Here is a 115,343-nt window from a genome sequence, read left to right on the forward strand (position 1 = left end):
CGAAGACATTATTCATGCTTCCGGTAAAACCGGCATTGGCATCGAGAATATTCTGAATGCCATTATCGAGCGGGTTCCGGCTCCTAAAGGCGACCCGGCAGCGCCACTGCAAGCCCTGATTTTCGACTCCGTCTTCAATTCCTATCGGGGTATTGAAGTGCTGTTCCGGATCAAGAATGGCACCATGCGCAAAGGCGACAAGCTGCGCTTCATGGCTACTGGCAAGGAGTACGGCGCCGACGAAATTGGTATCCTGGGCCTCAACCAAGAGCCGCGCCTCGAAATGTCGGCTGGCAACGTAGGATATTTGATTTCGGGTATCAAGGAAGCACGCGAAGTAAAAGTAGGGGATACCATCACGCACGTGGCCAACCCGACGGCAGAGGCCATCCAGGGCTTTGCCGATGTGAAGCCGATGGTATTTGCCGGCATTTACCCCGTTGATACCACCGAGTACGAGGAGTTGCGCTCCTGCATGGAAAAGCTTCAGCTCAACGATGCCTCCTTGGTGTGGGAACCCGAAACGTCGGTGGCATTGGGCTTTGGCTTCCGCTGCGGCTTCCTAGGCATGCTACATATGGAAATCGTGCAGGAGCGCCTGGAACGCGAATTCAACATGACGGTAATTACCACCGTTCCGTCGGTGCAGTTCCACGCCATCGGCACCAAAGACCAGGAGTTGACCATCAATGCGCCATCGGAAATGCCGGAGCCAAACATGATCAAGCTGATTGAGGAGCCTTACATTAAAGCGCAGATCATCACGGCCGCTGACTATGTAGGTTCGATCATCACGCTGTGCATGGAGAAACGGGGCATCATCAAAGGCCAGTCGTATCTGACCTCAGAGCGGGTGGAAATGAGCTTCGAACTGCCGCTGTCGGAAATCGTGTTCGACTTCTTCGACAAGCTGAAAACCATCAGCCGTGGCTATGCCTCCCTCGACTACGAGCTGATTGGCTTCCGCGAGTCCGATATGGTGAAGCTCGATATCATGCTAAACGGCGAGAAAGTGGATGCGCTGTCGGCTATTGTGCACCGCTCCAAGAGCTATGACTGGGGCCGCCGCCTCTGCGAAAAGCTCCGCGAACTGCTGCCTCGTCAGATGTTCGAAATTGCCATCCAGGCCAGCATCGGGCAGAAAATCATTGCCCGCGAAACGGTGAAGGCGCTGCGCAAGAACGTAATTGCCAAGTGCTACGGTGGTGATATAAGCCGGAAGCGCAAGCTGCTTGAAAAGCAGAAGGAAGGCAAGAAGCGGATGCGTCAGGTGGGTTCCGTTGAAATTCCACAAGAAGCTTTCTTAGCAGTACTCAAAATCGATTAATACAAGAAACGCGCCTCAGCAAGGCGCGTTTTTTAATGTCTTTACTTCTCTGTTTCATTTCACTTCATACACTTCTTGAAAGAGCATGGTATGATTAACCTTACAGCAAATGCTTAAAGAACTCACCAAGAACTGTACGAACGAAAACCAGTTAGAGAACATCCGCAAAGGACAGGAGCGCAAGTTCCGGTGGAGGGATGACTGGCCTGAAATGGAGAAAGAAATTCTTGAGTCGGGCAACGCGGCCATTCTAGCGCATGCCCGCTCACGCGAAACCACTGATAAACTTCCTGAATAACCTCGCTCACCATCCCATGACCACTGCCCCCGAAGCCACTACCTACCGCCTCATCGACGGCAAGCAAACTGCCGAGGACATTAAAGTTGAAATTGCTGCTGAAGTAGAAAAGCTAAAAGCTGCTGGTAGCAAGGTGCCCCACCTAGCCGCTATCCTCGTCGGCCACGACGGTGGATCTGAAACCTACGTGCGAAACAAAGTGCTAGCCTGCGAACGGGTCGGGTTTGAGAGCACGCTGTTGCGCTACGAAGCCGACATCAGCGAAGCCGAACTGTTGGCGAAGGTGGAAGAGCTAAACCAAGATGCCGACATCGACGGCTTCATTGTGCAACTGCCGCTGCCCCGCCATATCTCTTCGGAAAAGGTGATTGAAGCTATTCGCCCCGAGAAGGATGTGGATGGGTTTCATCCCATGAACATTGGTCGGATGGTGGCTGGGTTGCCCGCCTTGTTGCCCGCTACTCCTTCGGGTATTGTGGAACTGCTACGTCGTTACAAGTTGCCTACCGATGGTAAGCATTGCGTGGTAATTGGTCGTAGCAACATTGTGGGCACGCCCGTTAGCATTCTGCTGGCTAAGAACTTAGAGCCTGGCAATTGTACGGTTACTTTATGCCACTCCCGTACGCAGAACTTGGCTGCTATCACGCAGACAGCCGACATTCTGGTGACTGCTCTGGGCCGGCCGGAGTTCGTGACGGCAGACATGGTGAAGCCTGGCGCCGTGGTTATTGATGTAGGCACGACGCGGGTGGAAGACGCAAGCCGTAAAGCTGGGTGGGCCTTAAAAGGCGACGTAAATTTCACAGAGGTAGCACCCTTGGCATCGTACATTACTCCGGTGCCAGGAGGCGTTGGTCCCATGACCATTGCTATGTTGCTACTCAACACTTTGAAAGCGTGCAAACGCGAGGTATATCCGCGCTAGAATCCAATAAATACACAGTGCAGGTTTTGAATTTCAAGGCGTTGTACTACTTTTAGAGTCGGGTTGGGGGAACGAACGACGGGCATGTATACGTTCGGAGTAACGGCCAACAACCTGGCTTTACTTGTTTGAAGACCCCGCTTTGCTGCACGAACTTCCTCTTGTGCTGGCAGCCTCAACACTCTCTGAGGCTCCATCACCCGCGCTGCCCCTTATGGAGCAGTTTTATACGATTCAAGGTGAAGGTTACAACACCGGACGCGCAGCCTACTTTGTCCGCCTCGGCGGGTGCGATGTAGGCTGCGTTTGGTGCGACGTAAAAGAGTCGTGGGATGTGAATGCCCACCCTCGCGTGGCCATTCCTGATATTGTGGCCGCTGCCACGGCCCACGCTGGCCGCAACGTGGTGATTACGGGTGGTGAGCCCCTAATGCATAACCTAGGCCCCCTGACCCAAGCCCTGCACGCAGCGGGCTGCCAAAACTGGATTGAAACCAGTGGTGCTTACCCGCTTAGCGGCGAGTGGGACTGGATTTGTGTGTCGCCCAAGAAGTTCAAAGCTCCATTGCCCTCGGTGTTGGCGTATGCCCACGAGCTGAAAATTATTGTGTTCAATAAGTCGGACTTCGTGTGGGCCGAGGAACACGCAGCGCAAGTAGGTTCAGCTTGCCGACTGTATTTGCAGCCGGAATGGAGCAAATCCGCGCAAATGATGCCGCTCATTGTAGACTACGTGAAGGCAAATCCGCGTTGGCAGGTATCCTTACAGACTCATAAGTTTCTTGATATCCCCTAGGGTTCTGGTTTATGCGCCGATTGCTATCCGTGCCGTTGCTGCTAGCCGTTGTCCTGCTGTTGCCGCTTGGCGCGGCTGGTCAGGCTACCTTGGCTACCACCAATACCAAAGCCCGTAGCCTGTGGGATAAAGCGCAGTCCCAGGCAAAAGAACGTAACTTCGATAAAGCCATCGAAACGTTGACGGTGCTCAACCAGAAGTTCCCCTCCTTAGGCGAGCCATACTTGATGCGTGGTTCGTTGCTGAAGAGTATGGGCGAGAATCGACCTGCTTTCGAGGCATATCGGGATGGGCTCGCCAAAATGCCCGTAGACGCTAATCGGGCCACCGATTATTTCACGCTCGGAGAGTTGGCCATGAGCTTCGGAGAGTATCAGATTGCCTCTGAAAGCTACAAACGGCTGTTGAAATCGGGACCGAAAGCGCAGCGCAACGCTGCTCGGGCCCAACGGCAATTACTTAACTGCGAGTTTGCGGTGAAAGCCATGGCTGCGCCTATTGGCGTTCGTCCAGATCGTTTGGCAGCCCCTCTCAACACGTTTCGGTTTCAGTACTTTCCGGCCCTTACCGCAGACAGCCGCTTTCTGCTCTTCACGGGGCGGCCAGCCGTTGACAGTGGTGAAGATTTGTTTGTCGCGCGTATGAACAAGGATGGCAGCGTTGGCAATCCAGCTTCCATATCTCCTTTCATCAACACGCCTTATAACGAGGGGGCTGGCACTATTTCCGGTGACGGCAAAACTCTGGTTTTTGCTTCCTGCGACCGGCCTAATTCGGTTGGCAACTGTGACCTTTATATTTCGCGGCGCACCGGCAACAACTGGAGCAAGCCCCAGAACCTGGGCCGCACGGTTAACTCGCCGGAATGGGACTCGCAGCCTACGCTTTCGGCTGATGGGCGTACGCTCTACTTCACTTCTACCCGTCGGGGAGGACAAGGGCTGGAAGACATCTACATGACCACCTTAGACGCTGACGGCAACTGGACCCCCGCTCGCAACCTTGGACAACCCGTAAATACGCCAGGTAAAGACATGGCACCTTTTATTCATGCCAGCGGGACTACGCTCTACTACGTCACCGATGGGCTAGTAGGTATGGGAGGGTTGGATGTTTTTCGGTGTGAATTGAAATCGGCTGGCCGTTGGAGTGAGCCCCTCAATCTAGGCTATCCGCTGAATACGCACGAAAACGAAGCTTCTCTTTTCATCACATCCGACAATCGTCGTGGTTTCTGCTCCCGTTCGCGAGCAGCGGAGTCAGGCGTCCGTACCGAGCAGGACCGGCCAGTGGAGTTGTTTAGTTTCGAGGTGCCCCAGCAAATTCGGCCCAGCGAGACGAGTACCTATACCCAGGGCCGCGTATTCGACGCGTCAACCAAAAAGCCCATCAAGGCAGATGTGCAGCTCTACGACCTGAATACCGACGAGCTAACGCAGTTTGTGACCTCAGATGCCGAGAACGGAGATTACACGGTGGTACTGAACGAAGGTCGGCAGTATGCCATGTATGCTGCCGCTGACAAGTATCTGATGAAGAGCTTAAGCTTCGACTATTCAGACAAGCGCAATTTCGATCCGCTCACCCTGGACATTTATTTGGAGCCGGTGCGCGCTGGCCGGAGTATCGTACTCAACAACTTGTTTTTCGATACCAACCAATACGAATTGAAGCCTAAGTCGCGGACAGAACTCAACCGGCTTGTTGGGTTCATGAAGCAGTACCCTGAGGTGCAAGTGGAGGTAAGTGGGCACACCGACGACGTAGGCTCTGACGATGACAACCTGTCGTTGTCGCAGAACCGTGCTAAGTCGGTGTATAGCTATTTGGTGAGCCAGGGAGTAAAAGCGGAACGGCTCCGGTTCAAGGGATACGGCGAGAGCAAGCCATTAGTGGCAAACGATTCGGACAGCCGTCGGCAGCAAAATAGAAGAATAGAGTTGCGCATCCTTTAAAAGGGGCCTCTTTCAGGTAGGTAATCAGGACAAAAAAGTCCGGTAGCATATGCTACCGGACTTTTTTTGCTTGTAGTATTCCTTCTTAGTATCACTATTAAACCCTTAATACTGAATGATTCAGGCTGGCTGAGTGCAAGTATAGGAATAGAATAATTATAAATTTTCTGTGTATGTTTAAATATTCCTCTATATTTGAGCCAGTCAAAAAGGTGCAAACAACTTAGTTTTTTACAATGTATCTAGGCTAGGCATCAAGCATTATTTACCTTTTTCTCACTCACATTCCATCACCATGAAAAAAGCTCTTTTCCTTACCGGCCTAGTATTGGCACTAGGAGCCACCGCGTACGCAACCGGCGACAAAGATGCCACCATCAAGACACGGGCTCTAGCCCTTACCCGAGTGCAGGTTGAAAAGGCGCGCCTAGACGAAGGACAGTATGTAAAGGTGAAGGATCTTAACATCCGCATGCTTACCGAGATGGAAGATCTGAAAACTCGCTTTGCTGCTGAACCTGCCATCCTAGATGAGCGCCTAGCGGTAGCGCAGGCTCGTTATGAGCTAGAATTAACTGCTATGATGCGTCCGTCGCAGCTTGTTATGTTCAACCAAGCGCGCAACAGCATGACTGCCCTTAGTGCTCCACGCTAGCTGCATATCCGCCGGCCAAGAACTCACCTCGGTGGGTTCTTGGCGTGGCGTTAATGGCAGCACGCGTTATATGGCAAAAACAGTTGAATCTGGCGTGATGCAATTCACGCAATAATAGGAGTGACTAGGACTTGCCAGAAAATTATGGCCTGATCAACCTCCTTCTTAACTATAAGGGAGTAATGGAAAGCCCTAAGTCAGTATTTTCTTAAAATGAGAATATAGAGTCTCTTAAGTCTATAAATAAACCTATAATTTATTTTGACTTAATTTAATAGTATTGTATATTTAGTACATAATGTTGCCAGGTTGCTATTGCGGCTTGCTAACTGCTGCTCCATACCATTGCCAATTTCCAACCCTAAAATGTCCCCATCATGAAAAACATCTTTACTCCTCTAGTTTTCGCTCTCATAGTTGGCTCTGTCCAACTGGCTGAAGCCGGTTCTGGTGACCAAAACCGGACCACCGACCGGGCCACACAAATGACCAAGCAACTGGCTCAAAAAACCCAGCTCAGCGAAGGACAATACGTGAAGGTCCGTCAGTTGAACGTGCGTATGCTGAACGAGGTGCAGGAAACAAAAGCTCGTTTGGCTTCAGATCCTGCCGCCCTCGACCAGAAACTTGCTGAAATGCAAGCGCACTACGAGTGGGACCTTGCCACCATCTTATGGCCACGTCAAATGGCTGTGTACACGCAATCTAAAGCCGACTTGATGGCGTTCAGCGCCCGATAGTCAGTCCGGGCTAAAACGAAGAAGCCGGCTCCCTAGGGAGCCGGCTTCTTCGTTTTAGCCCGGACTAGTCGTTGGAGCTACCTAGCGGTTCTCGATGCTTACGTAGTCGCGCTCTAGTTCGCCCGTGTAAATCTGGCGCGGACGACCAATTGGCTCCTTGTTCTCACGCATTTCTTTCCACTGCGCAATCCAGCCGGGGAGGCGCCCGAGGGCGAACATCACCGTGAACATCTCGGTTGGGATGCCAATGGCTTTGTAGATGATGCCCGAATAGAAGTCCACGTTCGGATACAGCTTGCGGTCCACGAAATAAGGGTCGGTGAGAGCCGCTTGCTCTAATTCCTGCGCAATTTTCAGCAGTGGATCATTGATGCCCAACGCTGTGAGAACTTCGTCGGCGGCCTTCTTGATGATCTTGGCGCGGGGGTCGAAATTCTTGTACACGCGGTGGCCAAAACCCATCAGGCGGAAAGGATCGTTCTTGTCTTTGGCCTTGGCAATGAACTTGCTGGTGTCGCCGCCATCAGCCTGAATGGCTTCCAGCATCTCTACCACTTCTTGGTTGGCACCGCCGTGCAGGGGGCCCCACAAGGCGTTGATACCAGCCGAAACCGAGCCGTACAAGCTAGCATTAGCTGAGCCCACCAAGCGCACCGTAGAAGTGGAACAGTTCTGCTCATGGTCGGCGTGCAGGATAAGCAACTTGTTGAGCGCGCTCACCACCACTGGGTTGATGTCGTACTTCTCCGTAGGGAAGCTGAACATCATGTAGAGGAAGTTGGACGTGTAGTCGAGGTCGTTGCGGGGATAATTGAGAGGGTGGCCCTGCGAGTTCTTGTACGTCCAGGCGGCGATGGTCGAGATTTTGGCCATCAAACGCAGGATGTTCAGATTCATTTCCTCTGCGCTCTGGTTGGGGTCGATGCTCTTGGGATAGAACGCCGTAAGCGAGCAGATAAGGCTGCTAAGAATAGCCATAGGATGTGCCGCTGATGGGAAACCATCAAAAATCTTGCGGACATCTTCGTGCACCAGCGTATGCTTGGTGATTTGATGGCTGAACTCATCGAGTTCGGCTTTGGAAGGCAATGCGCCGTAGATAAGCAAATACGCTACTTCCAGAAACGACGATTTCTCGGCTAGTTGCTCGATAGGATAGCCGCGGTACCGCAGAATGCCTTCCTCTCCATCGAGGAATGTAATGGCGCTCTTGGTAGCGCCGGTGTTTTTGTAGCCAGAATCGAGGGTTACGTAACCGGTTTGGTCCCGCAGCTTTCCGATGTCAAATGCTTTTTCGTGTTCGGTGCCTTCAATGACGGGCAACATAATCGATTTGCCGTCGAGGATAATCTCAGCAGATTCTGCCATAGGAGAGGGGTAGAAGGGTGGTTCAGGGGCGAAGCTAAAGAATAACCAGCAAGCTGAAAAGCCAGCGTGGTAGTTGAGTTCTATACTACCGTGAGCCCCTGTATGTTGTTTAGATGTGAGAAAGTACTTGCAAAAGAAGCACAGTCCGGCAAAATACACAGTGTTCGGCCGGCTTTTTCACCCGCATTCTAGCGAACATTCGCGGTTTATTGTACGCAATAACTTGGCTTCTGTTGATAAGAGTGGGTAGGCTAGTAAGTTAGCAAGCAGTGCATCCGTAAATAGGCCAGCCAATTATATCACACATGATGCGTGCGGCACGTAGCTGCGTTGCTGTCCGCAACCAAGTGTGAAGTAGCGTAGGCAGAGGGAAAATCAACCAGAACGGGATGATGCAAGTAAAGCAGCATCTGTGTTACACTAAGCATCACCCAATGAGATACAAAACGCTAGGAAATTCCGGGTTGCAGGTAAGTGAAATTGGATTTGGCTGCATGTCGCTCGGTACCGATTACGCAACTAACCGCACCCTGTTGTATAGTGCCTTAGATCAGGGCATCACCTTCTTCGACACGGCAGATCTGTACCAGCGAGGGGCAAACGAAACCACTGTGGGCAAGGCGTTCAAAGGCCACCGCAAGGATGTAGTACTTGCCACCAAAGTAGGCAATGTATGGCGGCCCGATGGTAGCGGTTGGGACTGGGCCCCCACAAAAGCCTACGTGTTGCAGGCAGTCGAAGAAAGCCTAAAGCGCCTCGAAACGGAGTACATTGACCTGTATCAATTGCACGGTGGTACCCTCGACGACCCGCTCGATGAACTTATAGAGGCGTTTGAGCTACTTAAGCAGCAGGGAAGGATTCGGGCATACGGTATTTCGTCTATTCGCCCCAACGTTGTTCGGGAGTATGTAGAACGTGCCAACCTGGCCAGCGTAATGATGCAGTATAGCCTGCTGGATCGGCGGCCAGAGGAAAGCTGCTTGTCACTGTTACAAGAGCACCAGATAGGAGTGCTGGCGCGGGGCAGCTTTGCGCAAGGGTTGCTCGTAGGCAAGGCTTCCAAGGAATACCTAAGCTATCCAAAGGAGGTTGTAGATAGCGCCGCCGCTGCTGTACGGAGAGTGGCACAAGCCAATGCGCGTACTGCAGTGGAAGTGGCGGCACGTTTCGTGTTGCACCATCCTGCCGTGTCATCGGCAATATTAGGCATTCGCACGGAAGAGCAACTTGCCGAGGCTGTAGCACTCGCCGAAGCCCCGCCCTTAACAGCACAGGAAATGCAACTGCTTCAGCAAGCCCTACCGCCCAACACCTATGAGCAGCACCGATAAACCGTACTTAAGGTGGTGCGCTTTATTGGTGATGACGTATTGAAGGTTGGTCAGCTACTTGCCAATGCAGAACTGAGTGAAGATGCTGGTAAGAAGGTCGTCAGAGGAAATCTCACCGGTGATTTCTCCTAACGATGCCAAGGCGTGCCGGAGGTCAGCGGCGAGTAATTCGGTGCCGGTACCACTCGTGAGACCGGATAGTACGGCATCGAGGGCGAGGGTAGCGGCTTCCAGACTGCGGGCATGCCGCAGGTTGGTGACGATCGTGCTGCTGCCTGTGCGGTCTAAGCCTTCACCCCGTACCCGGGCCAGCAAAAGCTGGCGCAACTCGTCGAGGCCGTCGCCGCGGCTGGCAGCAATCAGCACGGTGCTGGGACGGGTTCGGAAAGCCGCTTGTTCTTCTTCGGAAGCCACATCGAGCTTGTTGCCGATGGCTAATATGGGAGTGGCAGGGGATAACTGAAGCGCTTCAATCTCTGCTTCAAGCTGACTAGGGCTAGTTTCCGTTAAATCAAACAGATAAATAACTAAAGCCGCTTGCTTTACCCGCTTCAAGGTCCGCTCCACGCCAATGGATTCCACTATGTCAGTGGTGTCGCGCAGGCCTGCTGTGTCGACGAAGCGGAAACGTATTCCATCTAAGCTTACTTCGTCTTCAATCAGGTCGCGGGTGGTGCCTGCCACTGCTGAAACGATAGCGCGCTCCTCGTTGAGTAGCGAGTTGAGCAACGTGCTTTTGCCAGCGTTGGGCCGGCCGGCAATAACGGTAGTCACGCCATTCTTGATAACGTTGCCTAGCTCGAACGAGCGCAGTAGACGTTGGACCAGCGCCTGTACTTCCTGAAGTAGCCTGACTAGCCCCGTACGGTCGGCAAACTCCACGTCTTCTTCTCCGAAGTCCAACTCCAACTCCAGCAGGGCCGCAAACTGAACTAGCCGCGCCCGGAGGTCTTTCAACTCCCGGGAAAAGCCGCCCCGCATCTGCTGCATTGCTACCTGGTGAGAGAGCTGGGAGTCGGCCACAATCAGGTCGGCTACCGCTTCGGCTTGGGCGAGGTCGAAGGCGCCATTCAGGAAGGCCCGCTTGGTGAACTCGCCAGCCTCGGCTAGGCGGGCCCCACGGCGCGTGAATAGCAGCAGCAACTGCTGCACGATATAGTCGGAGCCGTGGCAACTAATTTCCACTACATCCTCGCGGGTGTACGAGTTAGGAGCACGGAACAGTGAAACGACTACCTCGTCGATGATGCGGTCTTCCTCACGGATGGTGCCGAAATGGAGGGTGTGGCTGGGCTGATCGAGCAGGCGCTTTCCCGTGAATACCTCAGCTACCAAGCTAATGGCGGCGGCGCCAGAAAGCCGAACCAGCGCAATGGCTCCTGCACCGGGCGGCGTTGAAAGGGCAACAATGGTATCGGACAGGGCAGGAGGAAGAGCAGCCACGAGAAAGAGAAGGAAAAGTTGAGGCCGCGAAGGTACGCAACCAAGGGCGCGTTAAGGGATAATTGCTGAGTACCTACGCCGCGCTATTGGCATCGAGCCGTAGGGTAGTAAGTGAAAAACGCAGCCACTGGGATTAAACCATCAGGCTGCGTTTTGCTATCTAATTATGCAGATGCTTTTGATTAACCAGCTACAAACAAATTCCTCCCAACCTCAGGAGAAAGCATAAGTATAGACTTTTTGTTTATTCTGATTTCTAGTGAGTTGTCAAACTCTATCTTATCCAGTACTTCAAGGTGAGAACCTAGCTTGAGACCTACCTTATCTAGGTACTGCAAGAAGGCCGGCGAGGTGTTCTTGACGGCCATCAGCTGGCCTTGGTCGCCGGGGCAGAGGTCGGCTACGAGGCGGTTTTGGGGACGAAGCACAGCACCGTCTTCCGTTGGGATGGGGTCGCCGTGCGGGTCGAGGCGCGGGAACCCGAGGAACTCATCGAGACGGCGAACCAGCAGCGGGGAATGGATGTGTTCCATTTGCTCGGCCACTTCATGTACTTCGTCCCAATTGAAGCCCAGCTTCTGAACCAGAAACACTTCCCACAGCCGATGCTTCCGAATGGTGAGCAACGCCAACTGCCGGCCTTCCGCCGTTAGCGAAACGCCTTTGTACCGCTGGTAGTGGAGCAGGCCCTTTTCCCCAAGCCGACGCAGCATGTCTGTCACCGAGGCAGCCCGCGTCTGTAATACTTCTGCTATACCATTCGTGCTAACCTCGGAGCCCGGAGAGGCTTCGGCCAGCTTGTAAATGGCTTTCAGATAGTTTTCCTCGGTGAAGCTGGGCATTCTTTTCAAGTATGGATTTAGAATTCTGAAGTATGAAGTGAATGAAGGCCGCTAGTACAAAAAGATTGGTTAGCGTCCTTCGTTCAGAATTCTACATTCAGAAGCAACTGCTACCACTTAATCAAGGCGGAGGCCCAGGTGAAACCGGAACCGAAAGCTGCTAGACACACCAAGTCGCCACGCTGGATGCGGCCTTCCTGTAGGGCTTCGCTGAGTGCAATCGGGACGCTGGCGGCGGTGGTATTGCCGTAACGTTGGATGTTGCTGAAGATTTTATCGTCGGAGAGGCCCATTTTCTGTTGCACATACTGCGTAATGCGCAGATTAGCTTGGTGCGGGATGAGCATGTTCAGATCTTGGGGCTGGTAGCCGTTCTGATCTAGTGCCTCCTTGATTACCTGTGGAAAGCGCACCACCGCGTGTTTGAACACGTTCTGGCCGTTCATGTACGGGTACATGTCCAGCTCGTTGGCCACCACGTAGCCCACCCGGTCTTCGCGGTTGGAACCTGGCTCTTTCACAATCAATTCCTCGGCAAATTCGCCTTGCGAGTGCAGGTGCGTACTCAGAATGCCATGTCCCTCGCGGGTGCTGGGGCGTAGAATCACAGCCCCTGCGCCGTCACCGAAGATAACCGATACGCCGCGGCCCCGGGTGGTTTTGTCGAGGCCGGAAGAGTGAATCTCAGAGCCTACTACCAGCACGGTGTCGTACATGCCGGTGCGAACGAACTGGTCGGCCATGCTCAACGCGTATACGAAACCCGAGCACTGATTGCGCACGTCGAAAGCCGGGATGGGAGCCTTGATGCCTAGTTCGCGTTGGAGCAGTACACCAGAGCCAGGGAAGAAATAGTCGGGCGAGAGCGTAGCAAAAACGATCATCTGCACATCGTCGGGGGTGAGGCCAGCCATTTCCAAGGCTTTGCGCGCGGCGGCGGCTCCCATGTTGGCCGTGGTATCTTTGCCTTCCTCGAACCAGCGGCGTTCCTGGATGCCGGTGCGCTCTTGAATCCATTCATCAGTCGTTTCCATGAGCGTAGTGAGGTCGGCGTTGGTAACCACGCGGCTAGGCACGTAGTGGCCGACGCCAGCAATTTCGGAATGGCGAAGAGTGGACATAGAGAGGTAGGTTTGGGAGAGAGAGACGAAGAGACGAAGAAAAGGTGCCGAAGGTACTAAAAACCCGCAGTGCTGCTTTGTAAACGGCCGGCAAAGGTCGGCAGTTACCAGATGGAATCCATCAGCCCCCATAATTTTGTGTGTTCCGATGCCCAGAAAGCTTCTGTCGGGACGCCGCGAGGGTAAAAAACGAGCTTCTCTACCTGCTCCAGCAAGGTGCGGGCTGCTGCTGCTATATCCCGCCCATCAACTACTATCCCGGCTTGGTGGCGACGGATGCTGGCCTCCCACAACGGGTTCTTGGGCACAACCATGGGCAAGCCGTGCGCCAAGTACTCGAATAGCTTGGTGGGCCGGCAGCGCTGGGTGCTAGGGTGGGGCTGGTAAAGAAGTAAGCCTACGTGGCTGCGCTGAATTTCAGTTACAATGGCAGTGTGCGCAACGGGAGCGGTGTCTTCCATCAGCAAGCGTAGCCAGGGTGGGTGGGTTAGCTGCAACTGCCGCAACTCCAGCAAAAGACTGGGCTGCTGACAAAAGCCGATAACCGTGAGCAAGACACCACCCGGCCGGAGACGGTGCAACTCTTTTGCCAAGGCTATGGCTTCGTGAATTCCGTTGAGCACCGAGATAGTGCCCGAGTACAGCAACCGCAACGGCTCGGAAGGGGCAGGCATTGGCGGAGCCTGTTGCGTCTTGTGGGTGGTGGGCTGGTATTTGTTTTCCAACAGCACAACCCGTTCGGCGGGCACGTCTTGCAAAAACGGCAACTCGTCGGCGTAGCTTTCCTCGGCCAGAATTAGTCCGGCGGCCCGGTGGGCCGCACGGGTTTCCATCCAGCGCAGCCCCGCCGCCAGCCATTGGCGCGTAAAGCGGCCGTACACACCCTGCGTAGACACATTTAGCGCATAATTCTCTCGGATATCATACACGAACCGGCGCCCGGCACCCAGGCGCTGCCAAAGCAGCGTGAGCGGCAATAACTCGGGCGCGTGCACCACCACCAAGTTGGGCTGAAGGGAATTCAGCAACTGCCAGTAGCGGCGTTGGGCTCCCAGCCGCGCCCAACTCAGGCGCGTGCCCTGTAGCAAGGTGTGTACCTGTATAGCTGATGAGCCCACGGGTGGCACGGCATGCCGCCCTGCCACGTGCACAGCGGTAGCAGGCCGCTCGGCCAGTGAGCGAGCAAATTTGCCGTACATCCGGGTGTCGTTGAGGGGCTTAAGTACCGAGGCCAGCAAAATAACACGAACCGGAGGGCCAGAAGGAAAAATAGTAGGCGGCATCTTGCCCGCGAAGATGGTAAATTTGGGGCTGAGTTGGTGGTGGCGGTTGCTGATAGTTGCTTGGTGATGGCTGGTTGAGCGGGATTAGCGGTTGCTGGCTAAGATGCCAGCAGACTGTCAGGTGCCACAACCACTAGCCATCAACTTGCAGCAACCAGCCGTCAATCAACACGCCATCATCAGTCAGCCATCAACCATCAACATACATGACCAATCTGCAACAAACCATTGAAGCTGCCTGGAACGACCGCAGCCTACTCTCGCAAGCCGCTACTACGGAGGCCATTCAGCACGTTATCGAGGAGCTCGACAAAGGCCGCCTGCGCGTAGCCCAGCCCGCCGCCGACCAAGAAGGAGGATGGTTGGTAAATGACTGGGTGAAAAAAGCCGTCATTCTCTATTTCCCTATCCAACAGATGGAAACCTTGTCGCTGCCACCTTTCGAGTACCGCGACAAAATGCGCCTCAAAACCGATTATGCGGGTCAGGGCGTGCGGGTAGTTCCCCCCGCCACGGCGCGCTATGGTGCTTATCTGGCACCCGGCGTAATTCTGATGCCTAGCTACGTGAACATTGGAGCGTGGGTAGGTGAAGGTACCATGGTGGATACGTGGGCTACCGTAGGCTCGTGTGCCCAAATCGGGGCGGGCGTGCACTTGAGCGGTGGCGTAGGCATTGGCGGCGTATTGGAGCCCGTACAGGCAGCACCGGTTATCGTAGAGGATGGCGCCTTTGTGGGCTCACGCAGCATTCTGGTAGAAGGCTGCTTTGTAGGCAAAGAAGCCGTTATTGGCGCTGGGGTTACCATCACGGGCAGCACCCGCATCATTGACGTGACTGGCGCGGAGCCCAAAGAGTACCGCGGCCACGTACCGGCCCGTTCGGTCGTTATTCCGGGCTCACTGCCCAAGCAGTTCCCGGCCGGTGAGTACCATGTGCCCTGCGCTCTGATCATTGGTCAGCGCAAGCCGAGCACCGACCTGAAAACTAGCCTCAACGACGCCCTGCGCGAGCACAACGTAGCTGTATAACTTTCCGAGCCGAGAGCTTAGATTAGAGGTGAGATTGTAGACCTTGTTTTAGTAATCCCGGCTTTTAGTATCTCAGTTCTACGCTCCCCATTCTCACTTTTAAGTTCTCCGTTCTACTTCATGACCATGAAACTCAGTCCTGCTTCTGCCGCCGAAGCCCGCGAGGAAATTCGCACGTATTTGGCGGGCGAGCTGGAGCGTGCTGCCGCCGACATCCAGACGAAAGTAATTTATAACACGGAGCTGCCGTGGGTGGATGGGCGCAAGCAAATCTGCTACCTAGTGGAATGGGCCGCCGCCAACGGCCCCGATGGTGTGGCACTGGCCGGACCGTATACCTACACGCTGCCCGATATTTCGTCGGCCGAAGCTAAGCGCCTGGGCTCCCTGCACGAGTGGCGCCAGCAGTTGCTTAACCTCTACGCCGGCTGCGAAATAGTGGTGCAGGCCCGGCTGAAACAACCCCTCGTGGATGTGCCCGATCCAACGCGTACCAAGCAGTTACTCGAAGCCCTGCAAAACCCCGCGGCGCCGCGTATTGCCGTTAACTGCTCGGTGCGGGAGTTTATCCGCATCGGTACCGACGAGTACTACATTTTCAACGGCGACTGGGTGCACAACCCAAACTTCTCGTACACGCCCACATTTGGTTTCAAGCCCCGCAAAGCCGACCCTACCTTGGAGCTGCCAGCGCCCGAGGATATCCAAATCAAGCCGCACAAGTTCCTGACGCCAGTGCCCGCCATCGACTCAGATGGGGCGTTGCCGGGCGAAGCGGTTGGCTTTATCATGGTTAAGAATGGGCAGGTGGTGGACGCCAGCTGTTCCCCGCTGGCCCGCAGCGTAGTTGACAAGGTAGCTATGTTCTATTTCCTCGGGAAAGAGCACGGCCCCTTTGCCATCACGCTCACGTAGCAGCGTTTCGTCCTACCGTTAGCTCACAAAAAAAGCCCACCCGGTATACCGGGTGGGCTTTTTGATTGCAGCGCAATGCTGCGTTAGGCGGTGGCCTTTTTGAGTATGTCGCCGAATAGGGCGCGTACCTTTTCTACTTTAGGCCGGGCCACAAACTGGCAGTAAGGCTCGTGGCCGTTCAGCTTGAAGTAGTTCTGGTGGTAATCTTCGGCCGGGTAGAAGCTTTTCAGAGGCTCGATTTCCGTCACGATGGGGTTGTCGAAGGCCTTGGCGTCGTTTAGCTTCTGCTTATACTCCTCGGCCAAGCGGCGTTGCTCATCGTTGTGGTAATACACCCCGGAGCGATACTGCGTGCCGGTATCGTTGCCCTGGCGGTTGAGCGTGGTGGGGTCGTGGGTTTTCCAGAACACCTCCAGTAGCTCCTCGAAGCTAATTACCTTCGGATCATAGGTGATTTGGATGACTTCGGCGTGGCCAGTAAGGCCGCTGCATACTTCCCGGTAGGTAGGATTGGCAATACGGCCGTTGGAATAGCCCGAAACCACTTTCTGTACGCCCTGAAGGTCTTGGAATACGGCTTCTACGCACCAAAAACAGCCGGCTCCGAATGTTGCTAATTGCATGTGGGTAAGGGAAGTTAGTAAGTGACAACTACATTGCTGCTAGAGCTGACAAGTTCTAGCGCAGCAGCAAGAGATACCCTATACGAGTACAACTGTATAAGGTATTTTCCGCCCGAAAGGTTTGCTTTCATCACAACAGTACCTCAGAGCACGGTAGTGCCGCCTGCCAATGTAAGCCTATTTCCGGAACCGCTCCGCCACCACCAGCTCTTTCGAGCCTGCTGTGTATTGGTAGAAGCCCTCCCCCGACTTTACGCCCAAACGGCCAGCCATTACCATGTTCACCAACAGCGGGCAGGGAGCATACTTGGGGTTGCCCAGGCCATCGTGCAACACCCGCAGGATGGCCAAGCAGACATCCAACCCAATGAAATCGGCGAGCTGCAACGGGCCCATCGGGTGGGCCATACCTAGCTTCATCACGGTATCAATTTCCTCGACGCCGGCCACACCCTCAAACAAGCTGATGATGGCCTCATTGATCATCGGCATCAGAATGCGATTGGCAACGAAGCCCGGATAGTCGTTAACCTCAGTAGGCGTTTTGCCGAGCTGCTGCGAAAGATCCATCACCTGCTGGGTCACGGCATCAGAAGTAGCGTAGCCCCGGATTACCTCAACCAGTTTCATAACCGGTACCGGGTTCATGAAGTGCATCCCGATAACCTGGCTGGGACGCTTGGTTACGGCCGCAATCTTGGTGATGGAGATAGAGGAAGTGTTGGAAGCCAGAATAGCCTCTTGCGGGGCGTATTGGTCTAGGTCGCGGAAGATTTGCAGCTTCAACTCCACGTTTTCTGTGGCGGCTTCCACCACCAGCGCTACATTGCGCACGCCTTCGGCTATGCTGGTGTGGGTTTGGATGCGCGCCAGCGTATCGGCTTTGTCGGCCTCCGTAAGGCTGCCTTTGCTGACCTGGCGGTCTATGTTTTTACTGATGGTGAGCAACCCTTTGTCGAGGGCTGGTTGGTTGATGTCAATGAGGGCGACGGAAAACCCGTGCTGGGCGAAGACGTGGGCAATGCCATTGCCCATCGTACCCGAGCCAATAACGGCGACGTGCATCATGCTGCAAACAAAGAAAAAGGTGGGAGGGGGAGGACAAAAGCCGGTCAGTGACCGGGAACGGCAAAGCTACTGTGAAAACTACGGCCCTCAAGATGGTGGCCTGCTTCCAAGCCAGTTATTGAAATTGTTTAAGGAAACCCAAGAAAATTTTTATTGGAATAACCTCTCTCAAATCCATGCAAAGGGCTTTTTTCAGGAAACGCTTCCTGAAATGCCAAGATTTTTTAGTTGCGATATATCCTTTTGTTTACCTCCGCGTACAAATCCGCAGCTCAGCTTACTACGTTGGAAACTCTCTCCCACTAAGCAAAAGCTTTCCTTTCCACCACTCATCCAATCTCCACCACCATGGGAAATCTATTGTACATCATTGCCGTAGTCCTCATCCTGATTTGGGCACTCGGTTTCTTCGGCGTACTAGGCACTGGCATTCAGGGTAACAGCCTGATTCACGTTCTGCTGGTAATTGCCATCATCGCCATCCTGCTACGCGTAATCCGCGGCGGACGCGTAGTCTAGCTCCCGAAAGCAGGTCAAGAGATTTGATCTAATAAAAGCAAAAAAGCGCCTCCCGAAATTCGGGGGCGCTTTTTTTATGGGCTGGGCTTTCAACTATTTGCCCAGATTAACGAGCAAATTGAGGCGTATCTCGGGCTGGCCATACGGAGAAGTGCTGGAACCATCGTTGTTCACGCCATCATTGAAATTATACAGAACGACAATGTCAGCAGCTATTCTGTCGCTGAAAGAGTTGCGGTAGCCAGCTCCTGCCAGTGGCGTTTTAAGCGTTCGGGAAATTTCATATCCCTGCCCTTGTAAACCGAATTTTGCGGTAGTGCGGGTTACTTCGTACTCAGCATGCAAAAAGAATTGCTTGTACACCATGTACTGGGCAAAGGCTTTGAGTCCGAAGTTGTTGGATATAACCTTGGCCGGGTAGTTGAACACCTGCTGATTATAATCAGAGTACTGAATATTGGTGTACGAGTAGCTAATACCAGGACCTACCGAGAACTTCTCTGTAAGTCGGATACCAAGCGCCGGAGCAATGCTGGCATTGAACTGCCCGTCGCCGTAATAGCTGGTATAGCCCAGCCCGAAGTTGGTGTACAGGAAGTACTTACGCAACGGTGGGGGCGGGGCCGCTACGCCTGGCCGCTGCGGCAACTCCAGGCCCGATGGGCTGCTGGTAGAAGGCCGAGACGGAATCGGCTCGTTGGCGGGTGGCGGGGCCGGAACCGGTACCTGCTGCTCCTGTTGACGAGGAGCGGGCGTGGTGGGGGTAGGGGCTGGCCGTGGCGCCGTGCCGGGAGGAGCCGTGTTCAACTGAGGCTTCGCCGTTGAGGTGCTGTCGGTGCGCTGGGCAAAAGCCGTGGGGGCTGCCAATAACCCGGCGCCAACCAGGAAAACTGTTGATAAGGAGCGTTGCAGAGCGTTCATACCGAATGGTAACGCAGTTAGGAGACGAGTTGGTATTTGCGCTGGCGAAGCGCTTTGATGTTTTCATCGGCCAAATACTCCTCGTAGGTCATGCGCCGGTCGATGATACCGTCGGGCGTAAGCTCTATGATGCGGTTGGCCACCGTTTGGATGAATTGTAAGTCGTGCGAAGCGAACAGCAGCGTGCCGCCGAACTCGCCGAGGCTGTTGTTTAAAGCAGTGATGCTTTCCAGGTCCAAATGGTTGGTTGGGTCATCCAAAACCAGCACATTTCCCGACTCCATCATCATCTTGCTGAGCATGCACCGCACCTTCTCGCCACCGCTTAGTACGTTGCTCTTCTTCTGCGACTCCTCGCCTGAGAATAGCATCCGACCCAAGAAGCCCCGAATAAACGATTCGTCTTTCTCGGTTGAGTATTGCCGCAGCCAGTCCACCAGGTTGAGGTCCGTGTCAAAGAATTCGGAGTTTTCTTTGGGGAAATACGAAGGCGTGATAGTGGTACCCCACTTGAAGTCCCCAGTATCGGGCCGGATTTGCTCGAACAGAATGTCGAAGAGCAGGGAAGCCGCCCGGTCGTCGCGGCCGATGATAGCCACTTTGTCTTTCTTGTCGAGCGAGAACGACACGTTGCCGAACACCTTTTGGCCATCCACCTTTTTGCTTAGGTTTTCTACGGTGAGCAGCTGGTTGCCGGCTTCGCGCTCTGGCTTGAAGGCAATGTAGGGGTACTTGCGTGAGCTAGGCTTGATTTCCTCCAGGGTAAGCTTTTGAAGCAGCTTCTGGCGCGAAGTGGCCTGCTTACTCTTCGAGGCGTTGGCCGAGAAGCGGCGCACAAATTCTTCCAGCTCTTTGCGCTTGTCTTCGGTCTTCTTGTTCACGTCCTGCCGCTGTCGCATAGCCAACTGCGACGACTCATACCAGAACGAGTAGTTGCCAGGATACATCGTGATTTTCGAGAAGTCCAGATCAGCCATGTAGTTACACACAGCGTCAAGGAAGTGACGGTCGTGGCTTACCACAATCACCGTGTTCTGGAACGAATCGAGGAAGTTCTCCAGCCACAGCACGGTTTCGGCGTCGAGGCCGTTGGTAGGCTCGTCAAGCAGCAGTACGTCGGGGTTGCCGAACAACGCTTGAGCCAGCAACACGCGCACCTTGTCGGAGCCGCCTAGGTCGCCCATGAGCGTGTAGTGCTTGTCTTCACCGATGCCGAGGCCCGACAAGAGTTCCGCTGCTTCGTACTCGGCGTTCCAGCCTTCGAGGTCAGCAAACTCGCCTTCCAACTCGGCTGCCCGTTCGCCGTCGGCATCCGAAAAATCAGCTTTGGCGTAGAGGGCGTCTTTTTCTTCCATCACCTTCCACAGCCGGTGGTGCCCCCGAATAACCGTTTGCAGCACAGGATAAGCATCATAGGCAAACTGGTCCTGGCGCAGAACGGAAAGACGAGCGTTGGGCGGCATGGTAACTGAGCCTGTGTTGGGCTCAATCTCGCCCGACAGAATCTTCAGAAAAGTGGATTTGCCGGCACCGTTGGCCCCAATGAGGCCATACACGTTGCCCGGCATGAACTTAATCGTAACGTCTTCAAACAATACACGCTTGCCATAGCGCAGACTGACGTTGGAGGTGCTGATCATATATAAAGAAAAGACGGAAAACAGGGAAAAGCGAGTGGAGTCTCGACTGCAAGGAAGTAGCCGGCACGCAAAAATAAGGAAAATGTACGCGTGCCAGCTTTAGCGCAAGGTTTTATGAATAAACACTTTATGGAAGATAGTAACTAAGTGCTGTAGCGAGAGGGGCAACCCTAGTGCCTGTAAGCACAATCAACCAACCACTACAACCAGCCAGTATGCCTTGCAGCAAAAGGAATTAAAGAACGAGCAAGGGCCATGAGACTCACTCAACTGCGCTTGCTCGTTTGCTTACTGCAACACCCTAAGCGGGATACATGTTCCCCAATCCTCTATTCGCTCTTTTCTAGTGAGCAGTACCGTTTTTCCGTGCTTCTGTATCTCAGCCTACACGTGCCACCATAGCCTGCAAATGCCCTACGGAACGGTCCTGCATGTAGCTTCTATGACCATCAGCTACGCCTCACGCAGCCCCACTGTAGGAGCAAGGAATAGGCATTGTAAGTACCAACTCAGCACAGGCGACTAGGCAAAGCACAGAGTGTAACGCATTGATTTTTATTGGTCTATTGAAAAAAATGGCGTTCAACCCAACAACAGCAAGGAAAATACGGTATTAGAGAAAGAAGAACATCAAGCAATGGCAACGCCCTGATCAATAGGGGTCAAGACCTTGATGTTCCACTCTCACGACCCTCCCAACCTAAACACGAACTTTGCTATGAACGACAACCGCATTACCCCCGAAACCAACGGAGTCCGCTTTGGCTTGCTAACGGCAGCCGCCCTGATTGTCTATACCCTGATTGCGGTTTTCGCAGGTTTCTTCGACAATCTAGCAGCTGGCAGCTTCAACCTTATTATTCTAGCTATTGGTATATCCATGGCTATTGCCAACTTCAAACGCGTCAAAGAAGACCGGATGCCTTATCTGGCTGGCTTCGGAACAGGCATTGTTACGGCTATGGTAGCCAGCTTGGGTTTAGGATTTTTCTTTATTCTTGTTAGTACTGTCAAGCCTGACATGCTTAACCTGACCCATGCTCGTGACTTGTTCGGGTACGATCTGTCGGCGTTGATGGCCTTCCTGGCCATTGTGTTGATGGGCAGCCTAGGTGGCGCCATTATCTCGCTGGTGGCTATGCAGTACTTTAAAAGCCCTGACCATAAGCCTGTTGAAGGCATAGAATAGCCTTGCAACATCATAGTAAAGTCCGGCTTCAGCAATGAGGCCGGACTTTTTTTGTGGTCAAGCACTACGTTGCTGTGAATGAAAGAGTGATTAGTAATATTAAAACAAAAAAATTGTTTTTTTTGTTGTTGCTGTAACTTTAGTAACATATATTTGTATTAAAGGCAGCGAGTATAACGCTACCGTCCTTTTTCCTCTGCTCCTTTTTTCTGCTGACCATGAAATTCCTCTTCACAACTTTACTGCTAGCATTTGGCCTGAGTGGTGTTGCCAATGCACAAAAGCAGGATCGGCATGCCGAACTGCCCGGCACCGGTGGGCCTTCTTCCGCGCAACTCAGCGAGACAACCCGACAGATGTGTAATTCTCTACGCCTCAACGAAGGGCAATACATTCGCCTACGAGCTATCAATAAAATCAAGGCTACTCGTCTTGACGAGATCATCTGGCAGTACAAAGACGACTTGACGGAGCAGCGCATTCGCATCAGCGAACTAGAGGCCCAATACGAGGCAGAATGCGGCCGTATTCTTACGCCCTCTCAACTCAGCATGCTGCACAGCGAGCAGCAGCATGATAGCGTTCCGGTTAGTTCAGACCCTACAGAAGGTGGTATAGGCTAAGCCAACTAACACTGTAGCAGTTTCAAGAAATCCTGCTGTGAAAACAATAAAAAGGCGGCTCCCATACGGGAGCCGCCTTTTTTGCGTTATAGATAAAACTCAGGGAGACAAACAGTCCACCGCCGTCCCACCAGGTGAAGCTGAGTGGGTAGATATGCTATGGGGCGTATTTGATAAGTTATATTTAGTTGCTATAACGGCTGCTCTGTTAGCACCTCGGTAACGGTTCCGAGCGACCCGAAATGAATACGGAGCTTGTTGGCCGCAGAACGTCGGTGGCTAGGCTCGCATTGGGGGCCAGGTACCAGGTAGTAGTAGTAGGTCTTCTCGGTTTGCTCGGCCAGCTCTTCTTCGTCCGGACGGCCTAGCAAGGACTCTACCGTGGCTGTGGTGCTACCGTATAGCTCCTCTTTTGCTTGTAAAAAGGCTTTGGCCTGCGTAGCTCGACGGTTTTGGCAAGCGAAGGGGTCTTGGCGCCAAGCGGCTGTATCAAGGCCCGGCAAAACTGGACGGGAGCGGTTGCAGGCAGCCATTAAAAGCAGGCCAGAACTTAACAGGGAAAGACGACGAAGCAACATAAACTGTAGGTGGTGGGAACTGGTAGGCTGCCGAAAAGAGTTGCAGCCAGTAGAAGAAGTTGCGCTAAAGTACTATTATTGTAATTCCGGCTTCACTGGCCCGGGCCAGCTGTTGCTCTTTTTCTCTTGTCCGACTCCGTAGCCGATGACCAAGATAACAACTGTTTTCACCGCGCTTTTCTTTACGGCGTGTCTTGTTTTTTCTTCTGTTGCTTCCAGTTCCGGGGCGCTTGAAGCACCCAAGCCAGGCATAAGCGCGCCGATGCGGCGGGCACTGTACATGGCTGCTTTCGAGCAGCATGTCCTGACGAGCTACACCAAGGCCAAGCTAGTGAATTACGGTTTGCCGGCCAACGTATACCGGGAGGCACTGATGGGCTATTATCGTCTCAGCCAAAGTGGGCAGGCCTCGGCTAGCCGACAGACACTTACCGTTGTAGACTTCGAGCGCCCCAGCCGGGAAAAGCGGTTATGGGTTATCGACCTCAAAAACCAAACAGTGCTGTTTCATACGCTGGTTGCTCACGGCAAAAACACCGGAGCCGACCTGGCCCGCACCTTCTCGAACCGCGAAGGGTCTGAAATGAGCAGCCTAGGCTTTTATACTACGGGCGCTACCTACCAAGGCAAGCACGGGTTATCGTTGAAGCTGAACGGCCGTGACCCGGGCTACAACACCAACGCTTACAACCGGGCCGTGGTGGTGCACGGTGCCGACTACGTAAGCGAGCAATTTGTGCGGCAGCATGGTCGCTTGGGCCGGAGCCAAGGTTGCCCGGCGTTGCCAGTCAACCAGAGCGCTGCCATCATCCAGGCTATAAAAGGAGGCACCGTATTGTATGTGCACGGCCCCAATGAAGTGTCTTACCGCTCCGAGTGGTTGCAGCTAGATCCAGCGCTATTGGCATTTGCACAGCAGCAAGGCCTAACGGGCAGCTGAAAGTAAGAGGGCTGCGCTGCGCCTGAAAAACGCGTATCCCCGGCTCTTTGGTCGCCTGCCTCACTACAAGCAGTTGACCCAAGAAGCCGGGGATACGTGTTTTAGGCCCGGTCGCTGGTAGTTTTTACCAGGTTGATACCGGCGAAAAAGAAAATTAGGCCCACGCCGAAAGGAACCAGAGAGTTGATTTTGCTGAGGTTGATGCCGGCTACATGCAGGAAGCCAAGGGCTCCGTAAATAATACCGATGATGCCGAGAATGGTGAGCAGGGAGCCGAAGGTGCGTTTCTGGTTCATAATGGTGCTGAAATAAGAGTATGTGAAAAAACAGGAAAAGGGAGAATGAGCCTGATACGGGAATAACTAGCATTTGGGTATATAGCTCCCCGGCAACCCTAGTACCGAAGGTGCGTTACAAGCCCAACAGCCCATTGCGAGGCTGAAATTTGTCCTGCTTTTTTCTGCTATTGTACCATGAGAGGAAATCTTCGTTACATCATTGCCCTGCTAATGGCGGGCTTCACCCTGGTCACCTACTACTGCAAACGGTCAGTGAACGAAGTAACCGGCGAGGTGCAACACGTAGACATGACCGCCGATCAGGAAATAGCCCTCGGCCTGCAGGCTGCTCCCCAAATGGCGCAGCAATACGGTGGCTTGCACCCCAACCGCGAGGCGGCCGCCCGCGTCGAGCAGATCGGCCAACAGATTGTACGCACCACCAAGGCGAGCCAAAGCCCCTACAAATTCCAGTTTCATCTACTGGCCGACGAGAATACCATCAACGCTTTTGCGTTGCCAGGTGGCCAGATTTTTATTACGGCGGGGTTGCTGAAGCACCTCAAAACAGAAGGGCAAGTGGCTGGCGTGCTAGCGCACGAAATCGGGCACGTAGTGGGCCGCCACTCTGCCGAGCAGATTGCCAAATCCAAGCTGACGCAAGGCCTAACCGGCGCGGCTGCCATTGGTATGTATGACCCCGACCGGCCCGGCACGATGGCCGCCTCGGCCGCTGCTGCCATGGTTGGTAAGTTGATGACGCTCCGTTTCGGCCGCAACGACGAACTGGAAGCCGACCGGCTAGCCGTGGATTACACCCCTCAGGCCGGCTACGATCCGCGCGCAATGATACAGGTGATGCAAATCCTGGAACAAAACGGTGGCAGCGGCCGGCAGCCCGAGTTTATGAGCACGCACCCTAACCCTGGCAACCGTATTGGGCAATTGGAGCAGGAAATAGCCGCCGAGTTTCCACAGGGAATGCCCGGCAATCTGAAGCCCTAACGTCGCCTTCCATTTCACCAGCATTTCGCCACGTATCCTCCATGACTGCCACCACTCCCAATTTGCTTCTTTACCTGTTGTTCGTCCTGAACCCTATTTCCGGCGACCTGGATAAAGCGGAGTTAGAGCAGACCCTGACCGACTACTGCACCGAGCGGGGCCGCACGGCCAGTTTCTACCACACCACTGGCACCGACGACCTTGATAAGTTGCGCGAGCACCTCCGGCAGCACACCTATGATGCGGTTTTTGCGGCGGGTGGCGACGGAACCGTGAGCTTAGTGGCCGAGGCCCTGCTGGGCCAATCGGTTCCGCTGGGCATTGTGCCATTGGGTTCCGGCAACGGACTTTCCAAAGACTTAGGCATTCCGCAGGACGTGGATGAGGCATTGCAATTAATATGGCGCCACGAAGAGCGCATCATTGATACCCTACAGGTAGGAGGCAACTTCTCGGCTCACTTAGCTGACCTAGGCTTCAACGCCTTGGTGGTGCAGCGCTTCGATGAAGGCGATACGCGTGGGCCGGGGGCCTATGTGCGCATTGCCACCCAAGAGTATCTGGGCTACGAACCGGCTAGCTACCACATCGAAACCGACTTGGAAACTTGGGATGGAGCTGCTTTCATGGTCACGATAGCCAACGCCAACACGTTTGGTAGCAACGTGGTCATCAACCCAGACAGTGACCTAGACGACGGGCAGTTCGAAATTTGCTTGATAGAGCCGTTTCCGAACGCCGCTGCCCCTGGTATCCTCTTCGACCTCTACACCAGCGCCTTCGACACTTCACTGTACACGCGCCGCTTGTGCTGCCGGCGGGCCAGCATCTCGGTGCCAGGTGCCGAGGAGGTATTGGTGCAAATTGATGGAGAGCCCAAAATGCTGCCTAACCCCGTAGCCATCGAAATCAACCCCAAGAGTCTACGGGTGCTTGTGCCGCTAACCACCGCTTCTTAAAAGCGGCTTGCAACACCGAAGAGCATTGCTATGAGCAACGAGCCAGCAACTAACGCTTACTATCGTTTGGTTGCTGGCTCGTTGATGATGGCCGTAGCCACCACGGGAGGAGATACTATCGGGCCGGGCAAGAGGCGTTGCCGAAATACCTCGGCGGTTTCGCTGGTGGTGGCTGGTTCCAAGGTGCGCAGCCAGGTTTCGCCGGTAGCATAGAAGTCGAGGCTGAAGAAGCCTTTGTGTTCGTGCACAAACGTGGCGTTGCCGCCCTTCTGCACGAATGCGGTTTTGCTGCCCGCGCCGCTTACCAGATAATGGCCACCGTGCCGCTGGAAGTATTGCAAATTATGGTCGTGGCCGGCAGCGTACATGATATTCGGAAACTGGCGCAGCACCCGTAACAACCGCCGCCGCATCTTGCGGTACCGGGGGTGGGCCATGTCTTCGGCAGCGCCCACCACCTTGCGGTAGAGCGGCAGCAACGACCCAATGAGAGGCAGCGGCACGTACGCACGCTTGTACACCGTGGTCAGTGGGAACACATGCTGCTTGGCCGTGAACTTGCCGCCGTGCAGCGCATTAGAATACAGTGGGTGGTGTCCGGCCACCAGAATGCGCTGGTGACAGTTAGCGCTCAATAGCTTGTGCAGCTGCTGAAAGGGTTCCTTGGGGTCAGAGGCCGGACGGGCGCCGTTTTGCACCCACCATTGGGTGTTGAGCACCACCAACAGCACATTATCGGCAAGCTGCACGCTAACCGGGCCAGGCGTGCCACCTGCAGGCAAATACAGCGCGGTAGGCAGCTGCTCGGCAATGTAGGCTTCCTGACGCAGCAAGTAGGCATAGCCGTCAGGCCGGCCTTTGTTCCAGTCGTGGTTGCCGCTCAGAAATACTACCCGGCCGGGAAAAACCCGTAGGGCGTCGAGCAACGCGTCGAGGCGCTTTTCGGCGGCAGCGCGGTTCGGACTGTCGGCGGCCGGCAAGCCAGTGGGGTATATATTGTCGCCGAGAATGATAATAGTGCCTGCCGGGCCAGTTTCCTGCTGCCAGCTAGCTAAGAGTTGCAAAATAGGGTCAGTGCCGTCGGTGGCTAGCGCGCCCGGGTCACCCAGCAAGGCAATCCGATGCTGGGGCGGCGTTGTCGCATCGGGGGCGTGCAATAGCCAGTCGTTGTAGGCGGGGGCTATGTAAGGACGGCGTCGGTAGTTGCGCTCCTGCCAATAACGCACAAGTAGCCACAGGCCCGTGAGCACAGCGGCCGTAAGAGTGGCGTAGAGTAAGAGGGAAGGGAAGGCAGGCAACGCAAAGGAATAAACGGTATTGGCTTCTATACGTGAAAGCCAGTGGCCTACGTTTAGTTACAAGCAAGTAGCTGGTTGTTTTGTTGCCGAAACCACTTCGCCGCACCGCTAGCCTTGTTTTGCGCGCATCAAAAGTTGGGCGGCGTCAGGTTTTTGAAGTGCCCGTTCAACCGCACCCGCTCTTTCAACCGCTCGGTTTCCAGCAGCACTGGCAGAATGTGCTCTAGGTGTTCCAGCACTATTTCCTGCCGCTCCGCCTCGGTTTGGGCTTCTAAAAGCTGATATTCCTGTTCGGTGCTCAAGCCTAGGTGATGCGCCACATCATAGATTCGGTAGTTGGCGGGAAGTTCTTGCATCAACTTGCGTAGCCCTAATACGTCGTAGAGCTGCTGTAGCTGGGCCGAGATGCGCGTTTGCAGAACAACATCTATGTGGTCGTCATCCACTAGGTCTTCCACTAGCGCGCCGGCATACAGCTTGCCCGGTGCCTGCCGGTAAAATTCCTCGACTCGAAACAGTCCTACTGCCTGCGTGCGGATGTCCATTTCGCCACTTGCGTAGTTTTTTTCCACGTCAATCAGCCGCATTTCGGTGCCTAGTGGGCTTACCGATTCGTTTAGAAAGGGTGGAATCCCAAAGGTGATGCCTTCGCTTAGACAGTCGCGCACCAGCTGGCGGTAGCGCGGCTCGAAAATGTGCAGATTTAACTTCTCGCCGGGGAATACCACGAGGTTAAGCGGAAACAAAGCAAGCTGGCGCATAGAGCGAGGTAAAGAGTACTGACTGCTGAGGTTGGCATACGTGCCAGGCCAGCATCAGGTGAGACAAAACTACAGGCGTGAAGTTGCCCCGAAAGCCAGTTGCTGGGCTGCAAGTTGGCCTTGGGGCAAGCTACAAACAAAAAGAGCACCGACTTGGCAGCTCAACAGTCAATTTGTTTGCTGCTGCCTGGTGCGGCTTACGTCTACAGCCACCGTGGCTACGCCCTTCCCTACACCGCCCGGCTAGAAGACTCCCGCACAACCAACTGGGTGGTAAGCACCTGCTGGCGAGGCTGTATAGGCGTCTTAGCGTCCATTTGCGCCAAAAACAGCAGCGCCGCTTCCCGGCCCATTTCGTACGTCGGGTGCATCACAGACGTCAGCGTGGGCTCCACTACGGTGGCGTGAAACTCGTCGGTGAAACCAACCAGCCCTACGTCTTCGGGAATGCGCAGGTGCTGCCGCTTGATTTCTTTCATAGCCGCGAAGGCAGCAGTGTCGTTGACCCCGAAAATAGCGTCGGGTGGGGGAGAAAGGGCGAGCAACTGCTGCGTAGCGGCTGTTGCGCTGGCAATACTAAGGTCGCAATGGACCAGGAGGTCTTCCTCGAAAGGCAGGCCGCACTCTTGGAGGCCCTGCTGATAGCCCGCTATTCGTTCGCGCGTGATGTTGAGCTGAGCTGGGCCGGCAATGTGGGCTATGCGGCGGTAGCCACTCTCAAAGAAGTGCTGCGTGATGCGGCGAGCGGCCTCTTGGTTGTCTACCACCACGGTGGCCACTTCCTCGGGGCGGCATACCCGGTCGAAAAACACGAGTGGTATCTCGGCTTCCAGTAGATGATTGAAGTGGGCGTAGTCCTGGGTTTCCTGCGCCAAACACATGATAATGCCGTCCACACGCAATTTAAGCAGGTTTTCCAAGCACTCTTTTTCCTTCTCGTAGCTCTCGTAGCTGCACCGAATCACGATGTAGTAGCCGTGTTCGTTGGCTAAGCTCTCGATGCCGCTGATAATAGACGAGAAGAAATAAGTAACTAAATCAGGCACGATGACGCCTATGGTGTTGGTCCGGTCTTTCAGCAACCCAATGGCTAGCGGATTAGGCGTGTATTGCAGCTCCTGCGCCAGCTGCTGCACTCGCTGCGTGACCTCCGGGCCAATGTCGGGGTGGTTGCGAAGAGCCCGCGAAACCGTGGACATCGACACGTTCAGAGCTTGCGCTAGGGTTTTCAAGGAAACGTGTCGTTTGCTCATATCTCGGCTCTTTGAAGGGTAAACATAAGCGAGATTCGACATTTTTTGCGAAAGCAACTTGATGTTAGAGTACTCAAAGTCTTTAGCTGTGCTTTTGCGTGCCGTTCCAACCCGTCCCGATCAAGCATGCGGCGAATGCTAGCAGTACACTAGCGCAACGGTCTTGACCTGGGATGTTTTGCTAATACAAGTCTCGCAAAGGTTTGCGCAAAGCGTTGTGTAAGTATTTTATAAGCAATCAATTGTGCGGCTCAGGGAGGCTTCTAATTTTGTTCGGACAGGGCTGTGTGGTTGACGGCCGAAAAATGATTGATTCACCTTCTTTTCCCGCGGCTACCATGCAGTACCGAAAGCTAGGCAACACAGGAATGGAGGTTTCCTGCTTGAGTTTGGGTGCTTCCTCATTAGGGGGCGTGTTTCATGCTATCGACGAAGCACAGGGAATTGCAACCGTCTGCGCTGCCGTTGAACAGGGCATAAACTTTATTGATGTAGCCCCTTACTACGGATTCCAGAAAGCTGAACTCGTGCTAGGTAAGGCGCTGCAACATATTCCGCGCGACAAGTACTATCTGTCGACCAAGGTAGGCCGCTACGGGCAGGACGGAGTGAAAAGCTGGGACTATAGTGCTACCCGGGCTATCCGCAGCGTAGAAGAGAGCTTAGCGCGCCTACAGGTCGACTACATCGACCTGCTGAATGTGCACGATATCGAGTTCAGCGACTTAGACCAAGTGGTGGGCGAAACCATACCGGCGCTCCAGTCGCTGAAGGCAATGGGCGTGATTGGTCATGTTGGTATCACGGGGTTACCGCTAGAGAAATTTCGGCAGGTGATTGACCGGGTACCGGCCGGCACGGTGGAAACGGTGCTGTCTTTCTGCCACTACTGCCTCAACGACGCCACCCTGCTCGACTACCTGCCTTACTTCGAGCAGCACGGGGTAGGAATTATCAACGCCTCGCCCTTGGCCATGGGCATGCTGTCGGAGCGTGGGGCTCCGGACTGGCACCCGGCGTCCGAAGGGTTGAAAGAGCACGCGAAGGCCGCGGCGGCGTTTTGCAAGCGCAATAACTACCCTATCGAGAAGCTGGCCATTCAATTTTCGGTGGCCAATCCTCACATACCCACTACGCTGGTAAGCACCGCCCGCCCCGAAAACATCCTTCGGAACATAGCATGGGCAGCGGAACCGCTAGATCAGGACCTGTTGCAGCAGGTGCAGGGAATCCTGCAGCCCGTACTAAACGAAACCTGGGAAAATTCCTGAAGGCTCTCCTAATGAAGATTGATGCTCATCAGCACTTCTGGCAGTACGACCCAGTACGCGACGCGTGGATAGACAACCACATGGCAGCCATTCAGCGCGACTTTATGCCTACCGATTTGGAACCCCTGCTTGCCCTGCACGGCCTGGATGGGTGCGTGGCAGTGCAGTCCGATCAATCAGAGGCGGAAAACGAGTTTCAGCTAACTAACGCCGCGCAACACAACTTTATTAAAGGGGTAGTAGGGTGGGTTGATTTGCAGGCCGCCAACATCGAGGAGCGGCTAGCTTACTACAGTCAATTCGAGAAGCTGAAGGGGTTTCGCCATGTGCTACAGGGCGAGCCTAACCGGGCCCTGATGCTGACGCCCACCTTTCGCCGGGGCATTGCAGCTCTCCAGCCGCACGGCTTCACCTACGACCTGCTTATTTTCCCTGATCAGCTCGGTTACGCGCAGGAATTGGTGGCGGCTTTCCCCAATCAAGCGTTTGTGCTCGACCACATTGCCAAGCCCAACATCAGGGCTAAAGCGCTAGAAGCCTGGGAAAAAAACTTTCGGGCCCTAGCCGCTCACGAAAACGTCTGCTGCAAAGTATCGGGCATGGTAACGGAGGCTGATTGGCAGAACTGGCAACCCCAGGACTTTCGGCCTTACCTAGATATTGTGTTCGAAGCCTACGGCCCAGCCCGGGTGCTGTTTGGTTCTGATTGGCCGGTATGCGCAGTGGCTGGAGGCTATGATGCGGTGGTTGGGCTGGTGCAGCAGTACGTAGCCTCTTTCTCTGAGCAAGAACAGGCATTGTTCTGGGGCGAAAATGCCGCTAGCTGGTATCGGCTCTAAGCAAGCGGTTTGCGCGCTTTCGCCCTCACACCCTTACTCTCCCACATTTATGAATACATTGGTTTGTTTGGAACCCGGCCAGTTTAGCTACGAGGACCGGGCAGTGCCCGTGGCCCAGGAAGGCCAGGCGCTGTTGCGCATCCGGCGGATTGGGATCTGTGGCACTGACTTGCACGCCTACGAGGGAACCCAACCGTTTTTTGCGTATCCGCGGGTGCTGGGGCACGAGCTGGCCGGCGAACTGGTTGCGGCGGTGCCGGGCTTCGAGGCGGGTGAGGCTGTTACGTTTATTCCATATTTCAACTGCGGAACCTGCATTGCCTGTCGGTCGGGCTTGCCGAATTGCTGCACCCACATCAACGTGTGTGGCGTCCACTCCGACGGCGGAATGGGGGAGTACCTGTTGGTGCCGACAACTTCTCTGATTCATGGCCAAGGCTTAAGCTACGACGAGCTGGCGCTGGTGGAACCACTCGCCATTGGGGCCCACGGAGTACGCCGCGCCGCCGTGAAACCCGGCGAATTTGTATTGGTGGTCGGAGCGGGGCCAATTGGGCTGGGCATCATGGAATTCGCGCGTATCGCCGGCGCCCACGTTATTGCCCTCGACATCAACGAGCAGCGTCTTGCTTTCTGCAAAGACCGCCTGCAGGTGGCACACACCATCAACGCCCTGGCTCCTGACGTAACCGAGCAGCTCCGCCACATCACGAACGGCGACATGCCTACCGTGGTAATTGATGCTACGGGCAGTTTGAAGGCCATCAACAACGCCTTCAGCTACCTGGCCCACGGTGGGCGGTATGTACTAGTCGGCTTGCAGAAAGGCGACATCAGCTTCAGCCACCCTGAATTCCATAAGCGCGAAGCCACGTTGATGAGCAGCCGAAACGCTACCCAGGAAGATTTCGAGCACGTAGTGACGTCCATGAAAGCGGGTTTAGTCCAGCCGACCACTTACATCACGCACCGAGTTCCTTTCGCCCAAGTGCAGGCAGAATTTGCCAGTTGGCTCGACCCTCAGACAGGAGTTATTAAAGCCATGGTGGAGCTTGAGTAGCGCCATTTGCTGCATAGTGTAGCGTGGCTTGGCCTGCTTCGCTTCGCACTGAGGACACTTCCAAAGTAGCGCAAACGACAAATGGCTTCTGGTTGCGCGGCGAAAAACGCTACTTTTGCCGCTGCTGTGGCTGTTTTGGCCACGGTCAGCTATACGGGTAATCGGGTTTGGGAGTGGATTATAAAAAAGTGTGGCGGCAGGCGCGGCAGGTCCTGTTGCAAGTGGTAGCCGTAACGTTTCTTACGTCGGTGGCGTGGGTGCTGCTCTACCGTTGGGTGTCGCCGCCTGCTACGTGGCTGATGCTGGATCGGCGGGCTTACGCGCCAATTGGCAAAGGCTATTATGGCATTCAGGAAGACGACCGGCGCATTCGGTATTACTTCAAAAGCCTGGACGAGGTATCACCGCAAGTGCCCCTAGCGCTAATTGCGGCCGAAGACCAGCGTTTTCTATTGCACCACGGCTTCGATGGTAACGCCATGTGGAATGCCGCCAAGTACAACTTCAGCGGCGGTAAAAAGCTACGGGGCGGGAGCACCATTTCGCAGCAAGTAGCTAAAAACGTGTTTTTGTGGCAGGGCCGTAGCTACATCCGCAAAGCTGCCGAAGCCTATTTTACGGTGCTCATCGAGTTGCTGTGGGACAAGCAGCGCATTATGGAAATGTATTTGAGCGTAGCGGAAATGGGCGACTGTACCTTCGGGGTAGAAGCAGCCTCCCAACGGTATTTTCGCAAATCAGCCGACAAAATCACGGCCAGCGAGGCCGCTTTGCTGGCGGGCGTTTTGCCTAACCCGTTGCGTTTCCGGGCCAGCAACCCTGGCCCGCAGGCCCGGGCCAAGCAGCAGCGGGTGCTGCGCAACATGCGCCGACTCGGGGGCAAGGCCTACGTCCGGGAGCTAATCGAGGAGTAGATAAATACCGTGCTGCTGAACGGTCGGCTGCTCATTCTGCTATCTTGGGGCGCATGATGAAGCCTTTTGTACCTACCCTCTGTCTGGCAGCTCTCACGGCCTGCACCTCCGGCAACGCAGGTAGCACCACCGAAACGCCTGCCCAAACGCGCCGCGCTATTACGCAACTGCTGGCCACTCAAACAGCCGCCTGGAACCGAGGCGACGTGGCCGGCTTCATGCAAGGATATTGGCGCTCCGACTCGCTGGTATTCATTGGGAAAAGCGGCCTCACCTACGGCTGGCAGCCCACCCTCGACAACCACCGCCGCAGCTACCCCAACCCCGCCGCAATGGGCCAGCTCCGCTTCGAAGGCTTGCGCGTCACACCCGATGGCCCAGAAGCTGCCCACGTGGTAGGCCGCTGGCACCTCACGCGGCCCGGCCTCGGCGACTTGCAGGGCCATTACCTGCTGGTGCTACGTCACCTCAACGGCCAGTGGGTCATCGTCGCCGACCATTCCAGCTAGGTGTGCCGGGCAGGCAGGGTAGCTACGAAATAGGTGGCGCTATCCCGTAAAAACCGCAAGCCCTTAACGCTCTATGTGGCGTTAAGGGCTTGTTAGATTAAGCGCACTCTCCATGTGTGGTGCGCAAGCGGTGTGCTTGCAGCAACTTACTTCATCACCGGCTCGCCGGTGCCTTCACTATCCAAATCGGTTTCGTCGGTGGCGGTTTCGTCTTTCTGCTTTTCCTGCTCCACTGCTGGAATAGCATCCTGGAAGATTAAACCAACTTTTGCGGCGTGTTCGGCGGCTTGTACGGTGTCCTGCACCAATAACATCTCCACCTTGTCGTTGCGCAGCTCCTCACTGACCCGTTCCACCATGGCGGCGCGGTCGGGGCGCTTGAGAATGTCGCGGATATAAATGGCGAGGATACGGCCGGGGTGGCGGCGTACCACTTCGCGGTAGATGTTGGCATCTTCCTGGCCTGAGTCGCCGATGAGCACGAACTGCAGGTGAGGGTAGGTAAGGAGTAGGTTGTCTATTTCCTTGAGTTTGTGGCCGTGGTGAGCGGTTGCGTCGCCAGTTTTTTTGCCACCTATCTTGAAGTCGCGCAGCAGCAAGGGGCCCGGCGGTATCTCGTTCAACGCCAGAAAGTCTTCCAGCAGGTCGTACAGGTTCCAGGGCGAGCTGCTCACGTAGAAGAAAGGGTTGTTGCGCTTGCCGTTGCGGCCCAGCTGCAACGCCCGGTAAAACTCGGCTACGCCCTTGAAAGGCAGGCGGGAATGCGCATTACGCACCAGCACGGTACGGGCCATCCGCAGCAGATCGGTGGAGGCCGTCTGGATAACTGTATCGTCGAGGTCGGAAATAATGCCGTACTCAGCGTCGGCAGGTGGTATAAGCACGGGGGCAGCGGCGCGCAGGCCCGTGGGGGCAGTGAAGGGGTGAGGCACTTGCTGCAGCAGCACTTCCACCGGGTACCACATGAAGTCGATGGGCTCGGGTAGGCTCTGTGGCTCCATGTTCAGAGTGAAGTAGCCTTCCTCATCGGTCACGACGGGGTGCTCAGTGCCATCAGCGGGCTGCACGAGCAGTTGGGCACCCCCTATTTCGTTGCTCTCGAAACGTCGGTACATGTTCAGCAGGTTCTGCCAGCGCGAATCACCTTCGCCAGGCTCTCCAATGCCTTTGTCGGTGAGCAGCCGGCCCTTTACATAAAGGCGGGTGGCCGTGCCATAGCTGCGGTAGGGCACCAGTTGTAGAGGGTGCAAAAGGCCCAAGCGGGCGCGGGTGCGGGTGATGAGGTCGTCGGCGCGGTCGGCCAAGCTCCCGATCTTGTTGAGTATAGACATAGTCGCAAGTACGCGGGTAGACGGCAATTTGATTCCTCCGATAAGCACTACTGCTAGCTGCTGGTTGGTGTTCCATCTAAAAAGCGAAACCCAAGAGGTCTAGTCAAAACAAAAGGTCAGCCGAATCAACGGCTGACCTTAGTGCATTACAAGTAAAGCGAAATACCGTGGTAGGTCCGGTGGTTGGCCGTTACACTTCAGCGTGAAGCTACCCTGCTAGTGCTTAGATAATGCGCTTCAGTTCATCAAATGCGGCATTCGATACGGAGCGGCTCTGGCAGTTAAGCTGGGTGGCTTTGGCTTGAATGGCTTCAATGCGGGAACCAGGGTTGGGGTGCGTACTCAGGAACTCGGGGGTAGCACTCTGTCCTTGGGCCTCAGACTTGATGAAGAATCCGGCAGCACCGTCGCAGGCGTAGGTGGTTTTGTTGAGGTAGATAACCGAGTACTCATCAGCCTCCTGCTCGTATTCGCGCCCGAATTTCAACTGGCCCAGACCCGCGGCAATCTGCACCAACTGGTTGGGGTCGTCGCCGACCAGCAAACCAAGCAGCGCGCTGATACCATATTGCTGCTGTAGCTGCCGGGTGGTGTGGCGCCGGTCGGCGTGGGTTATTTCGTGGCCCAGTACGCCCGCCAACTGGCTTTCGTTTTCTAGAAATTTAACCAAGCCCGAGAATACGTAGATGTGGCCGCCCGGGGTAGCAAAGGCATTCTGGACGGCATCATCCTTGATGATTTTCACGTCCCAGACGAAGTCGTTGCGGTGTTGCAGCTCGCCGGAGTTCAACACTTTATTCACCACGCCGTCAAGCAGCTCATACGTGCGGCGGTTGGCCGGAGCGGAGCGTTCGAGCAGCTTGCCCTGGGCTCGATACGTGGAATCGGCTTCGGCGGCGGCTTGCTCGCCGAGGGCTATATCATCTTCAACGGAGAACAGCACGGGGTTGCCATTGTCGTCGGTGCAAGCGGCCGTGCCACCCAGGGCGGCGGCCAAAGAAAGTAGGAGTAAGGATTTGCGAGAGAAAAAGCCCATTAGGTAAGCGGATTGGTTGGAATAAAGAGTTGTTGGAACAAGCGGCGCGAATGAAAAAACAGTGCCAAAAACGTTGAAATCGGTACGGTTAGTCGTGCTTTCGAGTTGCTGGGAAGCCTGATGAAGCGGTAGAGGCCGGAGAATCAGGAAGAAAGAATCCGCAGAAAATAAGGTTCAGCTCATCTTGCCTGAGTGATACTGCCTGACAAGAACACCTTTCTGGTCTGTCTGCCGTACACCAATTCCCATCCGTCGTATTGGCGGTTTTGTGTTCCGTCTCATTTGTAGTTATGTCTGCCCTCACGCCGCTGCGTCCAAAAACCAAAAAGAAGCGTCTCGAACCTTTACAAGACTCGCACGAGCTGTACAAAGACCCGGCCCGGCAGGCGGAGCTAGCGGGCCTTCGTTACCGCGCCGACACCAAGCCAGCTTTCACGCGCAAGCCTGGCTCCGACGGCACGTTCACGTACCACAAAGTCAACGGCGAACAAATCACCGACGAGAAGATTCTGGAACGCATCCACAGCTATGTTATCCCGCCTGCCTGGACCGACGTGTGGATTTCCGACTCGGCTACCAGCCATTTGCAAGTAACCGGGCGCGACGCCAAGGGCCGCAAGCAATACCGCTATCATCCGGCCTGGGACCAAGCGCGCAGCCTCACCAAGTTCAGCCGTTTACGCGCATTCGGTGAAAAGCTGGCCGACTTGCGGAAGCAGATGCAAAAAGACTTGGCCCGCCCCCAACTCGACAAAACCAAAGTTATGGCGTTGGTCCTGACGCTCATGGACCGTTCCTACATCCGTATCGGCAACAAGGAATACGCCAAGGAAAACAAAACCTATGGCCTCACCACCCTGCGCGACAAACACGTAGAAGTGACCGGTTCCGATGTGCGGTTTGCTTTCGTAGGCAAAAAAGGAGTGGCCCACGACCTGACGGTGCACGACCGTAAACTGGCTCGGCTTGTGCAGAAGTGCAAAGAAATTCCCGGCCAGCACTTGTTTCAGTACTACACCCCAGACGGGCACCGCGCCGAGCTAGAGTCTGGCGACGTGAACGAGTATTTGCAGGAAGTAACGGGGCTGGCGCTGTCGGCCAAGGACTTTCGTACTTGGGGTGGCACTGTGAAGATGGTGGAGTGCCTGGAAAACGTTATCAACGAAGAGCCGGATTTCCCCAAGCCTAAAAGCCTGAAACGCGCCCTCCAAGATGTAGCCCACGAACTCGGCAACACGCCTACGGTCTGCTCGAAATACTACATTCACCCGCAAGTAGTGGAGCTGTTCAACACCGATAAGCTCATCGACTACCTGCGCCGCCACGACGCCGACCCCACCGAAAACGACTTGCTAACTCCCACCGAACACATGGTGCTCGACATGCTGGCCGAGCTGGAGATGGCGAAGTAGCATCACCCAACACTCAGGCGACGTCCTGCCGGGGCTGCCTTGTACGCAACAAGGCAGCCCCGGCAGGACGTCGCTTTTAGTTGTTAGCGGCCTGAGCCGTCGCGGTCGAAAGCGTGGTAAATAACGCTGTGGGTGGTTTTGTCTTTCAACTCGGGAGCTGGTTCGAAGGTGTTGTTGCGAGCCGTGTCGTAAAACCGGGTCTTACGGCGCAGGCCCTTGACCCGCGACTGGTCAATGACTTCGTCGCTGCTCGGGCCACCGTAGATATTAATGATCGGGCTACGGCGCACGGTGCCGCGTAGTTCGAATACGTCCTTACCATGCAGGCCGTGCAAATCGATGCTGTGCGTTTGGGTGGGATGGAAGACGCGGCGGTACAGCAACGAATCGGCGCGGGAGTCTTTCTGGGTTTTGGCGGAAACCCGGTACATCGACACCACCGTAGCCGTGTCGTTTAGGCGCTCCACCACAAATCGTTCATCGGCATCGGTGCCGGCTATCAGCACGTGATGGGCCTTAAGATTGTAGAACTCGGCGGCCGCCTTGGGCAGTGCATCGCGGCGCGCGCGTAGAGCGGTTATCATGGCAGCTCCTTCTTGCTGGTACACTTCCCGAGGAAGGCCCTGCCGAACCGCCTGTTCAATCACTGCGTCGGTCAGGCGGGTCTGGAGCTGGCGGGCGGTAGCTAAGTAAGTGGCGCGGTTTTGCTCGGTCAGCACGTGCGCGTCCAAGTAGCTGGCGTTGCGGGTGTAGCCTTCTATACTTTGATAGCGCGGCCCAAAAGTGCGGAACTTGCGCACCACCTTGCTGGCAAGCCACGGAATTACGCCATCATCGAACCGGAAAAACACCTGGTCCCGGTCTTGCGGGACGGGCACCCACTTGGTGTGGCCGTTGGGCTGCGCGTAGGCAGCCCACGTCCACTGGCCTTCGTGCCGGTCCCAGTCGCCGAGCCACAAGTCCAGCAGGCGAGCTTTCAGGTACGCGGCTTCGTCAATGGCATGCTGGTCCGACTGGTAGCGGGCTTCCAGCATGTCATCGGTTTCCACCAATTCGGTAGCGCCCGGCAGACGGCCCGCAATGTTCACCTTGTTTTCAAGCTTCTCTTCCAGCAGAACTACCCGGCCCTGATACAACTCCGAGGCCGCTCCTAAGTCTTTTTCGTCGGCTCGAACATAAAAAGGCCGGGGGGTGGTATGCAGAATCCCAGCGGCTTCTGCCAGGGGTGGCACCACGAACGCGCCATACGGGTGCCCCGCGGAAGTGGCGTCGCGCACCAGATTCAGCACAAACGTGTGGCGCAGCACCTTGGGCAAAGTGCGGTAGGGGTTTTTGTCGATGGTCCGTAAGGCATACCCCTGGCCAGTGGGGCCAACCACCGTCATGCTGGTCGTTTGGAAGCCGCCCCCAATCTTGCCGGGCTGTAAGCCACCAGGCACCGTGGTGGCTGGCTTGAAGATGGGCAGCGTAACGGGGGCCACCCACGCGGAACGGTGGTGGCGGCCCAGCAGAAACCGACCAATGGGGCCGCGCTGGTAATGGCGGCCCGCCGTTACGCGGGCACTGTCAGCGGTGGCAGCCAGCGGTTGCGAGTCGGGCCGAGCATCAGGCTGGAAAAACCGCTGGCGGGCACAGCCGGCGGAGAGAAAAGTAACAACAACAAGCGTGTAGCGGAGAGTCATGCGGGGCGGGAAGCGCGGCTGTACTCCTTCAACGGAGATAAGCAGGAGTTGTTAGAACTAGGTCTTGTTCCGGTGGTCTTGGTGGGTTCAAATGCCTACGGATAAGGGTAATCCTATTTGATAGTTGTCTTATTCAACCTCTACCCTATGTTTGGGGTATAAGGAGCACGCCCCCGTGGCGCTTATCCCTTATTTCGTGTTGAATCCTTCTTTACCAGGCCAAGTCCGGTTGATTGTTGGTGGATGTGTGACGCTGATGTGCCATGCCTGCTCGGCTCCCGCCGCACCTTCCGGGCCACCCACTCCCGCCCGCATTCTTCCCGATTCAACGGTACGCGTGGCGGCGGGGCCACACTATCTGCGCTCGAAGGTGCACCAGTTTTTTTGGGGCAAGCACTACCGGGCGCTGTGGGGCCAACCCGTTAAGGCTCCCGTGTTCAACCTGCGGACGGCTGTGCCCGGTGGCCTGACTCCCATACAAGAAGGCGGCTCCTTCCAAACTAAAAATCTGCGCCTCTTAGCTCCCAATGGCCGGCAGTACGTACTGCGCTCCGTTGACAAAGACGCCACCAAAGCCTTGCCCGAAAGCCTGCAAAACGGCCCAATCGGCCGGTTGATGAAAGACCAAACCAGTGTCATCAATCCGTACGGGGCCTACATTGTGCCGCATCTGGCCGATGCGGTAGGGATTTTTCACACCAACCCACGTTTGGTGTACCTGACCGATGATCCGGCCCTGGGTACGTTTCGGAAAAGCTTTGCCAATGCGCTCTACCTTTTTGAAGAGCGCCCCGAAGGCAACCAGCAGGCCGTAAAAAGCTTCGGCAACTCCACCCGGGTGGAAAGCTCCCGCCGCGTATTCACCAACCTGCTAGGCAGCCCCCAGTTCCGGGTGGACGCTCGGCAGTACCTCCGAGCCCGGCTTTTCGATATGTGGCTCGGCGACTGGAGCCGCCGGGAAGACCAGTGGCGCTGGGCTAGTTTCACCACTGCGGCCGGTGGCGTGGTTTACCAACCCATTCCGCGCGACCGGGACCATGCTTTTTTCAAGTTCAATGATGGGTTGCTGACCAGCATCATCGGGCTGTTCAAAACCAACTACCAGACGTTCAGCAAGGATATCGGGCTGGCTAATGTAGCCGGCCTCAACCGCGCCGCTGAACCCATGGACAAGTCGTTGCTGGTGTATCTTACCCGCCAAGATTTTCAGCAGATTGCCGATTCCATGCAGCATCAGCTTTCTGATGCAGTTATCAAAGAAGCGCTAGCCGTGTGGCCCCCGGAGGTGTATGCACTGGCGGGGCAAGAGTTCAACGACAAGTTGCGCAGCCGCCGCGACCAGCTGCCAGCCGTTGCCGATAAGTTCTACGAACTGCTCGCGCGCACGGTGGAAATACCCGGTACCGATTCGCCTGAGCGGTTTGTAGTGGATGTGCCCACGCCGAACCAGCTTCGCGTGAGCGTATACCAGCTAGCCTACGCCTGCCCCGACAGCCTGGTCGGCCAGCGGACGTTTCAGGTGGGCGAAACCAGCACGCTCCGGCTGTTCGGCTTGGGCGGCCAAGACGTGTTTGAGGTGCGGGCACTGCCAGCCACCGGCATCACGCTGCATATCTACGATGGCGCCGGGCAAGACATCGTGCAGGCTCCCCTGAAAAGCTCGCCTACTCGCACCCGCATCACGGTTTTCGATAGTGGCGACGGCAATGTCGTGCTAGTGCCACGCACTGTTAACATTAAGAAATATGTGCCTGCTGCCAAGGAGTTTGACGCCGCTGGCTGGCTGCTACGGCACCGGCTTTATTAGACGCGCAGCTAAGGAATAAACGTACAAATTGACTGATTCTCTTATCTTTGCATTTCTTCTTTAACTAATGCAGAATTTTTCTACTCCTGATTATATTACTATCACGTACCGCGACGACCTGCGCATGTTAGTGGCGCGCTGGCTACGTCCAACTTTATCGGTGGAAACGCGGGAGGGGTATACCTACATCTTAAAGGCAGGCATCTACTTCAATTGTCCGTATTGGTTGCTCGACGGTCGGCGTCGGTTGCCAGCCGATGATGCCACCACGCAGTGGGGCCTGTTCGAGTTCTTTCCTCAGCTAAGCGCGCAAATCGGCCAACGGGTGTGCATGAGCCAGTTGCTGTCGCCTAGCTACCAGCTAGTGACGGATAATATTCCCACTTTTCAGGAACTGGAGAACAGCCCGCAGACCTACCTCATGCGCCGTTTCGACGATGAAGCAAGCGCCGTGGAGTGGTTACAGGAATGCCAGCAGCATACTTTGCAGTCGGTTTAAGGCCCAAACTATCAACCCGGAAGTAGCTATCTGTATGTAGGTGCTAGTTCAGTCCGGGAAGGCCAGCTTTCCATCATGCTCATTAATACCCTGCGGTACCATTGGCGTCCCCAAGGGCCGACATAACGGTAGCGGCGTTGCGCATAATCAGTTGGGGCAGAAGAAGGAGGGGGCAAAAGCTGGTTCATAGCGGATAGATAGGATGTGGAAGGCGAGGTTGTTTGTAAAGATAAGTGTCTGAAAAGCAGGAGGCATCACATGTATATGTGATGCCTCCTGCTTTTCAGACACTTATCTTTTAGCTGCTTCCGTGCTATACTGTTTGGCGTTTAGGTGCCCGCAAAACTCAGGATGCAGTAGGCTTAAAGAGCTTCACTTTGTCTTTGTGCTTGGTCCGTAAGTATTGCCTGATAATCTGCTGCACGTCCTTGTTGTCGTTGTAACGCGTGATAACGGCCTTGAAATCGGCTAACGTGCGTGCAGAAAAGTACTCGTCTACGTAAGCAAAGCCCAAGTAGCGTCCGTTCTCCACGAGCACTACAGTTTTCTCTAGTTCGGTGCGTCCTTTGCCTATCACCACAAACGAGCCGTGTTCGTACGTAAATGACTCAATAGCCTGCTCCACACGGAGGTTGTATTCCTCGGGCGGCTCCAGGCCAATGCAGGCGCCTTTACAGCGGTGCACTTGATAATCAAAGCACGAGCCGGTGGTTTTGTATAAGTCGCAGAGCTTTTGGCACAGGTTGAATTTGGCCACCTTATGGAACAGGAATCCTTTGGCCTTGTACTGGTTGCCGAGCGCAATTAGCGGGTGCGATTCAGCATGGTCGTCGGCGCGACCGTAGTAGAGGTGCTTGTAGCCTTGTTCGTCCGTTCGGAGGAAAATACCCGCCGGAAACACGGAACGCCGCTGAGCCCGGTTGTAAAGCGGTTTTAGGCGCTTGATTTCGTGCGATTCATACAGCAGCGCCACCAGTTCCGAACCCGTTAATTCCCAGGTGATATCGGAAATAGAGTTCTTGAACTCGATACTCTTGCGCGACTTGTAGTCGATGGCAAAGTGCTGTTGAATCCGCTTGTAGATGTTGATGCTTTTCCCAACGTAAATCACCTCGCCCTCCTCGTTGTGGAAGTAGTACACGCCCGCCTCATGCGGCAGCGTGGCCACTTTGGCCGGCGTAATATTGACGGGAAGCAGCGCCGTCCGGATAGCTTCCTGCACCGCTTTCATCTTGCGAGCGGAAGGCGGCCGAGTAACCACTGCCGTTTCGGCTGGCGCAACAGTAGGGCGGCGCCCACTAGGCGCAGTAGCATCCACTGCGGCCAGCGTATCGGCTGCGGAAATAGAGGAGTCGCGCAGGGCCTCGTTTTGTTGGCTGATTTTTAGAAGCCGGTCGAAGAGAATGGCAGTAGCAGCGGCGTCGCCGGCCGCGCGGTGGCGGCCATTGAGCGGAATCCCGATGTTCTGGCAAAGCTTGCCTAAGCTGTAACTTGGTTGGCCTGGCATCAAGGAGCGGCTCAAACGCACCGTGCAAAGCGTCTTGCGCGAGTAGTTGTAGCCTAGATCAGCAAACTCCTTTTTCAGAAAGCTATAGTCGAACCGCACGTTGTGCGCCACAAACACGCAACCTTCGGTCATCTCCACCACCTTGCGCGCCACCTCATGGAACTTGGGCGCGTCGCGCACCATGTCATCGTTGATGCCGGTAAGCTGAGTAATGAAATAGGGGATGGACCGCCCCGGATTCAACAGCGTTTCGTACTGGTCCACTACCTTTTCCCCATCATGAATAAAGATGGCTATTTCGGTAATGCGGTCCTGCGTGGGCTGGCCTCCGGTGGTTTCAAGGTCGATGATGGCGTACAAAAGCGGCTCGGTATCGGGTAATAAAAGAAGCTAGGGCTATCGATAGGAGTAACAAAGATACGCCCTGTTATGGTTGCATGAATTTAACAGTTCAGCTAGCAACAAAAGAGCAAGTTGTAGCGCCCCAGCTAAAGCAGCCTGGCTATAGTGTTAAGAGAGAAGCCCATGCAAGCCGGCCACAAAAAAGGCCCGCACGGGGCGGGCCTTTTACTATTCAAGCAAAATCGGTACTTATTTGCTTACAGCTTTCTGCTGCGTAATCCAGTTTTTAGCCGACAGAATTTCGCCGTGCTGCTGCTGAATTACCGTACGTGCTTCTGATGGAAGCTCGGTTGATTTCAATGCCGTTTCGTAGGCCTGCAGCGCTGTTGCGTCGCCGGTTTCGCACTCGCCTAGGATGGCCGAGTCGTCTTGGCCCGTGATGGCCGATTTGATGTTGATCCAGCCCCGGTGCACAGCGGCAGCCGCGTCAGCCGCTAGGCCTTCTATCGTGTTGCCATCTTCGGTGTTGATGCCGAACTGCTGCGCATGTTGCGTTAGCTCGGAAGCGAATTGGGCGCGCTGCTGGCTTAGTTTGCTGAGGTTTGCTTTAAGCTCGCCGCTCGAAGCGCCTTCAGCAGCTTCTTGGTAGCCTTTAGCAGCCGTCTTGTTGATTTCTACTAGGTCGTTGTAAGCGCGAGCGGTTTCGCCAGTGATAGTAGCCATGATTTAAAAAGTTTGTTTCGTGGAAAAGGAGTGTGGCGGTGGTCGGATGATACCAGCCAAGCCTGTATACCCGCTCTTTACGCAGGAGGTTGCCCCTGGGCTAGTATAAAATTTCGGTTGCTAGTTTCACCTGCAATCAAACCCGCCCTGCTGCGTTAGCAACCAAGCCAGTTGCCGATACGCACGATTAAGCCTACTTTTGGTGCATTGCTATAGCCGTTTCCAGCCATGTAGGGCACGGTCTGAACTGCTTGCTATTTTAGTTGTGTATGAAGGTTTCCGCTGCTTCACCGTCGGCCTTGTCTTTGCTTGAGGTGTTCCCATTCGGAAATCCCAGCCGCGGCGCTTCCGCCTTGCGGGGCTTACGTGCGCCGCATACCTCATGAGTAGCTTGGTCATGCTCCCGCACACACTTCGGATAGAGGCCTACACGCCTTCCAAGGCCGAAGCTTGGAACAAGCTGGTAGCTACTTCTGCCAACGGCCCTTTCCTGTTTGCCCGCTCTTTCCTCGACTATCACCAGGACCGCTTTACGGACTGCTCCTGGTTGCTTTGGCAAGGCTCAAAGCTCCGGGCAGTTTTTGCCGCCGCCGTTGCGCACAATTCGCCGGCTCCTACCACCTTGGTAGCGCACCCTGGCCTTACCTACGGCGGCCTCGTGACCGTAGCAGGAGTGAAATACGCCGAGTTGGCCGCCATGATGGAGCTTCTTTTAAGCACGTGGCGCACCGCCGGTTTTCAGCACTTGTTGGTTCGGCCCGTGCCCCGGGTCTTCTGCCGGCAGTACTCGGAAAGCCTAGCGTTTTGGCTGCATCAGCACGGAGCCGTGCTAAGCAGCCGAGAATTGAATTCAGTGCTCGACCTCACCAAGCCCGTACGCATTGGTACATGGCGTCGTGGCAACCTGCGCAAAGCCCGGCGCCACAGCGTGGTGGTGCGGCAAGGCACTCACGAGGAATACGCTGCCTTCTGGCACTTGCTCACTGAAAACCTACTCGCCACCTATGACAGCCAGCCGGCTCATACTTTAGTTGAAATCAGCAGCCTGCGCGACCGTAATCCGGACCACTTGGAGCTATGGGTAGCATACGTGGGCGCTGAAATAGTGGCAGGAGTCTTGGTGTTTCAGGACGGACGACAGGGCTTTGTGCACACGCAGTACATTTCGGGCAGTCCTCGGGGCAAGCAGGTGGGAGCTGTTGATGCTATACTGGCCCACCTGATTCGGGAGAAACCTGCCACGTATCAGCGGTTGTCGTTTGGTAGCTCTATGCTGCAAGGAGCCATCAATGCTGGGCTCATCAACCAAAAAGAAGGCTTTGGCACCACCGGGGAAGTAATGGATACCTACACCCTGAAACTACAGTAGCGGAGCCGTGTCGGGGTGTTCAACTGAATATCATTGAACAATCCCAACACGGCTCCGCTACCTCTTCACTGCGGGCAGTAAGCTAGCTTCCTTAGGATGGAGCCCCTCGCAGCCGGGCCCACAGACGCCCGACAAAGCCGGGGGTTTGATTGCCGGGTTTAACCGAGTCCTCGCCCTCCGCAGTGTCGCCGAGCAGGAAGCCCCAGGGCTCCGTGGTTTTGTTGGAATCTAGCACCACCTTGATAACAGCCATCAACGGAATACTCAGAATCATGCCGGGCGTGCCCCACAGGGCGTTGCCTAGAATCAGGGCTAGGATGGCAGCTAGCGGGTTGATGCTTACTTGGGAACCCGTAATCATGGGGGTGATAAAGTTGCCTTCCAGGAACTGCACCGCCACAAACACCCCAACCACACCAGCGGCTTTCAGCGGGGAGCCCGTTTCAACTAGCGTGATAATAGCTGGTAGCGTGGCCCCAATCATAATACCGATGTAGGGAATGATAGCCAGTACCGAGGCGAAAATGGCAAAGAAGATGGCAAATTTCACTCCCAGCGCCAACAGCCCAATAGCGTTGAGAATAGCCACGATGGCAATAACTTTCAACAGGCCAGAAATATAGGCTTGCACCACCGTTTGAATGCTATCCACGGTGTGTAGCACCGAGGTGCGCTTGTCGGGCGTCACGAAGCGGAACATGAATTGCCGCAGATGGTCGCGGTAGAGCAGCAAGCAGAAGATGTAGATAAACACCTGCGCCAGGTTGCCCACCACCGCGGAAGTGGTATTCAGAGTGGTGCCCAAATAAGAGCCGCCTGACTTTTTGAGTGCCTTGATTGAGGAGTCCTTCACCTCTTCCAAGCTCATGGGCTGGTAGCCGAATTTCGAGTGAGCCCATTGCTGTGCGTTGTTGAAAAACTCCATCAGCTTCACTTGCAGTTTGGGTATCTCGTCTTTGAACTGCGTGAGTTGCGAGCCAAAGCCGATAACTATACCTGCAAAAATCAGCACCAGAAACAGCAGGCACAGGATAATGGCCCAAACCCGCCCGACGCGGTGGTCCTCCAGCCAGCGGCACAGCGGCAGCAGCAGCAGCGCGAACAGGGCCGAAAACACAAGCGGCAGCAGAATATCATCAAGAACGCGCAGTGCATATATCAGCAAAACACTTCCCAGCATGAAAAAGGCAAACTGAATAATGGGGGACTGTTTTACTGGGGCACTCACCTTTTGACTGGGAGGAGGTAAATGATGTTGGGTGGAGGGTGGTTGCATATGCTAAAAAAATTGGGAGAGTTGGAAACGAAAAAGTTTGTGTGGTTGGCTGGGTTCGGAAAAAACTAGGGAACGAAGGAGATTGGCGTATGGTTAAAAGAGGATGTTTTGCTAACTTGGCTAGCGAAACAACGCGCGGAAACGGGGGATTTTCTGTGTTATTTTACCTTAAATCTGATTACAAGTTTTCATGATGGCTGAACAGCAAGTACCCACCGCTACCACTCCCGACCACGGCTACAATGAAGACAGTATCCGTTCTTTGGATTGGCGCGAGCATATTCGGCTTCGGCCGGGCATGTACATTGGTAAGCTCGGCGATGGTTCCGCTTACGACGACGGCATTTATGTGTTGGTGAAAGAAGTCATTGACAACTCGATTGACGAGCACATAATGGGCCACGGCCGCACGATTGACATCAAAATATCCGACCACCGCGTGCAGGTGCGCGACTACGGGCGCGGTGTGCCGCTTGGGAAGGTGGTGGATGTAGTAAGTAAGATCAACACAGGCGGCAAATACGATAGTAAGGTCTTCCAGAAGTCTGTGGGCTTAAACGGAGTCGGCACCAAAGCGGTTAATGCGCTTAGCAATTACTTTTTAGTGCAGTCCGTCCGCGAGGGGATGATGAAGTCGGCGGAGTTTTCGCAGGGCAACTTGGTGCAAGACCCCAAGCCGGTGAAAACCAGCCAGCGCAACGGCACGCTCATCACCTTCCAGCCCGACGATACCATTTTCCGTAACTACCGCTTTATCCCGGAGTACCTGGAAAATCAGATCTGGAATTATGTGTACCTGAATGCGGGCCTGACCATCAATTTCAACGGTCAGAAATACTACTCCGAGAACGGGCTGCTCGATTTGCTGGCTCGCAAAATCGACCAGGAAAGCCGCCGCTACGACATCATCCACCTGAAAGGAGAGGATATCGAGCTGGCTCTAACCCACGGCAACGACTACGGCGAAGAGTATTATTCGTTTGTGAACGGGCAATACACCACGCAAGGCGGTACGCACCTCTCGGCTTTTCGCGAGGCAGTGGTCAAAACCCTGCGGGAGTTCTACAAAAAGGAGTATGATGCCGCCGACATTCGGGGTAGCATTGTGGCCGCTATTTCGGTGCGGGTGCAGGAGCCGGTGTTCGAGAGCCAAACCAAAACCAAGCTCGGCTCCATGAATATGGGCCCGGATGGCCCCACCGTGCGGGGCTTCATCCTGGACTTCGTGAAGGAGCACCTCGACAACTTCCTGCGTATGCACCCCGAAACAGCCGATTCGCTGAAGAAGCGCATCGAGCAGAACGAGCGGGAGCGCAAAGACATGGCGGGCGTGAAGAAGCTAGCCAACCAGCGGGCCAAGAAAGCCAACCTGCACAACCGCAAGCTCCGCGACTGCCGTTTCCACCTCGGCGAAGGCAAGCAGGAGCAGGAGGCCCTCACCACGCTCTTTATCACGGAAGGTGACTCGGCTTCGGGGTCCATCACCAAGAGCCGCAACGTGGAAACGGAAGCGGTGTTCAGCTTGCGTGGTAAGCCGCTGAACTGCTTTGGTCTGAAAAAGAAAATCGTGTACGAGAACGAAGAGCTGAACCTGCTACAGCATGCTCTCAACATCGAAGAAGGTATTGAAGGGTTGCGCTACAACCGCGTAGTAGTAGCCACCGATGCCGACGTAGATGGCATGCACATCCGGTTGCTGCTGCTGACCTTCTTTCTCCAGTTCTTCCCCGATTTGGTACGCAATGGGCACGTGTTCATTCTGGAAACTCCGCTTTTCCGCGTCCGCAACAAGAAGAACACCATTTACTGCTACAACGAACAGGAAAAGCAGGCCGCTATGCGCCAACTGGGCCGCAACCCCGAGGTTACGCGCTTTAAGGGCTTGGGTGAGATTTCGCCGGACGAGTTTGGTAAGTTCATTGGCGACAACATCAAGCTAGAGCCTGTGATTCTGCAATCCGACCGTTCGATTCAGCAAGTGCTCAACTATTACATGGGCAAAAATACCCCCGCTCGTCAGGAGTTTATTATTGAAAATCTGCGTTTGGAGAAGGACTTGGTAACGTCCGATGTACTTCCGGTGGCTGAAGTGCCCGAAGAAGACTTGGCGTAATAAGGAAGTAGTGTTGATACGCACCCGAACCTTGCTGCCGGCCCGATCTAGCTTTGGATGGTAAGTGGGAGGGATAAAGTATTTAAAGCATTGCACCTCCGATTAGCAGTCGGAGAGAGGTACAAGAACATTAACGGTGGCAAGTGCCACACCCTACTGTGTCAGAAGAGAAGAACTCCCAAGATCCGAATCAAGAAGAGCAGCCCAACCTGTTTGGTGCCGGTGACTCCTTTGAGTTCGGGTCAGAGCCGGCCACGCCGGCGGATGCCGATGCTGCAGCCGACGATGCCGCACAGTTCGTGGTAAGCGAAACGGGCGAGTTGCTGCTGGCTGAATCGAGCAGCGACGCAGAAACCGTAACGGAGCCCGAGCCCATAACCGAGCAGGCAGAAGAAGAGCCGAAATTTGCGCCGGGCGAAACCATCCATGACGTAGCCACCGTGAACGGCATGTACCAGAACTGGTTTCTGGACTACGCCAGCTACGTGATTCTGGAGCGGGCTGTGCCGGCCATTGAAGATGGCCTCAAGCCCGTGCAGCGCCGCATCCTGCACGCTATGAACGAAATGGATGATGGCCGCTTCAACAAAGTAGCCAACGTCATTGGGCAAACCATGCAGTATCACCCACACGGCGATGCCTCCATCGGCGACGCTATGGTGAACCTGGGCCAGAAGGATTTGCTGATTGAAACGCAGGGCAACTGGGGCGACATTCGCACTGGCGACAGTGCGGCAGCACCCCGCTACATCGAAGCTCGCCTGAGCAAGTTTGCGCTGGAGGTGGTCTTCAACCCCGACATTACGGAGTGGCAGATGAGCTACGACGGCCGCAAGCGCGAGCCGACCACGTTGCCGGTGAAGTTTCCGCTGCTGTTAGCGCAGGGCGTGGAGGGTATTGCGGTGGGCTTGAGCACGAAAATCATGCCCCACAACTTCCGCGAGTTGTGTAAAGCCAGCATTGATGTGCTGCGGGGCCGTGATATTCAGTTGTTTCCCGATTTTCCAACGGGTGGCCTCTGCGACATAAGCAATTACAATTCCGGTCAGCGGGGTGCCAAAATCCGCTTGCGCGCTACCATCGAGAAGGTCGATAAAACCATGCTCGTCATCCGCGACATTCCGTACGGCACCACCACCACGGCGCTGATGGAAAGCATCGTGAAGGCCTCGGAAGCCAACAAAATCAAGATTCGGAAGGTAGTTGACAACACGGCGGCGGCCGTGGAAATCCAGGTGCACTTGCCCGCAGGCGTGTCGCCGGACCTGACCATGGATGCGCTCTACGCCTTCACCGACTGCGAGGTCAGCATTTCGCCCAACACCTGCGTTATTATCGAGGATAAGCCACGCTTTGTGGGCGTAGAAGACATGTTGCGCCTGAGCACCCAGAAAACGGTGCGCTTGCTGGAGCGAGAACTGGAAATCAGACAAGAGGAGCTGCAGGAAAAGTGGCATTCCGCTTCGCTGGAAAAGATTTTCATCGAGAACCGCATCTACCGCAAAATCGAGGAGTGCGAAACCTGGGAAGACATACTCGCCACTATTGATGCCGGCTTAAGAAAGTTTGTGCGCATTGAAGGCGAGAAGCCCAAAGCCAACGACACGCGCCTCGTGCTCCGCCGCGCCATCACCGAAGACGACTTGACGCGCCTGACCGAAATCCGCATCAAGCGCATCAGTAAGTTCGACGGTTTCAAGGCCGAGGAGTACATCTTGCGGTTGGAAACTGAGCTGGCGGAAGTAGCCGACCACTTGGCTAACATCACTCGCTACGCCATTCACTACTTCGAGGGCCTGCTGAAAAAGTACGGCCAGAGCCGGGAGCGTAAAACGCAACTGCGCACCTTCGACGTGGTAACGGCCCAGAAAGTGGCCGTGGCCAACCAGAAGCTGTACGTAAACCGCCAAGATGGCTTTGTAGGCTTCGGTCTGAAAAAAGACAAAGACGATTCGGTGGTGTTTGTGTGTGACTGCTCCGACCTAGATGACATCATCGCCATCAAGCGCGACGGCACGTTTGTAGTAAGCCGGATTGCCGAGAAAACCTTCGTTGGCAAGGACATCCTGCACGTGGGCGTTTACAACAAGAATGACGACCGGATGGTGTACAACATGGTGTACTTGGATGGCGCCAGCGGCATCAGCTTCGCGAAGCGCTTCCTAGTTACGGGCATCACCCGCGACCGTACGTATGACCTGACCAAGGGCACCAAGGGCACCAAAGTGCTGTATCTGACGGCTAACCCTAACTCGGAAAGCGAGATTGTAAGCGTACAGCTCTCCGACAAAGCACCCGCCCGCGTCAAGCAGTTTGATTTCGACTTTGCCGAGCTAGCTATCAAAGGCAAAGGCTCGATGGGCAACATCGTAACCAAGCAGCCAATCAAGAAGATAACCCAGAAAACCTTGGGCGACAGCACCCTAGGCGGACGGGAAGTATTCTTCGACAGCGTGGTAGGCCGCCTCAACCACGCCGGCCACGGCCGCTACCTAGGCGCCTTCGACACCGACGATATGCTGCTGCGAGTGTATAAGGATGGCGCGTATGAATTAACGCCACCTGACCTCTCGTTGCACTTCGATACAGCCAACATGGTGATCTTGCGCAAGTTCGAGCCCGATACGGTAATCAGCGCCGTATATGTCGAAGGTGAGTCCAAGACGCACTATGTAAAGCGCTTCAAAATCGAGACTACGTCGTCTAAGCGCTTCGTCTTTATTTCGGAAACAAAGGGTTCCAAGCTCCTGTGCGCCACTTGCCATCCTGAGCCGCAGGTAGAAATAAAGCTACAGCGCGATAAAAAGGCTGATAAGGAAAATGAAAAGCTTCACCTCCACCAGTTTATTGATGTGAAAGGGTGGAAGGCGATGGGCAACAAGCTGAACTACTTCAAGGTGCACGCCGTGGCGCTGCTCACCGACGAAGGCCCCGAGCCGCAACGCCGCGAAATAAAGAAACGCAGTGCTGCCCCCGCCCCGCGCGCCGCAGCCAGTGAGAGTGACACCGAGGAAGCGGTTCCGCTACCCGAACTAACCGGACCAGTGGACATTTCAGACGCCGATGTAGCGCAAGCTCAGGCCATTCTCAAAACGCCTAAGTCCCAGCTAAAGCTGTTTTAATTTCACTTTTGATGCACGCCCCACCGCAACCCGGTGGGGCGTTGCGTTAGAGGGCTGGCCGGTTCTTAGACAAAGGCACGTTCAGACCACAATGTAGCCGGACAGAAAAAGCCGCATGCACCCAGCATAAGTGGTTGCGAGACGGGAAGTTGCCGTGCCACCAGTGCCGTTTTCACTTGAACTACTAGCATTCTGCCCGTCGTTGTATCCGTAAAAGGGTGGGGTCCGAAAAATAGACAACGCTCTGTTGAGTTACGGAATGCGGTATTTGCCATAAATACCGCACTTTTGGGAGTATTTGCTGTCATGAAGTTGTTTGTTCGTTTGCTTTTGCTGGTGCTGCTGGCGTGGCTGCCTGCCACGCCGGGTGCAGCGCAGTTTCGCAAACCCAAACCCAAGCCAGCGCCCCCAGTGGAGTCGCCGCTTTCGGCGGAGGTGAACAGACTATTGGCAGAAGCCCGGGTGTTGCAACTGCAATACAAAGAATCGGAGGCGCTAGCCAAGTACGAGTTGGTGTTGTCCAAGGCGCCCGCCACCTATGAGGCATTATGGAAGGCTGCTGTGCTGAGCGTCCACATTGGCTCACGCTATACCGACGAAACCCGGAAAATAGCCTATTTCTCTGCCGCTCGGCTCTATTCTAGTCGAGCCTTGGTTATACGCCCTGAAGGCGCCGAGAGCAACTACGTGGAGGCGCTGGCCCTCGCCAATCAGGCAACACTGCTCACTGCCCGTGCCCGGCTGTTAGCGTACAGTGAAATGAAGCCGTACATCTTCAAAGCGGTGGCGCTACGGCCCGACTTTGCGGATGCTTGGCAGCTGTACGGCCGTTGGCACTTCCGCGTCGACCACTATAACTTGCTGGAACGCATTTACAGCCGGTTTTTCTTAGGTGGCACCCCGGGCGATGCAAGTAGTGATATTGCCATCGAAGCTCTAACGCGGGCACATGAGTTGGAGCCGCAGCGCATACAGTTTGCCTACGATTTAGCCAGAATTCATCTGACCCAACAGCACCGTACCCGCGCTATAGCGGCCCTACAAGATGCCATTGAAATCACGCCCGAAACGGCAGAGCAACTAGAAATCAGCCGGCGCTGCCGCAAACTACTGGTGCAGCTCAACCGCAAAATGCTCAAGCAAGTGCAGAACCGTGTGCGTGAGTTAGAGTAAAACGCCAGTCCGAAAAGAACCTGCGCCACCCTGCTTGCACCGAAGGCAAGCGCAGGCTGCGGCACTTCTGCGTGGTTGTGGTCGTTATCTTTGCTACCAGATCTACTCCTGCCTCGAAACTGTGTTGGTGAATTCTTTGTGCTCTTATCTACGCTGGTTACCCGTTGCGGCGCTTGTGAGCCTGGTTTGCTCTTGTGGCACAACGTCCAATGAGGAGATGCCCGAAACAATGGTTAGCCTGGCGACGGTGGAGAGTGGCCCCAAGATCCAGGCCGAAGAGCTAGACGGAGCTATTAGCCGCCAGCCCCGTAATGCCTCGCTGTACGGCCGTCGGGCCGCTTTCCGCCTCGATGCCGGCCAGGTGGAACTAGCGCTGCAAGACATCAACCAAGCTCTCGAACTCGACGATGCTCCGGGTGAGTTTTATTTCACAAAATCCCGTGCCCTCCGGGCCCAAAGCAAGTACAAAGCTGCTTTGGAAGCTGCCGACGACGCTTCGCAGCATGGCTATGCGTCGGCAGAGCTGAATCTGCTGGTTGGCGAAACGTACCTGGCCTCGCGCGAATACCAAACGGCCATCGACTACCTCGACCGCGCCTTGCAGCAGCAACCCGACCATTCTGCCGCTTTGTTTTACAAGGGTGTGGCCTACGTAGGACTGCAAGACACTGTACAGGCGCTTGACTATTTGCGGGCCAGTTTGGCGCGTGACCCTCGCCAGCCCGAAACGTTGCACCAATTGGCTTTTCTCTCCAACGCGTACCGGCAACCCGCTATGGCTGCCATCTACGCCACTCGGGGATTGAAGCTTGCACCCACGTACGGCCCTCTTTTGTACGACTACGGCCGGCAATTTGAATTGCAGAACCTACCGGATAGTGCCACCCGCATCTACGCCAAAGTAGTACAACTTGACACCACCTTCTACCGGGCTGATTATCGGTTGGGATTAGCCGCATACAAGAAACGGAATTACGCAGTAGCCATTACGCACTTGCAGCGAGCATTGCGCCGCTCTGCGCGACTGGCCGATGCCCGTCAGATGTTGGCTGAAAGCTTCGAGAGCCTCAGCCGGTACGCGGAGGCAGCCGATCAGTATCGGTTGCTGGTTGCGGAAAACCCAGGTAACCGCCACTGGACGTACAAGGCGTGGAAGGTAGGAAACCGGGCCCGTGGTGTCATCGTGGATGAAACCCCGCGGCAGGCAGCAGCGCCAGAAGAACAATTGGAGCCTATTTCCGCTCTGCGCCCTCGGCTCTAGCAGCAGACTACAAGCCCAATTCCGTTTTCATCCCTGTAATACAATGAATTTAGTATGAACTGCTTTTAAGCTGGTCATACTAGCAGGCACGGTGCACTGACACTAGTTGAGAAGGCGAGAAGAGTAGGCCGGTATTCTCAACAAGATGCTGCTTGCACTCAGCAAGACCGCCTTTTCCGCTAACTTGCGGCCTCACGCTGTTTGTATAGCTAATTCCTCTATTTCATGATTGACATCACGCTTCCCGACGGCTCGGTGCGCCAGTTTGTAGATGGCGCCACGGGCTACGATGTAGCTTCCAGTATCAGTGAAGGCTTGGCCCGCAATGCGCTAGGCGTACGCGTAAATGGCGAAGTGCGCGACTTGCACCGCCCCATTGGCCAAAATGCCAACCTGGAAATCCTAACCTGGAACGACCAGGACGGCAAGTCCGCCTTCTGGCACTCGTCGGCTCACTTGCTGGCGGAAGCCCTCGAAGCGCTATATCCTGGCGTGAAACTTGGCATCGGCCCAAGCATCGAGAATGGCTTCTACTACGACATTGACTTGGGCGAGGGCCGCACTATCTCCACCGATGACTTCCCGGAAATCGAGAAGAAAATGCTGGAACTGGCCAAGCAGAAAAGCCAGTATGAGCGCCGTGAGGTAAGCAAGGCCGACGCCATTGCGTATTTCACGGAAAAGGCCGACCCGTATAAACTAGACTTGTTGGAGCGCCTTGAAGACGGCTCCATCACCTTCTATACGCAAGGCAACTTCACCGACCTTTGCCGGGGCCCACATATTCCGGATACCAGCCCTATTAAGGCAGTTAAGCTGTTGAACGTGGCCGGGGCTTATTGGCGCGGCGACGAAAAGAACAAGCAGCTCACGCGTATCTACGGCATCACGTTCCCCAAAGCCAAAGAGCTAACGGAGTATCTTGAGCGGCTGGAAGAGGCCAAGCGCCGTGACCACCGCAAGCTGGGCAAAGAGCTAGAGCTGTTTGCGTTTTCCGACAAAGTAGGAGCCGGGCTGCCCTTGTGGCTGCCCAAAGGCACGATGTTGCGCGAGCGGCTAGAGCAGTTTCTGCGCAAAGCACAAGTGAAAGCTGGCTATCAGCCCGTCGTGACCCCGCACATTGGGGCCAAAGACCTGTACGTAACTAGCGGCCACTACGAGAAGTACGGCGCCGACTCGTTTCAGCCCATCAAGACACCCAACCCGGGCGAGGAATTTTTCCTGAAGCCCATGAACTGCCCGCATCATTGCGAGATCTACAAGACTAAGCCCCGTTCGTACCGCGACCTGCCGTTGCGCCTGGCGGAGTTTGGCACCGTGTATCGTTACGAGCAGAGCGGCGAACTACACGGCCTGACTCGTGTGCGCGGTTTCACGCAAGATGACGCCCACATTTTCTGCCGCCCCGACCAGGTGAAGGAAGAGTTCCTGAAAGTAATCGACATCGTGCTGTACGTGCTGAAGGCGCTGGACTTTCCTGAGTTCACGGCCCAGATTTCGCTTCGTGACCCAGAAAACAAGACCAAGTACATCGGGTCCGACGAAAACTGGTCTCGCGCCGAATCGGCCATTCAGGAAGCTGCCGCTGAGAAAGGCCTCACTACCGTAACTGAGTTAGGCGAGGCGGCTTTCTACGGTCCTAAGCTCGACTTCATGGTGCGCGATGCCCTCGGCCGCAAGTGGCAGCTGGGGACTATTCAGGTGGATTACAATTTACCTGAACGTTTCGATTTGGAATATGTGGCTCCCGACAACTCGCGGCAGCGCCCTGTCATGATTCACCGGGCTCCGTTCGGTTCGCTGGAGCGCTTTGTAGCGGTGTTGATTGAGCACTGTGCCGGCAACTTCCCACTGTGGCTTTCGCCCGAGCAATTTGCCGTGCTGCCTATCTCCGAAAAGTATCATGACTATGCGCAGCAGGTATACGATGCGCTGTTGCAGGCAGAACTACGCGGAAACGTGGATCACCGCGACGAAAAAATTGGTCGTAAAATCCGCGACGCCGAAGTGTCGAAAGTGCCTTACATGCTCATAGTAGGGGAGAAAGAGCAGGAAAACGGTATTGTGTCAGTGCGTAAACATGGAGAAGGCGACGTCGGCTCAATGCCGATTGCCGACTTTATTAAGAGCTTTCAGACCCAAGTGGCAGACATGATGGACGGCAAAGCCGTATAAAGACTGCTACAAGACAACCATCAGTCGGATTTGCTATCGAGCAGATCCGACTGATGGCCTTTAAAGGCATACATTTTATTGCGCTCAGCGGCAATTTTATATAGCCTTTTTTGAGCGTTTGGAAAAAATGGCGGATATTTACCCGCTGATTGAACCCATTGAGCGTAGCTCGTGTCGTTTAAATCTTAGAAAAGAACTTTTTAGCTCACCCTCAAGATAACCAAGCCATAGCTACCCCAAACCGCCGCTATATTCCTCGCGCTCAGGTCGAGGAGCCGTTTAAAATCAATCAGAAGATTACGGCTCGGGAAGTGCGCCTCGTCGGTGATAACATCGAACAAGGCATCTATTCAATTGATCAAGCTAGGCGCTTCGCGCAGGAGCAGAATCTCGACCTTGTGGAGATTTCGCCTACTGCTGTCCCGCCTGTTTGCCGCGTTATCGACTACTCTAAATTCAAATATGAGCAGAAGAAAAAAACGCGTGAGCTAAAAGCCAAGCAGACGAAGGTCATTCTGAAAGAAATCCGTTTCGGCCCCAACACCGACGACCACGACTTTGCCTTCAAATTGAAGCACGCACAGGAATTCTTGCGCGAAGGCGCGAAAATCAAAGCGTACGTGCATTTCGTTGGCCGGAGTATTGTCTTCAAAGAACGAGGCGAGATTCTATTGCTCAAGTTTGCTCAGGCCCTCGAGGATCTGGCCAAAGTAGAGCAACTGCCCAAGCTGGAAGGCAAGCGTATGTTTTTGTACCTCGCTCCGAAAGTAGTGGCTCCTGCTAAACCAAAGCCTGCTGCTCCTGCGGCTCCCAAAGAAGCAGGTAAGGAAAAGGCGGGTCAGCCGGCACCGAAAGCTGCCACGCAGCCTGCTTCTGAATAACTAGATTTTTTGCGTGGTTTCGACCACTTTTTATGCTGGCGCACCGGCCCTAGGCAGCCGACCGCCGCAGTTTTTTCACCTTTTACTACCTCCACAATGCCGAAAATGAAAACGAAGTCCGGCGCCAAGAAGCGTTTCACGCTGACCGGAACGGGCAAAATCAAGCGTAAGCACGCTTTCAAGAGCCACATCTTGACCAAAAAGACCACCAAGCAAAAGCGTAACCTCACGCACGTAACCTTGGTAAGCTCGGCGGACATGAACCGTGTGAAAGACATGCTTAACATGTAATTTCGAGAGTTACTTGTTGATGTTTGTCTTTTAGTTTCAACGCCAACAAGTAGCACACAGAAGTTACTCATCAAAATTTTTACCAGGCGTCCGGCTGAAATAAAAGCTGCGGCGAAAGTCCGCCGCCGGCCGCCAAAAACAAACAGGTTATGCCAAGAAGTGTCAACCATGTGGCCTCGCGCCACCGTCGTAAAAAAGTAATGCGTTTGGCGAAAGGCTATTTTGGCCGTCGCAAAAACGTATGGACCGTTGCCAAGAACGCTGTCGAGAAGGGTTTGCTGTATGCTTACCGCGACCGTAAGGCTAAAAAGCGTGAGTTCCGTGCCCTCTGGATTCAGCGTATCAACGCTGGTGCTCGTGAGCATGGTCTTTCTTACTCGCAGTTGATGGGCGGCCTAAAGAAAGTAGGCATCGACCTCAACCGTAAGGTGCTAGCTGACTTGGCTCTGAACCATCCTGAAGCCTTCAAAGGCATCGTGGACAAAGTTAAGTAAGCTGACTTGCTCACCCTTCAAAAGCGCCTGACCAACCGGTCGGGCGCTTTTTTTGCTATATGTACTCGTGCCAAAGACTTTCAATAGGATAATCCTTCGTCGTAGTTGAACAAGGCATATCCTGCTGGTTCTTTATAGCCTGGTACATCCTCCAACTGCTTTTGAGCTGCTTCCTCTGAAACGGGGGTTGAGAAAGGCATTTTGCCAGTAGGCTTAAACCTGCCGGTTACGATATCCAACAGGGCCTCAGGAGTGGTACCGAAAGTCGCTACTATCCCTTTGCAGTTGCCTATGCTAGCCGGGTTGTACACTTCATCAGTGACCCATGGATTACTGTAGTTGATAGCTAGAATAGTTGGCTTCTTCGCAAGTAGTGCCTTTACATATTCTACCTCTACAGCATTCTTTGATAGAGAAAGATGAAGCGGAGACCCATCCGAGGCAAACAAAGACTGGCCCCTTGGTTTGAGCCACAGCAGCACCACATCTGCTTCTTCTGGGGTAGCTACAAACTCCACTGGGTACTGAACATCCTTGGCGGAATAAATGGTGCTGGCACCGGATGCCGGACTATTCGGTTTCTGGTAGGATTCGAAATACACTTTCGTTTTCGCCTTTAGAGGCAATGTTTTCGTCTCGTTGCGTAGTAGCACAATGGATTTGCGTAGAGCTACTGCTGCACGTGCTTTGAAAGTGGCATTGTTCACTATCTGTTCGGCGGCGGCTTCGTTGACGTATGGGTTTTCGAATAGTCCCAAAGCGAATTTCTCCAGCAACAAACGCCGAACAGAATCCTCAACAAGGGCAAGATCGGCTGGGTAGGCTTTAATAGTTTTGAGTAGTTCTGCTGGGTCGGCGGTACCGGAAAACAGATTGACGCCTACTTGCAGGGCACGGTGGTAGCGCTGGGTGATAGACAACTCTTCGGCACCCCAAGGCATCATTTCGATAGGTCCCGTGTCGGAGTTGATGATGCCCTTGAACCTTAGTTCCTGGCGCAATAGGTCTTGAATCACACCCTTGTTGTAGGCATAAGCAATCTGCTCGTACTTGGTGCCAATGGGCATCGAATAGTAGGGCATGATGGCAGAGGTACCGGCTTTAATAGCGGCTTTGAAAGGAAGCAGGTTGTTGGATAGCATACCACCCGGAAACACTTCTTTCTTGCCCCAATCAAAGTGCGGGTCTTGGCCACCTTGGCCGGCCCCTCCACCCGGAAAGTGCTTGGTGGTGAGTGCCACGGAAGAGGGACCAAGCGTGGGGCCTTGAAAGCCAAGAATAATCTGGGTCATCATTTGGGCCACCCACTCGGCGTTTTCTCCGAACGTGCCTTCTACCCGCTGCCAACGGGGTTCGGTAGCTAAGTCCGCCATGTACATGTAGCCTTTGCGCAAACCGGTAGCGGCCCACTCTTGTCGGGCAATGTCGGCAAACTCGCGGGTCAGTTTCAAATCACGCATAGCGGATAAGCCCAACTCGCCAGGCCATTGCGAGAATGCTGTGGTGCCTACGCTGGTGCCAACTGCGGCCGCCGCGGTAATGTGGTTGCGAGGGTTGGAAGCTATAATGGCGGGGATGCCCAACGGCTGACTTTCGCACAAGGCTTGTAACCGATTGGCCCACTCTGCTGTCATGCAGGCGCTAACATTGGCCCGTAAAATGAAATGGCGCAAATGAAACTGGCTAACTGCCTTGGTAGTGCCAGCGGCATTCATGATGGGAACCGGCAGTTGTTTGCGCGTGAACATGTTGGTTCCGGTAACTAAATCTTCCTCGTTGAACTCGCTGGTGATGGGCGCTTTCGACTTTGGCGCTTCAAACGTCCAATCGTTCTGGAGGCGAGTGGAACTGATTAGCATAAAGCCAACCTTGTCTTCCACCGTCATGCGGGCAAGTAGGTCTTGTGCTCGTGCTTCTGCCGGCAACCGCCAGTCTTCGTAAGCGTCTAGGTGGCCGTTTTTGTTTAAGTCCTTGAATTTGAATTTTCCTAATTCAATAATCGTAGCTGACCGAGTGCCCAAAACTGGCTGCGCCCATGGCAGGCTAGCCGCTTGCTGAAACCCTTGGAAAGCACTAAACACTGCGCATACAGCAGTGCCCGTAACAAGAAACAGCAGCGTTGTTTGCGGTTTTTTGGTGCGCTTGCGGGCGAAGAGAATCTTGAACTCGGCATTTGCAGCTTTCATGGCTCGGCGCTGGCGTAGAAGTGATACAATTCCATAGCGCTGCCCAGCACTACGTAGAGTAAGTACCTAAATCGCCTGCATACCAGAACCTAACAAAGCGAATTAATTACCGCAAACGTTTTCGGAAAAGGCCTGTCACAACTGAAAGTGCACTACTTGTGGTGGCCTTACATTATGATAATATGCCGCTTGTATGCGGCGCTTCCAGCATAAAACTGTGTGCTAATACCGCTGCCGATCTGCTTGGTGAGAATGAAAATTACGTTGCGGTTTTCTAGGCCAATGAGTATGAATGGTCTGCTGGGAACATCCGGAAATGGCTTTTACTTGTTGGATAGGCCGTTGCCAACTCCGCTGTTCTTGCTTCTTAGCAACGCTTCCAAGAAGTAATAATCGGCATAAATGAGGGGTACGTCCACCTCGCTGTTGGCGGGCTTAGAACCAGTGCTGTGCAGTAATAAAAACCCATGACTGCTGCCTGGTTTGGCCGTGTAGTGTTTGGTTAAGTTGCTGGTTATTAACTCGGCTTTGTTGCGGTAGAGAGCCGAGTTGGCAGGGCTGTAGGCACTAAGCTCGTATAGCGCCGACGCAATAACAGCGCCCGCCGAGGCATCACGCGGCTCGTTGGGGATGTTGGGCGCGTTGAAATCCCAATAGGGAATCAGGTCCTTGGGTAAGTTGGGATGATTGAAAATAAAGCGGGCCACCTTCTCAGCTTGGACTAAGTAGGCTTTGTTTTTGGTTTCGCGGTAGCACATGGTGTATCCGTAGAGCGCCCACGCCTGCCCACGGGCCCATGCCGACTCATTCGCGAAGCCCTGGTGGGTGGTTTTCTTGGCTACTTGGCCCGTGAGTGTGTCGTAGTCGACGACGTGATAGGAGCTGAAGTCGGGGCGGAAGTGGTTGCGTAGCGTGGTGTTGGCATGGCTGACGGCTATTCGGTAGAACGAGGAGTCGCCGGACAGCCGGGTGGCGGCAAAGAGCAACTCCAGGTTCAGCATGTTGTCGATGATGACCGGATAGCCCCAAGTGTCGCGGTGGTGGTCCCAGGAGCGGAGCGCACCTACTTTGGGGTTGAAGCGTGTGCTCAGCGTACGTGCGGCCTCCAGAATAACAGCGCGGTAGGCGGGGTCTTGGGTGAGACGGTAGCCGGTCCCGAAGCTACAATACACCTTGAAGCCCATGTCGTGCGTGGTGGCGTTGGTTTTCTCGGGCTCGATGTTGGCTGTGTAGGTTTCAGCGGCAGCTCGCCACTTCTGCCTGCCGGTGGCCTCATACAGCAGCCAGAGGTACCCAGGAAAAAAACCGCTGGTCCAGTCGCGAGAAGGCACCAACGCCAGTTCACCGTCGGGTGTGAGCGTGCGAGGCGAGACAGGAGCGGGCTTGCCGGGAGCCGCAGGCTTCGCCTGCATGGCTTGAGGCACTTGCTTTAGCAATAGGGAAGCTTGCGTTTCAGCAAGTTTCAGTGTCTTTTTAATTGGAGCCGCCTGACCGAATGCTTGGGTACTTAGTACGGTCAATCCAACGCCTATGAGAATGTTTTTCATCTCTATATCGTCTGAGGTAAGGTTTCGCCGGAAGTAGCGCGGTGCCGCTGGCTGTAGGTAATGGGTAACGATCTACTTGAGCCAAATCAGGGGGTTGCGCACCGGCAGGTTGCGAATCACTTCTTCGACCTCCGGGGCATGGTCGAGGCGCTGCCAGGTGGCCAACCAGGAGTTGTTGCCGAACTGGACTGCTCCAAGCACTAGAAACGGGTGGGCCACCGGCCAATTATGCCAGTACATGACATCCTTAGGGAAGGGCCAAGCCTGCTTATCGGCTACGTAGGGGTAGAGGTATTCAATGCCGCGACGGATACTGCGGCCATCCGGGGTTTGGTAGGTCCAAAGGTTGTCGTGCGGAACGCTTAATATCTGGCATAGCATCACCATGGCATCCAGGTTGAACAGGGAATAGCCGTAGGGCTTGGTGCGCTTGGTCTCCAATGGAAAGGACCCGTTGACTGCCATTTGGGTGGGCAGGAGCACCGTCTTATACCGCTCTCGGCAGAACGTAAGCAATTCTTGGTTGCCTGTGAGGCGAGCGAAAGCGGCCACCTGCATCACCCAACAGGTGCCGTGGTTGTTGGCAGCATGCATTTCGTCTTTGCCGTACGGGTGCGTCGTGAGCCAGGTCAGGTACTGCGCAAACCACCCTTTGATACCCGCTAGGTCCTGGTGATTGAAGGCCTTGGACTGTTGCAGCACCAGCACGCCCTGCGCCACTTCGAGTAGCTGAATGGTATCGATAATGCCAATGCCGCGGCCCGTGAACCGGCCCATAATGGCTTGCGCGTACTGCAAAGACGGATGCATGCGCGTTGCCGGATCGGTGAACCACGCCCGCAGATGTACCAAGGCCTGACGCGCATATTGCTCGTCGTGGGTTAGCTGGTAGGCCGACGCCAGCGCACCCACAATGCGACTAAAGCGGATCATGGCGCGGCGGTGGGCCACGAAGTTTTCCGGATTGGTCTGGCCATCGCGCTGGACGTAAGGGCCCGTGGGGTTGTTGGGGTCCGGCCACCAATAGTCGCCCTCGGAGAAGAAGTCGTGGGGGCCGCCTGCGCTACGGGGGCAACTGCTGCTGGTTACGGTAACCGGAGCTTGCTGGAGGGCCCACGCCGCCTGCGCGAGCACCTGCGCCCGCAACACGGCCACGGCTTGGCGCTGGAGCCGATTAGCTGGCTTGCTGCTCGCATCGGACTCGCGGAAAGCACTTACCAGCACTAGTAGCAGCAAGACAATTCTGGTGGCGGTTGCAGTTAGGCCGGAGCCACTGCCCAGTGGACGCTTACGACTGTTGTAATGGCAACTCATAGCGTCAGTAGAACCGGCTCTAGTCCCGGCGACTGTACGGCCACGGCGGTTTTGCCCGGCTGCGCGTGGAGGCGGATAATAGCGCGGCCATTATAGACCTGCACCTTGCGTGAACCGCTGCTTGTGCCCAAGTCATCGAATAGCTTGCCCGCGCCGGCCAATGAAAACTCCACCCAGTTCACGGCGTCCAGGCACTGCACCCCTTGGGCATCGAGCAGCTTCACTTCTACGGTGGTTTGCCCGTTTGCCTCGGCTACTTTTTGCAGGGTTAGTTTGGCGGGTTTGCCCCAGGGCTGGGTTTGGTAGCCGAAAGTCAGGTTGTCTTCTACCGTTTCCTTGCCCTGCCGGGCCACCACCCGGAGCTGGTTGTTGCCGGTCAGGAAGGGCACGTTCCAGTGCAAACCGGCCGCGGGAAAATTCTGACTGTCGCGCTTTTTCACGCCGTAGCTTTTGCCGTTTACAAACAGCTCGGCTTGCGCGCAGTTGGAATACACTTTCACCATTTTCAACTCACCTTCGGCCCCCCAGCGCACCGGCCAGGAGTGGCCGTAGAGGTGCACCATGGGCGCGGTGGTCCAGTACGACTGGAACACGTAGTACGCTTCTTTGGGCGTGAAATCGCGCTCTACCACACCCTTCTGGTTCATGTAGGGTACGGGGTTGTCGGGGCGTACGGGGGTCGAGAAGTCCTTGAACGGCCAGTAAGCGGTGCCGCTCAGCCAAGGCATGGTTTCCTGCTCTTTCAGGTGCCAATCCACCAGGTTGCAGAGGTAGCTTTCGCTCCAGTCGCCGTCTTTGGAAACGCGGGCGCTGCCCCCAAACAGGGAGGCGTCGCCGGCCCGCTCGTCGGCTTCCTTGCTGGCCGTTATTTCCGCCAGCGCGTTGTCGGGGTTTTCGGAGTGACGGCCAGCGTGGCTGTCGCCGCCCCATTCCACGTGCAGGAAGCGTTTTACGCCCTGAAATTCTTTTTCGGTGGCTTCCTTGTAGTCGGTGTAAATGCCACGGTACCAGCCGGCCCAGATCGAGGGCGAGTACACGTCCACAATGTCCTTGCAAAAGTCGCAGCGGCGGATGGCGGTATAGCGCGAGCGGTCCAGCTGGTGCGACAAGTCGTTGAGCTCGGTCATGAAGGCTCGGATTTTCTGTTTGTCGAACTCGGGAAAGTCACCGGGCCAGTCGTTTTCGTTGCCGAGGCCCCAAATGATGACACTAGGGTGGTTGTAATGCTGTTGCACCATATTGGTAAGCATGCGCTTGGCCTGCGCTTGGTACACGGGCCCACCCAGCCCGCCACGGCACCACGGAATTTCTTCCCACACCAGAATACCCAGCGAGTCGCACAGGTTCAGCACGATGCGCGACTGTTGGTAGTGGCCCAGGCGAATGAAATTGACGCCCATCTGCTTCATCATCACCATTTCCTGCCGGATCATGGGTTCGGTCATGGCGGCGGCTACGCCGGCATGGTCTTCGTGGCGGTGGGTACCGCGCAGGAGCAACCGCTGGCCGTTGAGCTTGAAAGGACCCTTCTCAACGAACTCGGCGTGGCGAAACCCTATTTTCTCTTGCTGGTGATAGGCTTCCGCACCCGTACCAACGGTCACGTCTACGGTGTACAGCTGCGGCTGCGCTGGCGACCACAGCTTCGGGTTCTTCAGGGCAAAGCGGTGTATGTCCTGCTCTTCCGCCGTTACGGGTAGGGTACCCTGGAATTTGCTTATCTGTTTGCCCCGCGGGTCCAGCAACCGAACTACTACAGGAACTGGCGAGCTGCTAGGCGTACTAGTAGGCAGAAAAGAAGCTTTCAGGAGCAGCGAGCCGGTTTTGCCGGCGGCATCCACTTCCGCTTTAGCCGACAGGCGCTCCAGTGACAGGGCTGGCCGGTATTCCAGGTTCAGGTAGCGGTACAGGCCACCGTACACGTTGAAGTCCGACAAGTTGGAGGGTAGCATCTCCAGGTCGCGGGAGTTGTCGCAGCGGATACTAAGCGGAATTTTACCCTTGAACTGCTCTTTGTACGCCTCGGTTTTTTGAAAGTCGGCTACGGCTTTCGTTATGTCCACCGTCCATTCATCATAGCCCCCCACGTGGCTGCCAACTTTGGTGGTGTGGATGTAGACGTCGGTTTTCTGACCTGCACCCTCGAAATGCAGGCGGGTGCGGCCGTTGGCATAGGGGTTCTGAACGGCGAGCTGGGTGCGGTACCAGCCGGGCCCCTGGTAGTAGTTGGCACTGGGAGCCACGGCGTCGCGGGCGTTGAAGCAGTGGGGTAGGGCCACGGGTTGCCAGAACGGCACGCTCTCGGGGTTGCCGGCGCCCACAGGCCGTACGGCTTCCCACACGCCGCCCAAATCCTGTTGCACGTATTCCCACTCGGCGGTTAGGCGGGAGGCGCGTTGCGCCTGGGAAGGAAGGGCCACCGCCATGCATAAGCCGAGCAAGGCCACAAGTAGTTTAGCTTTTTGCACAGTCGTACCTGTCCTGTTCCCCTGGCAGGCAGTGGCGTGTTGGCGCCAAGGTGCCCGCCAGGGGAGGAGTTGAAGTTTTCAGTTTACCGTAGGTGGAGTATTCGGGCGCTGCTACAGAGCCCAGGGTGCTGCCTGGAAATCAGGATACAGCGCCAGTACCTGCGCTGCGTTCAGCGCAGTATATTCTTTGGCTGCCCGCTGGTAGAGTGTCAGGGCCATTTGGTTGGACGTGGGCGTTACGTCGGCGCGTTCCAGCTGCTTTTCCCGCAGCAGATAGGGTTGTAGCCACACCACTGCTTTGCGCAAACTACGGCCGTCAGGGGAGGTGTAGTTCCACAAATCCACGCCCACATGCCGGGCCAAAACAGCCAGCTGCACCCATCCTTGTAGGTTCATGGAGGTGTAGTTCCACGGCCGGGTGCGGGCTAGTTCCAGCGGCTGCCCGCCCTCGGTGTCAAACTGCACGGCAATGCGCGGCAGCGTCTGGGTTTCAAGAATGCGGCGGGCTAGGGCTTGGTTGCCCGTGAACAAGGCGAAATCCACCACTTGCACATCGTAGAACGTGCCGTGGTTGTTGACGTTGTTGCCTTCGGCTTTACCGAGCTTGCTGGTTGTCAGCCATTCGGTGTACGCACTAAACCAGCTTTTCAAGCCGTTTATCAGCGGCTGGTTTACGCTCAGGCTGCCAGCAAGCAAGGCCAGGGCGTCCGGAATTTCCACTAGGTGGCGCGTCTGAATGATGCCGTAGCTGCGGCCCTCCGTTGTTCCGGGGATACCCTGCCCGTAGTTTAAGTTCGGGTTCATGCGGGTGGCCGGGTCGAGGAAAAAGGTGCGCAGTTGCTGGGTGGCTTTAGTGGCGTACTTGACGTCACCGGAAAAGTAGTAGGCCAAGGCCAGCGTCTTCACATCCTTGCACACGCCCGCCAGGTTGGCGTCGTCTTTCATGGCCTTAGCCTCCGGGTTCACCAGGCCATCCTTTTGCAAGTAGGGTTTCCCATTCGGCTTGCTCGGGTCGGGCCAGAAGTACGGTGCCTGCGACATGAAATCGTGTTTGTCGCCGCTGGGAGGCAGCTGCGGTTTGCTGACGATGGTGTACAGCTCGTGCTTGAGTGCGGTTTCGGCCTGCGTAAGCACCGCCTGCACTTGCTGCGTTTCTAGCTTGCCGCCGCGCTTGTAGGCGGCTTTGTAAGCGGCCATGTCGGTGGCATCAAGCAGCAGGAAGGTAGGTGTGGGGGCCGCTTGCACTGCCCCAGCGGCAACCAGCAGTATCCAGAACAGCAAGCCGCCGCGCCATTTTCTAAGAGCACCCATTAAATATGACCGGGGTTTTGCGTCAGGTTCGGGTTCAGCAACAACTCGGGTTGCGGCAGCGGGAACAGGTAGTACTTGTCGTCGACTACCCGCGTGGGGGTGCTGGCTTGCACAGCTTGGCGCAGGCGCTCGAGCCGCACCAGGTCAAACCAGCGGTGCCCTTCCTGGCATAGCTCCCAGGCGCGCTCCTTCACCAGCAAATCCACGAAAGCGTCTTTGGTGGTGGTGCCAGTGAGGGGTGCCAGGCCCGCCCGGGTCCGCACGGCGTTGAGGCCCTGATATTTGGTGGCGTCGGTGGCGTTCAGGTTGTTGAGTGCTTCCGACTGCATAAGCAGTACATCGGCATAGCGCGTAATCAGGTAGTTGACCCGAGAATCGTTGACGATGCGCTTGGGGTCGCGGAACTTGTTGAAGTAGTAGCGTGGTAGCGTGGTGGTGCCGGCTTGGTTGCTGATGTTCCAGGCGCGGCGCGCGTCGTTGGCGGCGTAGGAAGCCACGAAGGCATCTTCCACCGTGAACGTGCCGAGCCCGCTGAGTTGAGAAGGTAAAAATTGCCGTACAATGATGCTGCCCGTGTTCGGGGGTAAGTCAAACTGAATCGAGAAGATGTGCTCAGGGCCGTTTTCCTTGTCTGGGTCGAACACGTCGCCGTAGACCGGCAGCAGGCGGTACGTGTTGGAGGCGATAACGCGGTTGCAAGCGCTAAGAGCACTTTGGTTGTCGGTGCCCTGAGCGGCGCTGCTCGTGGCGCGGGTCAGGTAGACTTTGGCCAGCAGGGCGGTAGCTGCTCCGCTGGATACCCGGCCTTTCTCGCCCGCTGCTATCTGGTTTTCTGGAAAGCAATTCGCTTCAGCAAACTGCAAGTCGGTGATAATCTGCTCGTACACCTGCGACAAGGGCGCGCGGGGCGGCCGAATATCGTCGGAAGGGCCTTTCACAGTGGCGAGCACCAGCGGCACGTCGCCGAAGCAGCGCACCAAGTCGAAGTAGCCCATAGCCCGCAGAAACCGTGCGTTGCCCTCGATGTTGTTGCGGCGCGCCTCGTCCATGTTCACGCTGGGCACCTTCTCGATGACGTCGTTGGCCCGGTTGATCATCCGGTAGGTGTTGGTCCACCAACTGTTGATTTCGGTGTTGGTAGAGGTATAAGTGAAGCGCGAAAGCTGGGCGCGCTCGTCGGTGCTGGAACCCACCCGAATTAGGTCGGCCGGTAGTTCCGTGATTTGCCAGCCGGTGCGACCGAAGTAGGTTTGGGGGAGCAGGGCGTTGAACACGCCGTTGAGGCCCGCCACGGCGTCGCCTTCGCTCTTGTAGAAGTTTTCGGCGGCAATAAAGTCGTAAGGCTTTTCTTCAAGGAACTTCTCGCAGGAAGAGAGGCTTAGCATCGCTAAGCTGAGCAGGATGGTATATTTTTTCATCGGTAGTCAGGTGGGAAAGTGGGTGCGCGAACTAGAAGCCTAGTTTCAGGCCCGCAATGAAGGTGCGCGTACTCGGGAAGGCGTTGTAGTCGGTGTTCAAACTCAGGTTGTCGGACCCAAACGAGTTGACTTCTGGGTCGTAGCCCGAGTAATCAGTCCAGGTCACCAGGTTTTGCGCCGTCACGTACACGCTAGCCGACTTCACAACCTTGCCGAACTTGGGCAGGGTGTAGCCCAGCGTCACGGTTTTAAGGCGTACAAAGCTGCCGTCTTCCAGCACATCGTTCACGATGCCGGTGGAGCGGCGGATAGTGCTGCCCGCCCGCGGAATAGTAGTGTCGGTGTTGGTGGGCGTCCAGCGGTTTACCACCGTTTGCAGCTTGTTGGTGGAGGTTAGGCCCGATTCCAGTTCGTAGCGGTTCAGGTTCAGCACATCGGTGCCCTGCACGCCCTGGATGAACACGCTCAGGTTGAAGTTGCCGTACTTGAAGCCGTTGGTTACCCCGTAGATGAAATCGGGCTGGGCCCGCCCGATGATGGAACGGTCAACAGGCGTGATGGCGCCGTCGCCGTTCAGGTCGCGGTAGCGCGGGTCGCCAGGGCGCACCACGGTTCGGGTGCCACTGTTCCGGATTTCTTCCACCGACTGCCAAAGGCCATCAAACTCGTAGCCGTAGAACGAGCCAATCGGCTCCCCGATGCGCAGAATGCTGGTTTGTCCCAACCCCGACCCCACAAACAGGCTGGAGCTGGAACTGCCCACAAATCGCTCGTATTCGCCGTTCAAATCCAGCACCTCATTGCGGTTGAAGGATATGTTGAGGTTGGTATTCCACGAAAACTTCTCGGAGTCGAAGTTGGTGGTGTTCAAGGCAAACTCGACGCCCTTGTTTTGTACGCTGCCCGCGTTTAAGTAAATATCAGGGTAGCCCGTTGTGCGCGGCGTGGACACACGCAGCAGCAGGTCGGTGGTTTTCTTGTAGTACGCGTCGGCGGTGATAGAAATGCGGTTTTGCAGGAACGCCAGGTCTATGCCCACGTTGCTGGCCGCCGTGGATTCCCAACGCAGGTCGGGGTTGCGAATATTCAGCGGCACTAGCCCTACCAGACGGTTGCTGCCCGAGGCATAGCCGTCAGCCCCATAGCGCGCCAACGATTGGTAGTTGTCTATTTCTTGATTGCCGGTCACGCCGTAGCCGAGGCGTAGCTTCAGGTCACTCAGAAAGCCGAGACCTTTCATAAATGGCTCGTCGATAATTCGGTAAGCAAAGGCTGCCGAAGGGAAATAACCCCACTTGTTATTGCTCCCAAAGCGTGATGAGCCATCGGCCCGCATCGTGAACGTAAACAGATACTTCTCGAATAAGCGGTAGTTAACGCGACCGAAATACGAGGCCAACGAATTGGAGTAACGGCCCGAGTTTGGTGTAAGAATATTGGCGCCAAGGGCTAGATTGTCGGAGCCTAATGTATTAGTAAAGAAGTTGTTGACCGAGGTGCCGAAGTTATTGCCGTAGAACCGCTGAAAGGTCAGACCTGCCACTACATTCAGGGCGTTGTTCTCGTTGAGCTTGCGGTCGTAGGTGAGCGTGTTTTCGTTAAGCCAGCTGTAGCGGTTGGTTTCGCCGCGCGTGGCCGAGCCGTTGGTGAGGCGGCCCAAGAAAATGTCGGAGGGCCGGTACACGTCGGCTTGCGTGGTGCGGTAGTCTAGGCCGCCGGTTACACGCAGGGTCAGGCCCTCTAGCAGCTCGTAGTTGCCGGCTACGTTGAACAGCCCGCGGCCGGTGGTGCGGTTGTCCTTGGTTTTGTTGGCATAGGCCACTGGGTTGCCCACGTCCTCCACGTAGGGTAGCGGGCTGTTGGAGTACACATATTGGCCGAACTCGTCGCGCACCGGCACAATAGGGCTGATGCGCAGCGCATCAAGCAGCACCCCGCCAAAGCTGCCTCCCTGCGAGTTCACCAGCGCCCGTTTCTCGAGAGTGCCCGCAATCTGGCTGGCCAAGCTGAAGCTCAGCTTGCGGCTGATTTTGCGGTCCAGGTTCAGGCGGATGGTACCCCGCTGAAAGCCGGAATTCAGGATGATACCTTGCTGGTCGAAATAGTTGAAGCTGAGGTTGTAGCGGGTTTCGTCGTTGCCGCCATTGAAGCTGAGCTGGTAGTTGCTCATGCGCGCCGGACGCAGAATCTCGTCCTGCCAGTCGGTTCCTTCGCCCAAGGCGTCAATCTGCTCTTGGGTGTACGGCAGTGGTAGTGGGCTGGCGGAGCCCTCGTTGCCCTGGGTTTGCACGTCGTTGAGGTACTCGGCAAACTCGCGCGCGTTCATCAGCTCATACTTGTTGCGCACCACCTGCACTCCCGTATAGGCCTCGAAATTGATGGTGTTGCGCCCCGCTTTACCCTTTTTGGTGGTGATGAGCACCACACCGTTGGCTCCGCGTGAACCATAAATAGCCGTGGCCGAGGCATCCTTGAGAATTTCCACCGACTCGATATCCGAGGGGTTGATGGAGTTCAGGTCGCCCCCGCCGGGGAAGCCATCCACCACAAACAGCGGCTCGTTGCCGGTGTTGATGGAGTTGGTGCCCCGAATCCGAATCGAGACGTTGCCGCCGGGCTCGGAGTTGGTTTGCGTTACCTGCACTCCACTTACGCGGCCCTGCAGAATCTGGTCGACGCGGGCAATGGGGGTTTCGGCTACCTGCTCGGCCGATATAGAGGCCACCGAGCCCGTTACGTCGCGCTTGCGCTGAGTGCCGTAGCCCACCACCACTACATCGTCCAGCTCGGTGGTTTTCTCTTTCAGCTGTACGGGCTCCACCACCGAGTTGCTCCCTACTCGGGCCTCGGTCGGCTCGAACCCGATAAACGAGAAAATCAGCACCGGGTCGTTGCCCGTGGGTACGGGTAGCGTGAACTTGCCGTTGGCGTCGGTGGACGTACCAGTGGTGGTGCCTTTAATAATCACCGACACCCCCGGTAGCGGCGACCGGTCGGTGGCGCTCAATACAGTGCCCGTGACTTGTCGGGTTTGGGCCTGGGCCGAGAGAGATAAAGCTAATGCCGCGGGTAGCAGCAGGTGGGTAAATTTTTGCATGGCACTCAGCGCTTAAGGGAGGGAGTAAGAGTGGTAGTAGCCGCACGCTTGGTGTAGCGCAAGCGCCACAGCAAGCCAGCATGGAAAGAGCGACTTATTGGCTGGTGGAAGCAGCCACAGGGGTGATGGGTGCTACAAATGTGTAGCAAGCCCGCGCCAAACATTTGTTGATTTGTATCAAATGTTGTTCACCTGTTAATATTATATAAGTATATGATTTACAGAGGTATACAAAATGAAAAAACGAGCCCGGTGGGAGCTCGTTTGTGATTTTATTGCGCGTTTTTAAGAAAATCCTTCAGTTAGGAGAGGCCAGTTGCAAAGTCCGGAACTCGGAGGGCGACACTTGGTAGCGCGCTTTGAAGCTGGCCGAGAAGTAGGAGAGGGACGAGAAGCCTGCTTCGTAGGCTACGTCAGTGATAGACAGGGTTTCGTCGAGCAGCAATTCGCGGGCTTTGGTCAGGCGCAGGTGCTGGATGAAGTCGGTAACGCCGGTGCCGAGCACGGCCTTGACCTTGCGGTAGAGCTGCATGCGCGAGATGCCCAAGCTGCGGGCAATGTCTTCTACACTTAAGTTGGAACGAGTGTAGTTGGCTTCCACTATTGCCGTCAGATCAGCCAGGAATTTCTGGTCGGGGCTGATTGCCGCGGGAGGCGTTTCCAGTAGCATCTCCCGCCGAAAATGCTCGCGCTGGTGGGCGCGGTTGGTGAGCAGCGTGCGCACACTCTCGAGCAGGAAGGTGGGGTTGAAGGGCTTGGTCAGGTAGAGGTCGGCCCCGGCCTGCACGCCCTCGACCTGCTGCTCGGGCGCGTTGCGGGCCGTGAGCAGCACCACCGGGATGTGGGAGCTGCGCCAGTCCTGGCGCAGCTGGGCCACGAGCTCGAGGCCGCTGAGGCCGGGCATCATCACGTCGCAGACGATGAGGTCGGGAATCAGGTCGGTGGCCAGGCGCAGGCCGGTGTGGCCGTCGGTGGCGGCGTGCACGCGGAAGTGCGGACGCAGCTTGCGGGCCACAAACTCGTTGACCTCCGCGTTGTCTTCTATCACCAGGACCAGCGTTTCACTGTCCGTAGCGGCAGCCGGCGAGGTTTCTTCGGCTTTGAAGCTGCTGGCAATTGCTTCCGGTTCAACGGGAGCGAAGGCAGTGGTGAGTTGCTCGGTGGAGCGCAGATGTTCGGGTAGCTCGCGGGGTAGCGTTACGGTGAACGTGCTGCCGTGGCCGGGCTGGCTGCTGAACGTTAACTGCCCTTGATGCAGGCGTATCAGGCCCTGGGCCAAAGCCAACCCCATGCCTGAGCCCTTGGTGCCCGCCTCTTGGCCGCCTTGGTAAAACCACTCGAAAATGTGAGCCCGGTCTTGGTCGCTGATGCCGCGCCCGGTGTCGGCTACGCTTACCCGCAACGCCTGGCCCTCGTTGATGGCTTGGAGGCTAATCGTAATCTGGCCTTTGTCGGGAGTGAACTTGAGAGCATTAGACAGCAAATTGAAAAACACTTTGTCTAGCACGTTGCCGTCAAACCAGCCAGTAAGCTCGGGGTCAGCGGCCAGAAACCGGATGCGCACTCCCCGCTGCTGAGCCGGCTTTTCAAACAAGTCCACGATGTCGCGCACAAACTCTACCAGGTTGCCCTTGGTGGCCCGCACCGCCATTTTGCCCACCTCAATTTTGCGGAAGTCGAGTAGCTGATTCACTAGTTGCAGTAGCCGCTGGGTGTTGCGCCGCACCAGGGTCAGGTCTTGGCGCTGCATACTGCTCAGGTCGGGGCTGCTCGTCAGGAGTTCTTCCACCGGACCCATAATCAGGGTGAGCGGCGTGCGTAACTCGTGCGAAAAATTGGTAAAGAAGCGCAGCTTGGCTTCCGTATCCGCCCGCGCCTGCTCGGCTAGCACCTCCAATTGGTTGCGCTGCGAGAGAATTTCCTCGTTCTGCTTCACCAACTGGTGGTTGATCTTAGCGTTTTCGGCATTCTGGACAGCCAACTGCTGATTGATCTGGCGGTTGCGCCGCGCTGAGTACCAGGCAGTAGCACCCAATACCACGGCTCCCAGCAGCGTGGCTATCAGCCCGTACAGGATACTTTGCTGGCTGGCATACGTCGCGCGCAAACTTTGCAGGAGCCGATGTTGCCGCTCGATGTCGCGCTTATCGGTTTGCTGCTGCATGGCCAGCACATTGGCCGAATCAATAAGGAGAGTGCCCAGCGTGTTTTCCCGCTGGTAGGGCTCTTTGTTCAATATCTTCAGCGCCGTGCGGATGGCTTCTTCGCCGCCGGGCGTGTATTGCACCGTAGCCGCCAGCACGCCTTGCTGCACCAAGTCCAGCCCCCGGCCTTTGCCCACCAGCCCATCCACCCCGATAATGCGGACCTGCTTGGTTAAGCCGAGCTCCTGGCATACCTCGTACGCCCCGCGGGCCATGCCGTCGTTGTGCGAAAAAATCAGGGTTACTTCCGGATGAGCCTTCAAGGCGGCTTTCAAGGCGGGCTTGAGGTCGGCTTTCTGCCAGGTACCATTGATCTGGCTCACGACGTGCACTCCGGGAGAGGCCGCCAGCGCCCGAATAAAGCCCTGGTGCCGACCGGAAGCGGCAGAAGAACCCGGCAGCCCCAGAATCTCGATGATGTTGCCCTGCTGATGCAGCAGCCGCGTTGCAAACCGGGCGGCTAGCTGCCCAACTTCTTGGTTGTCGCCCCCCACGTAGGCGGTGTACTTGTCGGAGTTGATACGGCGGTCTAGTAGCAGCACCGGCACGCCGCGCTGAAAAGCTTCTTCCACGGCCGGCGTAAGGGGAGCCGCCTCGTAGGGTGAAACGATAAGCAAATCAATATCGGTGCGCAGCAGCTCTCGAATCTGTTGTTGCTGGCGCTGGCTGTTGTTTTCGGCGTTCAGCATCTGAAGCTGTACTTCCGGGTGAAAGCTCAACTCTCGTTCCATGCCTTCGAGCATGGAGCGTCGCCACGGCCCCGCCACGCTGTACTGCGAGAAGCCGATCCGGTAGGCGGGCCGCTGGACGGTATGGCCGCAGCCTGCCAGTAGCACCCAAACAGGCGCCAGCAAGGGGAGTATTCGAGTTTGGAAAAGCCGCACGCTAATCAAGGAATTACCGCGGTGCAAAAGGTGGGAAGGCAACGTATTCAAAGATAGAAGATTCAAGCGAGCTACCTAGCCCAGCCAGGGGGCTTGCCCGCTTGGTTGAGCACGGGCTTAGTTAAAAGCCTGCTTGAATCTGCTATATCGTGCATACGGTGGCCTCGTGCCCAGTCACGGTGCGAGGCGGCTTCTCCTAGCAGGGACGGCCCTACGCAACAGCTAGCAACACCGATGGAGCTCGAGCTAGGCTAACGCTTGTTTTATCATGTCTTGCAATGCGTCCAGCACCCGGCCAATCTCTTCCCGGGTGGAGAGGCGGTACGCAACGGCAACTTCCGTTTCCGAGTTTTCTTCCCACTGAGCTAATGCGGCCAGGGTTCCCAGCCGGTTCACGGAGGCTTCCACACGGTCGTAGAGCCGGTTCCACATCGAAGCGCCTACTTCGGGCTTATAGGTGGACGTAAGACGCAGGTCCATCAACTGCATTACCAACTCGGCCAGCCGCACCAGCAGTGCCCGGTCTTCGTAATCGAATTGGCGAGGATGATGGTCGAGGACGCAAAGTACGCCCACTGGCTGCCTGTCGGCGGTGAGCAGTGGATGCCCCGCGTAGAATTGTAAATCCAGACGGTCAATTAAGCCCGGTTCGGCCAGCTCACAGGGGTTGATCGGCAGATTTTCGTACACCGTGGTTTCCTCTTGCAAAATAGCTACCGAGCATACGCTTTCCTCCCGACGCTCCCGTTGCGTGCCCGCTGGCAGCCCAACGTTCAAGCCAAAATGTACGGTAGTGTCCTCAACCAGCGCCACAATGGCAATTGGCGTACTGAAGAGAGAAGCGGTTAGGCGCACCACTTCGTCCAATAAGGGGTCAGGCTCGGCAGTTATCAGTTGATAAGGCCGCAAGGCAAGAAGCCGATGGGCTTCGTCGGCGGGGCGGAGCAAATAAGAAGTAGCCATGAAAAGAAAGCTGGAGAAATGATGCTACTCCGTTTTCAGAGAATCAGGAATACGGGAAACGCCATAAAGATACTAAGTTAAATGCTGCTATATAGTGTATCTACATACTTTATTGTTGAGCTACGAAAATAAGATTTCGAGAGAGGTATTTATGGACGTATCTGACCTTGCATATGGCTTTATCATGCCGCTAATAGGTCTGGTTTTGAGCGAGCTTGTGGCCGATACTCTGGATGAACTCAGCGTGTTCCGGGTAGTACCACTTACCTGGGCTTATTATTGCACTTCAATCCCTCTTTCTCACTTACATGAAACGTGTTTTTCTGTTTGCGGCGGCCTCGTTCCTAACCAGTTCCGCCTGGGCCCAAACCTTGTCTACGATGCGCTGGCTGAATCCTCCTAAAAAAGCTACGGTAACGGCCACGAAGCTGCAGGTGCAGGTGGAGGGCGGCACCGATTTCTGGCGCGTCACGCACTACGGCTTCATTCGCGACAACGGCCACTTCTACTTCCATGAGCAGGAAGGCGACTTTCTAGCCAAGGTGAAGGTGGTGGGGCAGTACCGCGAACTATACGACCAAGCAGGACTGATGATCCGTCTCGATGAAAAGAACTGGATCAAGACCGGCATCGAGTACGTGAAGGGTGTGCAGAATGTGAGTGCTGTAGTCACGCGGGAGGTATCCGACTGGTCGGTGGTGCCGCGTCAAGACAGCCCCAAGGCCATGTGGCTGACGCTGCTGCGCAAAGGAGACTACGTGGAAATTCAATATTCCTTCGACAATAAAGAGTTTAAAATGCTGCGGTTGGCCTACTTCCCACCTACACCCGGCCGCAAGGTGCAAGTCGGACTGATGTGTGCGGCTCCCGATGGCAAAGGCTTCCCTGTGGAGTTCGAGGACTTTTCAGTTACCCCGGTCACGACTGCGAAGTAACGGACTCCCTCAACAAGCCAACACCCGGCACAAAGGCGTTTGACGCCCCTGTGTCGGGTGTTGGCTTGTCGGCTGCCAGGTAGAAACTGGTTGGCAGGCAGCGAAGACGATAAGGTGGTAGCTTATGCCACGGTGCCGCCGCAGCTAGAGCCAGCGCCGGCCGTACAGCCATAGCAGTGCTGATTGACAACAATGCCACGTTCACTAAGCGCCTCAGCGTCGAAGTCGCGGATGTGCTGTATTGGGCTGGCCACGGTTAGGTCCAGCATCTGGTTGAAGTCGCAGTCGTACAAGCCCCCGTCCCAACCCACCGAAATGGTGTTGCGGCACATAACACCAGCGGCTGCCACGGGGTTGAAGGCATTAACCAGCTTCTCCATGTAGCCGGCGTAGTTGCCGGATTCAATCAGATAGTCGAGGTAGCGGCTTACGGGAATGTTGGTGATGGCAAACAACTCGTTGAAGACGATGCCATGGTCTTTGAACAACACCCGCTTGAATTGGTCTTGCAAGCCTTTCTGGCCGCCCGGCAAAAAAGCCCCGGCCGGATTGTAGACCAGGTTCAGCACCAAGCCTGAGCCTTCCTGGCCGTAGCCTACGGCATTGAGCATCTTCAAGGCCCGGACCGAATCCTCGAACACGCCATCACCGCGCTGGCGGTCGGTTTTGTCGGCGCTGTAGAACGGCAGCGAACTAACCACTTCCACGCCGTGCAGCTTGAAAAACTCGGGTAGGTCGTAGTACTTCTTATTGGCAACGATGATGGTAAGGTTGCAGCGCACCAGCACCTTGCGGCCCAACTTGGTGATTTCCTCTACAAACCAGCGGAAGTCGGGGTTCATCTCGGGCGCTCCACCCGTTAAGTCCACTGTTGGGATGCTGGTTTGAGCTAACGCGTCCAGGCAATACTGCATGGTTTCGCGGGTCATGATTTCCTTGCGGTCAGGCCCCGCATCGACGTGGCAATGCCGGCACACCTGATTGCACATCTTCCCCACGTTGATTTGCAGAACAGCGGGTGTCACCGGCGTGAGAGGAAACAGGCTGGCACCTTTCAGCTTCTCGTGAAACAGCGGCAAATGCAGCGTATCGGCTACTTCCTTGCGCAGTACGGTAAGTTGGAAAGACGAATCAGCGAGTTGGTGGCCAGTGGCTTTGAGGGATTTTATCATCAGCTAAATAAGAGTCGGAGCAGCCCCTAACAGGCCTGAATACAGAATACGATGGTTGTGCTGCCAGGCAGAGAAATCAGGAAAGCTACCTCCTAACTGGATGTACGAAAAGGAAGGTTCAGCCGGTTTAGAGAATAAGTTATTCGTAGAAATGCCGTAGGCGGCGGGTGGTAGTCAGCACAATCCAGTCACCTAACCGGGGTAGGTAGGTATGCACGAGTACTATCAACCGGCCAAGCGCCGAAATGATCGTGCGCTGCCGCCGCCGCCGGATGTGCGTCAAAATAATAGCAGCCACTTCTGCCTGAGATTTTTGCCACCGTGGGGGGCGATGCGCAATCGGCACGGGCTGCCCGGCGGCGTCCAAAACACGTTTGTCTGGATCGTTTTGCGTGAAGCCAATGTGTACGACGCCGAAATGAATACCCGTGTGTGCCAACTCTAACCGTAAGGTGTGGGAAAGGTTGGCCACGGCAGCTTTACCGGCACAATAAGCCGAGCCGCTGGGCATACCATTCAGCGCCGAAATAGAAGAAATAAACGTGACGCTACCCCGCGTGCGGGTCAGGTGCGGCAAGGCAGCTTTGAGCGGGTACACTGTGCCGTATACGTTACTGTCGAGTACCTGCCGAAACACGTCGGGGTGCATGTCGGCAAAGTAGGCCCGTTGCGAGATGCTAGCGTTGGTAACCAAGATATCCAACCGTCCGAAGGTCTGCACCGCCACCGCCACCAACTCCTCGCACGCCGCATAGTCGGTCACGTCGGTGAGGCTACTGGTTACGGCAAAGCCGGCTAGTTCGAACTCGCGGAGCGTCTGGGCCAGGCGTTGGGCATGGCGGCCGTTGAGCACCACGGCCACCCCTTGCTGGCACAGGGCCCGGGCCGTTTCGCGGCCGATGCCCGACTCGGAACCGGTGACAATAGCCACTTGACCTGCGAATAAGCCACGGGCTGGCCCTTTTACGGGCGGAGGCCATGCTACAGTCTGCGCCGTGGCGGGGGCTGGTTCTAACTCACGCATACTGATGGGCTTTAAACCAGTTGAAGGCTTCCAGAATTCCTTCTGATAGGTCAGTTTGGGGCAGGGCCAACTCGTCGCGGGCTTTTTGGGCCGTGAAATAATGCCCGTCGTTGGCAACGGCCACCATAGCGGCGTTGACTTGGGCCGGCCGGCCGGTTAGTTGGGTTTTAAGGTCACACAGACTGCCGTAGAGGTGGGCCAGGGCGGGGGGGAGCGGCCAGCGCGGCGGCCGTACGCCCATTAGGTCAGCCATCAGAGTGAAGGCTTCGCGGTAGGTGAGGTTTTGGTTGCCTAGAATATAAGACTCCCCGATACGCCCCTGCGTAAGCGCATTTATGGTAGCCACGGCCACATCCCGCACATGCACGTAGTTTTTGCCGCCCGCCGGGTAGCCCGGTAGCCGCCCCTGGTACAGTTCCAGCAGCAGGGCGTTGGAGGTAGGCTTAACATCACCGGGCCCCAGCATAAAAGTTGGGTGAACCAGTACCGCTGGGAGTTGCTCTTGCCGTACAGCCCGCAGCAGGAGAGAAGTGGCGGCCTGCTTGCTGTCCATGTAATCTAGGCCGTAGCGGCGGCCGGCGTAGGGCCGGGTTTCGTTGCCGGGTCGCTGTTTGGTGCCGAAGCCAAATACGTTGGCGGTACCTACGTACACCAGCCGCTCCACCCCGGCCTGGCGGGCTATCCGTAGCATGTTTTCGGTGCCAGCGAGGTTGGTGGCCCAAACGGCCGGGTTACGAGCCGGATTCACTTGGGCCAGCGCCGCCGCGTGGATGATGGCGCTGCACCCTTGGGCCGCGCCTGCTACCGTGGCCGGCTGCGTGATGTCGCCCTCCCAGACCTCTACCGGTAGCATGTCCAAGGGCAGCAGCGCAGTAGGAAGCGGAAACCAGTTTTCCCGAATCAGCGCGCGCACTGAATAGCCTCGTTGCAACAATTCCTGCACGAGGTGGCGGCCCAGAAACCCGCCGGCACCAGTCACGAGTACTTTGGGCAGCATCAGCGGTAGTTGAGCATGGCTTTGTAAGTGCGGGCAATGCGGGAGGGAGCTACCTTCAGAAAAAACAGCGAGAAAGCCGTCAGATTGGCCAACTGTACTCGCAGCCAGCTATTGGTTTCGTACTTACGCGCTGATACCACCACATCTTGCGGCACAATCAGGAAGCGAGCCTGCCGCCGGATGCGCTGAATGATATCGAAATCCTCCATGATGCAGTAGTGCTCGTCGAAGCCGCCCAGGCGCTCGAACAACTGGCGGGTAACGAACAAGGTTTGGTCGCCGCCGCGGCTCATGATGCCTCGGAAGCGCGTGCCGTAGCTGTTGAGGCGCAGCAGCGGATGTCGCGAGTTGAACCGGAAGCGGTAGCAGCCCGCCTCATAGCCGCTGGCTACGGCTTCCTGAATGGTGCGTACGTAGTCTGGGTGAATACCTACGTCGGCGTGCACGAAATACAGAATCTGGCCCGAAGCGTGTTGGGCGCCGTAGTTCATTTGAGTGGCCCGGCCAGGGCTAGGGGAGCGGAGCACGGTAGCGCCGGCTTGCTGCGCCGCTGCTGCCGTGCCGTCGGGGCTGTTGGCATCTACCACCAGCACTTCTATGGTGTGCGCCGGGGCATGTTGCTGTAGTTGCCGCACTAAGCTGCCAATGCTGGCGGCTTCGTTGTAGGTAGGGATAATTACACTCAGCATCATAAAGCAAGGGTAGAAGGCAAATGCAAGTTCCTCTATTTTATCATACGGTAGCACAAACCCTAGTAGAGTTTGCCGCGGGGCAGAGCAGAAGCTAAGGGGAATCAGCGCCACTCACCGCCGGGGTGGACTGTCGGGCGGCGCTTGGGTTGTCAAGCTCAGCAATGTAATATGAAGCAGCATCGGCTTGGAAGGAGCACCTCAACACTACGAAAAGATATTGTAGAGGAGTTTGCCTACCTGGGCAAATCTTTTCTGCGCTTAGCCCACGTATATTCAGCCAATGAACCTGCCTAGTTATCCTTTTGCTTTTGGAGGCCGCGTTGTGGTGGCCGCTGCTTTGCTGGCCAGTAGTGTGTGCGCCAGCTCCACCACGTTGTTGGCGGCTCCTGCGGTAGTGGCGCCCGTAGCGGCCGGAATAGACCACAGCGCTTACGACAAGCTGCTTAAGAAGTACGTCAACGAAAAGGGGCTCGTCAATTATAAAGGCTGGAAAACCGAGCAGGCGGCCTTCAACCAGTACCTGCAGCTGCTAAGCAAGAATGCGCCTACCAACAGCTGGAGTAAAGCCGAGCAGATGGCATACTGGATCAACGCCTATAACGCCTACACCATCCGCCTGATTCTGGACCACTACCCGCTGCAAAGCATCAAGGACATTGGCACCAAAATCCAGATTCCCTTCGTCACCACTCCCTGGGCGTCCAAGTTCTTCACCATTGGAGGCAAGAAAATGAGCCTGGATAACATCGAGCACGGAATACTGCGCAAAGACTACAACGACCCGCGCATCCACTTTGCGTTGGTGTGCGCCTCCATCAGTTGCCCGCGCCTGCGCAACGAGGCCTATATAGCCACCAAGCTGGAAAGCCAACTACAAGACCAAGGCCGCGACTTTCTTAACAACCCAACCAAAAACAAGCCCGGTAAAACCAGCGCCCAGCTTTCCAAGTACTTTGACTGGTACAAGGGAGACTGGACCAGCAACGGTCAAACTGTAGTGGGCTGGGTGAATAAGTACGCGACGACCAAGCTCGACAACGGCGCCAAAATCAGCTACCTCGACTACAACTGGCAGCTCAATGAACAGTAGACCTGCCCCGCAAAGTCCGGCTACCACCGCTCCGCCCTTGGCCCACCAATGAGCAAGCGGCGTGGCGTTCTGTTCGCTTTCGTGGCAAGTGTTCTGGGTTTCTCGACTGACGCGGTTGGGCAAGCCACAGCAACCCCAGCCAAAGAAGTCCGGCGCTATACCATAGAAGTGGCAGGCGTGCGAGTGGGGACTATGACGGCCACGCGCCAGGCTACGGCGGGCGGGGCCGAGGTGGTATCTAGCCTGGTGAGCGACGTTCAAGTGAACTTTCTGGTTTACCACCTCAAGATCTACTACCACGTAGTCAACCGCTCCCGCCACGGCCAGCTCCTGCTTTCCACCGTCGAGGCGCACACCAACCAAGGCAACTTCGCTTCCCGCGCCGAATGGAAGGGCGACCATTATACTATTGTGGCCGACCAGTACAAGCATCACTACCGCGCCACGGAAAAGCAGCCTATCACCTACACCGTCACCGACCAGTTCTTTGGGGAGCCCGCGGGCCGCAGCAAGGCGTACGCGGAATATTTCGGAGATTTTTTCAGCGTAAGCCAACAGGCTCCTGCCCGCTACCGAGCCGTGCGCGACGGCCGCGAAGACGAATACCGGTACGTCAACGGCCAGTTGGTAACCATCATCAAGAAGAATCCCCTGAAAAATTTCATCATTCAATTGCAGCCCTGATTCTGGCGCTAGCCCACAAGTGGCCGCTGTGCTGCTGCGTCTGGTGGAGCGAGCAGCCACGTCCGGATTTCTTCGGCTGTGGCGCGGGCCGTTCGGCCTACTCCGATAAGTGTGGCGGAGGCAAAGCCGGTCCAGTTGCCGTATCCTACCAGCCATAGCCCAGGCAGCGCCGTGGCCCGCGTGTTGGTGGTGGCCACGCGGCCATCGGCCTGCACCACGCCCAACCCCGCCAGAAACGCCAGCGCCGGGCGAAAGCCAGTACACCAAACAACGGCGTCCACGTCTTCTTCCTGCCCATCGGGCCACACTACGCCGGTAGCAATGAACCGGCTGAAAGGACGTACACTACTAAGCACTCCCCGGCGGCGGGCCTCTTTCACCGAATCGACCATCACTACGTCGCCTAGGGAAGGTGGGGGCGGCGCTTTGGTGGTGCCCTGCTGGGCGTGGTAGCGCTGCGTGGCTTGAGCGAATAGCACCCGGCCGTCCACTTCGTCGGGCAGAAACCGGGGCTCTTGCTCGGTAACCCACCGCGTGCGCGCCACCCGCGAGACTTCTGCCAGTATCTGAGCCCCAGAATTGGCACCCCCGACTACCAGCACTCGCTTGCCGGCAAAGGGTAGCGCATTGCGGTAGCCAGACGAGTGCACCTGCATCCCCCCAAAGTCCGCTTGACCGGGGTAGGAGGGCACGTACGGATTGCGCCAGCTGCCGGTAGCACACACCACCGCCCGTGCGTGCCACGTCCCGTGGTCGGTGAGCACGACAAACCCGGTGCTGGCCGCTTGCACGTGCGTTACCCGCACCGGACGCTGCACCGGCAGGGCGTAGCGGTGCTCGTATTGTGTTAAGTACTCCGTGACGGCATCGCGCGGCGGAAACCCATTGTCTTCCGGGCGGGGCATCAGCCAGCCGGGTAGGGAGTTGGCTTCGGCCGGCGAAAACAGTTGCAGCGAGTCCCAGGCACATGGCCACGCTCCGCCGGGTTCCAGCTGGTCGTCTAGTAGCACAAAGGAGAGGCCCGTTCGGCGCAGGTAGTAGCCTACCGCCAAGCCGCTCTGGCCGGCTCCAATAACTAACACATCTATGGTTTGGTCTGCCACGAGGAAGAAAAATCTGATTTGTTGCTGGCTACCTGCATAACCCGTTTGCAGAGTATTCCTCTATCGAGGGTGCGCTGATGCCTGGAGCTAGAAAAAAAGTTGCGCCTAAAATCTATGTACCTACAAGGCTCTGCTTTGCTTGCCACGGTAGTAGGGGCAGGGCCTTGCTTTTGTGGCTTTCCTGCAAGAGCTGCAAGGAGTTAACTTCTTTGCTACGGGCCGTAAGGAGCGGCAAACCACCACGGAGAAAGGAAGAAGATATGTGGGCTATGCCACCGCATGATTATGGGATTGGCGGAGGATGGTCTGGGTTTTGCTTAAGCAGACAGTACCTATCTGATTACAGGTCGGCAGAAAGATACACTGGTTTGAAAATTAACCTTTCCAGCCAATCTCCTGTCCGGTCTCCTATGCTGGTATAGTTTCTCCCAAGGAGGCCATACCAATCCGTTCTCCGCCCCCTCCACCTATTTGCGCCATGTTACTCACCTATTCCGCCTTTCAGGCTCTAGACCGCCAGCAGCAGGACTGCTATGTGCATCTGCACGGGCAATTTATGGCCCACCGCTGGCTTGAAAACTATAGCATTGAGCTTTACAGCCTTGGCTCGTTTTACTGTGAACGATGGTTGGAACAGGAGTGCCGTCATCTGCCGGAGTACCGGTCTTTCTCAACGGATGAGTGTCTGGCCTGGTATCCATCTCAACTACAACAGGCGCCCTATTAGCCGGTACTTCTCCTTACGTAGTTACGAAGATAAGTCCCTGACTTGGTGTGGGTAAGAGTCTTTATCTATGACGCGCCAGGAGCTACATTATTCTAGAAATAGAAGCAATATATGGTGGCCAAGCACATGAAACTATACCAGGCTAAAACCAAGGCGCAAGGGCAGGTGCTTGAAGACTGGAATAGACCATTTGTGCTGTAAATGCACAAAGCCCTTCCGAAGAAAGGCTTTGTGTAAAGGCAAAGTTGGTTGTGGAAGGGGATTATGGATCAGTGAGGCAAATCTCACTCGAAGCACGCCCTCTCACAAGGACAACAGAAGTGGAATTGTGACATGCTGCTGGGCAGCAATTACACTATCTGAGGATATTTATCCATTATAGACGGATGCTAGTAAAAGCCTGATAGCCAAGTAGTGCGCCTATAAAGAGGACTTTACAAACCTTAACACACCGTCAAATTATCTGCCCGTACCTGCGCAAACGAGCAGTAAAATGAGCTCTTCGAACGCTGTTATACTCCGAATCTGAGGTGCATGCGTTTCGACGTGCTGACTCGCGTCTAGGAAGTGGTGTGGGAGGTTGGCGGCCATGCAACAGGGCTGCTATTTCACCTAAAGATGGCGTGGGCATTAAACCTACTGTGGTTTGCAGCATCCAATGCCTGCAAAAGCGTGTCTGTTGCCATACCAAACGACATTATTACCTCGTTTCCGTAAGGTTGATTTTACTACTATTCTAGCTTGTCATGGTTATTACAGCTGATACTTTCTGCCGCTTACCGCTCCCCGAACAGATCAGCACAGTGCTCCGGCAGGGCACTTTCCTGACGTTGCGCTATGAAGAAACATACGCCGTAACGCACTACTTACTTAATGGCTTCTTTGCTGACCTCTATTATAACCAGCAAGCTCCTTGGCCTGAGCGTATTCAAGTGCTCGACGACCAGCTCTGGTAAGCGCATAGTCCAGTAGATGCCTGCCTAGCACGTACTGCTTACGCCGCTGATAAAGTTGCTTAGCTGCTTTAAATGGAGAAGCTGTGTCCTTACCGCAGCGGCGCCGTAGTGAGCGGGGTGACGGGGGTAGTGGCGGGGCGGCGGCCTTGAAACTCGGGCATCGACACATTAGGCAGCCGGGGCAGCACGTACCGGGCGAAATAGTCGGCCTCGTTTAATAGGGGGTAGCCCGAGAAGATGAACGCGCGGAAGCCCATGTCCATGTAGCGGTTGATTTTCTCCACAATCTGGTCGGGAGTGCCTACTAGGGCGCCGCCGGCTCCGGAACGGGCCTTGCCGATATCGGTCCAGAGCAGGGGCTCCACGAAGCCTTCGTTGTCGGCGTGTTCGCGCAGTTGGTTTTGGCGGTGTACCCCCAACGACCACGAATCCTGCGCCCGGCTCTTGATTTCGGCGCCTTTCACCGGGTCAAATTTCGACATCAGCTTGCGGGCATAAGCCCGGGCTTCGTCCTCGGTTTCACGCACCACCACGTGGATGCGAAGGCCGAAGTCAATTTGCCGGCCGTGGCGGGCGGCGCGGGCGCTCAGATCCTGCATGGTTTCATAGAGCATTTCCTCGGTTTCCGGCCACATCAAGAACATGTCGCAGTATTCGGCGCACACTTGGCGGGCTCCTTCCGAGGTACCCCCGAAATACAGCAACGGGCCGCCGTTTTGCTGATATGGTTTGGCCGGATCAGAAGCCATATCAAACTGATAGATTTCTCCTTTGTGCACAATGCGCTCCTGGGTCCAGGCTTGCCGCAGGATGTCAATGGTTTCGGCGCAACGCTGATAACGCATCTCCGGCGCCTCCCGCAAACCAGGTAGGTCGGAGTTGATGATGTTGATGGTCAGCCGTCCTTCCAGCATATGGTCGAGCGATGCTAACGCGCGGGCCAACATAGGCGGATGAATTTCTCCGGTCCGAATGGCCGTAAGCAAGTTGATGCGCGACGTTTGGGGGGCAATGCCGGCTGCAAAGGTCATGACGTCTTGCCCCACCGTGTAGGAAGTGGGCAGCAGAATATTGGAGTAGCCGAGGCGCTCTGAGGCAAGCACTATGTCGCGGCAGTGAGCCCAGGAGCTACGGTAAGCGCCATCCAATACGCTCAAATATTGCGTGTCGCCACCGCATAGGTCGTCAAACCAAGATATTTCAGCTACGCGCTGGGGGGTGCGAATGGCAACGGAAGTGATAGGGGAGGAAAGCGGCATGAGGTGGGAGCGGAGTGAGCCGATGAAAACGTGAGTAGAACAGGAGAATGGTGCTCTGAGGCAAGAAAACTCTTTATGCAGGAGCTTACGGCAAGATGGGGTTCCGCTTGCGAGTCACTGTATACAAACCCAGCCCCACCACGGCGGCCACCGCAACGTCACGCGCTTCCGTGCCTTTGCTGGTGGACAGCAGCCACACGCACAGGCCGACGCACAACGTAGCCAGCAACCGGCCACCCCGCACTTGAAACGGAGCTGGCTGGGTTGGAAAACGACGGCGCAACACGGGCAGGGCCGCGCAGGTAAGGGCGAAGTACGCCAGCCGAATGATGGTGCTCAGCGTGAGAGCATAGATGAAAGTACCGGAAACTGCCAACGCCAGCTTCAGCACTGCCGAAACCAGCAAGGCAACATAAGGCGTGCGAAAACGAGGATGCGTAGCCCCAAAAACAGCCGGAATTTGCTTTTGCTCGGCTAAGGCAAACAACAACCGTGGTCCGGTCAGCATCAGGGCATTCAGGGTTCCCAGCGCCGTGAGCATAGCTGCGGCTGCAATGAAAGCCGCTCCAGCGGGCCCCAAAAATTGCTGGCTGGCACTGGCTAGGGGCCGCTCAGCAGTGGCCAATCCAGGTAGGGTTCCGATGCACACCACTTGCACTAACAGAAACAGCAAGGCCACCGTGGCAATGGCCGTGAACAACGCAAACGGCACATTACGCTGCGGATTCTCGATTTCGCCGGCCGGAATAGCCGCCACATCGAAACCGGAAAAAGTGAAAATCAGCAGAAGCACGGCACTTGAAAAGCCGGTGTAGGAAGGAGGGGTAGCAAACGAGAAAGCCTGCCAATCCACGAAGAACAGCCCCACGACCGTGAATAGCAATAACACCAGCACCTTGCTGACCGTGAACAAGTTATTTAATAGGGAAGCCGTGCGCACCCCAATCAAGTTGACTAAGGTGAGAACCGCAACTAGCGCGGCCATCAGCACGACCCGCCCGCTGCCGACGCCGGCGCCTGGCCAGAAGTAAGCGGCATAATCCACAAACAGGTTGCACAATGCCGCAAAGCTCGCCAGGCGCGAAATCCACAACATCCAGCCCACTTCGAACCCCACCAGGGGCCCGTACGTCTCGCGGGCGTACAAATACGGCCCGCCCGTACCGCTGAAACGGCTGCTTACTTCGGCAAAGCACAAAATGATAAGCGTGACGATGCCCGCACTCACGGCGTAGGCCACCAGGCTATAGGCTCCCACTAAGGCGTATATTTTCGAGGGTAGCCCGAGGATGCCTGCCCCGATGGTGATGTTGATAATAAGGGCCACAAAGTCCCAGCGGCGGATGCCACGTATCAAGTCGGGCCGGGCAGTGGCTGGCGGCAAAGGAGTCATGCGAAACAGGAAAGCGGTTGGAAACAGGCGGCGCAAAGCCACCAGCAGGGCACGGCGTTACGTTGTGGCAGGGCAACAACACGAGCGGTTTTCAATCAACTTCACTGGCAGCATCAACGAAAAGGCTAGAAGGTAGATGGGCTGATAGCCGTATGCTCGGCTGGTAACCGGCACGGCAGGAAAGCAAATATAGGTAGCGCATCGAGTGCAGCAAGTTCCGGCTGCTTGCGTGAAACTACCTCTGAAAGCAGAAGTTGAGGGAGAGAAAAATAAAATTTGCATTTCTAAAAAATGCACGATTACATTTGCAACATCAATTCTTTCCAATAAAGTAAAGGATTGTTTTTATACAGAGGCGCGGAGAGACAGGCTCTATGAACCGCCGACAACCCCCGGAACATCCGGAACGGTGCCAAGTCCTGACCATATAAAAACAACAACGCCGTGAGCACCTTCACCAGCTTTGCCGTCCTAGTTATCACCCGCGCCACCCTACAGCATGGGTGTTGTGGCTTGATGCGCCCATTCGTCTGTATGCAGATGACTGGCATGAGCTGCTAAGGACCGGGTACTACCCTTTTTCCTTCTTGTTTGCTCTTGTAGCTGACAGCGGTAGCGCGCTCGTTGGCTGCCCCACACCCTACGGGCCGAAGTACGCCCTTTTGGCCCTGCTCTGACCGTTTTGGGCGGTTACGGGGCAGGCACAGCCACAGCCCTTCGGCCCCAACCACTGCTTGTTTCAGCCCCACTGGTTCCGTCGTTTTTCTCGATGGATTTCATTTGGCTGTGCCTGACTTTAGGCTGTGCTGAAAGCCACGCTGTGAGGTGTTTACGCACTCTAAACCGTCGTGCTTGGGCAGTAGGGCCATTTAGGCGGTGCACGCCGCTTCTCCAGCAATACATAGCTGCGCTGCTAAGCTGCGCGGGATTTCGCTTGCCACTTCACTTTACTTTCATATGAAATTATCTACTCTTGGGGCGGTGCCCATTGCCTTACTGAGCCTGGCTAGCACGGGTTTGGCCCAAAATGCCCCAACGCAAACTGTGACAGGCACCATCCTCGATGCCACTGACCGCAGCCCGATACCGGGTGTAACGGTGGTGGTGAAAGGCACTACGGCAGGCGCTTCCACTGACTCCAACGGGCAATTCACGCTGGCGCTGCCTGCCGGTAATAACACGTTGGTAGTTAGCGCTGTGGGCTACGTAAGCCAGACGATAAATGCCACGTCGGGCACCGTAAGTATTGCCTTGAAGTCCGACGTGAAGCAGCTCTCGGAGGTGGTCGTGACGGGGTACAGCGAGCAGAACCGCAAAACCCTGACCAGCGCCATCAGCTCGGTGAAGGGCGACGACTTGCGCGACATACCGGCGGCCAGCCCCGACCAGTTGTTGCAGGGCAAGGCGCCCGGTGTGCAGGTGTCGGCCAACTCGGGCGTGCCGGGCGGGGGCGTGTTTATCCGCATCCGGGGCAGCAACTCGGTGAATGCCAGCAACGACCCGCTGTACGTGGTGGATGGCGTGTTCATCAACAACAGCAACCTGATTGCTACGGGCCTCGGCCAACAAGTGGCCTCTAACCCGCTGGCCGACCTGAACCCGCAGGACATCGAGAGCATGGAAATCCTGAAGGATGCCAACGCTACGGCCATTTATGGCTCGCGCGGGGCCAACGGGGTGGTGCTCATCCGGACCAAGCGTGGCAAAGCCGGCGACAAAACGCGCATCACCTTCAACACCTACCACGCTCTTTCCAAAGCCCCGAAAGAATTCAAGCTGGTAACCGGGCCGGAGCTGGCGACGCTGGAAAACGAGCGGTTTTTGAATGATGGTGGCAACCCCGCGCAGCTGCCGTACCGCTCGGTGGCGGCGGGGGGGCGTGGCCTGCCGGAAGAGCAGCAAACCTACGACCGGCTCTCCGACGTGTTTCGGACGGCCCAAACCCAGAGCTATGAGTTGTCGGCGGCTGGGGGCTCCGAGAAAACGCAGTTCTACATCGGGGCGGGCTATTTCAAGCAGGAAGCCATTGCCCGGCCCACCGATTTCGACCGGTTCAGCTTGCGCGTCAACCTTGACAACTCGGTGAACGACAAGCTACGCATCGGCACCAGCACCGCCCTGACGCGCACGCACCGCAACGTAAGCAGCAACGACAACAACCCGGTGGGCGTCATCAACTCGGCCCTGTATCCGCGCACCAACCTGCCGGTGTACAACCCCGATGGCTCATACGCCAAGTACGGTTCCTTCGACAACCACCAGGCCCTGATTGACAACCTCAACAACGATGCGGTGGGCACCCGCGGCATCTCGAACCTGTATGGCGAGTACCGCTTCCTCAAGAACCTGACCTTGCGCAGTAGTTGGAGCATCGACTTCAACGAGATGTACGAAAACAACTTCAACAACACGCTGATTTTGGCCGGGCAGCCGCGCGGCACCGCCACCTCCTACCTCTCGCGCGACATCACCTTGCTCAACGAACAGACCTTGAACTACAACGTGGACTTCGGGGACAACCACTCGTTGCAGGCGCTGGTGGGGAACACCATCCAGAAAAACACGTTTCAGCGCACCTCTCTGTTTGGGCAGCAGTTCCCCAGCAACGACCTAACCAGCATTGCGTCGGCGGCCACCCAAACAGGTTCGTCGGAGCGTTCGGAGGCAGGGCTGCTGTCGTTTTTCGGCAAGGCGACGTACAGCTTCAAGCAGCGCTACACCGCCGATTTCAGCTTGCGGGCTGATGCCTCGTCGCGCTTCGGGGCCGACAAGCGCTGGGGCTATTTTCCCGCGGTAGGACTGGGCTGGCGCCTGGGGGAAGAGAACTTCATCAAGGACCTGGACGTGTTCCAGGAACTGAAGCTGCGGGCCAGCGTGGGCAAAACCGGCAACCAAGCCGGCATCAGCGACTTTGCGGCTCTGGGGCTCGTACAGGGCGGGGCCAACTACCTCGACCTGCCGGGCACTACCCCATTGCGGCTGGCCAACCCCAACCTGAGCTGGGAATCGACGCGGCAGTGGAACGTGGGCTTGGACGCCGCCGTGCTGCAAAACCGCTTGCAATTGGAGCTGAACTACTACGACAAGTACACCTCGGGCTTGCTCCTGAACGTGCCGGTGCCGCGCAAAACAGGCTTCGCGTCTGTGGTGGAGAATTACGGCGCTGTGAGCAACAAAGGTGTGGAAGTGCAGCTGACAGCCAACTGGTTGCCCCAGGGCGCGGTGCAGTGGAGCACCACCTTCAACCTGGCCCGCAACGTGAACCGCATCGAGAAACTGGCCGCCCCCATTACGGCCGGCTCGCGCGACATCTTCCGGCTGGAAGAAGGCGCCCCGCTTTACTCGTTCTGGCTCTACCACCAAACCGGCGTGAACCCCGAGAATGGCAATGCCGAGTACGAGGATGTGAATGGTGACGGACAACTGTCGGTGGCCGACCGCAAGCTGGTGGGCAATGCCTGGCCTGACTACTTCGGTGGCGTAAGCAACTCGGTGAGCTACAAAGGCTTTGATTTCGGGTTCCTGCTGAACTTCGAGCAGGGTGCGAAAATCATGAACATGAACCGCTTCTTCCTGGTGCACGGCGGCACACAAAGCAACATCGGCTACCTGCGCGAGCAGCTGGACCGTTGGCAGCAGCCCGGCGACGTTACGGACGTGCCGCGCCTGACCACCAACGCAGCCAGCAACAATTACGGCGGCGTGGTGCAGAACCTGAGCGACCGGTACCTGGAAGACGGCTCGTTTCTGCGCTTGCGCACCCTCACGCTGGGCTATACCGTGCCTAAGGAAGTGGTAGGAAGGGCGCATTTGAACTCGCTACGGGTGTACGTGCAGGCCGCCAACCTCTTCACTATCACGCCCTACTCCGGCCTCGACCCGGAAATCAACTCGCAGAGCGGCGTGCAAAACAGCAAAAACATCGACTGGGCCACGGTGCCTCAGCCCCGCACCTTCCAGGTGGGCGTAACGGTCGGACTCTAAGCCTTACTCTAGATGAAAAAGAACCTATACCGCCTTCTTTTCGCTTTTCACGCCACTGCGGCCACCCTGGGGCTAAGCGCCTGCAACGACTTGCTGGAACCCACGCCCGTGCAGCAGCTGCCCGCCGACCGTGCCATTACCGATGCTGGCAGCGCCCGCTCGGCCACCATCGGCGTCTACGACCGGGTGCAGGCTTATTATCAGTTGAACTGGCCGGTGCTTGGCTTTCTACCCGGCGAAGACGTGCGCTTCAACGGCACGCTCAACCAGTTCCTGCAAATCGACCAGAACCAGCTCAGCGCCGACAACGTGCTGATTACCGAAGCCTGGACCCAAATGTACCAGGCCATCAACGGCGCCAACAACGTTATTGCGGCCGTGCCCAACGTGAATGACCCGTTGCTGCCTGCCGCCGAGAAAAACCAATTGCTGGGCGAAGCCTACTTCCTGCGGGCCTTGGTGTACTTCGATTTGGGCCGGGGCTGGGGCGGCGTACCCTTGGTACTCACGCCTACCCGCAGCAAAGAAAACGGCCAGGGTATCCGCCGCAGCACGCTCGCCCAAACCTACGACCAGGTGCTGGCTGACTTAGCGGAGGCCGAAACCCTGCTGCCCGACGCTACCACCCGCAACCGGGCCACGAAAGCCACCACTCGCGCCCTGCGCGCCCGCTTGCACCTCTACCGCCAGCAGTGGACTCAGGCCGAAACCAACGCCACCCAGGTAATCGGGAATACCAACTACAGCCTCGTGACGCCATACCGCGTTATTTCCACCGCGCCTTTCCTGAGCCGGGAGTCTATTTTCGAGCTGACGTTCAGCAACTCCGACGCCAACGCCATGTGGAACAACTGGTTCCCGAGTGCGCTCGGCGGACAGTTCAACTTCCAGCCAGTGCCGGCCGCCATTGCGTTACTCAACGACCCGGCCGCAGGCGGCAGCCGCTCGGCTTTACTGGCTACCACCACTATTGCGGGGGCCAGCGTCACCTACGGCAACCTCTACAGCCGCTCGGCCCAGCGCGACGACCCGAGCTACGTGCTACGTCTAGCTGAGCAATACCTAATTCGGGCTGAGGCCCGCGCCAAGCAAGGCAAGCTCACCGACGCCCTAGCCGATTTGAACGCCGTACGCAGCCGCGCCGGGGTGCCCGCCAGCACCGCCGCCAGCGCCGAAGCCTTGCTCTTAGCCATCGAAAACGAGCGGCGTATCGAGTTTGCCTTCGAGGCGGACCGCTGGTTCGACCTAGTGCGTACCGGCCGTGTCGGCGTGGTGCTCGGCGTCACCGACCAGCGCCGCTGGCTGTTCCCAATTCCCTTCAACGACTTGGTTGCTGACCCTGACCTGGAGCAGAACCCTGGGTACTAAGTGTCATTCCGACACAGGAGGAATCTGTGTTATTCACTCCAACGACTTCACTCAGATTCCTCCTGCGTCGGAACGATAACATTCTTTCTTGGCAAGGCTGTCACCGAAGTAGCCGTCATCATACGCTTTCAAATACAGGCTTGTAGAAACCTGTCTTTCGACCTCCATATTTATGTTAAAACCATACTTTTCTACTGCCCTTCTTGCGCTGGGCTTGGGCCTGACGCTGGCGCCAGCGGTGGCTCAAACTACCGGCTCCATCAGCTACTATTTCCCGAAAGCGCCGGCGGGCTCCTTCGACCCGGCCATTCCTACGCCCGAGCAGTTTCTGGGGTACCCAATTGGCTCACACTACACCCGCACCGACCAGATTGTGGCCTACCTGCGGGAGCTGGACCGTGTATCCGACAAGGTGAGCTTCCGGGTGCTGGGCAAGACGTTTGAAGAGCGGCCTCAGGTAGTGGCTACCATCACGTCGGTGGAGCATCAGCAGAATTTGGTGAAGCTGCAAGCCGAGCGCAAGGGTCTGGTGGATCCATCGTTGCCGGCGCCTGACTACGGCAAGCTGCCAGTGGTTATTAGCTTGAACTATGGGGTGCACGGCAACGAAAGCTCCAGCTCGGAAGCCGCCTTGCTCACGGCGTATTACCTCACGGCCTCCACCGCGCCCGAAACCAAGCAGTGGCTCGACCAATCCATTATTACCATTGACCCGCTGGAAAACCCCGATGGGCGCGACCGGGCCTCGCACTGGTTCGACCAGAACAAGTCGTGGCCGGCGGTGACGGATCCGCTGGACCGGGAGCACACCGAGGCCTGGCCCAACGGCCGCACCAACCACTTCTACACCGACCTAAACCGGGACTGGCTGGCCCTAACCCAGCCGGAAAGCCGGGCCCGCATGGCGTTTTTCCACGAGTGGTACCCCAACGTGATGATTGATTTTCACGAAATGGGCACCAGCAGCACCTACTACTTCGAGCCCACCAAGCCGCTGAGCACCGAAAACGACCTGATTCCAAGGGCTACTTACGAGGTGCTGAACGTGCACCTGGCCAAGTACCACGCCCAGGCCCTCGACCAGCTCGGCGCCCTGTACTGGACCAAAGAGCAGTTCGATAACCTCTCGCCCATCTACGGCTCCACGTATCCTGATTTCCAGGGTGGTGTGGGCGCGACATTCGAGGTGGGCAGTTCACGGGGCATAGCGCAGGAAGGGGGCAATGGCGTGGTGAAATTTCCGTTCACCATCCGCAACCACGTGGCCACCGGCCTGGCTACCGTGCGCGGCGCAGTGGAAGAGCGGGAACTGTATCTGCGGCACCAGCGCGAGTTTTTTAGCTCGGCCCTGACGGCTGCCAACAAGTTTCCCACCAAAGCCTACGTGTTCGGCAGCGCCCAAGATCCTACGCTCACCAACCGCTTCTTGGAACTGCTACTCCAACATAAAATCCGGGTGCACGAGCTGGGCAAGACGGTGACGCTCGACAAGCAAACCTTCGAGCAAGGCAAGGCTTACGTGGTGCCTACAACGCAACCTCAGTACCGCATCATTCACTCGTTGTTTGAAGAAGTAACAGCCTTCCACGACAGCGTATTCTACGACGTAACGGGCTGGAGCCAGGCCCATGCCTACGGGCTGCCGCTGGCCAAACAGAAAAACACCAGCTTGGTACAGGGCGCGCCGGTAGGGGCCATAAAATCCCTGACGGGCACCGTTAATGGCGGGGCCAGCAGCTACGCTTACCTACTGCCGTGGTCGGATTACAACGCTCCTAAGGCCCTGGTAGCGTTGCAGCAAGCCGGAGTGACGGTGAAAACCGCTTTCAAACCATTCCGGGCCGGCACCGCTACCCAACCTGTGGATTTCGGGTACGGCTCGTTGGTGGTGCCGGTAGCCACGCAAAAGCTGCCCGCCGATTCGGTGTTTCAGATTATCAGCCGGGTAAGCCGGCAAGCCCAGGTGACGTTCACGGGCGTAAGCACCGGGTTCAGCGTGGGCGGTATTGACTTGGGGTCCAATAACGTGCGCACGGTGCCGGAAGCTAAGGCGGCATTGCTGGTAGGGGCGGGCACCAACGTGGCCGAAGTGGGCGAGGCGTGGTTTGTGGCCAGCCAGCATTTGGGCTTGCCCCTGAGCCGCTTGGAGTTGAGCAACGTAGGCCGCGCGCCACTGGGCCGCTACACCACCTTGGTGCTGGTGGGCGGCAGCTACGCCAGCCTCGACAAAGCGGCCGTTGATAAAATCCGGCGCTGGGTGACGGATGGCGGCACGCTTGTTACCTTGAAGAACGCCTCGGAATGGGCCATCAAGCAGGGTATCGTGAAAGAGAAACTGCTGATTCCGGCCAACGGCGGCTGGGCCGATACCACCGCCTTTGCCGTAGCAGTAGCCGAAGCCACCCCGCCCGCCCCGAAAGCCACCCAGCGGCCCAAGAAAAGCGAACTGCCCTTCGCTAAGCGCGTGGACTTTGTAGAGCAGGAGCAGGAAGGCACCCGTGCCATTGCCGGTTCCATATATAAAGCCACCGTGGACCCCACCAACCCCATCGGCTTCGGGCTGACCAACCGGCAGCTGTTTGTGTTCCGCAACGGCACCACCTTCCTGCGGCCGAGCCGCAACCCCTACGCCACGGTGGTGCAGTATACGGCCGCCCCCCTGGTGAGCGGCTACGTGTCGCGCGCCAACCTGCGCCAGATCAGCAACTCGGCGGCTGTGGTGGTTAGCAAAGCCGGTACTGGCCGGGTTATTCTGTTCGCCGACGACCCCAACTTCCGGCACTACTGGCACGGCACCGACCGCCTGTTCACCAACGCCTTATTGCTGGGTTCCTTGATCAACCTGCCCGAGGGCCCGGCCACCGTTGCGGCCGAAGAGGAATAGCATAGTAGCCCCGCGGAATGTCTGCCCCATTGTTATGGAGTTGGGAGCCTGGGTAGACAAACCCGGTGCTAGCCAGCACTAGCACCAAGGCTTTTCGCGGGGCTACTCCTGTACAAGGTCCGGGGCTCGGCCGTGCTGGGTGGCCCATTCCGCTTCCAGCGCGGGCAGCCGATCCGAGCCGTCGGTGAGCCAATCCATGGCTGATTCCGGGTCGGAGAAGTACTGCGAATCAAAGCGGATGGCGGGTTGCACTAGGTCGTGGAGCGCGTCAATGGCTAGTTGGTTGTGCACGCGTCCGATGTCGATAACCAGCACCAGCCGCTCCAGCGGGAGAGCTACCAGGCCGGGCATCCATTGGCGGCCCAGCCATTCCTGGTCGGCCACTGGCAAATCGGGCACACTGTCCATGTCGAGCAGCAAATGCCGCACGGCCAACGTCTGTAGGAGCAGCAGTAGCTCCTCGGCGCTTGTGCGAAGCCGGCTTGTGTCGGGGCCGGCCACCCACTCCAGACGTAATACGCCCAATTCTTCATCATACTGCAAGCAGAAGTCGGGAATCTGTCGGAAAATCAAGTGCAAGTAGGTGAGGGGCGGGGCAGAGAACAAGGACGTATGGTACCCCAAAGGCAGCCCCTTGAGAAACCAGCTTACCAGCCAGACAAGCATGTAACACCACTTGCCCGGTAGTATCGAAGCCACCACAGCTCCGGTATTGCCGGGCAAGTGGTGCTACAGAGGTAGATCAGTGACGCCGGATATGGGCGCAAGTAGGTGCGGTTGCCGGTTCGGGCGCAGTAGCTGGGCCCGGCCTTCTGCCAAGACCAGCTAACACAACCTTATATTAGCCTATTCTTAACTGTTTTTATCCACTTACGATGAATAAAATAGTGTTTTTCATTGTCCTGCTATTGATTTCGCCGGATACTTATGCGCAGAAGGCTAAGGCAGGGGCAAAGAAGAGTATCTCTCGGTCGGCTGCGGTGGGCCAGCGCTGGACCATCGAGCAGGCGCAGGCGTGGTACAAGGCGCACCCATGGATGACGGGCGCCAATTTCACGCCGAGCACAGCCATCAACCAGCTGGAAATGTGGCAGGCGGCCACCTTCGACCCCACCACTATTGACCGGGAACTAGGCTGGGCCGAAGGCATCGGCTTCAACACCATGCGGGTGTTTCTGCACAGCCAGGCGTGGCAGCAGGACCCGGAAGGCTTCAAGCAGCGCGTGGATACCTACCTCGGCATTGCCGACAAGCACCACATCCAAACCATGTTTGTGTTCTTTGATGACTGCTGGAACAAAGACCCCAAGCCTGGCCTGCAGCCCGCGCCCAAAACCGGCATCCATAACTCCGGCTGGATGCAAGACCCCGGCGACCCCGCCTCCCGCGATTCCACCACCTTCGTGAAGCTCAAGCCCTACGTGCAGGACGTGTTGAACCGGTTCAAGAACGACCGGCGCATTCTGCTCTGGGACTTGTACAATGAGCCCGGCAACTCCGGCAAGCTGGCCACGTCGTTGCCGCTGCTGCGCAATGTGTTTGCCTGGGCCCGCGAGGTGAACCCTAGCCAGCCGCTGAGTGTAGGGCTATGGGCCTGGGATTTTCAGCAGCTTAATACCTTCCAGGCCCAGCATTCCGATATTATCACCTACCACAACTACGACGAGGCCGCCACGCACCAGCGGCTTATTGAGTTGCTGGAAACGCACGGCCGGCCACTGATTTGCACCGAGTATATGGCCCGCACCCGCAACTCGCGCTTTTCCACTATTCTGCCGCTTCTCCAGAAACAAAACGTGGGCGCCATCAACTGGGGCCTGGTGGATGGCAAGACCAACACCAAGTACCAATGGGAAACCCCACTGGCCGACGGCAGTGAGCCAGTGGAATGGTTTCACGAAGTGTTTCGGAAAGACGGCAGCCCGTACCGGGCCGATGAGACCGAGCTAATCAAAAAGCTGAACGCGCAAGGGGCTCCGGCCGCCAAATAACGGGTGCAAACCATCTGATTTTGCACGGAGCGGGTAGGCGCAGAACCCGCGCAAAACTAGAAATACGGGCTTTAATGCGTTTTTAATGCCTGTTTGCTAGGTACTTATAGCTAGTATTTGGTTTTGGTAATCTGAACCGTGGTGGGGGTCGTAGGTCAGGGGGTATTTCAGTAACAACTCTTACCTCATGAACCATTCTTTTCTTAGAAGTGTCCGCTCGTTTTCGTTTCTGCTGGGCATGACCAGCTTGCTCACGGCCTGCGACGACGATTCAGAAACAGCGTCCGTCAACAAAATCGACCTAGCTTTCCAAGCGCTTTCCGACAACAACCAACTGCTGCAGTTCAACGCCAACAACGTGGCTAGCGCGCCAACTGCGGTGGCCATTACGGGGCTGCAAAGTGGTGAGAAGATCCTGAGCGTGGATTACCGCCCAGCCACGGGCCAACTCTACGGCCTTGGTAGCACCAGCCGCCTGTATGTCATCAACCCCACCACCGGCGTGGCACGCGCACTCGGGGCTGGCCCGTTTACACCTGCCATCAACGGCACCTCGGCTACCATCGACTTCAACCCCACCGTGGACCGGCTGCGGTTGGTGAGCAACACCGGCCAAAACCTGCGCCTGAACCCAGAAACCGGCACCGTGGCCGTTACCGATGGCACCATCAATGGCGCCGCAACGGCCACGGTGTCGGCGGTAGCGTACACCAATCCGGTGGCAGGCGCTAGCACCACCGTGCTCTTCGACATCGACCCCACTACCGACAAACTCTACCGGCAAGACCCCCCTAACGATGGCACCCTGGTGGCTATTGGCGACTTGGGCGTAAACGCAACCGGTACGGCTGGCTTTGATATAGCCGCCGACGACAACAACGCCTTTGCTGCGCTAACGGTAAACAGCCGGTCCGGCTTGTACAGAATCGACCTGACCACCGGCCGCGCCACCCTCTACGACAACTTCCCCACCAACACCACCATTATTGGGGTGGCCATTCCTACCAAGGCGGTTGCATACGGCGTCGATAGCGACAACAACTTTGTTGCCTTCAACCCGACCAGCCCTCAAACGCAGGTTACCAAGCCCTTCACCGGATTGCAGAGCGGAGAGCGAATTGTGGGCCTGGACATGCGGCCGCTTAATGGTCAGCTTTACGGCCTAGGCAGCACCAACCGCCTGTACACCATCAACCTAGCCTCTGGCGCTGCCGCCGTGGTAGGAGCCGGCGCGCCGTTGCCGCTAACTGGCACCAACTTCGGCTTCGACTTCAATCCTACCGTGGATAGAATTCGCATTATCAGCGACGCTGGCGTTAACCTGCGCGTGAATCCAACTGATGGCGTAGCTCTAGTAGATGGCGTTTTGAACCCGGGAACCCCCAGTGTAACGGCCGCCGCCTACACCAACAACTTCGCGGGTGCCACTGCCACCGTGCTGTATGACATCGACTCGAACACTGACATCCTCTACCGGCAGGATCCGCCAAATGCGGGTACTCTCGTGTCGGTGGGCCCATTGGGCGTAAACACCACTGGTGTCAACGGCTTTGATATTGGCGGCACCAGCGGTACGGGCTTCGCTGTCTTGACCGTAGGCACCACGGCCAGCGTGTACACTATTAACCTCACGAGCGGCACGGCCACCAAGGGTGCCGACTTGCCCCGCCCACTGCAGGCCATGGCAGTAGGCCTGGGTTTCTAACCTAAGCACGTTTATTTAGTATCCCAAAAAAGAAAGCCCCTCACGTGAGGGGCTTTCTTTTTTGTATAGTCGTTCTGTTCTTACTTCACCACCATAGTCATAATGGAGTGGGGACGGCTGGTGGCCGGGGCGGCCTGGCCCTGAATCCAGAGCTGAAAAGGCTGTTCCTGTTCGGTGGTGTTCAGCACGACCACGGCCACGCTGCCGTCGAGGTTGACGAAGGCTGTGGACTGCAGCACGTCGCGGCTGGCGGCCGTGGCGATGCGCCGGGCCCCGGGCCGGATGAACTTTGAGAAGTGGCCGATATAGTAGTAGGCGTTGGTGTAGAGTACCTTACCGCTGCGCGTGTCACCGATGATGGGGGCGAAGCAGAAGTTGCCCACGTGGTTGGGCCCGCCGGTTTCGTCGAGCAGCACGTTCCAGTCGGTCCAGGCCTCGGTGCCGGCGTTGAAGTCGTTAAGCATCGAGTAGCCGTACCGCTCGCCCAGCTTCCAGTCCTGAATGCCGCTGAACTGGAAGTTCTCCACGCAGCCCTCGGTGAAGATCAGGTGCTTGTCGGGGTAGGTTTCGTGCACGCGGCGCACGTTTTCGAACTGCATGCCGGAGCCGGTCCACGTTTCGTACCAGTGGTAACCCAGGCCCCAGAAGTACTGGCTGGCTTCGGGGTCATCAAACAAGGTGGCGGCGCGCTGGTAGATCAGGTCGCGGTTGTGGTCCCAGCCGATGAGCTTCTTGCCGCCCAGCCCGGCTTTCTTCAGCGTAGGCCCGAGGTAGGCTTTGACGAAGTCGCGCTCTTCCTCGGCCGTGAACAGGCAGGATTCCCATTTCTGCTTAGCCATGGGCTCGTTCTGCACCGACAGGCCCCAGATGGGGATGCCGGCTTGCTCGTAGGCCCGGATGAACTTGACGTAGTAGTCGGCCCAGCTTTGGCGGAACTCGGGGCGCAGCTTACCGCCGCTGAGCATGCTGTTGGTGTCCTTCATCCAGGCCGGTGGGCTCCACGGGCTCACGTACATGGTCAGTTGGCCGCCGGCTGCGGCTTGGGCCTGCTTGATGAAGGGGATGCGGTACTGCTGGTCATGCTGAATGCTGAAGCTCTTGAGCGTCTTGTCGTTATCGGCTACGTAGGTGTAGCTGCCACTGGAAAAGTCGGTGCTGTGGATGCTGGTACGGGCCAGCGTGTAGCCGATGCCTTTGGTGGGACTGTAGTAGGCTTGCAGCAATTCCTGCTGTTGGGCCTTGGGCAGTTTGGCGAAGGTTTCGGCCGCGGCATCGGTCAGCGCCCCCCCAATACCGAGCATGGTCTGGAAGCGGTGGCTGGGGTCGACGAAGACCGTGGGCTGGGTTTCCAGCGGCTGGCCCACGGGCTGGAAGCGCAGCGTGGCGGTGGCCGCCAGGCGCAGGTCGGTGTTCTGGGCCGTGGTATAGACCTGCACCTGTTTGCCGGCAGCGGAATATGGCTTGGTAGAGGGAGCGGGGGCTTTCTGGGCCAGGGCAGTGGTTGCGAGGGCCGACGCCAGGAAAGCGGCAATAAGTGTGTGGTGCATGCGTATAAAAGAAAAAGTATTACCAGATGTAGGTTCCGACGGCCCCGCTGCCTAGTTGGCTGGTGACCACCTTACCCCGGTAGCGGATATCGAAAGTCTGGACACTGGGGCCGGTGTTGAGGACGACAAGCACCTTCTTGCCCTCCGGATTCTTGAACGCCACGTTGGACAGGTTGGCGGGCAGCGTCGTGCCAATACGAACCGAGCCAGGGCGTACAAACTTGGCGGCGTGCGCCACGGTATAATAAGCGGTGTTGCGGGTTACGGCGTTGCCAACGATGGTCACGGCTCCGAGGCACGTGCTACAGCCTCCGGGCGTGTGCGGCCCATAGTTCTGATCGGCGGCCAGGTTCCACTCCAGCACATTGCGGCTCCAGTTGCGTGTCGCCCCGATGATGAGGTTGTTGACGTGCCAGTTCAGGTCGTCGGCAAAGTTGCCGGGGCCTCCCACCCATTGCTCGGTGAAGTACACGTTCTTGTCGGGGAAGGCATTGTGCACCGTGCTCATGCCCGAGATGTTGCCGGCGTAGAGGTGGAAGGCCGAACCATCCACATATTGACTGGCCTTCGGGTCTTGCAGCACGGTCATGGGATAATCGGTACGGTCGAGGTTATGGTCGTAAACGATGATCTTGGTGGTGATACCCGCCGCTCGGAAGGCAGGTCCCACATGGTTGCCAATGAAGGTGGCCTGCTCGGTGGCCGTCATCACCATGCTCGGGTTGTTGTCGGGGTTCAGAGGCTCATTTTGCAGCGTCACGGCATCCACCCGAATGCCTTCGGCCTGCATGGCTTGCAGGTATTTCACCAAATACTGGGCGTATACCGCGTAGTACTCCGGCTTGAGCGAGCCGCCCTTGGAGTTATTGTTGGTTTTCATCCAGTTGGGCGCCGTCCAGGGGGAGCCCAGGATCTTGATGGTTGGGTTAATAGCCAGAATCTCCTTGAGCACCGGAATCAGGTTGACCTTGTCCGGGGCCAAACTGAACTGTGCCAGCGTGGGGTCGGGCTGGGCAGCATCATCGTAAGTGAACACGGTGGCATCCAGATCGGAAGCTCCAATGCTGACGCGCAGGTAGCTGGTGCCGATGTTGTTGTCGGTGGTGGCAAACAGCTCGGTCAGCAGGGCGGCCCGCGTGGGCGCACTCATTTGGTTGAGCAATTGGGCGCTGCCCCCGGTAAGCGTGTAGCCGAAGCCGTCGATGGTTTGGAACGTTTGGGTGGTGTCCACGTCAATCGTGGGGTTTTGCCCGACCGGGTCCTTGAAGTTCAAGCTCAGCGTACTCTTGTAAAAGAGGGTGCTTTTGTCGGCAGTTGTTAGCCACAGCGCCACCTGCGACGGGCCGGTAACCACAGGCGGTACCACTACGGGTGGCGTCGGGTCCGGCGAGTCGTTGCTGCCGCAACTAGCCGCTAGCCCTAGCAGCAGCGCACCAGCGGCACCGCGAAAAAATGGCAATGATATAGGCATCATGGGGGAAGAATAGCGAGTGAAGAAGCGGATGCGGCCAGTAAGCGCAACCATAGGGTGGAAAGCTCTATGTATTAGGTGCTTGCGCCGGGGCAAGGGCTAGTGGAGCTGTGTCGTGTGACGTGGGTGTACAGTTGTATTCGATAAGCTAGCAGCATAGCCTGCCCCGGCCAGGCGCAGGGGCAGGCTGGTTCAACATCAATGCGCCACTATCACCCGGCGCACCAACTGGCCGTCGGGGGTATCCACTTGCAGCAGGTACGTCCCGGCAGATACTGCCGCTACGGGCACCGTCACGGCGTTTTCGCCCACTGATACAGCGCGTTCGAGCTGGGGTACCACCACCCGGCCCGTCAGGTCGAGCAAGCGCAAGTGCAGGCGCTGGCTAGCTGGTGCGTTATAGCGGAAGTGCAAGTCGGAGCTGGTGACGGTGGGGTACACTTGCAGGCGGGCGTCAGTGGCAGCGCTGGTGGTAGCCAGGGCAACCCGGGCCGCGCCTTGGTCACTGAACCACCATCTTTGGTTGTCGCCGCCGCCGTAGGTCCACTGCTGAATAGCTGCGCCATCGGCCGTGGAGTTGTTTTGCACGTCGAGGGCCTTGCCACTGTACTTGTTCACAATGCGGTAGGTGCCGTCGCCGTTGGCCAGAATTTGCCAGTACTGGTTGTCGGCACTCACCCAGTCCCACTGATGAATCAGGGCGCCATCGGCGGTGGAAGGGCCGGCAATGTCCAAGGACTTGTTGCTGTTCACGTTCACGATGCGCACGTAAGGGCTGCCGGCATCCACGAGCTTCCATTTCTGGTTGGCCGCACTCACCCAGCCCCACTGCTGCACCCGGCCGCCATTAGCCGTAGAATTCGCCGATACTTCGAGGGCCTTGCCGCCGTTTTTCGAGCTGATTTCGTAGATGCGGCCAATCTGCGGGCCGCTGGTTGTGCCACCGCCAGTGCCGTTGTAGTTGCCGCCACCAGGATAATTGACGATGCCGTTCTGGTTGGGCGACACGGCCGCCACGGTGGTATTGGGCACGCAATTGGCAAACCGGATATTGATGAGCGCCTGATTTAGGCCGGCCGGACCATCCACCACGTAGGGCGGGTTGATGTGCATAAAGGCCGGGTTGCTGCGGTCCTCGAAGCGCTTGTAGGTCCAGTGGCACCAGCCGATACCCACCGAGTTGAGGTTTTTGGCGGCATCACGCATCCAGGTGTCGGTGTTCTCGCCAGTTTCCCCAATCCAGATGGGCACGTTGTGAGTGGTGCGGAAGTTGCGCAGGTCGCCGATGAAGCGGATAGTGTTCGGGCTGCCGCCGGTGGAGTTCACGTCGTTGTCCATCTCGTAGCCGCCGCCGCTGTAGCGGTGCGAGTTGTACACCAAGTTCGAGCGGTTGGAGAAGGTAAACGGCTCCATGTAGTTGTAGTCGTTGCCCCAGCCGTTGCCTTCCAACAGAATCAGGTGATTGTCGCCGTTGCCCCGGATGGTGGTAATCAAGCGCTGATACACATCATGAATCTTCTGGTTGTTGGGGTAGTTGTTTGGCTCGTTGATTAAGTCGTACATGGCTACCCGGGCGTCGTTCTTGTAGCGGTTCGACACAAACGCCCACAGCCGGTTGAGCACGTCTTGGTTGATGGAGCGGTTCCACAGGTCGTTGGGCACGATTTGGTCGGCAATGTTGGCGTCGGTGCCTTGCGAGCCGGGCACGGCGTGCATATCCAGCACCACATACATATTGTTGGCCTGTGCCCACGCCAGCGTGTTGTCAATCATGCGCAGCGCCTCCATATTGTTGGGGTCAGTGAAGAGCTGATTGGCGTTGTACCAGTTGGTGAGCTGGCTCACGTAGGAGTCGTAGGAAACAGTGCCGCGCATCACGCTGCTGCGCACCGCCCGCTGGGCCGGCGTCAGAAACAGCTCGTAGTGCAGCGGCAGACGCACACAGTTGAAGCCTTTCGAGGCGATGTAGTCGATGTCGGGCTTGGTAATGAAGTTGTTGCGGTAATTCTGGTAGAAGGTTTCCACGGCGGCGTCGCTCATCCCGGCATTGTAGAGCGTCTTTTTCACCATCCCCTGGGTTTTCTTGTTGTTGATGCCTTCCCAGTTGTACTTCATCATGTAGCCTTCCTGCACGGCCCAGTTGCCCAGGTTCATGCCATTGAGGATAACCTCCTGGTTGCTGGCATTGACGATTCGGGGACCATCGGTCCGCAGAAAGCTTTGGGCCGTAGCGTGTTCGTTGATGCTTAAGCCCGCTAGCAACAGCGGCAGGCAGCGCACGGCGCGGGGCACCCAGGTGCCCCAGAAAGTACTGGTGTTCATGATGGTGGGTTTTGGTGGTGGAAAAGAAACAAACAGGCCAGGGAAGGCCGGAAAGTCGCAGGAGCGGTGTGTATGCAGGACCAAGTCCTAGCTCTTTCCTGCCGTTGGGACGAGCAGGAAAGAGGTATTCAGAGCGGCGGTAATCAGTTAGCGCAAGGCACTAGGTAAATAGGAGGCGAGGTAGCTAGCCGTGAGCCGCTACCACACGTAGGTGCCAGCCGAGCCGGCATTGAGGGTAGTGTTCAGTGTTTTGCCTTGGTGGCGCAAGCTGAAGGTTTGAGGTTCTTTAGCGTTGTTCTGCACAATCACCACGCGTTGGCCGCTCGGCGTTTTGAACGCTACATTAGGCAGCGTCTCGGAAGTGGTGGACGCTATGCGAACCGAGCCGGGCCGCACAAACTTGCTGGCGTGGGCAATGATGTAGTAGGCATCTTCGCGCGTCACGGTGTTGCCGTCGAGCGTGAGGGCGCCGCGGCACTCGGTGCAGCCGCCGGGCGTGTGCGGGTTTTGCTGCGGGTCGGCGGCCAGGTTCCATTCCAGCACGGTGCGGGCCCAGTTGCGGGTGGCGCCAATGATAAGGGTGCGCACGTGCCAGGGCATGTTTTCTTCGAACTTGCTCTTGGAGCCCACCCATTGCTCAGTGAAGTACAGATTTTTGTCGGGGTGGGCGTCGTGCACCTTGCTTAGGGCGTCGATGGAGCCGGCGTAGAGGTGGAACGCGGAGCCGTCCACGTACTTCTTGGCTTCCGGGTCGTTGAGAATGGTGATAGGGTAGTCGGGGCGGTCGGCGTTGTGGTCGTACACGATGATTTTCGTGTCGAGCTTTTCGGCCTTGAGGGTTGGACCAAGATGCTTCTTCACGAACTCGGCCTGCTGCTCGGCCAGCATCAGCAGGCTTGGGTTGTTGCCGGGGTGCAGAGGCTCGTTCTGCACCGTAATGGCATCAATGCGAATGCCTTCGGCCTTCATGCCCTGGATGTATTTGGCGAAGTAGCGGGCGTAGGCGTCGTAAAATTCGGGCTTGAGCGAGCCACCCTTGGAGTTGTTGTTGGTTTTCATCCAGGTTGGCGGCGACCAAGGCGACCCCAGGATTTTGATGGTCGGGTTGATAACCAGGATTTCCTTGAGCACCGGAATCAGGTGCGTTTGGTCGGGGGCGAGGCTGAACTTGGCTAGTGTCGGGTCGGTCTGGCCCTCCGGCATATCATCGTAGCTGAACACCTTGGCATCGAGATCGGAAGCGCCAATGCTGAGCCGCAGGTAGCTGACCCCGATGTTGGTGCCGTCGGTAGCAAACAACTCCCGCAGGATGGCGGCTCGCGCCTCCGGCGTCATGGCGTGCAACAGCTCGGCGCTGCCGCCGGTCAGGCAGTAGCCAAAGCCATCAATCGGTTGAAACTTCTGTTTCTCATCAATTTCAATGACGGTGCTCGTAGCAGCACTTGTGCCCCAGGTAAGCGTTGGCTGGGCCTGAAACAGCACCGATTTGTCGGGATTGGTAAGCCAGAAAGCCGCCGTGCCTTTCGCGGGAGCAGCGCCCGTCTGAGGAGGGCGCTGGCAGCCAGCACCTAAGCCTACGCTAAGCAGTAGCGCCAATGACAGCGTGGATTTGGAAAACGAAAACATGCAGAACAAGTGGAAGGAAAATGAAAAACCGAAGCCAAGCGCAAGCCTCCGGCAAAAGAGTCCAGGGCAGTTACTTTCTGGACTGGCGCTACTACCCGCTCCGAGGCTGGGTGCCAAGGCCCGGGCACTGCTGGCTTGCGCGTACAAGAACCGCAAAAGTCAGCCCAGCAGCACGGTACCACTGGGCTGAGTTCTTGCTAGTAGCCAGGGTTCTGCTGGAGCTGCGCGTTGTTGTTGATTTCGCCTTGCGGCAAGGGGAATAACAAGTAGTTCACATCGGCACGATTTAGTTGCCGCTGAATCAGGTCTAAGGCCGTAACAGTGTGGGCACCGGGCTCGGCCTGGTTGTGGCGCGCGTAACGCAGCAAGTCGTACCACCGCTCGCCCTCAAAGGCCAGTTCCAGGCGGCGCTGCCGGTCGATTTCGTCGCGCATAGCTTTCTTGCTGGCGTATTGCGCCGAAGCGGAAGTGAGGGCCTCAAGGCCGGCGCGGGTGCGCACCAGGTTCAATTTAGCCAGCACATCTGCTGACGGGCCACCTTGCTCGTTGGCTGCCTCCGCGTACATCAGCAGCACATCGGCGTAGCGTAGAATGTAGGTGTTGTCGGGGCTGTTGAATGAGTTGGGGGCGCCGGGCCACTTGTACACGAAGGGGCCGTTGTCGTTGGCATTGCTGTTGGTGCTAAGCACAAAGCTGGCGTAGTCGCGGCCGGCGTTGGTGCGGCCCACAAGGGTCCAGCGCTTGTCGGCGTTGGGTTTTCTGGTGCCGGTAGCCGTGAACGACGACGTGTCGGCGTATTGCAGCAACTCGGCCGTAGGAATGTTGAATTTCGGGAACGAGAACGTAGCAGGAGGGGAGGGCAGCAGCAAATCGGGCAGGATGTTGTTGCCGTCGGTGTTGCCTTGGTTCTGCACTTCCAGAATGGTTTCAGACGCCTTATTTTCGGCCGGATACAAGCCTTTGAAATTGGCCAGCAACGAATACGTCCCGGCGCTAATTACCTTATTGGCGGCGGCGACGGCCGGTCCCCACTGGCGCTGGGTAAGGAGCACCTTGGCCAGCAAGGCATTCACGGCTCCTTTGGTGATGCGGTTCGGGTTGGTAGCCGGCACCAGTGCATCGGCTTCCGTTAAGTCGGCTCCAATGCGGGCGTACACCGTTTCTGCTGCCGTGCGCGGCAGGGCAATAACCGACTGCTCGCCGGATTCGGTGGGTTCCAGGCGCAGGGGCACGTCGCCGTAGAGGCGCACTAGGTTGTAGTAGTGCAGGGCGCGCAGGAAATAGGCTTCGCCCAAAATCTGATTTTTGCGCTCGGCAGCCATCGACACGTTGGGTACGTACTTGAGCACCGCATTGGCCCGGTTAATGCCCACGTATGAATCGCGCCAGATATTGGTCACCTGGCTGGTGGTGGGGGTCCAGTTGATGCGGTCCAGGGTCGTGACGTCGCCGTTGGTGCTGCTGCAGTTATCGGAGGGCATTTCCCCTACCGCAATCAAATCCTGGCTGTAGAGGCCGGTGGCTTGGAGGGCGTCGTAGGCGGCCGTGATGGCGGCCTCGGCGTCGTCGGCGTTCTGGAAGAAGTTTTCGGGCGCAATGGTGGGGAGCGGCTCTTTGTCGAGCACATCGCAGCTGCCCAACAAGGTCAGTGCGAAAACGGGAATAAGTATCTTTTTCATGGGAAAAGGCGAAGAGAACTGGGCTTAGAAAGAGGCGTTCAAGCCAACAGTGTAGGTGCGGGATTGCGGATACACGCCGAAGTCGCGGCCGATGCTGGTCGAGGAGAACGGGTCGGCGCTTACCTCGGGGTCGTAACCCGAATAGTCGGTCCAGGTAATCAGGTTCTGGCCGCTGACGTACACGCGCAAGCTGCTGATGCGGGCTTTGCTGATGATGCTGGCCGGTAGAGTGTAGCCGAGCGTCAGGTTTTTCAGGCGGACGTAGCTGCCATCTTCAATCCAGCGCGAGGAAAGGCGCCCGTTGTTGTTGGGGTCGTTGAATACCGCCCGCGGAATGTCGGTATCGGTGTTGGTCGGTGTCCAGCGGTTCAGCACGGTCGTCAGCTGGTTGACTGGGCCGGTCAACGATTCCAGGGCCTGCCGGTTGGCGTTGTAGATATCGTTGCCGAAGCTGCCCTGGAAGAACACGCTTAGGTCCAGTCCTTTGAAGCTAAACGTGTTGGTGACGCCCCCTTGCGCCTTGGGGTTGGGGTTGCCGATGATGGTCCGGTCGTTGTTGTTGATGGTGCCATCCCCGTTCACGTCCACGAACCGGATGTCGCCGGGCTTGGGGCTGCCCGGTTGCGTAGGCGCCGCGCTAATCTCGTCAGCCGACTGGAAGATGCCCTGCACCTGATGGCCGTAGAACACCCCGAGTGGCTGGCCTACCTGGGTGATGCTCCGGTTATCGTTGATAATCGTGCGGCTCACCTGCTGGTTCTGGTCGTTGGTCAGGGTGCCCAAATCCAGCACCTTGTTGCGGTTGAACGACACGTTCAGGTTGGTATTCCACGAAAAGCCACCGTTTTGGCTTTGTACGTTGGTGGTGCTGAGGGCAAACTCCAGGCCCTTGTTTTCCACCGAACCTACGTTCTGAATGATATCAAGGGTGCCAGCGCCCGTGCTCGGCGCCAGGGGCACCACCAGCAGCAAGTCCTCGGAACGCTTGCGGTAGGCGTCCACTGTGAAGGTGAGGCGGTCATTGAACATGCCCAGGTCTAAGCCCAGGTCATATTGATACGACGTTTCCCACTTCAGGGCCTGGTTGCCGATCCGCTCGGGCCGAATGCCACCCTGAACGGTGCCGGCACTACCCGCGTAGTTGGAGCCCACGCTGTACGAGCTGAAACGCTGGTAGGTGTAGGGCAGCTCCTGGTTGCCGTTGCCGCCGAAACTGCCGCGCAGCTTCAGCTCCGATACTTGTCCGTTCTGCGGGAAGAAGCTTTCCTTGGAAATGCGCCAGCCCAGGGCCACGGCCGGGAAGTAGCCATAGGCGTCTTCGAAGCGGCTGGTGCCGTCCCGGCGCAAGCTAAGGGTGGCCAGGTAACGCTCATCGAAGCTGTAGATAGCCCGGGCAAAGAGGCTGGTCAGGCCCCATTCCTCTTCGTAGCTGCTTGTGCCCAGGCGCTCAGTGCCCGCCGACAGGTAGGGAACGGCATTCGAGGCATAGCCGCGCACCGAGGCGTTGGAAGCAAAGCGGTTGGACTCCTGAATGGACTGGCCGGCCAGCAGTTGGAGATTGTGCTTTTCGCCCAGCGTGGGGTTGTAGCTAACCGTGTTTTCCCAGAGCCAGATGGCTTGTTGGGTGGTGCCGGTGCGGCCGCTGCCCCGGGTGGAGGCGTCGGCCCGCGACGTGCCGGGGTAGTTGCGGGTAATGAACTCGTTTTCCAGCTGGGTGCGGAAGTCCAGGCCCAGCGACGAGCGGAACTTCAGGTTTTTCAGGATGTCGTACTCGCCGTACAGGTTGCCGATAGCCTGGTAGGTTAGGGCTTTGTTGTTGGATTCGAGTAGGTTACCAACCGGGTTATCGGAGAGGGAAAACGGGTTGAGGCCATACACGCCGTTGGCGTCGCGCACGGGCACAGTCGGAATCTGAGCCAGCGTCCCGAGCACGGTGCCGGAGTTGCCGAGCCCCAATTCACTGCGGACGCTGCCGTTGGTGTTGGTGCGGCTCAGGTTCAGGTTGGTGCCTACCCGGAATTTGTCGCCGGCCTGCTGATCGAAGTTCAGCTTGAAGTTGAACCGGTCGAAGCCCGAGTTTTCAATGATGCCGTCCTGCTTGAAATAGCCGCCGCCCACGTAATAATGGGTTTTGTCGGTGCCGCCGCTCACGTTGAGCTGGTAGTTCTGAATGGCTGCCGTGCGGTACACTTCATCTTGCCAGTCGGTGTCGTAAGGCGGCAAGTTGTTCAGGTCGCGGAAGGCCGGTGCAGCGCCCCCGTTCACCTGCGACTCGTTGTAGTAATCGGCAAACTGCTGCGTGTTCAGTACGTCCAGCTTTTTGCGCAGCTGCTGCACGCCATAGTAGGCGTTGAAGCCAACCTGCGCCTTGCCCGAACGGCCCCGCTTGGTGGTAATAACCACCACGCCGTTGGACGCCCGCACGCCATAAATAGCCGCCGCGGCCCCATCCTTGAGCACGTCAATCGACTCGATATCAGCAGGGTTGATGGAGTTCAATGGGTTGGGCTTCTGGTTGCCCACGCTCAGTTCCCGGTCGTAGGTTGGTAGCACCGGCACGCCGTCAATCACATACAGCGGCGAGTTGTTGCCGGTGATGGAGCTGTTGCCGCGAATCCGGACGTTGATGCCCGCGCCGGGCGCGCCGGTAGGGGCCGTTACCTGCACACCGGGCGCCTGGCCCTGCAACGCTTGGTCGAAGCCGGCCACTTTCTGCCGCTCAATCTGCTCGGCACCCACCGACGATACGGCCGTGGTTAGCTCTTGGCGCGCCAAAGTGCCGTAGCCTACCACTACCACCTCATCCAGGGCCTGGGTATCCTCGGCCAAGGTCACGCTGCTGACTTGGGTGGTCTGGCCATCGGTTACCGCTACCGGTACGCGGGAGGTAACAAAGCCCACCGACGACACAATCATGGTATAGGAGCCGGCGGGTACGTTCGGGATGGTGTAGGCTCCGGTGGCATCCGTTGCGCTACCCAGGGTGGTGCCTTCTAACAGCACCGTAACGCCAGGCAGGCCTTCGCCTTTGGCATCCACTATGCGGCCACTGATGGGGCTGTTCACCCACCGGGCGGGCGCTACCGTGGCATCAGGCGCCGCGGGGTGGTACACCATACCCGTGGCGGGATGAGCGGCCGCAGCGCCCGAGAGCAGCATGCCACCTACCGCGGTCAGCAAACGAGGACTGCGGAGCGGGGACCCGTGTGGGAATTGTAAGGGAGACGGCATACAAAAAGATGTTAAGTGGGGAAGAAATAGGAAAGTGGCCGCCTGCGGGGCCTCCCGGAGGAGAAGCGCAGGCGGCGGGTTGCATTAGGTGTTAGGCTGAGCGGTTGGGGCTTCTCGCTGTTGAAGAGCCGTGAAGTCCTGGACGGCGGCCCGTACGCCTTCCGGCGAGCCCCAGTGGGCGAGCAGAGCCGCCAGGAAAGCGTCGCTGCTGCCAAGCGTGTCGTGCTCGAGGCCGGTTACAGTGGGGTAGTGGCAAGGCTGGTACTGTTGCCAGAGCGTGACGCCAGCGGCTCCTTTGGTTAGACAGATGGCCTGCAAGTGGAAGTGCGCCGCCAGCCACGGAAGGGCCGTTGCTTCGGTAGCGGGCTGCCCGAACCAGCCCATAATCTCGCGTAGCTCCTGCTCGTTGAGCTTCACCAAGTCGGCTTGCCGAAGCAGGTATTGCACTACCATGGGGGTGTAGTGCGGAGGGCGCAGGTTCACGTCGAACACGTTGAACCGGGCGACCTGCAACAGCCGGTACAGCGTTTCGCGCGTGACCGACCGGCGAGCGGCCAATGAACCGTACACCAGCATCCGGGCTCCCGCTACGGCCGAGCGTAGCTGCTCGCTGTGTTGGACGTAGTCCCAGGCCACGGGCTCTACAATCTTGTACGTGCGGCGCCCGCCTTCCTCGTTGACTTTCACCACGCCCGTGAGGTGCGATTGGCTCCGCTGAATCAGTTGGCAGTCTAGCCCTTGCTGCTGCATGACAGCCAGCAATTCGCCACCCAATTCGTCGTTCCCGACGCGGCTAACCAACTGAACGGGCTGCCCGAAATGCTGCAGGTGCCGGGCTACATTATAGGGCGCCCCGCCAGGCTGGCGGCCTACTGGCAGCACATCCCAGAGAAACTCTCCTATGCAAACGATAGCCGCTGGCTGACTCATGGTGGTAAGGCTTTGCACAAAAGTCCGTGCTCTGCCACCCCGGCTCGTTCACTATTATTTCAAAATGCGTTCAGGTAATGAAAATGTTGTAAAGGATTGGAAAACAAGAATTTATGTAATAAAAAAACCGGGCCTTTGCAGGCGCCGGTTTCGAATTTGGGACAGGGGTTTCAAGATTATTTCAATAATGAGGAGTAATATGCAAAGTCCGAAACTCGGAGGGTGCTAGCTGGTAGCGAGCCTTGAAGCTGGTAGAGAAATACGAAGGCGAGGAGAAGCCAAGTTCATACGCTACATCGGCAATAGTCAGCGACTCATCGAGCAGCAGTTCGCGGGCTTTAGTCAGGCGCAGGTTCTGGATGAAGTCGGTGACGCCGGTGCCGAGCACGGCCTTGACCTTGCGGTAGAGCTGCATGCGCGAGATGCCCAAACTACGGGCTACGTCTTCTACACTTAAGTTGGAGCGGGTATAATTGGCCTCCACTATAGCCGTCAGATCAGCCAGGAATTTTTGGTCGGGGTCCGTGGCTACCACCGTAGCTGTTTCCGTCGACATCTCCCGCCGAAAACGTTCGCGCTGGTGGGCACGGTTGGCAAGCAGCGTGCGCACACTCTCGAGCAGGAAGGTGGGGTTGAAGGGCTTGGTCAGGTAGAGGTCGGCGCCGGCCTGCACGCCCTCGACCTGCTGCTCGGGCGCGTTGCGGGCCGTGAGCAGCACCACGGGGATGTGGGAGCTGCGCCAGTCCTGGCGCAGCTGGGCCACGAGCTCGAGGCCGCTGAGGCCGGGCATCATCACGTCGCAGACGATGAGGTCGGGAATCAGGTCGGTGGCCAGGCGCAGGCCGGTGTGGCCGTCGGTGGCGGCGTGCACGCGGAAGTGCGGACGCAGCTTGCGGGCCACGAACTCGTTGACCTCCGCGTTGTCTTCTATCACCAGGACCAGCAGCTGGCTTGTTGATTCCGGGAGGGCTTGCGTTGTGGCTGGCACCAAATCAGCATCCAGCATCTCCGTTTCCTCGAAGGCATGCAGCTTGGCCGCGGGCAGTGCCACCGAGCACAGCTCCTCGGGTAGCTCCCGCGGCAGCGTCACGACAAACGTGCTGCCCAATCCGAGCTGGCTGCTCACTGCGAGCTGCCCTTGGTGCAGGCGCACCAAGCCCAGCGCCAGGGCCAACCCCATGCCCGACCCCTTGGCTGCCGCCGCTTGCTCGCCCTGGTAAAACCACTCGAAGATGTGGGCCTGATCTTGACTACTGATGCCCGGGCCAGTATCCGCGACGCTGACTTGCAACGAGCGGCCTTCGTTGAGGGGTTGTAGGCTAATCGTTATTTGCCCATGGTCGGGCGTAAACTTCAGCGCATTGGACAGTAGATTGAAAAAGACCTTGTCTAGAATATTAACGTCGAACCAAGCCATCAGCACCGGTTCCGCGGCCAGAAACCGGAGTTCCACTCCCCGCAGCTGGGCCGGCTTCTCAAACGCATCTACAATCTCGCGGACAAAGCTCACCAAATTGCCTTCAGTAGCTCGGACCGCCATTTTGCCTACCTCAATTTTGCGGAAGTCGAGCAGCTGATTCACTAATTGTAGTAGGCGCTGGGTGTTGCGCCGTACCAGCGTCAGGTCTTGGCGCTGCATGGTGCTTAGGTCAGGGCTGCTGGTGAGCAGTTCTTCCACTGGCCCTTGGATTAGGGTCAGGGGCGTCCGCAGCTCATGCGAGAAATTGGTGAAGAAGCGGAGCTTGGCTTCCGTATCTGCCCGTGCCTGCTCGGCCAGCGCCTCCAGCTGATTGCGCTGCTGCCGAATCTCCTCGTTCTGGCTCACCAGCTGCCGGTTGATTTTGTCGTTGGCGGCATTCTGCAGAGCGAGCTGATGGTTGATATGCCGGTTCTTCCGCGCCGATAGCCACGCCATCATCCCCAGGACTAAGGCCCCCAGCAACGCGAAGAGCAACCCGTACAAAATGGTTTGCTGGCTGGCATAGGTAGCGCGCAAGGATTGCAGCAGGCCTTGCTGCCGCTCCACGTCCTGCTGCTGGCTTACAATCTTGTCGGTTTGCTGCTGCATCGTCTCCACGTTGGTGGAGTCGATGACGATGCTGCCCAGGAGGTTTTCGCGCTTGAAGGGCCTATTGCGCAGTATTTTGAGGGCAGTCCGCATGGCATCTTCGCCGCCCGGCGAGTACAGCAGGGAGGCATCCAACACGCCTCGCTGTACTAAATCAATGCCTTCCCCTTTGCCATACAGCCCATCTACGCCAATGATTCGTATCTGCTTGGCCAGCCCGAGTTGCTGGCATACTTCAAAGGCGCCCCGGCCCATGGCATCGTTGTGGGCGAAAATCAACGAAACGTCTGGGTGCTGCTGCAGAGCCGTGGCTAGAGCTGGCTTCAGGGTCTTTT

General features: G+C 56.7%; 88 protein-coding genes, 1 pseudogene and 1 riboswitch (2 of these 90 running past the window's edge). Of the genes and pseudogenes, 43 read left to right on the plus strand and 46 right to left on the minus strand.

The window, feature by feature from the left end:
* The 7 genes from lepA to MTX78_RS10675 form a co-directional block, all read left to right on the plus strand.
* On the plus strand, positions 1 to 1,327 hold the 3' portion of the coding sequence (lepA, locus tag MTX78_RS10645) for a translation elongation factor 4 (protein WP_243802468.1). Its footprint begins 461 nt before the window's first position; 1,327 of the gene's 1,788 nt are visible here — the last part of the coding sequence; its start codon lies beyond the left edge, outside the window; its stop codon occupies positions 1,325 to 1,327.
* A 109-nt stretch (positions 1,328 to 1,436) separates the two neighbouring features.
* Positions 1,437 to 1,625 (plus strand): hypothetical protein, encoded by a 189-nt coding sequence (locus MTX78_RS10650; RefSeq protein ID WP_243802470.1) that lies wholly within the window; start codon positions 1,437 to 1,439, stop codon positions 1,623 to 1,625.
* 16 nt (positions 1,626 to 1,641) lie between these two features.
* Complete coding sequence (locus tag MTX78_RS10655) at positions 1,642 to 2,553, plus strand: bifunctional 5,10-methylenetetrahydrofolate dehydrogenase/5,10-methenyltetrahydrofolate cyclohydrolase (RefSeq protein ID WP_243802472.1); 912 nt, start codon at positions 1,642 to 1,644, stop codon at positions 2,551 to 2,553.
* A gap of 214 nt (positions 2,554 to 2,767) precedes the next feature.
* Positions 2,768 to 3,349 carry a 7-carboxy-7-deazaguanine synthase QueE gene (locus MTX78_RS10660; protein WP_243802474.1) on the plus strand — a complete coding sequence of 194 codons (582 nt, stop codon included), beginning with the start codon at positions 2,768 to 2,770 and terminating at the stop codon, positions 3,347 to 3,349.
* 11 nt (positions 3,350 to 3,360) lie between these two features.
* Positions 3,361 to 5,304, plus strand: a complete 1,944-nt coding sequence (locus MTX78_RS10665; protein ID WP_243802475.1) for an OmpA family protein — start codon at positions 3,361 to 3,363, stop codon at positions 5,302 to 5,304.
* A gap of 295 nt (positions 5,305 to 5,599) precedes the next feature.
* The gene (locus tag MTX78_RS10670) at positions 5,600 to 5,959 is read left to right on the plus strand and encodes a hypothetical protein (protein WP_243802477.1); all 360 of its coding nucleotides are present in this window, start codon (positions 5,600 to 5,602) and stop codon (positions 5,957 to 5,959) included.
* A gap of 377 nt (positions 5,960 to 6,336) precedes the next feature.
* Positions 6,337 to 6,699, plus strand: coding sequence for a hypothetical protein (locus tag MTX78_RS10675; protein ID WP_243802479.1), 363 nt, complete (start codon positions 6,337 to 6,339; stop codon positions 6,697 to 6,699).
* An 81-nt stretch (positions 6,700 to 6,780) separates the two neighbouring features.
* Here the strand turns inward: MTX78_RS10675 and MTX78_RS10680 are convergent, their stop codons facing one another.
* Positions 6,781 to 8,067, minus strand: coding sequence for a citrate synthase (locus MTX78_RS10680; RefSeq protein WP_243802481.1), 1,287 nt, complete (start codon positions 8,065 to 8,067; stop codon positions 6,781 to 6,783).
* 434 nt (positions 8,068 to 8,501) lie between these two features.
* Here MTX78_RS10680 and MTX78_RS10685 point away from each other — a divergent pair, with 434 nt between their 5' ends.
* Complete coding sequence (locus MTX78_RS10685) at positions 8,502 to 9,401, plus strand: aldo/keto reductase (protein ID WP_243802483.1); 900 nt, start codon at positions 8,502 to 8,504, stop codon at positions 9,399 to 9,401.
* A gap of 54 nt (positions 9,402 to 9,455) precedes the next feature.
* Here MTX78_RS10685 and mnmE read toward each other — a convergent pair whose 3' ends face one another.
* The 4 genes from mnmE to MTX78_RS10705 form a co-directional block, all read right to left on the minus strand.
* Positions 9,456 to 10,844, minus strand: coding sequence for a tRNA uridine-5-carboxymethylaminomethyl(34) synthesis GTPase MnmE (gene mnmE / locus MTX78_RS10690; protein WP_243802485.1), 1,389 nt, complete (start codon positions 10,842 to 10,844; stop codon positions 9,456 to 9,458).
* A gap of 182 nt (positions 10,845 to 11,026) precedes the next feature.
* Positions 11,027 to 11,686 (minus strand): metal-dependent transcriptional regulator, encoded by a 660-nt coding sequence (locus MTX78_RS10695; protein ID WP_243802486.1) that lies wholly within the window; start codon positions 11,684 to 11,686, stop codon positions 11,027 to 11,029.
* A gap of 110 nt (positions 11,687 to 11,796) precedes the next feature.
* A complete protein-coding gene (locus tag MTX78_RS10700; RefSeq protein WP_243802488.1) occupies positions 11,797 to 12,807 on the minus strand; it encodes a 3-oxoacyl-ACP synthase III family protein in 1,011 nt (336 codons plus the stop codon).
* Between the two features lie 104 nt (positions 12,808 to 12,911).
* On the minus strand, positions 12,912 to 14,090 hold the full coding sequence (locus MTX78_RS10705; RefSeq protein ID WP_243802490.1) for a glycosyltransferase: 1,179 nt from the start codon (positions 14,088 to 14,090) through the stop codon (positions 12,912 to 12,914).
* 206 nt (positions 14,091 to 14,296) lie between these two features.
* Here MTX78_RS10705 and MTX78_RS10710 point away from each other — a divergent pair, with 206 nt between their 5' ends.
* Both MTX78_RS10710 and MTX78_RS10715 read left to right on the plus strand, forming a co-directional pair.
* Positions 14,297 to 15,121 carry a 2,3,4,5-tetrahydropyridine-2,6-dicarboxylate N-succinyltransferase gene (locus MTX78_RS10710; protein WP_243802492.1) on the plus strand — a complete coding sequence of 275 codons (825 nt, stop codon included), beginning with the start codon at positions 14,297 to 14,299 and terminating at the stop codon, positions 15,119 to 15,121.
* Positions 15,122 to 15,247: 126 nt separating this feature from the next.
* Positions 15,248 to 16,036 (plus strand): hypothetical protein, encoded by a 789-nt coding sequence (locus MTX78_RS10715; RefSeq protein ID WP_243802494.1) that lies wholly within the window; start codon positions 15,248 to 15,250, stop codon positions 16,034 to 16,036.
* An 83-nt stretch (positions 16,037 to 16,119) separates the two neighbouring features.
* On the opposite strand, the gene msrA is transcribed toward MTX78_RS10715, so the two are convergent.
* Both msrA and MTX78_RS10725 read right to left on the minus strand, forming a co-directional pair.
* A complete protein-coding gene (msrA, locus tag MTX78_RS10720) occupies positions 16,120 to 16,659 on the minus strand; it encodes a peptide-methionine (S)-S-oxide reductase MsrA (RefSeq protein ID WP_243802496.1) in 540 nt (179 codons plus the stop codon).
* Between the two features lie 177 nt (positions 16,660 to 16,836).
* The gene (locus tag MTX78_RS10725) at positions 16,837 to 17,727 is read right to left on the minus strand and encodes a 3-hydroxybutyryl-CoA dehydrogenase (RefSeq protein ID WP_243802498.1); all 891 of its coding nucleotides are present in this window, start codon (positions 17,725 to 17,727) and stop codon (positions 16,837 to 16,839) included.
* 348 nt (positions 17,728 to 18,075) lie between these two features.
* Between MTX78_RS10725 and MTX78_RS10730 the strand changes: the two genes are divergently transcribed.
* Positions 18,076 to 18,246: a lmo0937 family membrane protein gene (locus MTX78_RS10730; protein WP_243802500.1), complete on the plus strand. Its 171-nt coding sequence runs from the start codon at positions 18,076 to 18,078 to the stop codon at positions 18,244 to 18,246.
* A 93-nt stretch (positions 18,247 to 18,339) separates the two neighbouring features.
* Here the strand turns inward: MTX78_RS10730 and MTX78_RS10735 are convergent, their stop codons facing one another.
* A complete protein-coding gene (locus MTX78_RS10735; RefSeq protein WP_243802502.1) occupies positions 18,340 to 19,167 on the minus strand; it encodes a hypothetical protein in 828 nt (275 codons plus the stop codon).
* A gap of 17 nt (positions 19,168 to 19,184) precedes the next feature.
* Complete coding sequence (locus tag MTX78_RS10740) at positions 19,185 to 20,807, minus strand: ABC-F family ATP-binding cassette domain-containing protein (RefSeq protein ID WP_243802504.1); 1,623 nt, start codon at positions 20,805 to 20,807, stop codon at positions 19,185 to 19,187.
* Between the two features lie 718 nt (positions 20,808 to 21,525).
* Here MTX78_RS10740 and MTX78_RS10745 point away from each other — a divergent pair.
* Both MTX78_RS10745 and MTX78_RS10750 read left to right on the plus strand, forming a co-directional pair.
* Positions 21,526 to 21,996, plus strand: coding sequence for a hypothetical protein (locus tag MTX78_RS10745; protein WP_243802506.1), 471 nt, complete (start codon positions 21,526 to 21,528; stop codon positions 21,994 to 21,996).
* A 218-nt stretch (positions 21,997 to 22,214) separates the two neighbouring features.
* Positions 22,215 to 22,619, plus strand: a complete 405-nt coding sequence (locus MTX78_RS10750) for a hypothetical protein (protein WP_243802508.1) — start codon at positions 22,215 to 22,217, stop codon at positions 22,617 to 22,619.
* 191 nt (positions 22,620 to 22,810) lie between these two features.
* On the opposite strand, the gene MTX78_RS10755 is transcribed toward MTX78_RS10750, so the two are convergent.
* Positions 22,811 to 23,197 carry a hypothetical protein gene (locus MTX78_RS10755; protein ID WP_243802510.1) on the minus strand — a complete coding sequence of 129 codons (387 nt, stop codon included), beginning with the start codon at positions 23,195 to 23,197 and terminating at the stop codon, positions 22,811 to 22,813.
* Between the two features lie 75 nt (positions 23,198 to 23,272).
* Positions 23,273 to 23,479: a hypothetical protein gene (locus tag MTX78_RS10760; RefSeq protein WP_243802512.1), complete on the minus strand. Its 207-nt coding sequence runs from the start codon at positions 23,477 to 23,479 to the stop codon at positions 23,273 to 23,275.
* Between MTX78_RS10760 and MTX78_RS10765 the strand changes: the two genes are divergently transcribed.
* Positions 23,478 to 24,137: a murein L,D-transpeptidase catalytic domain family protein gene (locus MTX78_RS10765; RefSeq protein WP_243802514.1), complete on the plus strand. Its 660-nt coding sequence runs from the start codon at positions 23,478 to 23,480 to the stop codon at positions 24,135 to 24,137. The genes MTX78_RS10760 and MTX78_RS10765 overlap by 2 nt on opposite strands.
* Positions 24,138 to 24,238: 101 nt before the next feature.
* On the opposite strand, the gene MTX78_RS10770 is transcribed toward MTX78_RS10765, so the two are convergent.
* Positions 24,239 to 24,433 carry a hypothetical protein gene (locus MTX78_RS10770; RefSeq protein WP_243802516.1) on the minus strand — a complete coding sequence of 65 codons (195 nt, stop codon included), beginning with the start codon at positions 24,431 to 24,433 and terminating at the stop codon, positions 24,239 to 24,241.
* A 177-nt stretch (positions 24,434 to 24,610) separates the two neighbouring features.
* Here MTX78_RS10770 and MTX78_RS10775 point away from each other — a divergent pair, with 177 nt between their 5' ends.
* Both MTX78_RS10775 and MTX78_RS10780 read left to right on the plus strand, forming a co-directional pair.
* Positions 24,611 to 25,420 (plus strand): M48 family metallopeptidase, encoded by an 810-nt coding sequence (locus MTX78_RS10775; RefSeq protein WP_243802518.1) that lies wholly within the window; start codon positions 24,611 to 24,613, stop codon positions 25,418 to 25,420.
* A gap of 41 nt (positions 25,421 to 25,461) precedes the next feature.
* The gene (locus MTX78_RS10780; protein ID WP_243802520.1) at positions 25,462 to 26,379 is read left to right on the plus strand and encodes a diacylglycerol/lipid kinase family protein; all 918 of its coding nucleotides are present in this window, start codon (positions 25,462 to 25,464) and stop codon (positions 26,377 to 26,379) included.
* Positions 26,380 to 26,438: 59 nt separating this feature from the next.
* Here MTX78_RS10780 and MTX78_RS10785 read toward each other — a convergent pair whose 3' ends face one another.
* The 3 genes from MTX78_RS10785 to MTX78_RS10795 all read right to left on the minus strand — a co-directional run bounded on the left by MTX78_RS10785 (position 26,439) and on the right by MTX78_RS10795 (position 29,691).
* The gene (locus tag MTX78_RS10785) at positions 26,439 to 27,677 is read right to left on the minus strand and encodes a metallophosphoesterase (protein ID WP_243802522.1); all 1,239 of its coding nucleotides are present in this window, start codon (positions 27,675 to 27,677) and stop codon (positions 26,439 to 26,441) included.
* Between the two features lie 128 nt (positions 27,678 to 27,805).
* Positions 27,806 to 28,438 carry an LON peptidase substrate-binding domain-containing protein gene (locus MTX78_RS10790; RefSeq protein WP_243802524.1) on the minus strand — a complete coding sequence of 211 codons (633 nt, stop codon included), beginning with the start codon at positions 28,436 to 28,438 and terminating at the stop codon, positions 27,806 to 27,808.
* 230 nt (positions 28,439 to 28,668) lie between these two features.
* The gene (locus MTX78_RS10795) at positions 28,669 to 29,691 is read right to left on the minus strand and encodes a LacI family DNA-binding transcriptional regulator (RefSeq protein ID WP_243802526.1); all 1,023 of its coding nucleotides are present in this window, start codon (positions 29,689 to 29,691) and stop codon (positions 28,669 to 28,671) included.
* A gap of 305 nt (positions 29,692 to 29,996) precedes the next feature.
* Between MTX78_RS10795 and MTX78_RS10800 the strand changes: the two genes are divergently transcribed.
* The 5 genes from MTX78_RS10800 to MTX78_RS10820 all read left to right on the plus strand — a co-directional run bounded on the left by MTX78_RS10800 (position 29,997) and on the right by MTX78_RS10820 (position 34,284).
* Positions 29,997 to 30,962 carry an aldo/keto reductase gene (locus MTX78_RS10800; protein WP_243802528.1) on the plus strand — a complete coding sequence of 322 codons (966 nt, stop codon included), beginning with the start codon at positions 29,997 to 29,999 and terminating at the stop codon, positions 30,960 to 30,962.
* 11 nt (positions 30,963 to 30,973) lie between these two features.
* Entirely contained in the window at positions 30,974 to 31,801 is an 828-nt protein-coding gene (locus MTX78_RS10805; protein ID WP_243802530.1) for an amidohydrolase family protein, read from the plus strand.
* 49 nt (positions 31,802 to 31,850) lie between these two features.
* On the plus strand, positions 31,851 to 32,861 hold the full coding sequence (locus MTX78_RS10810) for a zinc-binding alcohol dehydrogenase family protein (protein ID WP_243802531.1): 1,011 nt from the start codon (positions 31,851 to 31,853) through the stop codon (positions 32,859 to 32,861).
* Between the two features lie 173 nt (positions 32,862 to 33,034).
* Positions 33,035 to 33,775: a monofunctional biosynthetic peptidoglycan transglycosylase gene (mtgA, locus tag MTX78_RS10815; protein ID WP_243802533.1), complete on the plus strand. Its 741-nt coding sequence runs from the start codon at positions 33,035 to 33,037 to the stop codon at positions 33,773 to 33,775.
* Positions 33,776 to 33,828: 53 nt separating this feature from the next.
* Positions 33,829 to 34,284 (plus strand): YybH family protein, encoded by a 456-nt coding sequence (locus tag MTX78_RS10820; protein ID WP_243802535.1) that lies wholly within the window; start codon positions 33,829 to 33,831, stop codon positions 34,282 to 34,284.
* A 146-nt stretch (positions 34,285 to 34,430) separates the two neighbouring features.
* On the opposite strand, the gene MTX78_RS10825 is transcribed toward MTX78_RS10820, so the two are convergent.
* Positions 34,431 to 35,615: an App1 family protein gene (locus MTX78_RS10825; protein WP_243802536.1), complete on the minus strand. Its 1,185-nt coding sequence runs from the start codon at positions 35,613 to 35,615 to the stop codon at positions 34,431 to 34,433.
* A 223-nt stretch (positions 35,616 to 35,838) separates the two neighbouring features.
* Entirely contained in the window at positions 35,839 to 36,651 is an 813-nt protein-coding gene (locus tag MTX78_RS10830) for a M48 family metalloprotease (RefSeq protein ID WP_243802538.1), read from the minus strand.
* A gap of 290 nt (positions 36,652 to 36,941) precedes the next feature.
* Between MTX78_RS10830 and MTX78_RS10835 the strand changes: the two genes are divergently transcribed.
* The gene (locus tag MTX78_RS10835; RefSeq protein WP_243802540.1) at positions 36,942 to 38,063 is read left to right on the plus strand and encodes a DNA topoisomerase IB; all 1,122 of its coding nucleotides are present in this window, start codon (positions 36,942 to 36,944) and stop codon (positions 38,061 to 38,063) included.
* An 83-nt stretch (positions 38,064 to 38,146) separates the two neighbouring features.
* On the opposite strand, the gene MTX78_RS10840 is transcribed toward MTX78_RS10835, so the two are convergent.
* Entirely contained in the window at positions 38,147 to 39,745 is a 1,599-nt protein-coding gene (locus tag MTX78_RS10840; protein ID WP_243802543.1) for a hypothetical protein, read from the minus strand.
* A gap of 199 nt (positions 39,746 to 39,944) precedes the next feature.
* Between MTX78_RS10840 and MTX78_RS10845 the strand changes: the two genes are divergently transcribed.
* Complete coding sequence (locus MTX78_RS10845; RefSeq protein ID WP_243802545.1) at positions 39,945 to 41,552, plus strand: hypothetical protein; 1,608 nt, start codon at positions 39,945 to 39,947, stop codon at positions 41,550 to 41,552.
* 67 nt (positions 41,553 to 41,619) lie between these two features.
* Positions 41,620 to 42,051, plus strand: coding sequence for a hypothetical protein (locus MTX78_RS10850; protein ID WP_243802547.1), 432 nt, complete (start codon positions 41,620 to 41,622; stop codon positions 42,049 to 42,051).
* Positions 42,052 to 42,397: 346 nt separating this feature from the next.
* Here the strand turns inward: MTX78_RS10850 and MTX78_RS10855 are convergent, their stop codons facing one another.
* A complete protein-coding gene (locus MTX78_RS10855) occupies positions 42,398 to 43,918 on the minus strand; it encodes an exonuclease domain-containing protein (RefSeq protein ID WP_243802549.1) in 1,521 nt (506 codons plus the stop codon).
* Between the two features lie 231 nt (positions 43,919 to 44,149).
* Positions 44,150 to 44,623, minus strand: coding sequence for a PA2169 family four-helix-bundle protein (locus MTX78_RS10860; protein ID WP_243802551.1), 474 nt, complete (start codon positions 44,621 to 44,623; stop codon positions 44,150 to 44,152).
* A 382-nt stretch (positions 44,624 to 45,005) separates the two neighbouring features.
* On the opposite strand from MTX78_RS10860, the gene MTX78_RS10865 reads away from it, so the two are divergent.
* A complete protein-coding gene (locus MTX78_RS10865) occupies positions 45,006 to 45,992 on the plus strand; it encodes a GNAT family protein (protein WP_243802553.1) in 987 nt (328 codons plus the stop codon).
* A 91-nt stretch (positions 45,993 to 46,083) separates the two neighbouring features.
* On the opposite strand, the gene MTX78_RS10870 is transcribed toward MTX78_RS10865, so the two are convergent.
* Positions 46,084 to 47,172 carry an AI-2E family transporter gene (locus tag MTX78_RS10870; protein WP_243802555.1) on the minus strand — a complete coding sequence of 363 codons (1,089 nt, stop codon included), beginning with the start codon at positions 47,170 to 47,172 and terminating at the stop codon, positions 46,084 to 46,086.
* A gap of 289 nt (positions 47,173 to 47,461) precedes the next feature.
* Between MTX78_RS10870 and MTX78_RS10875 the strand changes: the two genes are divergently transcribed.
* The 8 genes and pseudogenes from MTX78_RS10875 (at position 47,462) to rplT (ending at position 58,778) form a co-directional block, all read left to right on the plus strand.
* Positions 47,462 to 49,381, plus strand: a complete 1,920-nt coding sequence (locus MTX78_RS10875) for a DNA topoisomerase IV subunit B (RefSeq protein WP_243802862.1) — start codon at positions 47,462 to 47,464, stop codon at positions 49,379 to 49,381.
* A gap of 374 nt (positions 49,382 to 49,755) precedes the next feature.
* Positions 49,756 to 52,503, plus strand: coding sequence for a DNA gyrase/topoisomerase IV subunit A (locus MTX78_RS10880; RefSeq protein WP_243802863.1), 2,748 nt, complete (start codon positions 49,756 to 49,758; stop codon positions 52,501 to 52,503).
* Between the two features lie 306 nt (positions 52,504 to 52,809).
* Positions 52,810 to 53,676 carry a tetratricopeptide repeat protein gene (locus MTX78_RS10885; RefSeq protein ID WP_243802557.1) on the plus strand — a complete coding sequence of 289 codons (867 nt, stop codon included), beginning with the start codon at positions 52,810 to 52,812 and terminating at the stop codon, positions 53,674 to 53,676.
* Between the two features lie 217 nt (positions 53,677 to 53,893).
* Complete coding sequence (locus tag MTX78_RS10890) at positions 53,894 to 54,937, plus strand: tetratricopeptide repeat protein (RefSeq protein WP_243802559.1); 1,044 nt, start codon at positions 53,894 to 53,896, stop codon at positions 54,935 to 54,937.
* A 225-nt stretch (positions 54,938 to 55,162) separates the two neighbouring features.
* Positions 55,163 to 57,112: a threonine--tRNA ligase gene (thrS, locus tag MTX78_RS10895; RefSeq protein WP_243802561.1), complete on the plus strand. Its 1,950-nt coding sequence runs from the start codon at positions 55,163 to 55,165 to the stop codon at positions 57,110 to 57,112.
* Positions 57,113 to 57,339: 227 nt separating this feature from the next.
* Positions 57,340 to 57,897, plus strand: a pseudogene (gene infC / locus MTX78_RS10900) (translation initiation factor IF-3); the annotation flags it as partial.
* A gap of 192 nt (positions 57,898 to 58,089) precedes the next feature.
* Positions 58,090 to 58,284, plus strand: a complete 195-nt coding sequence (gene rpmI / locus MTX78_RS10905; RefSeq protein WP_019946659.1) for a 50S ribosomal protein L35 — start codon at positions 58,090 to 58,092, stop codon at positions 58,282 to 58,284.
* A 149-nt stretch (positions 58,285 to 58,433) separates the two neighbouring features.
* Positions 58,434 to 58,778: a 50S ribosomal protein L20 gene (gene rplT, locus MTX78_RS10910; RefSeq protein WP_243802563.1), complete on the plus strand. Its 345-nt coding sequence runs from the start codon at positions 58,434 to 58,436 to the stop codon at positions 58,776 to 58,778.
* Between the two features lie 80 nt (positions 58,779 to 58,858).
* On the opposite strand, the gene MTX78_RS10915 is transcribed toward rplT, so the two are convergent.
* The 9 genes from MTX78_RS10915 to MTX78_RS10955 all read right to left on the minus strand — a co-directional run bounded on the left by MTX78_RS10915 (position 58,859) and on the right by MTX78_RS10955 (position 76,170).
* Entirely contained in the window at positions 58,859 to 60,964 is a 2,106-nt protein-coding gene (locus tag MTX78_RS10915) for a glycoside hydrolase family 3 protein (protein ID WP_243802565.1), read from the minus strand.
* Positions 60,965 to 61,287: 323 nt separating this feature from the next.
* Positions 61,288 to 62,511, minus strand: a complete 1,224-nt coding sequence (locus MTX78_RS10920; RefSeq protein ID WP_243802567.1) for a glycoside hydrolase family 88 protein — start codon at positions 62,509 to 62,511, stop codon at positions 61,288 to 61,290.
* 72 nt (positions 62,512 to 62,583) lie between these two features.
* Positions 62,584 to 63,825 carry an alginate lyase family protein gene (locus tag MTX78_RS10925; RefSeq protein ID WP_243802568.1) on the minus strand — a complete coding sequence of 414 codons (1,242 nt, stop codon included), beginning with the start codon at positions 63,823 to 63,825 and terminating at the stop codon, positions 62,584 to 62,586.
* Positions 63,822 to 66,293: a glycoside hydrolase family 2 TIM barrel-domain containing protein gene (locus MTX78_RS10930; RefSeq protein ID WP_243802571.1), complete on the minus strand. Its 2,472-nt coding sequence runs from the start codon at positions 66,291 to 66,293 to the stop codon at positions 63,822 to 63,824. The genes MTX78_RS10925 and MTX78_RS10930 overlap by 4 nt, the downstream gene beginning before the upstream one ends.
* A 111-nt stretch (positions 66,294 to 66,404) precedes the next feature.
* Positions 66,405 to 67,604 (minus strand): alginate lyase family protein, encoded by a 1,200-nt coding sequence (locus MTX78_RS10935; protein ID WP_243802573.1) that lies wholly within the window; start codon positions 67,602 to 67,604, stop codon positions 66,405 to 66,407.
* Positions 67,604 to 69,022 (minus strand): RagB/SusD family nutrient uptake outer membrane protein, encoded by a 1,419-nt coding sequence (locus MTX78_RS10940; protein ID WP_243802575.1) that lies wholly within the window; start codon positions 69,020 to 69,022, stop codon positions 67,604 to 67,606. The genes MTX78_RS10935 and MTX78_RS10940 overlap by 1 nt, the downstream gene beginning before the upstream one ends.
* 31 nt (positions 69,023 to 69,053) lie before the next feature.
* Entirely contained in the window at positions 69,054 to 72,119 is a 3,066-nt protein-coding gene (locus tag MTX78_RS10945; protein ID WP_243802577.1) for a SusC/RagA family TonB-linked outer membrane protein, read from the minus strand.
* 298 nt (positions 72,120 to 72,417) lie between these two features.
* Complete coding sequence (locus MTX78_RS10950) at positions 72,418 to 75,249, minus strand: substrate-binding domain-containing protein (protein ID WP_243802579.1); 2,832 nt, start codon at positions 75,247 to 75,249, stop codon at positions 72,418 to 72,420.
* A gap of 204 nt (positions 75,250 to 75,453) precedes the next feature.
* Entirely contained in the window at positions 75,454 to 76,170 is a 717-nt protein-coding gene (locus MTX78_RS10955) for a GAF domain-containing protein (protein WP_243802581.1), read from the minus strand.
* A 308-nt stretch (positions 76,171 to 76,478) separates the two neighbouring features.
* On the opposite strand from MTX78_RS10955, the gene MTX78_RS10960 reads away from it, so the two are divergent.
* Positions 76,479 to 77,105: a DUF1349 domain-containing protein gene (locus tag MTX78_RS10960; protein WP_243802583.1), complete on the plus strand. Its 627-nt coding sequence runs from the start codon at positions 76,479 to 76,481 to the stop codon at positions 77,103 to 77,105.
* A gap of 122 nt (positions 77,106 to 77,227) precedes the next feature.
* Here the strand turns inward: MTX78_RS10960 and arsS are convergent, their stop codons facing one another.
* The 4 genes from arsS to MTX78_RS10980 all read right to left on the minus strand — a co-directional run bounded on the left by arsS (position 77,228) and on the right by MTX78_RS10980 (position 80,990).
* Positions 77,228 to 78,274 carry an arsenosugar biosynthesis radical SAM (seleno)protein ArsS gene (arsS, locus tag MTX78_RS10965; RefSeq protein ID WP_243802865.1) on the minus strand — a complete coding sequence of 349 codons (1,047 nt, stop codon included), beginning with the start codon at positions 78,272 to 78,274 and terminating at the stop codon, positions 77,228 to 77,230.
* A 142-nt stretch (positions 78,275 to 78,416) separates the two neighbouring features.
* Positions 78,417 to 79,301 (minus strand): SDR family oxidoreductase, encoded by an 885-nt coding sequence (locus MTX78_RS10970; RefSeq protein ID WP_243802585.1) that lies wholly within the window; start codon positions 79,299 to 79,301, stop codon positions 78,417 to 78,419.
* Positions 79,294 to 80,298, minus strand: a complete 1,005-nt coding sequence (locus tag MTX78_RS10975; RefSeq protein WP_243802587.1) for an NAD-dependent epimerase/dehydratase family protein — start codon at positions 80,296 to 80,298, stop codon at positions 79,294 to 79,296. The genes MTX78_RS10970 and MTX78_RS10975 overlap by 8 nt, the downstream gene beginning before the upstream one ends.
* Positions 80,298 to 80,990, minus strand: a complete 693-nt coding sequence (locus MTX78_RS10980) for a TIGR04283 family arsenosugar biosynthesis glycosyltransferase (RefSeq protein ID WP_243802588.1) — start codon at positions 80,988 to 80,990, stop codon at positions 80,298 to 80,300. The genes MTX78_RS10975 and MTX78_RS10980 overlap by 1 nt, the downstream gene beginning before the upstream one ends.
* Before the next feature lie 280 nt (positions 80,991 to 81,270).
* On the opposite strand from MTX78_RS10980, the gene MTX78_RS10985 reads away from it, so the two are divergent.
* Both MTX78_RS10985 and MTX78_RS10990 read left to right on the plus strand, forming a co-directional pair.
* Positions 81,271 to 82,080, plus strand: coding sequence for a DUF547 domain-containing protein (locus tag MTX78_RS10985; protein WP_243802590.1), 810 nt, complete (start codon positions 81,271 to 81,273; stop codon positions 82,078 to 82,080).
* Between the two features lie 81 nt (positions 82,081 to 82,161).
* Complete coding sequence (locus tag MTX78_RS10990; RefSeq protein ID WP_243802592.1) at positions 82,162 to 82,764, plus strand: DUF6134 family protein; 603 nt, start codon at positions 82,162 to 82,164, stop codon at positions 82,762 to 82,764.
* Between the two features lie 8 nt (positions 82,765 to 82,772).
* On the opposite strand, the gene MTX78_RS10995 is transcribed toward MTX78_RS10990, so the two are convergent.
* Entirely contained in the window at positions 82,773 to 83,867 is a 1,095-nt protein-coding gene (locus MTX78_RS10995) for an ArsO family NAD(P)H-dependent flavin-containing monooxygenase (protein ID WP_243802594.1), read from the minus strand.
* A gap of 478 nt (positions 83,868 to 84,345) precedes the next feature.
* Here MTX78_RS10995 and MTX78_RS11000 point away from each other — a divergent pair, with 478 nt between their 5' ends.
* Entirely contained in the window at positions 84,346 to 84,594 is a 249-nt protein-coding gene (locus MTX78_RS11000) for a hypothetical protein (RefSeq protein ID WP_243802596.1), read from the plus strand.
* A gap of 746 nt (positions 84,595 to 85,340) precedes the next feature.
* Positions 85,341 to 85,550, plus strand: coding sequence for a hypothetical protein (locus MTX78_RS11005; RefSeq protein ID WP_243802599.1), 210 nt, complete (start codon positions 85,341 to 85,343; stop codon positions 85,548 to 85,550).
* 89 nt (positions 85,551 to 85,639) lie between these two features.
* On the opposite strand, the gene MTX78_RS11010 is transcribed toward MTX78_RS11005, so the two are convergent.
* Together MTX78_RS11010 and MTX78_RS11015 are read right to left on the minus strand one after the other, a co-directional pair.
* On the minus strand, positions 85,640 to 86,809 hold the full coding sequence (locus tag MTX78_RS11010; protein ID WP_243802602.1) for an LLM class flavin-dependent oxidoreductase: 1,170 nt from the start codon (positions 86,807 to 86,809) through the stop codon (positions 85,640 to 85,642).
* An 85-nt stretch (positions 86,810 to 86,894) separates the two neighbouring features.
* Complete coding sequence (locus tag MTX78_RS11015) at positions 86,895 to 88,202, minus strand: APC family permease (RefSeq protein ID WP_243802603.1); 1,308 nt, start codon at positions 88,200 to 88,202, stop codon at positions 86,895 to 86,897.
* A 342-nt stretch (positions 88,203 to 88,544) separates the two neighbouring features.
* Positions 88,545 to 88,636, plus strand: a riboswitch (SAM riboswitch).
* Positions 88,637 to 89,159: 523 nt separating this feature from the next.
* Between MTX78_RS11015 and MTX78_RS11020 the strand changes: the two genes are divergently transcribed.
* From MTX78_RS11020 to MTX78_RS11030, 3 genes are all read left to right on the plus strand, one after another.
* Positions 89,160 to 92,186 carry a SusC/RagA family TonB-linked outer membrane protein gene (locus tag MTX78_RS11020; protein WP_243802605.1) on the plus strand — a complete coding sequence of 1,009 codons (3,027 nt, stop codon included), beginning with the start codon at positions 89,160 to 89,162 and terminating at the stop codon, positions 92,184 to 92,186.
* Positions 92,187 to 92,198: 12 nt separating this feature from the next.
* The gene (locus MTX78_RS11025; protein WP_243802607.1) at positions 92,199 to 93,554 is read left to right on the plus strand and encodes a RagB/SusD family nutrient uptake outer membrane protein; all 1,356 of its coding nucleotides are present in this window, start codon (positions 92,199 to 92,201) and stop codon (positions 93,552 to 93,554) included.
* A gap of 172 nt (positions 93,555 to 93,726) precedes the next feature.
* Positions 93,727 to 96,438 carry a M14 family zinc carboxypeptidase gene (locus MTX78_RS11030; RefSeq protein WP_243802609.1) on the plus strand — a complete coding sequence of 904 codons (2,712 nt, stop codon included), beginning with the start codon at positions 93,727 to 93,729 and terminating at the stop codon, positions 96,436 to 96,438.
* A 102-nt stretch (positions 96,439 to 96,540) separates the two neighbouring features.
* Here the strand turns inward: MTX78_RS11030 and MTX78_RS11035 are convergent, their stop codons facing one another.
* Positions 96,541 to 97,104, minus strand: a complete 564-nt coding sequence (locus MTX78_RS11035) for a hypothetical protein (protein ID WP_243802611.1) — start codon at positions 97,102 to 97,104, stop codon at positions 96,541 to 96,543.
* A gap of 209 nt (positions 97,105 to 97,313) precedes the next feature.
* On the opposite strand from MTX78_RS11035, the gene MTX78_RS11040 reads away from it, so the two are divergent.
* Both MTX78_RS11040 and MTX78_RS11045 read left to right on the plus strand, forming a co-directional pair.
* The gene (locus MTX78_RS11040; protein WP_243802613.1) at positions 97,314 to 98,429 is read left to right on the plus strand and encodes a cellulase family glycosylhydrolase; all 1,116 of its coding nucleotides are present in this window, start codon (positions 97,314 to 97,316) and stop codon (positions 98,427 to 98,429) included.
* Between the two features lie 187 nt (positions 98,430 to 98,616).
* Entirely contained in the window at positions 98,617 to 100,134 is a 1,518-nt protein-coding gene (locus MTX78_RS11045; RefSeq protein WP_243802615.1) for a DUF4394 domain-containing protein, read from the plus strand.
* 80 nt (positions 100,135 to 100,214) lie between these two features.
* On the opposite strand, the gene MTX78_RS11050 is transcribed toward MTX78_RS11045, so the two are convergent.
* The 8 genes from MTX78_RS11050 to MTX78_RS11085 all read right to left on the minus strand — a co-directional run.
* Positions 100,215 to 101,681: a glycoside hydrolase family 30 protein gene (locus MTX78_RS11050; RefSeq protein ID WP_243802617.1), complete on the minus strand. Its 1,467-nt coding sequence runs from the start codon at positions 101,679 to 101,681 to the stop codon at positions 100,215 to 100,217.
* Between the two features lie 19 nt (positions 101,682 to 101,700).
* Positions 101,701 to 103,206, minus strand: a complete 1,506-nt coding sequence (locus tag MTX78_RS11055) for a glycoside hydrolase family 30 protein (RefSeq protein WP_243802619.1) — start codon at positions 103,204 to 103,206, stop codon at positions 101,701 to 101,703.
* Between the two features lie 144 nt (positions 103,207 to 103,350).
* A complete protein-coding gene (locus MTX78_RS11060; RefSeq protein ID WP_243802621.1) occupies positions 103,351 to 105,474 on the minus strand; it encodes an RICIN domain-containing protein in 2,124 nt (707 codons plus the stop codon).
* 198 nt (positions 105,475 to 105,672) lie between these two features.
* Complete coding sequence (locus MTX78_RS11065; protein WP_243802623.1) at positions 105,673 to 107,100, minus strand: glycoside hydrolase family 30 protein; 1,428 nt, start codon at positions 107,098 to 107,100, stop codon at positions 105,673 to 105,675.
* 197 nt (positions 107,101 to 107,297) lie between these two features.
* Positions 107,298 to 108,779, minus strand: coding sequence for a RagB/SusD family nutrient uptake outer membrane protein (locus MTX78_RS11070; protein WP_243802625.1), 1,482 nt, complete (start codon positions 108,777 to 108,779; stop codon positions 107,298 to 107,300).
* 24 nt (positions 108,780 to 108,803) lie between these two features.
* On the minus strand, positions 108,804 to 112,010 hold the full coding sequence (locus MTX78_RS11075) for a SusC/RagA family TonB-linked outer membrane protein (RefSeq protein ID WP_243802627.1): 3,207 nt from the start codon (positions 112,008 to 112,010) through the stop codon (positions 108,804 to 108,806).
* 84 nt (positions 112,011 to 112,094) lie between these two features.
* On the minus strand, positions 112,095 to 112,940 hold the full coding sequence (locus MTX78_RS11080) for a carbohydrate kinase family protein (RefSeq protein WP_243802629.1): 846 nt from the start codon (positions 112,938 to 112,940) through the stop codon (positions 112,095 to 112,097).
* Between the two features lie 181 nt (positions 112,941 to 113,121).
* Positions 113,122 to 115,343, minus strand: partial view of a substrate-binding domain-containing protein gene (locus MTX78_RS11085; RefSeq protein WP_243802631.1) — the 3' portion only. It continues 505 nt past the right edge of the window; only the last 2,222 of its 2,727 coding nucleotides appear in the window; its start codon lies beyond the right edge, outside the window — the gene reads right to left on this strand; it ends in the stop codon at positions 113,122 to 113,124.

The sequence above is a fragment of the Hymenobacter tibetensis genome (genome assembly GCF_022827545.1).
GTDB classification, from domain to species: Bacteria; Bacteroidota; Bacteroidia; order Cytophagales; family Hymenobacteraceae; genus Hymenobacter; species Hymenobacter tibetensis.

Coding starts and splice junctions, on each gene's coding strand:
- MTX78_RS11005 (WP_243802599.1), top strand. CDS start 85,341: ATGGTTATTACAGCTGATACTTTCTGCCGCTTACCGCTCCCCGAACAG.
- MTX78_RS11065 (WP_243802623.1), bottom strand. CDS start 107,100: ATGTTTTCGTTTTCCAAATCCACGCTGTCATTGGCGCTACTGCTTAGC.
- MTX78_RS10925 (WP_243802568.1), bottom strand. CDS start 63,825: ATGAGTTGCCATTACAACAGTCGTAAGCGTCCACTGGGCAGTGGCTCC.
- MTX78_RS10780 (WP_243802520.1), top strand. CDS start 25,462: ATGACTGCCACCACTCCCAATTTGCTTCTTTACCTGTTGTTCGTCCTG.
- MTX78_RS10790 (WP_243802524.1), bottom strand. CDS start 28,438: ATGCGCCAGCTTGCTTTGTTTCCGCTTAACCTCGTGGTATTCCCCGGC.
- MTX78_RS10715 (WP_243802494.1), top strand. CDS start 15,248: ATGAAACTCAGTCCTGCTTCTGCCGCCGAAGCCCGCGAGGAAATTCGC.
- MTX78_RS10730 (WP_243802500.1), top strand. CDS start 18,076: ATGGGAAATCTATTGTACATCATTGCCGTAGTCCTCATCCTGATTTGG.
- MTX78_RS10860 (WP_243802551.1), bottom strand. CDS start 44,623: ATGGCTACTATCACTGGCGAAACCGCTCGCGCTTACAACGACCTAGTA.
- MTX78_RS10735 (WP_243802502.1), bottom strand. CDS start 19,167: ATGAACGCTCTGCAACGCTCCTTATCAACAGTTTTCCTGGTTGGCGCC.
- thrS (WP_243802561.1), top strand. CDS start 55,163: ATGATTGACATCACGCTTCCCGACGGCTCGGTGCGCCAGTTTGTAGAT.
- MTX78_RS11055 (WP_243802619.1), bottom strand. CDS start 103,206: ATGGTTGCGCTTACTGGCCGCATCCGCTTCTTCACTCGCTATTCTTCC.
- MTX78_RS10870 (WP_243802555.1), bottom strand. CDS start 47,172: ATGCTGGGAAGTGTTTTGCTGATATATGCACTGCGCGTTCTTGATGAT.
- MTX78_RS10705 (WP_243802490.1), bottom strand. CDS start 14,090: ATGCCGCCTACTATTTTTCCTTCTGGCCCTCCGGTTCGTGTTATTTTG.
- MTX78_RS10710 (WP_243802492.1), top strand. CDS start 14,297: ATGACCAATCTGCAACAAACCATTGAAGCTGCCTGGAACGACCGCAGC.
- MTX78_RS10660 (WP_243802474.1), top strand. CDS start 2,768: ATGGAGCAGTTTTATACGATTCAAGGTGAAGGTTACAACACCGGACGC.
- MTX78_RS10725 (WP_243802498.1), bottom strand. CDS start 17,727: ATGATGCACGTCGCCGTTATTGGCTCGGGTACGATGGGCAATGGCATT.
- MTX78_RS11015 (WP_243802603.1), bottom strand. CDS start 88,202: ATGACTCCTTTGCCGCCAGCCACTGCCCGGCCCGACTTGATACGTGGC.
- rplT (WP_243802563.1), top strand. CDS start 58,434: ATGCCAAGAAGTGTCAACCATGTGGCCTCGCGCCACCGTCGTAAAAAA.
- MTX78_RS10850 (WP_243802547.1), top strand. CDS start 41,620: ATGCAGAATTTTTCTACTCCTGATTATATTACTATCACGTACCGCGAC.
- MTX78_RS11050 (WP_243802617.1), bottom strand. CDS start 101,681: ATGCACCACACACTTATTGCCGCTTTCCTGGCGTCGGCCCTCGCAACC.
- MTX78_RS10970 (WP_243802585.1), bottom strand. CDS start 79,301: ATGCGTGAGTTAGAACCAGCCCCCGCCACGGCGCAGACTGTAGCATGG.
- MTX78_RS11010 (WP_243802602.1), bottom strand. CDS start 86,809: ATGCCGCTTTCCTCCCCTATCACTTCCGTTGCCATTCGCACCCCCCAG.
- MTX78_RS10775 (WP_243802518.1), top strand. CDS start 24,611: ATGAGAGGAAATCTTCGTTACATCATTGCCCTGCTAATGGCGGGCTTC.
- MTX78_RS10940 (WP_243802575.1), bottom strand. CDS start 69,022: ATGAAAAAATATACCATCCTGCTCAGCTTAGCGATGCTAAGCCTCTCT.
- MTX78_RS10770 (WP_243802516.1), bottom strand. CDS start 24,433: ATGAACCAGAAACGCACCTTCGGCTCCCTGCTCACCATTCTCGGCATC.
- MTX78_RS10650 (WP_243802470.1), top strand. CDS start 1,437: ATGCTTAAAGAACTCACCAAGAACTGTACGAACGAAAACCAGTTAGAG.
- MTX78_RS11060 (WP_243802621.1), bottom strand. CDS start 105,474: ATGAACACCAGTACTTTCTGGGGCACCTGGGTGCCCCGCGCCGTGCGC.
- MTX78_RS10760 (WP_243802512.1), bottom strand. CDS start 23,479: ATGTACAGTGCCCGCCGCATCGGCGCGCTTATGCCTGGCTTGGGTGCT.
- MTX78_RS10920 (WP_243802567.1), bottom strand. CDS start 62,511: ATGAAAAACATTCTCATAGGCGTTGGATTGACCGTACTAAGTACCCAA.
- MTX78_RS10945 (WP_243802577.1), bottom strand. CDS start 72,119: ATGCAAAAATTTACCCACCTGCTGCTACCCGCGGCATTAGCTTTATCT.
- MTX78_RS11020 (WP_243802605.1), top strand. CDS start 89,160: ATGAAATTATCTACTCTTGGGGCGGTGCCCATTGCCTTACTGAGCCTG.
- MTX78_RS10875 (WP_243802862.1), top strand. CDS start 47,462: ATGGCTGAACAGCAAGTACCCACCGCTACCACTCCCGACCACGGCTAC.
- MTX78_RS10825 (WP_243802536.1), bottom strand. CDS start 35,615: ATGTCTATACTCAACAAGATCGGGAGCTTGGCCGACCGCGCCGACGAC.
- MTX78_RS11000 (WP_243802596.1), top strand. CDS start 84,346: ATGTTACTCACCTATTCCGCCTTTCAGGCTCTAGACCGCCAGCAGCAG.
- MTX78_RS10840 (WP_243802543.1), bottom strand. CDS start 39,745: ATGACTCTCCGCTACACGCTTGTTGTTGTTACTTTTCTCTCCGCCGGC.
- MTX78_RS11025 (WP_243802607.1), top strand. CDS start 92,199: ATGAAAAAGAACCTATACCGCCTTCTTTTCGCTTTTCACGCCACTGCG.
- MTX78_RS11070 (WP_243802625.1), bottom strand. CDS start 108,779: ATGAAAAAGATACTTATTCCCGTTTTCGCACTGACCTTGTTGGGCAGC.
- MTX78_RS10805 (WP_243802530.1), top strand. CDS start 30,974: ATGAAGATTGATGCTCATCAGCACTTCTGGCAGTACGACCCAGTACGC.
- MTX78_RS11030 (WP_243802609.1), top strand. CDS start 93,727: ATGTTAAAACCATACTTTTCTACTGCCCTTCTTGCGCTGGGCTTGGGC.
- MTX78_RS10985 (WP_243802590.1), top strand. CDS start 81,271: ATGAACCTGCCTAGTTATCCTTTTGCTTTTGGAGGCCGCGTTGTGGTG.
- MTX78_RS10980 (WP_243802588.1), bottom strand. CDS start 80,990: ATGATGCTGAGTGTAATTATCCCTACCTACAACGAAGCCGCCAGCATT.
- MTX78_RS10685 (WP_243802483.1), top strand. CDS start 8,502: ATGAGATACAAAACGCTAGGAAATTCCGGGTTGCAGGTAAGTGAAATT.
- msrA (WP_243802496.1), bottom strand. CDS start 16,659: ATGCAATTAGCAACATTCGGAGCCGGCTGTTTTTGGTGCGTAGAAGCC.
- MTX78_RS10795 (WP_243802526.1), bottom strand. CDS start 29,691: ATGAGCAAACGACACGTTTCCTTGAAAACCCTAGCGCAAGCTCTGAAC.
- MTX78_RS10975 (WP_243802587.1), bottom strand. CDS start 80,298: ATGCTGCCCAAAGTACTCGTGACTGGTGCCGGCGGGTTTCTGGGCCGC.
- MTX78_RS10675 (WP_243802479.1), top strand. CDS start 6,337: ATGAAAAACATCTTTACTCCTCTAGTTTTCGCTCTCATAGTTGGCTCT.
- MTX78_RS11035 (WP_243802611.1), bottom strand. CDS start 97,104: ATGCTTGTCTGGCTGGTAAGCTGGTTTCTCAAGGGGCTGCCTTTGGGG.
- MTX78_RS11080 (WP_243802629.1), bottom strand. CDS start 112,940: ATGAGTCAGCCAGCGGCTATCGTTTGCATAGGAGAGTTTCTCTGGGAT.
- MTX78_RS10765 (WP_243802514.1), top strand. CDS start 23,478: ATGGCTGCTTTCGAGCAGCATGTCCTGACGAGCTACACCAAGGCCAAG.
- MTX78_RS10670 (WP_243802477.1), top strand. CDS start 5,600: ATGAAAAAAGCTCTTTTCCTTACCGGCCTAGTATTGGCACTAGGAGCC.
- MTX78_RS10890 (WP_243802559.1), top strand. CDS start 53,894: ATGCCCGAAACAATGGTTAGCCTGGCGACGGTGGAGAGTGGCCCCAAG.
- MTX78_RS10755 (WP_243802510.1), bottom strand. CDS start 23,197: ATGTTGCTTCGTCGTCTTTCCCTGTTAAGTTCTGGCCTGCTTTTAATG.
- MTX78_RS10750 (WP_243802508.1), top strand. CDS start 22,215: ATGAAATTCCTCTTCACAACTTTACTGCTAGCATTTGGCCTGAGTGGT.
- MTX78_RS10695 (WP_243802486.1), bottom strand. CDS start 11,686: ATGCCCAGCTTCACCGAGGAAAACTATCTGAAAGCCATTTACAAGCTG.
- MTX78_RS11045 (WP_243802615.1), top strand. CDS start 98,617: ATGAACCATTCTTTTCTTAGAAGTGTCCGCTCGTTTTCGTTTCTGCTG.
- MTX78_RS10960 (WP_243802583.1), top strand. CDS start 76,479: ATGAAACGTGTTTTTCTGTTTGCGGCGGCCTCGTTCCTAACCAGTTCC.
- MTX78_RS10955 (WP_243802581.1), bottom strand. CDS start 76,170: ATGGCTACTTCTTATTTGCTCCGCCCCGCCGACGAAGCCCATCGGCTT.
- MTX78_RS10935 (WP_243802573.1), bottom strand. CDS start 67,604: ATGGGTGCTCTTAGAAAATGGCGCGGCGGCTTGCTGTTCTGGATACTG.
- MTX78_RS10680 (WP_243802481.1), bottom strand. CDS start 8,067: ATGGCAGAATCTGCTGAGATTATCCTCGACGGCAAATCGATTATGTTG.
- MTX78_RS10865 (WP_243802553.1), top strand. CDS start 45,006: ATGAGTAGCTTGGTCATGCTCCCGCACACACTTCGGATAGAGGCCTAC.
- MTX78_RS10810 (WP_243802531.1), top strand. CDS start 31,851: ATGAATACATTGGTTTGTTTGGAACCCGGCCAGTTTAGCTACGAGGAC.
- MTX78_RS11075 (WP_243802627.1), bottom strand. CDS start 112,010: ATGCCGTCTCCCTTACAATTCCCACACGGGTCCCCGCTCCGCAGTCCT.
- MTX78_RS10745 (WP_243802506.1), top strand. CDS start 21,526: ATGAACGACAACCGCATTACCCCCGAAACCAACGGAGTCCGCTTTGGC.
- MTX78_RS10655 (WP_243802472.1), top strand. CDS start 1,642: ATGACCACTGCCCCCGAAGCCACTACCTACCGCCTCATCGACGGCAAG.
- MTX78_RS10700 (WP_243802488.1), bottom strand. CDS start 12,807: ATGTCCACTCTTCGCCATTCCGAAATTGCTGGCGTCGGCCACTACGTG.
- MTX78_RS10740 (WP_243802504.1), bottom strand. CDS start 20,807: ATGATCAGCACCTCCAACGTCAGTCTGCGCTATGGCAAGCGTGTATTG.
- MTX78_RS10665 (WP_243802475.1), top strand. CDS start 3,361: ATGCGCCGATTGCTATCCGTGCCGTTGCTGCTAGCCGTTGTCCTGCTG.
- MTX78_RS10830 (WP_243802538.1), bottom strand. CDS start 36,651: ATGGGCTTTTTCTCTCGCAAATCCTTACTCCTACTTTCTTTGGCCGCC.
- MTX78_RS10800 (WP_243802528.1), top strand. CDS start 29,997: ATGATTGATTCACCTTCTTTTCCCGCGGCTACCATGCAGTACCGAAAG.
- rpmI (WP_019946659.1), top strand. CDS start 58,090: ATGCCGAAAATGAAAACGAAGTCCGGCGCCAAGAAGCGTTTCACGCTG.
- MTX78_RS10915 (WP_243802565.1), bottom strand. CDS start 60,964: ATGAAAGCTGCAAATGCCGAGTTCAAGATTCTCTTCGCCCGCAAGCGC.
- MTX78_RS11040 (WP_243802613.1), top strand. CDS start 97,314: ATGAATAAAATAGTGTTTTTCATTGTCCTGCTATTGATTTCGCCGGAT.
- MTX78_RS10835 (WP_243802540.1), top strand. CDS start 36,942: ATGTCTGCCCTCACGCCGCTGCGTCCAAAAACCAAAAAGAAGCGTCTC.
- MTX78_RS10885 (WP_243802557.1), top strand. CDS start 52,810: ATGAAGTTGTTTGTTCGTTTGCTTTTGCTGGTGCTGCTGGCGTGGCTG.
- MTX78_RS10820 (WP_243802535.1), top strand. CDS start 33,829: ATGATGAAGCCTTTTGTACCTACCCTCTGTCTGGCAGCTCTCACGGCC.